Consider the following 88,632-nt stretch of genomic DNA (forward strand, 5'->3'; position numbering starts at 1 on the left):
TGGCGATGGGCAACCAGGGCCCCGGCACCAATGGCAGCGAATTCTTCATCGTCCATTCGTTCGCCAATATTCCGGCGAACTACTCGGTGCTCGGTCAGGTCGTAGCCGGTATGGATGTCCTGGATCGCATGGTCGCCGCGGGTATCACGCCGACCGAACGCGGGCCGCGCGACGGCCTGCCCGCCGAGCCGGTCGTGATCACCAGCGCCACGCTGTCCTGAACGCCGCGCCGGCCGGAACCGAAGAGCCGCCCCACCTTTGGGGCCGAGCGGCCGACCGGCCTCCGGACTAGACGCCTGCGGCGACCTTCTTGCCCGTCTTCTTCGCGGTCTTCTTGGCGGGTTCGACGAACGAGGGCACCGCGGGCTTCTTCGAATTCGCCGCGGGCGCCTTGGCGGCCTCGACCGGGGCGGCCTCCGGCGCTTCGTGCGCGGCCCGGTAGGCGGCGGTGACCTCGGCCGAGATCCGGCCGCGCGTCGAAACCCGGTGGCCGTTCTCGGCGGCCCAGGTCCGGATGGCGGCGAGCTGGCCGTCGCCCGAGGCGCTGCGGGCCCGCGGGGTGGCGCTCGCGCGCGCACCGGCGCGGCCCGTCTTGCGCGCCTTTTCCGCCCACGGATCGACGAGGGCACGCAGCTTGGCCGCGTTCGCATACGACAGGTCGATTTCGTACATGCGGCCATCGAAACCGAACGAGACCGTTTCATCAGCCTTCGAGCCGTCAAGGTCGTCGATCAACGCCTCGATGATTTGCCTTGCCATTCTTGATTCCCTTCGAGGAAATACGGAGCGGGTCAGCGGCGACGTTAGCACGACGGATACCGCGACATACAGTTGCATACGTTGCCCGGAGCGCATTTTCAGCTTTGAAATCCGGCGGCGAAGATAGCCGCACCGCATCACCGATCCGCGCAATTCGTACGCATTCCCGGTGGATCGTCGCGGCAAGTGGCGCGGATATTTCGATGAGCGAACCGGACCGGCGACACCGACGAGGTGACCATGTCAGGGTGGGCGGGCCGGGAGCGGAGCACGAACGAATCGAGAGCGGGAAAGCATGGTCGAGCACAAGGACGCGGTCACCCGGCCGGACGGAGCCGAACTGTTGTATCGACCGGCCGGGCGGGCGAGCGCGCAGAACGCCGCCTTTTCACCGGACGGCAATGCCTTGGTGTTCACGCAGTTCGACGCGGGCTACAACCTCGGTGGGGCGAGTTTGTGGCTGCTGCGCACGTCCGGTGGGCCGCCGGAAGTGCTGGTGCGCAAAGGCGATCAGGCGGCGGTGAATCTGCCGGGCGCCGCGTGGAACAAGCCGACCGGGCTGATCGCCTTCTCCTATGACGTCACCGACCTGGACGAGATCTGGACGATCGCCCCGGGCAGCGCACCGACGCGGGTGACCACACACGACAGCATCCGCGGTTACACCGAGCCCAGCTTCGCCCCGGACGGCGAATGGATCGTCTTCCAGGACAACGACACCCAGACCGGCCCCGGTGCACGCGGCAGCATCTGGAAGGTGCGCCGAGCCGACGGCCTGCCCATCGAACTAGTGGACGGCCCGGGCACCGACACCGACAACCGGCAGCCGAACTGGTCCCCGCGCGGTGATCGGATCGTATTCCAGTCGCGCCGTGCGGATTCCGCGGACTGGGACCTGGTCACCATCGCGCCGGACGGCACCGGACGCGCGACGCTCACCGCCGGCGCGGACGAGGACACCGACGCCAGCTTCTCGCCGGACGGGAACTGGGTGGTGTACTCCTCCGATCACGCGCACACCCCGCACGCGCAGATCTTCGCGCGCCGGGCCGACGGCACCGGCCTGCCCGTACGCGTCACCACCTCCGAACACTACGACGGCGCACCGAGCTGGTCACCGGACGGACGCTGGATCACCTTCGAGTCCAGCGCCGACGGCGAATCCGCCACGGCCCTCTGGCGCATCCCGACGCGGATCCTGGGCTGAGCCCTAGCGGAACGGCGGCTCGTTGAACGTGCGCAGCTTGCGAGAATGCAGCCGGTCCCCCTCGGCACGCAGGAATTCCACTGCGCGGATACCGATTTGGAGATGCTCGGAGATGGCGCCCTCGTAGAAGCGGTTCGCCTGACCCGGCAGCTTGATCTCGCCGTGCAGCGGCTTGTCCGAGACACACAGCAGCGTGCCGTAGGGCACCCGGAAGCGATAGCCCTGTGCCGCGATGGTGGCGCTTTCCATATCGACGGCGACCGCGCGGCTGAGGTTGAACCGCAGGGCCGACGCCGAATAGCGCAGCTCCCAGTTCCGGTCGTCGGTGGTGACCACCGTGCCGGTGCGCAACCGCTGCTTCACCGCTTCGCCCGGCATGCCGCTCACCGTCTTGGTCGCGTCGTACAGCGCCCGCTGCACCTCCGCGATGCTGGGAATCGGAATATCCGGCGGCAGTACGGAATCCAGCACATGGTCGTCACGCAGATAGGCGTGCGCGAGCACGTAGTCGCCGATCGCCTGGCTCTCGCGCAGCCCGCCGCAGTGGCCGATCATCAACCAGGCGTGCGGGCGCAGCACGGCGAGGTGATCGCAGATGGTCTTCGCGTTCGACGGGCCGACACCGATGTTCACCAGGGTGATGCCGCGCCGTCCGGGCGCGGTGAGATGCCAGGCCGGCATCTGATGTTTCTTCCACGCGAGATCGGAGATCAGCCCGACGCCCGCGGTCTCGGCGCTGATCACGGTGCCGCCCGCGCAGGAGAGACGGTCATAGGGGCCGTCCGGATCGGCGATCTGCTCGCCCGCCCAGCGCACGAACTCGTCGACATAGCGCGAGTAATTGGTGAACAGTACGAACGACTGGAAGTGCTCGGCGGGCGTGCCCGTGTAATGCTGCAACCGGGCCAGCGAGAAGTCGGTGCGCAATGCGTCGAAATGACTGAGCGGGAAGGTGTCGGCCGGATCGAGGATGCCGTCCGCGGTTTCGTCACCGATCGTGGCCAGGTCGGTGGTGGGGAAATACTTCGCGAGCGCCGCGGCCATCGAGCGATCCAGCGCGAGGTCGGCGCGATCGATCACGTACGGGAACGGAATGTCCTGGTGCGACGGCGACACTTCGACGCGCACGTCGTAGTCGTGTTCGATCATCGCCAACTGCTCCGACAGATAGTGGCGCAGCAGGTCGGGCCGGGTAACGGTGCTGGCGTAGCTGCCCGGACGGGTGAACCGCCCCCACGCGCGGGAGCGGTTCTTCGGCGCGGCGTCACCGTCCCAGCTGATCCGCAGTTCCGGGTAGGCGAACACGCCGGCGGCGCGCGCGGCCGCGTCCGGCACGGTGCCGTTCTCGACGAAGTCCCGTAACGCGGTCCGCAGCGCGCCGACCGACTGCTGATAGAGCGCGTCCAGGCGGTCCAGCGCCTCGGCCCCGGTCAACGAGGTGCCTTCGTGCCTGCCCGGCATGTGTCCTCCCAGCTCACGTTCGCCCAGCCGTCGTGAGGACACCGTATTTCAAGCCCGACGCGCCTTCAAAGTGCGCTGGTGACGGCCCCCGCCGCGGATCGAGCGGCCATCCGTTTCGCCAGCAGCAGCACCGCCTGCTCGCGCAGCAAGCCGATCCGGCCCGCGCAGTTGTCGGCCAGAGCCAGCGCCATGCCGTCGTGCACGCTGCCCGGATCGCTCAGCAGTTCGTCCAATTCCATACCCGCCCTGGCCTGCTCGAAGGTGAGCATGCGGTGGGGCAGCCAGCTGAGGCACCAGGCTTTGCGGTCGTGCGCCGCGGTACGGGAGGCGAACTCCGGGGTGGTATCGCTGGTCATCGACCAGGCGGTGATGTAGAGCGCCATATCGAACTCCTTCTGTGCCTGGATCCGAGCGCTACCAGGCCCCGCCCGGACCGCCGGCGGTGAGCCCGCCCAGGGCGTCGCCCACGGCGCCTAGCCCGCCGAGCGCATCGCCGAGCCCGCCGAACTCGTCGCCGAATTCACCGAAGACGTCGCCGAGGCCGCCGTATGCGTCACCGCCGCCGGTGAGATCGCCGAGCCCGTCGTCGAAGCCGTTGCTCCAGGGATCGAACGAATCGCCGGTGTCCGGCGTCGCACCGTCCTCGGCGAAGTCGTCGAAGCCGTTGCTCCACGGGTCGAACGACGAATCATCGCTGTCCTGCGTCGCATCGCCGGCATCCTCGCTCCAGGAATCACCGGACGGCTCGCTGTCGTCGGAACCTTCGCTCCAGGGGTCCTCGAACGCCCCGGTTTCGTCCTCGGTCGAACTGTCCTCGCCGGACCGATCGCCTTCGTCGCCGGACGACGGGTCCGAGCCTTCGTCGCTGGTGTCGCCGAAACCGTCGTCGCCGGCTTCGGTCGAAGAGTCCTCGCCACCGGGTGCTTCGTCGTCGCTACCGGGCTCGTCGTTGTCACCGCCGGACGGTTTGTCCTTGTCACCACCCGACGGTTTGTCTTTGTCACCACCCGACGGCTTGTCCTTGTCACCACCCGACGGTTTCCCCTTGTCCTTTTCTTTGTCCTTACCCTTGTCGTCCTTGTCCTTGTCCTTGTCGTCTTTGCCTTTGTCGTCCTTGTCCTTGCCGGAACCGTCCGAGATCCCGAAATCCTGTGTCCAATAGGGGGTTCCGTTACTGCTCTTGGCATAACCGACCCCGATGTCCTGCAGCTTGCAGTCCAGGATGTTCGCCCGGTGCCCCTCGCTGTTCATCCACGCGTCGACGACCTCGGACGCACTCGTCTGCCCCTCGGCGATGTTCTCGGCCCAACCCTGGGCCTGATACCCGGCCGCGCCGATCCGGTCGCCGGGATCGCCCTTCGACGAGTTGTGGTCAAGAAAACCGTTGTCCGCCATGTCTTTCGTATGCGCCTGTGCGGCGGCGGTGAGCAACTTGTCCGCCTTCAGATCCGAACAGCCCGCCTCGGCCCGCGCGGCATTGGTCAGACCGATCACCTGCTCGGCCGGCGAACCGGATTCGGGAGCCGCTGCGGCCCTGGAGGTTCCGGCGATCGTGACGGCGAAGGCCGACACCCCGAACGCGGTGGACAGTGTGAGCATGGTCGCGGGAGAAAAGCGGTTCTTCCGCGGTGCGCTGTGTTTCCCCATCGATTGCCTTCTCGTTGCTCGTTGGCAGTGACCTCGCCGGGCCGGCGCTCAGGCGCTGCCGGAGAGCAGGCCGAGCAGCGGGGCCAACCCGCCCAGGCCCGCGCTGCCGCTGCTAGCGCTGCCGGACACCGCCGTGCTGCCGGTGCCGAGCGCCTTGCCCAGCGGGGCGATGGCCGAGCTGCCGGTGTTCAGGCTCTTCGCCAGTCCGCTCAGCGCGGCGCTGCCACTGTTCAACAGCTCCAACGGATCCGGCGCCGCCTTGGGCTTGTCCGCCGCGGGCTTGGGCTTGTCCGCGGCGGGCTTCGGCTTGCGCTTCTTCGGCGGCACCGCGTTGCGGCTCTCCTGCCCGCCGTGGTGGCTGACGGTCTGGGCGACCGCACCGCCCACCCGCTTCGCCGGGGCGGGCGCCACGTCGTCGGTCCGGTGCGTCGCGGTGATGGTCGAATCCGCCGTGGCCGCACCCGCGCCACTCTGCGCCGAGATACCGAGGCCGATCAGTGTGGCCGTCGACAGAATTGCCAATTGCGCCGGGACATGATTTTTACGAGGTGCGCTGTGCTTACCCATGAATTCTTTCCTTCGATACGGTCGGCCGCGCGCCGAATCGCCTGTCCGCCAATGGATCAGGCTGGTCGCCGCCGAGGTGGATCCGCCTGTCGGAACCCGCCGAGCAGCATTGGTCGGTGGCCTGGCTCCCGGTTGCACCGGATGGTCGAGCACTGATCCGAGACTAGGACGCGGCGCACCGGACGACGAGTTGTGCGCCGCATTCTAAAAGGCAAGTTGAGGCGCGATTAAAAGCGCATCCGCTCAATCACGGCACAATCACACCCGGATCACACCGGATCACGACGTAGCCGGCCCGTACCGAGCCGAGCCGAGCCCAACCACCTTCAGTAGCAGCGGCTCTGGTCCAGGGCCGCCCCGTCGACGGTGCACCGACACGCCGACATCCACCCTCCGCACCGCGACGGTCGCTGCCGCGCAATGTTTCGCGCCCCGCGCGCGTGTCGCTCAACTGACACCCGCGCGGGGCAATGAAATGTGCGCGGCGAGCACGCCGCCTAACGATCAGCTCACCGAAATCGCGGCAAGGTCGATGCCGCGCAACGGGGTCGCGGCGACGTCGTGCACCCGCGGTGCCCAGACCGCGTGGCCGTGACCGGACCACAGGGGTGCGATCGGCAGGTCGCGCAGTAGTTGGTTCTCGGCGAGGCGATACAGCTGAGCGCTGTCCACCGTGACGTCCGCGGCATCGGCGGCGGCCAGCAGCTGGGTGAACCCGTCGTCGACGTACCCGGCGGCGCGGGCAAGAGCGCTGAGCAGCTCGTGTGGGCTGGCCGTGCGCAGCGAACGGGACACCACGAACGGGCCGTCCACGGGTGCGCCCGCCTCCCCGTCCCGCGGCCGCGCGGTCGCCGCCACGCCGAGCGCCGTGTGCCACTGCTCGGCGAGCGACCGTGCCCAATGCTCCTGCCCGGCATCGAAATACACGCTGACCGGGCCGGTGAAGGAAACCTGCCCGAGCAGCGACTTCGCCGCGGGCCCGTCGTGGCGGCACGGACGGCAGGTGGCCGACCGTTCGCCGGGCGCGACACCGGGCGGCAACAGCGTGCTCGCGGGATCTGCCTGCCGCGCCAGCGGTCCCGCGGCCAGAGCCGGGCGATCCACCGCCATGGCGAACGCGAATCGCGCCGCCGCGTCTTCGAAACGCTTGTCCGACAGCGGGAATGCCAGGTAGTCCGCTTCCGGCAGCGGCCACATGACGTGGCGCTCGGCGAAGTCGTGATGCATGGCGTCGTGCCGCTCCCCGGGCACCGCGGCGACCAGATCCAGCTCACCCGCCTTCACCTGGTCGTACTGCTCGGCGGGCGTACCGACCCGGAATTCGATCGCACGGACTTTGCCCGCGACGTCCGCGACCCGCTCGAGCCGTCCGCCCGACCCCGCTCGCCACGGGCCCGCCAACCGGAACGGCCCGTTGCCGATCGGCTGCGCGGCGAAGCCGGTCCAATCCCGGGAGGCCAGCACCGAAGCGGGCAGCGGCAGCAGGGCCTGCGCCGCGAGCACGGCGGGCACCTGGCCGAACGGCCGGTCGAGCACGATACGCAGGGTGTACTCGCTCGGTGCGCTGATCTCCGCGGCGCGCAACACCTCGGTGAGCGCGCCCGCACCGCTCCATCGCTGTTCGACCACGGCGCGCCAGGTGTCCACATAGGATTTCGCGGTCACCGGCGTTCCGTCGTGAAAGCGGCCATCGGTGCGCAGGTCGATCTGCCAGGTGATCCGGTCCGCGGTCGAGATCGCCGCCGCGGCCCGGGGAACGGTCCGCCCGGTGGCCGCGTCGTAGTCCACCAGTGGTGTCCACAATGCGCCGGCCAGTAGCCGACCGGCCTGGTCACGCAGATCGCCGGGGACGAGTCCGGCCGGTTCGCCGATGCCGACCGTCAAGACGCCGGGCCGGGCCGCCGCCTCCCGCGTCTCGGCGCAGCCGGCGCTGCCGAGCAGCAGCGCGGCGCACAGCACCGCGAGCGGCCCGCACCATCCCGGCCTCGCCGACGGCCGCTCGAAGAGCGCCCGTCGCACCTGTATCACCAGAATTGCCAGCATCATTCACCCTCCGCCGCGCGAATCACACACCCGCCTGAGGCATCATGGGACGCGCCGCGCGAAAGTTGTTCCCCAGTTGCGGTATCGCGATGTGGGTATCGCGAATTCGCCACGGCGACACTTACAGTGAGGCTTCCCCATGACCGAGCATCCCCGGTCATGGGGAATTCATGGCCCGCTGGGAGGTAGTCGTGCGCCGTTGGTTGCTCCGCTCGTCTCTGCTCTTGGTCACCGTGACTGCGGCGCTCGCCGCGACCACGCTGCCCGCCATGGCCTGTGGGGAGGAGGAAACGCACGGTCCACGTGCCACCGCCGCCCGGTCCACGGGTGCCCCCGGCGCGGAGAAGAACGTCAAGGCGGTCGGCAACGTGCCGGATGCGCAAGGCGCGATCGCATTGCAGTTCCTCCAGTACGGCCACCGGGACGTGATGGTGGTCTCCGGCGAGTTCGGCTTGAAAACCTATGAACTGACCGCGAATCCGGCGGCCCCGAAACTGATCGGCAAGCTGGACATGCCGGGCATGTGGGAAACCGAGGACACCGAGGTCGACCCGGTACGCAAGCGCGTGTTCCTGTCCCGCGATCCGCGCGCCTTCGGCGGCAACGTGCGCACGGGTGAATCCGGCGTGTACATCGTGGATCTGGCCAAGCCGGAGAAGCCGACCGTGTTGAGCTACGTCAAGGTGCCGGCGGGCCACACCACCAGCTGCATCAACGACTGCCAGTATCTGTGGACCGGCGGTCCGGCCAAGGCGGACAGCCAGCCCGCCGATTGGGGTGGCCGCCCGATCTGGGTCACCGATATCCGGGATCCGCGCAAGCCGAAGGTCTTTCCTCAGCCGATCGAGTTGGCGCGCAACGATGGCAAGACCGATTACGTGCACGACGTCCAGATAGACGCGGCGGGTGTCGCCTGGGCCTCCGGTCGCGGTGGCGTGCGCGGATATTGGACCGAGGGCATGCACAAGGACCCGGTGACCGGCAAAGTCCGGCCCGCGTCGCCGACCGATCCGGTGCCCTACGCCGGCGGTGGGATCAACGAGACGGCCGCGCCGTCCAAGTTCATGCACAACAGTTTCCGGCCGGTCGGCGGCCGCGCCCAGGACGGCGGCAGCGCCGGGCACTGGGGCAACGGGAACCTGATCTACGCCACCGAGGAGAGCTTCCTCGACGGCTGCGCGGGCGACGGCGTGCTGGTGATCGCGTCGCTGGAGGGGTCCTACGGTGGTGAAGGGTGGCGATCGACGCCGCAGCGGCCGTACCGGCTCAAAACGATCGGCACCTGGGGTGTGGCCGGGCAGGAAGGCAGCGATCCCGCCTCGGCGGATTGTTCGGCCCACTACTTCGATGTCCGCGACAAGGTCCTGGTGCAGTCGTTCTACGCCCAGGGCACCCGGTTCCTGGACGTCAGCGACCCGACCAAGCCCAAGCAGATCGCGTACTACCGTCCCGCCGATGCCGCCGCCTGGGCACCGTACTGGCACCGCGGTTTCGCCTACGTGGCCGACAACAACCGCGGCATCGACATCCTCCAGCTCACGGCCTGAACCGACTGCCGCACAACGCAAAAAAGCTGCCCCGCATACGAAAACGTATGCGGGGCAGCAGCAGTGCACTCAGCGCTGCTCGAGCACCTGGTCGAGCAGGGTGGGCGCGATACCGAGATAGTTCTGCGGGCGGAGCAACTCGCGGATCTCCTCGGCGCCGAGCCGCTCGCTGACCGTGGGATTGGCGCACAGCACATCGGCCAGCGATGCACCGGACTCCGCGGCTTCGAAAGCGGCCGCCTGCAAGACCTTCTTGGCTTGGACGCGACCGAGCAGCGGAGTCAGGCGGATCGACAGGCGCTCCGAGACCAGCTGGCCGTGACTCATGGCGAGGATCTCGCTCATCCGGGCCTCGTCTGCGCGCAGGCCTTCGGCCAGTTCGGCTGCGGTGTGCGCGCTGCCGCCGACCAGCAGCAGGCACTCCCGCAGCGGTTGCCACTCGGCATGCCAGGCGCCGGGTGAGCGTTCGTCCTCGGCGAGCATCGCGGCGAACAGAGTGGACGTCAGCGCCGGCACCTGCAGCGAGGCGGACCGGATCATGGTGGCGAGCACCGGATTGCGCTTCTGCGGCATGGCCGAGGACTCGCCGCGGCCGACCGCGGCGGGCTCGTACACCTCCATCACCTCGGTCCGGGCCTGGGAGAGCACGTCGACGGCGAATTTGCCGAGCGCGCCCGAGGTGGTGGCCAGCGCGGCACCGAGATCGGCGATCGGCGTCCGGACGCTGTGCCAGGGCGCCGCGCTGGGCGTCAGCGACAGCTCCGCGGCGAACTCGTCGGTCAACCGGGCGTAGATCTGCGCCGGACTCGCGTCGGCCAGCGCGCCGCCGCTGCGCCGGGCACATTCCACGTAGGACGCGAATGTCCCTGCGGCACCGCCGAGTTGGACGGGCAGACCGTGCTCGCGGACCCGCCGCAGCCGCTCGGCCGCGGCCAGCAGGCCCTGGATCCAGGTGCTGACCCGGGCCCCGAAGGTGGTCGGCACCGCGTGCATGCCCAGGGTTCTGGCGGCGATCACGGTATCGCGGTGCTGGTCGGCGAGCCGGGCCAGCGAGTCGACGCTCGCCTCCACGTCGGCGATGATCGCCGTCGACGCCCGCGCCGCGACCAGCATCGACGCCGTGTCGAAGATGTCCTGGCTGGTCGAACCCCAGTGCACGTGATCGGCGGCGGCCGAATCGGTTTCGGCGACCACGCGCTGCAACTGCTGTACGAACGACACCACGGGATTCGCGGCCCCGCGCGCGGCGGTGGCGATCGCGCGCGCATCGAATCGATGGGCGCCGACCGCCGCGGTGATCTGCCCGACGGCGTCCACCGGGATCAGGCCGAGCCGCGCCTGCGCGCGGGCCAGGGCGAGCTCGACCTCCAGCATCGCCTCCAGCCAGGCGTCGTCGGACACCACCGACTCCACCGGCACGCCCGCGCGCACCGGGGACAGCAATCCCTTATCTATGACCATCGGCGTAGTCCTTTCGCTGCGGCGGGCCGGCCGCCGTCCGGTAGGCGGTGAGGATGGAACGCGCGACGCTGTCGCTGTCGGACAGCGTCACCGAGTTCACGCCGGGCCGCGGCCCGGCCGCGGTCACCCAGTGCACGGCCTCGGTGGGCACGCCGAGCGCGAAACGACGCGGATGCGGCCGGCCGGCGGCGTCGAGGACCGCGTGCGAGTCACGGGCCACCTCCAGACCTCCGGTGCGGTAGTGGCTGCCGTCGGGGTTCGTCAGGGTGAAACCTCGAATATCCTCCGATCGCAGCAGATTCCGCAACAGCACGTCGCCGGTCGCCCGCAGATCTGGCTCGGGCAGCCGCGCGTCGATGAGCACGCTGCCGGTCACCGTCGAGCCTGCCACCATGGGCGAACTCGCCACGAAGCATCCCGCCTCGGCGTCGAGCCGCACCCGCATGCCCGGCCCGATGATCCGCACGACGCCCGCTCTGATCAGCGCCGCCAGTTCGGCGATCCGCGCGGTGGGCGGGCCGATCGAGAGGAAGGCGTTCAACGGCGTGTACCAACCGTCGAGATCGTCGCGGTACGACTGGCCGGTGATACCACCGTGGTCGACGATCAGGCGCACCTCGTTGCGCAGATCCCGCAGCACGTCCAGGGTTGCCTTGACCGGGCCGCGCACATTGCCGAGCCGGGCGTTGCGCACATCGGCGTCCAGGTAATCGACCAGCCAGCTGTGGAATTCGGCGACGCCGCCGAAGTGCCGGCCTGCGGTGGGATCGCCGAGCAGCTCCCAATTCCACCGCTGCTCCGGCGCGATCCGGTACTCGTCGAGGATGGCCGCGGCCGCCTGCTCGGTCGGCGCCGCGAGGTAGCGCGCGCGGAAACCGCGCAGCTCACGGGGACTGATCTGATCGTCGATCACCAACGAGTAGTAGACCGTCTCCACCTCCCGAGCGACCAGGGGCCATACGTCGCGCCGGAACGAGATGTCACCGAAACGATCTGCCCGGCTGCGTAATTCGGCGATCCGCAGCGGGTCGAGCAGGGTGGGAATGTGGCGTTCGTCGATGCCCTTCTGATTCTCGCCGCGGGCGTGATGCGGTACGCCGCGACGGCACCCCGCCACGATCAACGGCTCCCGCCCGGACGGGATGTACTTCAGCACCCCGTCGGTGTCGGTCTGCTCGAATCGGCCGTCCCGGCCGACCGTCAGCAGCGCCATGTAGTCGAAGAAGGTCAGGCCGAGACCGCGGATGATCGTGGTTTCCCGCTCGGGTACCTGATCGATGTCGACATCGGCGGCGTTGACCGGGGCGATGTGCAGCAGCCCCAACCGCTGCACCTGTCCGACGGGCCAGCCCGGATCCACCGGCTGCCGTGGCGAGACGTGGCCCTGCGCGAGCACCACCGCGTTCAGCGCGTCGATGCGCTCCCCCGTATCCAGCGTCAGCTCTTGGCGACCCGTCGGATCGTCGCGCAGATCGGTTGCGGTGGCGGTGATCTCGTAGGTGCGCACCCAGCCGGCGTATCGATCGCGGATGTGCTCGTAGGCCCAGCGCAGGTAGTAGCCGTAGATGGCGCGGGTGGGATAGGTATTGGGGGCGGTGCGGCACGCCTCCGCGTAGAACTCGTCGGGCAGGTCGGCGAAATTGCCGACCTTCGCCAGGAAACTCGTCCATTCGTACAGACTCGGCCCCGGCACCACGGGACCTTCCATCGCCACACTGTCGTCGGTGAATATCGTCACCTGCGAGGCCACCGTATTCATCAGCAGATGTGCGGATTGGTCGGTGCGCCAGACCGATCCGGTGCCGACCCGGGTCGAATCGATCAGATAGATCTCGGTGCGGAAGCGATCGCCGTTGCGCACGATATTGGCGCAGATCCGCTCGTAGCAGCTCAGCCCGCGCGGGCCGACACCGACCACGGCGATGCGCAGTGCGTCGGGTGCTCCTGAGCGGTCGGGCCGGGGGAACCTGCGCAGCGTCTCGGGATAGAGCACCACTGCCGATTGATCGCCGTCTTCGGGTTCCTCGACGCGGGGTGGAGTTATCAGTTCACGGGTTCCTAGTTTGTGGCTGGACACGGTGTCACCTTCATCAGATTCGCGCGTAGCGATGCGGGTTACAGACACAGACCTGGCCATGTCCGGAGACAGCTGTGCGCCCGGGTACCGGAATCGGTACCCGGGCATGGTGACAGCGTCAGACGACCACCTTTTCGGGTCGCGATTCCACCACGGCGTCCGCTTCTTCGCCGCGCGTGTTGACCGTGCGCAGCGCGGTCAGCGCGCCCACCGTCGCGAAGATCGCCGCGACCAGCAGCGCGCGCCGGAACCCGGCGGTCGTCGCGTCCAGCGGCAGCGCACCGTGCGCCAGCTCGGTGTTGGTGTGCGAGATGGAGATCGCGGTGAGCACCGCGACACCGATGGCGACACCGAGTTGCTGCGCGGTGCTGAGCAGCGCGGCGGCCAATCCGGCCTTGTCCGCGGGCACGCCCGCGTTGGCCGCGGTGGTATTGGCGACGAACACCGCGGCCGAGCCGGCGGCCGTGATCATCAAGCCGGGCAACAGGTCCGACAGGTACGCGCCGTCGGTCGGGATCTGCGCGAGCAGGAAGATGCCGATGCCGGTGATCACGGAGCCGACGATGATCACCGGACGGGTTCCGGTGCGCGGCACGATCTTCGTCGTCACGCCGGAGACCACCACGATGGTCGCGCTGAACGGCAGGTAGGCCAGACCCGCCTTGATCTCCCCCCAGCCGAGTACTTCCTGGGTGTAGAGGGTGATGAAGAAGAACAGCGACATCATGCCCGCGGCCACCAGCATCTGCGTCACGTCGGCGGCGCCGAGGCCACGGATGCGAAAGATCGACAGCGGTACCAGCGGATTCGAGATCTTGTGCTCGTTGATCACGAAGCCGACCAGCAGCGCGGCGGCCGCCGCCAGCACGAGAACCGTACGGGCACTGCCCCATCCGTGCTCCGGCGCCTCGACCAGTCCGTAGACCAGCGTCATCAGGCCACCGGTGCCGAGCGCGGTGCCGAGGATGTCGAAACTGCCCTTGATGTCGTTGCGCCGGTCGCTGGGCACCAGCAGCGGCAGCACGATCATGATCAGGATGCAGACCGGCACGTTGACGTAGAACACCCACCGCCAGCCGGGCCCCTGGGTGATCAGACCGCCGAGCAGCAGCCCGGACGCGGCGCCGAGACCGGCGATGCCCGCCCATACACCGAGCGCGGTACTGCGGTCGGTGCCGCTGCGGAAACTCGTGGTCAGGATCGACAGCGCGGCGGGCAGCATGAGCGCGGCGCCGATGCCCTGGGTGAACCGGGCGCCGATCAGCAGTTCGCTGTTCTGCGCCAGACCTGCTGCGGCCGAGGAGATTCCGATGATGGCGGTGCCCGCCATGAGGATCCGGCGCCGCCCGAGCAGGTCGGCCAGGCGCCCGCCGAGCAGCATCAGACCGCCGTAGGTCAGCAGGTAGCCGGTGGTGATCCACTGCAGGGTGGACACCGACAGATCCATCTCGCCCTGGATCGCCGGGAGTGCGAGATTGACGATCGAACTGTCGACGAAGTCGAGGAACGCGGCCGTGCACAGCAGCACCAGCGTGAGCTTGCCGCGGCGGGTCGCGAGAAAGGACGGTGACTCGGTAGGTGCACTCACTACGCTGTCTCTCTTTCCGGGATGAATGAAGTCGTATTTCGGCTGTGCGGCGCCTCACCACTCGACGAGGGTGAGCCCCACCGCCATTCCGCCCCCGAAGCCGACGAGCAGAACTTTGTCGCCCGGGCGTATCCCGCCCGTGCGTGCCGCGTTGTCGAGGGTGATCGGTATCGACGCGGCACCCGTGTTCCCGTAATAGCGAACCGTCGTGTGCATAGTGGCGTTGACCAGCCCGAGTTCCTCCGCCAGTGCGGCCAGCATGACGCCGTTGGCCTGGTGCGGAATCAGGTGGGTGATGTCGTCCGGCGCCACGCCGGAGTCGTGCAGGAACTGCTTGACCAGCACGGGCAGCGACCCGTTGACGAAGGCCCGGACGCCGCGGCCGTCCATCGTGAAGTACTGCGCCCCGAGTTCGTGCGCGGCCGGATCGTAGGGCTGGCGGCTGCCGCCGGCCGGGACCCGGATCAGCGAGGTCAGATCGCCGAAGGTGTGCAGGCCGAATCGGCGCAGGCCGCCGGACGCGGACGGCCCGAGCACCACCGCGCCCGCGCCGTCACCGAACAGCACCACCGTGCGCCGGTCCGCCGGATTGAGAATCCTGGAGTAGACGTCGGCGCCCACGACCAGCCCGTATCCCCCGCCGGCCCGCGCGATCGCGGCCTCTACCGCGGAGAGCGCGAAGACGAAGCCCGAGCACACCGCGTTCACGTCGAAGGCCGAGGCGCCGCGGGCGCCGAGGTTGTGCTGGACGAAGGCGGCGGTGGGCGGTTGCGGGTGATCGGGCGTGGAGGTCGCGACCACGATCGCGCTCACCTCGTCCGCACCGATGCCCGCGGCGTCCAGCGCGGCGCTCGCCGCGCGGGTCGCCAAGTCGGAGGTCGCCTGGTCCGGCAGGGCCCAGCGCCGCTCGCGAATCGCGGTCTTGCGGATGATCCATTCGCTGTCGACGTCGGCGCCGGAGCCGACCTCACTGTTGGACACGATGCGATCCGGCAGATAGGACCCGGTGCCGAGCACGGCGATGTTGTTCACGTGACGTTCCTCCTGGCATGAATGCCGTCGACGGCGGCCGAATATTCGGCCGCGGCGCAGCCGCAATAGCACGGCGTGCGGTGGTCGGCGACACGGGAATTCCCTGCCGGATATGCGGTTTTCTGCGGCCGTTCCGCAAGTTCTTGGCGCATGATGATCCACCGTTGTTTCTGCTCGAATAAAAAGGCACCGGCCGCCGGAGGTGCATGTCCGAGCGGCCGGTGCGTTATGGGTGGCAGGTCAACGGACGGTGGAATTCACTGTCTGCGGTTCGTTCGAACTCGCCACCACGGGCTTCGGTTCGCTCGACACCACCATGGTTTCCGGTTCCTCCGCGCTCTTCGGCGCGGTGCGCCGGCGACCGGAGAACCGGGTCATCAGTGGCAGATCGATCCAGTGGTACATGGCCGCGCCGGCCACGGTCGAGACGACCATGGACAACAGTGCCCACCCCAGCCAGCCGGCCCAGCCGAACTGATGCCCGCCGATGAACAGTCTGGTGATCAGCACCATCACCGGGAACTGGATCAGATAGAAGGCGAACGAGACGTTCCCGAGCCACACCATCGTCTTGGACGAATTCAAACCCGGGATGCCTTGCAGATCCCGCGCGGCGAGCGTGGCCACCACCGCGGTCATCGGCGCCAGCAGCAGCGCCGACATCTTGTAGTTCACCGGCAGCACCCAGGTGGCCGCGTAGGCGACCGCGAGCAGTGCCAGCGGCGGACCCATCTTGACGTTGCGCCACCGGCCCTCGAGCACCATCCGGGCCGCGAGCACGCCGAGGAAGAACTCGGGCAGCCGCGACAGCGGGAAGTTGTAGCTCAGCCAGTACGACAGCGCCACCGGGATGTCGTCGCGGGCGAACCACGCGGGCGAGGCGTGCAATTCATACATCGGCGAGGCATCACCGGGCACCAGCCTCGGCGCGAAAGCGTTCTCGATGCCCTTCGGGCCGTCGACGAACAGGAAATACGCGGTGTGCAGCGCGAGGATGAACAGGAACAGCACCACCATCGCCCGCACCAGATGTTCGGTGCGGATGCGCCGGACCAGCGGCAGCACCAGCGGGAAGCTGAGGTAGAACAGCATCTCCGAGGCCAGCGACCAGGACGGCACATTGAGCCCACCGACGGTGGTGGACTTCGGAATCCAGGTGTGCACCAGCAGCAGGTTCGGCACCCAGACCACCAGACGGTGCAGCGGCACACTGGCGACCACGATGAAGGCCAGCGCCGCCACCAGGTGCGACGGATAGATCTTCAGTACGCGCCGCCAATAGAACCGCAGCACCGAAGCGCCGGGCTTGAACGACCAGTAGATGATGAATCCGGAGAGCACGAAGAAGAACGTGACGCCGGCCGCCCCCAGCTGCATGGGCATGAAGAAGTGGATCTGACGGAACAGTTCCGATTTCTGGAACGGATAGACCGGCAGAAACACCAGGGCATGTAGGAGAAAGACGGCGAATGCCGCCCACCACCTGGCCCCCGTCAGCGACGGCAGGGCTGGGCGGCTTTGCGCGATCTCGGGCGACACCGCGGGGGTTCCCCGCGGTGTCGATCGGGTGTCGGTCACGGCGACCTCGTTCTATCGCGTGCTCAGTAGCCGGGCTTCGGATCGAAGCCGGGGTCCGACAGGGTCGGCGGGGCCGGCTTCGGCGCGGGCGCGGGCTCCGGGGCCGGCTTCGGCGCGGGCTTCGGCGCCGGGGCGGGAGCAGGAGCGGGCTTCGGCGCGGGTGCCGGGGCGGGCTCCGGTGCCGGGGCGGGGGCAGGAGCGGGGGCGGGTTCGGGAGCGGGCGCCGGGGCCGGGGCGGGCGCAGGTTCCGGAGCGGGCGCGGGCGCCTGCGAGGAGCTGGCGACCGGGGCCGGGACGACGGCCGAGGTGCTCGGCGTCGTGGTCGACGAATCGGAGTCGCTGCCGCAGGCCGCAGTAGCGGTCACGATGGCCGCGCTGCCGAGAACCGCCAGAGCTACACGAATTGGCAGAAGGGATTTCATCACGTCAACACCTCAATCGGATACATATGGCGATCAGATACATGGACGGGACCGAATGCCGGGTAAGGCTTTTCGATCCCCCGTTTTCGAATTACTTACGGGCGGCGGCGGGTTTGACCGCACCGGCTGCCTTGGTGGCGCCTGCCGCCTTGGTGGCACCGGCCGCGCCGTTCGACGTGGCGGCCTCGTTCGCCTTGCTCGCGGCCTTGGCCCGCCCCGCCGCGAACGCCTGGTCCGCCGCGGAGCCCACGTCCTCGCGCGGGACGCACACGACGACCGGAATATCGCGGTCGGTGCGGGTCTGGTAGACCGCGAAACCGTGGTACGCCTTGACGATCCGCGGCCACAGCTCGGCCTTCTCCGCGCGATCGGCGGTGTGCGCCAGCCACGGTGTGGTGACACCGTCGATGGTCAACTCCACCTCGGGAGTGGCGACCAGGTTCTTGTACCACTCGGGATCGCGGTCGTCGCCTTCCTTGGACGCCACCAGCACCACGCGGCCCGGTTCCATGACCGGCACCCACAGCACGGCGGTGCGCCGCGCCTTCGACTTGCGGCCCAGCACATGCAATTCGATGGCGGCCATGCCGAATTGCTTGTTGCCCCACTTGCCACCGCTGACCTTCAGCATCAGGTGGTGGATGTTGCGGATCAGCTTCAGCACCTGGTCGAAGATGTAGTTGCGCGGCTTGGCGAGCCAGCCCTGCCGGGTGCGTTGCTGCGCCTTGCGCGGCGAGGTGATCGCCACCTCGGCGGTCTTCAGCACGCTGCGGTAGCCGGCCGCGAGCACCGGGAAACCGAAAGTGCGCGTGGCGAAGTCGGCGCCGAACGGGATCGCGGCCTCGGCCGTGGTGGTCAGCACGACCCGGGTGCCGCCCGCCACCTCGCTGAAGTTCAGCTCGGCCCCCTGGTGCCGGATGGCCGGGAAACCGCTCTCGATCACCCAGCCGATCTTGCGCGGGGCGTCGTAGGTGGTGATGCGCTCGGTGTATCGGCCGAAGAACCAGGTGACCTTGCGGACCGCGCCGACACCGTAGGGCACGTCGGCGGCCGGCTCGATCAGCTTGTTCTGCAACACAGCCTGAGAGGCCGAGTAGTTCTCGGTATCGGCGAACCAGTTGAAGACCGTCTCGATCGGAGCCGCGATGACGCGCTCCACCGTGAGTTTCTGCATTGTCAATCCTGTCGGGTCTGGGTGGTCGAGGAGCTAGCCGAGCTTGCGCAGCCGGGGCGCGAGGTCCCTGGCGAACAGCTCGAGGAATCGGGACTGGTCGTGCCCGGGGGCGTGGAAGACCAAGTGCCGCATGCCTGCATCGATGTAGGGCTCGATGCGGGAGACCACTTCGTCGGGGTCGGTGCCGACGATCCAGCGCTTGGCGATCTGCTCGATCGGCAGTGCGTCGGCCGCGGCCTCCATCTCGATCGGATCGGAGATGCTGTGCTTCTGCTCCGGGGTGAGCGACAACGGCGCCCAGAACCGTGTGTTCTGCAGGGCCAGGTCGTAATCCGTCTCGTAGGAGAGTTTGATTTCGATCATGGTGTCGACGTCGGCCACGGTGCGGCCCGCCTTCTCGGCGCCCTCGGCGACCGCGGGCATCAGCTTCTCGGTGTAGAGATCCATGCCCTTGCCGGAGGTGCAGATGAAACCGTCGCCGACCCGGCCCGCGTACCGGGCCACCAGCGGCCCGCCCGCGGCGATGTACACCGGAACGCCTTCGGCGGGAACGTCATAGATGGACGCGCCGACGGTCTTGTAGTACTCGCCCTCGAAGTCGACCCGGTCGCCGGTCCACAGCGCCCGCATCAGCTCGACGGATTCCCGCAGCCGCGCGTACCGCTCCTTGAACTCGGGCCATTCGCCGATGAACCCGGTGGCGATCTCGTTCAGCGCCTCGCCGGATCCGACGCCCAGCATCACCCGTCCGGGGTAGAGGCAGGCCATGGTCGCGAAAGCCTGCGCGATCACGGCCGGGTTGTAGCGGAAGGTCGGCGTCAACACCGAGGTGCCGATCTGAATACGGCGGGTGCGCTCACCGACCGCGGCCAGCCACGCCAGCGAGAAGGGCGCATGCCCGCCGTTGAATCGCCACGGCTGAAAGTGATCGCTGATCATGGCGCTGTCGAAACCGTTTTCCTCGGCCGACACCGTGAGCTCGACAAGTTCACGCGGAGCGAATTGTTCCGCCGATGCCTTGTATCCGAGTCGAAGTTCCGTCACGATTATTCCCTCGATTGCGTTTTGCGGATTGACCAGAGCCTATCGCCGACTCCGGACTGGAAAAATAACAAGCCCCTGTCAGGAATGACCTGCCATTGCGTGGGGATCTTGTTCGCCTTTCACCACCAAGGCGACGTGCAGCCTGGATGGGCACTCCAGCTTGGACATCACCAGCCGGAGATGGTTGATCACCGTCCATTCGGCAATGCCGAGCTGGCTGGCGATCATTCGGTTCGTCATACCGTCGGCGACCAGCAACGCAATTTCTCGCTGCCTTTTCGTCAAGCTGGCCAGCGGCGAGCCGGAACCGGCGGGAATCGCCGGACCGGACAGCGCCCGATCGACGATATCGCGCAGATTTCCGGCGGTTTCCGGTCGAATGAGATGCGCGGCCCGCGCATTCTCGCTGCCGATATCGTCCGGCAGCGGGATCGCATAGGCGTTGCGCAGGTGATGCACCGCGCCGAACAGCATTGCGGCCGATTCGCCGAATTCGGCGTCGGCCATGCGGTAGGCGGTCGCGCAGCCCTCCACCGCGACGAGCGTCTCGAGCACATGCTCTCCGCTGCGCGAAATCCGCAGGGCGGTCCGGAACAACTCGAGCGCGCGGTGCGCGGTGTCGGCGCCGAGCTGGGTGTGGGCCAGCGCGTTCAGCATGCGCATCCGGTCGGCGTCGCTGCCGAGCCGCTGCACACGATGCTGAATCGTGGCCCAGTCCTCGTCCCGTTGCTCGATCGGCTCTGGGAGCGCGAGCACTTCCAGATAGATCTCGGCCGATTCACGTTCGCCGCCCTTGTTCGCTTTGCGCAGCGCACGCATCAGCTGCTCCCGGGCCCGCGCTGGTTGACCGGCCGCGAGGTGGGCGGCGCCGAGTCGCACCGTCGCCCGGTAGGCCCCCGCGCCGTCGTCGGCGCGGTGGCAGGCCGCCGCCGCGCGGGTGAACAGGTCCACCGCGCGTGCGGATCGCCCGGACCGCAGCGCCCAGTCACCGAGCAGTTCCATGGCGCGCGGCACCGCCGGGTCTGTCGCCGCCGGATCGTCGAGGAATCGGAGCAATGTCCGTTCCACCTCGGGCAGGCACCCGGAGTGCACCCAGACATCCTCGAGCAGCGCGGCGACCTCGACGGCGCGTTCAGCCCGGCCCAGCTCGATCGAGCGGGCGACCGTGGCGCGGAAATCGTGCACCCGCTGTTCGGCGAGCTGCAGCGCCGCGGCCCGCCGATCCGGCCTGCCCAACTCGTCGGCGAGCCGGAAAGCCAACTCGCACAGGCGATCGGCGTGGGTTCGCCGGATCCGGTCGCCGCGCGCCCGGTCGGTCCGCAACAGCCGATGGCAGTAGGCGCGCACCGTGGCGAGCAGTTCGTAGCTGGGGTGGCCGGCGTCGGTCACCGTGCGCTGCAACAGGCTGTGCCCGATCAGCGTGCTCAAGGTGCCGCCGATGAACGTCTCCTCCAGATCGACCATCAGCGAGACGGTGTCCGGATCCACGGCCGACTCGCAGAGCGAAAGATGCAGCAGGACATCGACGGTGCTCTCGTCGAGCCGGTCGATGCCCCAGGCGACCGCGTCGTGCAGCGACCGATGCCGCAGCGGGATGTCCACGAACGGCAGCGGGGTGAGTCCCTCCCCGGAGCGGATCAGCTTCAGCGTCTGCGCCGACCCGATCCGGTTGATGGTGATCGCGGCCAGCTCCAACGCCAGCGGCACCCCGTCCAACTCGTGCGCGATCTCATCCAGTACCAGCCGATTCGCCGCCGAGCTCCGGTAGCGGCTGTCGATACTGGCCAGCAGCAGTTGCGCGGCGGCCGAGGAAGCGGGCCGGTAGGGCCCGGACTCCGACCGGGTACGCAACGGGCGCACCGAGACGACGTACTCGCGCTGCAGGTTGAGCACCACTCGACTGGTCGCTACGACAAGCAGATTCGGGCAGCGCTGCAACAGCCTGGAGACATCGCGGGCGATCGAGCCCGAGACCAGATCGCAGTTGTCCAGCAGCAGGACGGTCCGGTCCGGACCGAGATCGGCTTCGAGTGCCGCCAACGTCGCATCGGCATCGGCACTCGCGTTGTCGACGGACCCGAATCCGAACGCGGCGTATACCTCTCGCCAGACCTCACGCCGATTGCTCGCCTCCGCGAGATCCACGGCGGTGGCTGTCGCCGTGCGGAACTCACTGAGCGCCAGCGCCTCCTGGGCCACCCGGCTCTTGCCCACCCCGGCCGGTCCGGTCAGGGTGAGCAGGCGGACCCGGGGATCGCTCATCAGGCAACGGATTTCGTTGACTTCCTTGTCGCGGCCGACGAGACCGGGCAACCGGAAGCTGTCGATATCCGCGTCGTCGTCGGTGATCAGGCCCAACCCTGTGGCCGGCCACTGCAGATTGGTACTACTCGGCACGTTGTCCTCCTCACTGGTGGCCAACCATGGCCCATGGCGCCGTGCGACCCGTGCTGCGCGACGGCAGCGCCATGGGCCCAAAGCTGTTGATCTGCGCGAATTCCGGCTACGCCGGCAGGCGGGTACCGACCGACCGCGCGCGCCTGCGGCGGGTGGCGACGGCGGCGGCGAGCCGATCGAGTTGCGCGGCGGTGGCGTGCCAGCCCAGGCAGGCGTCGGTGATCGACTGCCCGTAGGCGAGCGCGCCCGCCTCGCCGAGGGTGAGATCCTGGCGGCCGCCGACGAGGAAACTCTCCAGCATCACACCGACCACGCTGCGCTCACCCGCGGCGATCCGTCCGGCGATCTCGGTCACCACATCGACCTGCTTGGTGTGGTCCTTGTTGCTGTTGCCGTGACTGGCGTCGACCACGAGCCGCTGCGGCAGCCCCGCCTTCTCCAGCCGCAGGCAGGCCTCGGCCACCGAGGCCGCGTCGTAGTTCGGCCCGGCTGTGCCGCCGCGCAGAATCACATGGCCGTCGGTGTTGCCGGTGGTCTGGATCAGCGCGCAATGGCCGGCCAGGTCGATACCGGGAAAGACGTGGCTCGCCGCCGCGGCGCGCACCCCGTCCACCGCCACCTGCACATCACCGTCGGTCCCGTTCTTGATCCCGACCGGCATGGACAGCGAACTGGCGAGCTGGCGGTGCACCTGACTGGCTGCCGTGCGCGCGCCGATGGCGCCGTAGGAGACCAGATCCGCGATGTACTGCGGGGTGATCGGATCGAGGAACTCGCACGCCACCGGCAGGCCGAGTGCGGTGATGTCGACCAGCAAGCGCCTGCCGAGGCGCAGGCCGGTGTCGATATCGAAAGATCCGTCCAGGTGCGGATCGTTGATCAAACCCTTCCAGCCCAGGGCGGTGCGCGGCTTCTCGAAGTACACCCGCATCACCACGTGCAGCCGATCGTCGAGCTCGGCCGCTTTGACCGCCAGCCTGCGCGCGTAGTCCAGCGCGGCCTCGGGATCGTGCACCGAGCACGGCCCGACGATCACCATCAGCCGATCGTCGGCCCCGGTGAGCACATCCACGGTGGCCCAGCGACCCGCGTGCACCATGGCGGCCAGCGTCTCGTCGATCGGGTGCGCGTGGCGCACCTCGGCGGGCGAGAGCAGCGGGCTGACACTCAGAGTGCGCCGATCCTCCAGGTCGGCACGCGTGGTGGCGATCGCGATATCAGTATTCATTCCAGTAACCTTTCGGCCTGCAGGTGAAAAGTCAGGCCCCGGTCATGGAACAGCTGCCGCCGCCGGGTGCCCGTGAGGTGCATTTCTCGGCGGCGTCGAACTCGCAGAACAACCGCACCACATCGTCGTTGGGGCCTGAGTCGAGCCGGGCCCGCGAACAATGTGCTGCGCATGTCTTCTCCTTTGCGAAGGTGGAAATCCTCGGGGCGGAGCCCGCGTGTCGCGGCAGCTGCTGGCGATCGACCCTGGTCCCCAGCCGACATGCGGCGACGACGCCCATAGTTCCTATGGTCGCCGGATAACCTGAATTCTCGGTGTAGAGAATGCGCACCGAACGCGCGAACAACAGCGGGAAAAATCTCGCGCATCATTCTGCGCGGGGTGTGCTGAATTCGGATACGGACACAACTGTGCCGCTCCAATAGCGTGACACCCCAAAAAGAGACGGTCAAGTGTGATGCCCGTCACGGCGGCAGCCGATTTATCTGGATGCTTTCTTTTCACTATTGCCGGTCGATAGTGCGGGAATCGCGTGGAAACAATTCGTCGGTAGGCCCGCACACCGGAACGCACGAGACCGCAGCGCGAAGGCCATTCGCGCTGCGGTCCGGTGCGGGGAGAACTCGAAGTGGGTCGCGGGCACAACTGTGCCGCACGAATAGCGTGACACGTCGCGCCATCGCGCGCCTATCGTCGCGCCATCGTCAGCGCGCGCGCCGGGCGTAGCCGCCCGGATCGATGCCGCGCAGCCGGCTGAACTCGGCCAGGTTGCCGCTCAGCAGCAGATCCGTCTGCGCCAGATCCGGCACCGTCTGCGCGCCGAGCACCACCATCAGCTGCCGGATCTGGGTGATCCAGTCGCCGATGGTGGAGACCAGCGCGTCGACCCCGGCGCTCTGCAGGACCGACAGGAAGTAGCCCGACACCCCGACCGCACGCGCGCCGAGCGCGAGCGCCCGCACCACGTCGAGCGGGTGCCGCACGCCGCCCGAGGCCAGCAGGCTCAGCTGCCGCTGCCGCGCCACGTCGGCGGCGTCGATCAGGCAGGCGGGCGCGGATTGTCCCCAGTCCCCCAGGTAAGCGAAGTCCTCGTGCGGGCGCCGCGCGTTCTCGATGGTGGCGAAATTCGTGCCGCCCCGCCCGGATACGTCCACGATCGAGACGCCGAGGTCGGCCGCGCGCGCCACCGCGGCCGCACTCATTCCGAACCCGACCTCCTTGACGATCACCGGCACGTCCAGCGCGTCCACGATCCGCGCGATGTGCTCCGGCCACGCGGAGAAGTCCCGATCGCCCTCCGGCATCACGATCTCCTGGATCGTGTTGATGTGGATCTGCAGCGCGTTCGCCGCGATCAGATCGACTGCGCGCTGGGCCATTTCGGGCGTCGCGTTGGCGTTGACGTTGGCGATGACGAATCCGTCCGGGTTCTCCTCGCGCAGCACCCGGTAGGTCGGCGCCACCGCGGGCTCGGCGAGATAGGCGCTCATCGAACCGGAGGCGATCGGTACCCCGGTGTGCCTGGCCGCGATGGCGAGGCCACGGTTGATCTCCCCCGTGGCGGCGCTGCCGCCGGTCATCGCGTTGATGTACAGCGGTACGTGCCAAGCGATCCCGGCGACCTCGGTGCCGAGCGACACCGCCGACTCGGCACTGCCCGCCAGCGCGTGGTGCACGAAACGAACTTCGTCGAACTGGTTCAGCTCGAGCCCGGCGCTGCGCAGGTGATGCTGCTCCACCGCGAGGCGGACATGGTCGTCTTTACGGCTGCCGTAGATCTCCGACACTGTGGTCACTGGACTTGCCTTTCGCTGAAAACGGTTGATGCACACGCAGTTCGAGCGGCGTGATACCGGCCGCTCGCCACCGCTGCCGCAAGTGCGGCACGTCGGCCGAAGCGACCAGCGCGATACCGCAGTCGCCGCCGCCCGCGCCGGAACTCTTCGCGACCGCGCCGAGTTCGTCGGCCGTGGTGCGCAGCGCGGCCAGCGCCGGGGTCTCGATCGCCACGCCGGCCAGCGCGCTCACCGCGCGCAACAGCGCTCCCGCGGTCGCCACGGCGGTACCCACCGACGCGTCGTCACCGGACTCCAGCGCCGCGACAAGCGTTGCGACACAGGAATTGCTGGCGACCACGAACCGGCCGTACGCCGCGGAATCGCCCGCGATGCCGTTGCGCAGCAGCTCGACCAGCCCGCTGGAGACCGCGGGCTGCCCTGACCAGCCCACTTCGAGAGATAGCGCGCGCGGCGCGGGCAACCGGCGCGCGGACAGCTCCGGCCACGGCTGCCAGAGCAGGTCGGTGAGCTTGGTGTCGGGCTGGGCGAACTGCGCGGCCACCCGGGCCCGATCCGGGGCCCGATAGGCGACCCAGCCGCCGAGCAGCGACGCCGCGACGTCGCCACCCGAGCACCGCGGATCCACCGCGAAGGCGGTCAGCAGGGCCAGCCGCAGCAGCGCGTCGTCGTCCAGCTCGAACCGGTAGGTCTGCGCGAGGGCGCGCACCACGCCGACGGTCACCGCGCCCGAGGAACCGAGCCCGAACTTGCGCCCGGTCGCCGCGTCGTCCAGCGCCGAGCGGATCTCGAGATGGAAGCCGAGCAACTCGTCGCCGCGTTCGGCCGCGAGCCGCTCGACCAGTTCCACCGCGGTGAGCACGTGCCGCAAGGCCGCCGCATCGGCCGGATCGGCCACCGCGGCAACGGTTGTCGCGGTACGAGGGAGCAATTCGACTGGACCCGGCCCGGTGCGCGCGGTGGTGACCGTCCGGCGCGACGGCGCATCCGGCGCGGCCGGGCCGACCGCGACGGTCAGGTAGCGGTCCACCGCGACGAGCACGGCCGCGCCACCCGGCTCCAGCACCGCGTACTCGCCGGCGATGTACAGCTTGCCCGGCACCTCAACGGTGATCATGGGCACTCGATTCGGCTGGAGTGCCGATCGCCGCGCCCGGTCCCGGGGTGGCCACGATGATCCGCATCGCCGGGTCGGTCTCGGCGAGCGCCGCGGCCACCGCGGCACTGTCGCGCCGATCGCACAGCACCTTGACGTTGGGGCCCGCGTCCATCGTGGCGTAGGCCGCGACGCCTTCGGCGCGCAACGCGAGCACCCGATCCAGCACCCGCATCGACCCGGGGGCGAAGTAGCGCACGGCCGGGCGGGCGCCGAGCATCGTCGCGTGCATGCCGAGGGCGTTGCGTTCGGCGATCTCACCGACCGCCGCCAGATCCCCCGCCGCGATGGCGGTGTGCATATCGCGCAGATCTTGTTCGCTGGACCGCACCCACGGTTGATAGAACGGCGACGTGTCGACGGTACGCCGCATCGCCGCCCGGCTGGTGATGGACTTCTCACCGGCGTCGACCAGCGCGACGACCAGCGCGGGATCCAGCAGCGGCGCCGCCACCGGCTCCGCGTAACTGCTCGAATCCCCCTCTGCACCAACGCCTTCGCCGCGATGCCACTGGGCGAAGCCGCCGTAGATGGACCGCGAGGCGCTGCCGGACCCGCGCCGGGCCAGCCGCGACAGCCCGCGCTGGTCGAGGTCGAGGCCGTAGGCGCCGGCCGCCGCCACCGCGAGTGCCGCGAACCCGGAGGCCGAGGAGGCAAGGCCCGCCCCGGTCGGCCCCATGTTGACGGTGTGCACCCGGGCTCGGCGGTGATCGCCCGCCGAATCCCGTACCAGATCGAGGAATCCGACGACCTTGGCGGCGAAAGCCTGCGCCGCGGGGCCGTCGGCGACGGTGACGCTGTCGGCCGGGAGGTCGTCATCGATCGTCACGGTGGTGACGGTCGCGAAGACGCCGAGGGTCAGCGACAGACTGCTGGTGACCGGAAGGTGCAGGGCCTCATCGCGTTTGCCCCAGTATTTGATCAGCGCGATATTCGGATAGGCGGTCGCGGTGACGCCCGTGGTGGCCACGCGCGCGGCCACCGTCTCCGGCGTGCTCACGACCGCACCTCGCTCGCGTCCAATGCCACGGTGTGGCAACGATCCGCGCCCGCGGCGAGCAGGACGGTGTGCAACTGCGCCGCGGCGGCCGCGTCGGCGGCCAGTGCGATGACGCAGCCGCCCAGTCCGCCGCCGGAGAGCTTGGCACCCAACGCACCCGCCTCCAGCGCGGCGCCGACCAGCGTCTCGATCTCGGGGCAGCTCACGCCGAGCCGGTCGAGGATGAAGTGCGTCGCGGTCATCTTCGCGCCCACGTCGGCGAACCGGCCCGCGGCCAGATCCGTCGCGGCTGCGGTCGTCATCGCCCCCGCCCGCTCGAGCAGATCGGTACCGGTCGCACCGAGGGTGACGAGATTGCGGTGCACGGTCGAAACCGCCTGCCGGGTACTGCCGTTCACGCCGGTGTCGGCGACCACCAGGACCGGCTGGGCCGCGCCCGCGGCCACCGGGAGCGGTGCGACCGCACCCTCCTGGAACCACATCGGGCCGCCCCGGCTGATCACGGTGCGCGCGTCCACGCCGCTCGCCTTGCCGTGCGCGAACGATTCCGACTGCTGGATCAGGGCGAACATGGTGTCGCCGTCCAGTTCCCGGCCCCACAGCCGCGCCACCGCCTCGATGATCGCGGCCGAGCTCGCGGCGCTGGAGCCGAAACCGCGCCCCGCCGGGATACCGCTGTCGACCGTGACGAACAGCCCGTCGTCCGGGCGATCGAGGTACTCGCAGACCGCCGAGACGGCCAGCCGCGGCACCGCCGAGGCGTCCAGCTGGGAGGCCGCGGAAAGTTCGCGCCGGCCGGAGTCGAGCGTCGAGGATTCGATCACGACCGGGCCGGGCCTGCGGCGGGCTCGGGCGGTCACCGGCAGCGACGGCACCGGCAGCGAGATCGCGGGCTTGCCGTACAGCACGACGTGCTCACCGAACAAGATCAGCTTGGCGCTCGCGCGCCCGGTGCCGACCTCGCCGTCGGCGCGCTCGGGCACCGCGTGCCCGCGCGCCGCCAGCACACTACGTGGGGGCCACATTCCGTTCTCCATCAGCGCATTTCACTCTCGGTGTGGATCGGTCCGCACCCGCGTCACTGCGCGCGGGCCGCCCCGTAGATTCTCGAATGTCCCGCGATCGCCGTCAGCCGGAACGGACTGCTGCTCGTCTCGTCCAGCACCAGCTCCGTACCGTCCTCCGGCAGCGCGACATTGCGCAGGGCACGATACTTTTCGTACGAGATCGGCTCACGACGTGCGATCGCCGCTCGGTTCTCCGCGGTCCGCAGATGCTTGCGGTACCCAGGAACCATTGTGACCGAGAACAACTCGGCGACACAGCCCGACCCGTAGCTGAACAGCGCCACCGACTTGCCGTCGAGATCCTCGGAGTGGTCGAGCAGCGAGACCAGCCCGACGAACAGCGACGCGGTGTAGCTGTTGCCGATCGCGCGGTTGTAGATCGTGGTCGGCGCCAGGTCGGCGTACAGGCGCGCCGTACTTGCCTCGATGCCCTTGAGCTCGAGCAACCGGGTGTGCGCCTTGTAGGCCATCTTGGTGAACGGCTGGTGGTAGCAGAAGCCGGCGAACTCGGTGACGCCGCGCCCGCCTCTGGCCTCGTAGTCCTTCCACGCCTGCTCCACGGCCTCCAGGTACGCGCCGACCGACAGCTTGCCGTCGACGAGCGGAGTGGACCGATAGTTGGGACGCCAGAAGTCCTGGACGTTCGCGGTGTAGAGCCCGACGGTCTCGTCGAGGATCGCGAGGTCCGGGTGCGCCGCGACCAGCATCGCGACCGCGGCCGCGCCCTGGGTGCTCTCGCCGCCGGAGTCGACGTCGTACTTGGCGATATCGCTGGCGATCACGAGCACGCGCTGCTCCGGATCGCGAGCGACGATGCCCGCAGCGAGTTGCAGGGCGGAGGTACCGCCGTAGCAGGCCTGCTTGAGCTCGACGGCGCGGGTCGCGGCGGGCAGTCCGATCAGGTCCTGCACGTAGACCGCCGCGGCCTTCGACTGGTCGATCCCGGTCTCGGTGGCGAAAAGAATCGTCCGGATGCCCTCGACGCCGTGTTTGGCGACGATCTGCTTGGCCGCGGCCGCGGCCATGGTGACGATGTCCTCGTCGGTGGCGGGCACGGTCTGGGAGGTCTGCCCGAGGCCGATGTAGTACTTGTTGACATCTACGCCGTTGTGCCTGGCCAGCTCGGCCAGATCCATCGCGTAGTGGCCGGTCGCCAGGGCGATGTCGTGGATTCCGATAGGCACGGTCATTGGCCTGTTCCTTCTCCTGATGCCGAGCGCTCGAAGCGGATGTGCGTCCGCATCAACTCGCCCGGATTTGTCTGCGCCGCAAGCAGAGACAGTTCTCCGCAGAGCACGGCGGCAGCGGTGAGCACGGCGAGCCGCCGTGCGTTGCCGCCGACTTCCCGGCTCTCGCGGCACCCCATGCGGGCCAGGTTCGCCTCGACGAAGTCCAGCCCCTTGCCGTTGCCGACGGTGCCGACGATGAGATTCGGTAGCGCGCAGGAGAAATAGAGGTCCCCGTCGCGATCCTCGACGTGAGTGATCCCCTGCGAGCCCTCGACGATGTTCGCCGCGTCCTGCCCGGTGGCCAGGTACACGCCGAGCAGCATGTTCGCGTAATGCGCGTTCGCCGTGCGGATTCCGCCCGCGATCGTGGTGCCGATCAGGTTCTTGCGCACATTGAGATCGGCCACCTGCGCGGCGGTCGTGTGCAGCCGCTGCGCCACGATCTCGCGCGGGATCAGGATCTCGGCGACGACGTTCTTGCCGCGGCCGAGGATCCCGTTGACCGCGGAGGCCTTCTTGTCGGTGCAGAAGTTGCCCGACACCGACCCGTAGCGCACACCGGGCACCGTGTTCACGATGTGCCCGAGCAGCGTGTCGGCCGCCAGGGTCACCATGTTGTGCCCGGACGCGTCGCCGGTGGTGAATTCGAACCGCAGGAACAGCAGGTTACCGACGATCTGGTGGTGCAGGTCGATCAGATCGGCGTAGCGGCTGCATTCGCCGACAATCCGGCGCAGCTGTGGCAGTTCGGCGGTGAGCTGGCGGGCCGCGGCCAGTGCGGTGCCCGCGTCATCGGCCTCCAGCAACACCGACCTGGTCATCCGCTCGTCCACCAGCGTGGCCACGATGCCACGCTCGCACAGGGTGGAGATCTTGGCGCCGCGTCCCACCGAAGGCCACAGGGGCGATTCGTAGGTGGCCAGCGGCACCTCGACCAGACCCTCGGCGACGTTGCCGGAGATCTTGAGCGGCCCTACCCATTGCATCGGCACCGTAGCTGCCGAAAAAGTGTCCTCAGTCATCACAATCCGAACTGTTCCTTGATGCCGGTCGCCGTGACCGTGTCACCGTGCTTGGTCGGGTGGAACGGGATCCCGAGGAACTCACCGGTCGGGTTGAAGTACCCGTTGATCCACGAATCCGCGGCGCAGCTGCCGTGGCCCGCGGTGGCCGCCCTGGTGTCGAAGAAGCCGACGTTCAGCATGGCCGCGGCGGCGCGCTGCGCGTCGTCGACCTTGTCCAGGAACTCGGTCATCGCACCGGCGCGCGGCTGCGACATCCGGCCCACCGGGGACTCCCAGCACCACTGCGGGTTGCCGCGCTCGCCGATCGTCGGGTAGCCGACGAAGACGATCTGCGCGTTCGGCGCGTAGTAGCGCACGTAGTCCACGACCGGCTTGATCCAGGCCACGTACTGATCGGCGTTCACGCCGCGGGAGTCGGGCGCGCGGCCGTCCAGGCCCGCGTCGGGCCCGCAGCCCTGGATGAAGTTCGGCAGGCAGGTGACCTCGGCGTCGAGCGCGCGCTGCCGGTTCGAGCTGTTCCAGATGTCGTTCTGGCCCAGCTGAATCGTGACGAGACGGGTCTTCGCGCCGAACGCGCCGGCCGAAGCGGCCTGCTTGGCCATGTAGGTCGCGGTGTAGTGCGGCGGGGTAGCCAGGGACGCGCCGAGGCAGGAGACGTCTTCGAGGTCGTCGGCGCCGATGTTCATCTGCGCGGCCAGCTGCTTGGGCCACGAGGTGTCCGACCGCTGGCAGGACTTGTCGCCGCCGTAGCCGAAGCCGAGCGAGTAGATGATGTTGCCGTTGGTGGTGTAGGAATCGCCGATCGCCACGAAGGATTTTCCGTCGGCGCTCTCGTCGGCGGCGGCCGGCGCGGCGGTGCCCAGCAGGGCGGACGCGGCGCACAGCGAGGCGGCGGCAAGGAGTCGGATGGGGGTGGAAGTCTTCACGGTTCGAATCTCTCTTCGGGGACGTTCAGTCCGTTTCGGAGTCGGCGCCCCGAACCATTTCGGGGAGGCCGCTGGCAGACAGCGGGGCGCTCGCGCCCTCGAGTGCTAGAGCCCGTTCACGTTCGTGAGCGTGGCGAGCACACCGTCGATGGCTCCCCACATGGTGGTGATGCCGGCGTTGGTGAGATCGCGGGTCGCCGGGTTGGCCAGGCCGACGCCGTTGGCCAGGTTGGTGGCGTTCACGCTGGCGAGCGCGCTGCGCAGCAGCATGGTCGAGCCCACGCCCGCGCCGGTGATCCGATCGAGGCCCTCACCGAAGAAGTAGAACCGCCACAGCGGGCCGACATCGGCGTTGTACGCCTGCTTGGTCCGGCTGACCAGGGCGGGATTGTTGACGGCGATGGCGTCCATCAATTTGAAGTAATCGGCCGAGTTGTCCGGGCCGATACCGGTCGAGGCCAGCGCGTACGGAATATCGACGCTCATATGCGCGTTGTAGCCGACCATCGCCACATAGGCGCCGGACTCCGCGCAATTACCGGCCAAGCCGAAATAGGGCGCCCACTGCCAGGCGACCGGCGCGCCTGTGAATTCGGCGTGCACGGCCCGCAACCAGGTTTCGTAGCCCTCGAAGAAGAATTGCGCGTCGCGCTGCGGATCGGTCAGCCCGGCGCCGGAACGGATCATCGGCAGCACCGTCGCGCGGTCCGCGGTGTCGTTCATGAGTGCGAAGAGTCCACGCCGATCACCGTGTGCGACAAGAATTTCCGCGATCTGCGCGTTGCGCTCGCCGACCTCGACGAGCCGCTGCAGACCGTCGGCGCCACGGATCGTGTCCATGTCCGAGAGTTCGGTGATCGTGGCGATTTCAGCGGCATTCAGCGGCGTGCCGCAGGCTGCGGCCGAGACCGGGGATTCGGCGGCCGCGGGGCCGGCGAATCCGGGCCAGAGCGCTGCCGCGCAAGCCATTGTTGCGACCATGAGTCGCCCATTGCGTAGCATCACGATGATGCCCTTTCTGAATAATCCACGGGATTTACCGGTCGATATTTACCGGTGTATACACAAAGACTAATCGGGCCGGCGGTCGCAATTCCATGGCAGCTACTTGTCACCGGCACGCGGACCAGGCGATTCGCACCGGTCACCCCCAGCGCAGCAGCACCCGCCCCACCGTGCGCGGGCCGGACACCCGCATGGCCCACAGCACCGGCACGTAGCGCGGGATCACCTGCACCGGCCGGTGCCGGATCGCGGTCAGAATCCACTCCGCCGCTTCCTGCGGCGTCAACCCGGGCAGCTTCTGATACTCGGGGGTGGGTGCGCTCATCGCGGTGTGCACCAGTGGATAGTGCACGGAGGTCACCGCGACTCCGCGGCCGGACAACTCGGCGTCCACACAGCGGCCGAACGCGGTCAGCGCGGTTTTGGAACTCTGGTAGGCCGCGAAACGGGGCGAGGTGCCGGTGGGCACGGTCCAGGTGCCGACGTTGACGATCTGACCGCGGCCCGATTCCAGCATGCCGGGCAGCAGGCCGAGGGTGAGCTGGACCGGGCCGAAATAGTTGATGCCCATGGTGCGCCGGAAATCGTGCATGCGATCGAACGATTCCGTGATCGGTCGCCGGATGGATCGGCCCGCGTTGTTCACCAGCACGTCCACCCGGCCGACCGAGGTGCGCACCCAGTCGAGCAACGCGTCGACCTCGTCGTCGTCGGTGAGATCGCACGTTCGATAGACGGCTTTGCCGCCCGCGGACCGGATCTCGTCGGACAACAGCGCGAGTTCCGGCTCCCGGCGCGCCACCAGCACGACCTCGGCCCCGGCCGCGGCGGCTGCCACCGCCGCGGCCCGGCCGATGCCGGCGGACGCGCCGGTGATCAGGATCCGTTTGCCGGAGACCGGCTCCTCGACCTTCGCGCGGCGGACGGGCACCGGCCGGTTGACGAAGTCCGCGACCCGGCCGAGCGCCCGGCGCACGAGCCGCCTAGCCACGGGCACTCACCCGGTCCCCGGCGAGCACGGCGGGCCGGGCGATCAACCTGCTCGCGATGGCGGCGAGCACGGCCGGACCGTCCTGGGACAGCACCGATTCCGCGTGGAACTGCACCGAGGCGAACCGCTCGCCCTGCAGGGCGTACACCTCACCGGTCGCCGGATCGCGACTCACCTCGACCCGGCCGAGCGCGGAGTCGAAGGCGTCGACGGCGCTACGGGCGACGAAGGTGTTGTAGAAACCGGCCCGCACCGGCGTGCCGAACAGCGAAATCACCCGGCTCACACCTTGATTCGGCTTGTCCAGCCTGGTGATCTCCAGCCCCAGTGCGGAGCACAGGATCTGGTGGCTCAGGCAGACCGCGGCGAACGGCTGATCGGCCGCGGTGAGCTGCTTGATCCGGCGCCGCATCGCCAGCACCCGAGGATCGTGCAGCGCACCTGGATCGCCAGGACCGGGACCGAGCACGACCAGGTCGTAGTCGGCGAGTTCCACCTCGGCGTCCCAGCTCACGATCGTCAATGCGAAGCCGAGCGAGCGCAGCATGCTGGCGAGCATCGTGGTGAAGTTGTCGGCCGCGTCGATCAGCAACACCGAGCCACGAGCCTGCGGCGCCGCGCCGATGCGCCGGCTGTCCGCTTCCGCGAACCAGAACTGCGAGGCGATCGAGTTGCGACTCTGCAACGCGGCCGCGATCGCGGGCAACGCGGCCAGCTGCGGCCAGCGCGCCGTGACCGAGCCGTTGATCAAAGCCGCTGCCTTGGCATAGGTTTCGTGCATCTCGCCGACCGGATCGGAGTCGCGCACCAGCGTCGAGCCCACGGTGATCCTGGCCCGTCCCACGGCGTCCACGACGGCGGTGCGGATCAGGATGGCCGAATCGAGCCGGACCGCCCCGCTCGCCCCGCGGTCGATATAGGCGATGGCGCCGCTGTAATAGCCCCGGCCGACCGATTCGTACCGCGCGATGACGTGCGTGGCGCTTTCCAGCGGAGAGCCGACCACGGTCGGCGCGAACATCGTCTCGCGCAGCACCTCGGCGACGCCGAGCTCGGTGCGGCCGCGCAGCAGGTATTCGGTGTGGGCCAGATGCGCCATCTCCTTGAGATACGGTCCGGTCACCGTCCCGCCCGCCGGGCAGAGCGCCGACATCATCTTGAGTTCCTCGTCGACGACCATGAACAGCTCGTCGTTCTCTTTCTGATCGGCGAGGAAATGCAGCAGGCCCGACTCGGTCGGCCCCTCCGGCGGATACCGGTAGGTGCCGCTGATCGGGTTCATCGACACGGTCCGGTTGTCGAAGTGCGCGTGCGCTTCCGGGCTGGCCCCGACGAAGGTCTGCGTGCCGGTGTGCACCAGATAGGTCCAGTACGCACCGCGTTCGCCGCTCAGCAGCCTGCGGAACAGCCCGAGCGAGACGCGCAGATGATCCGGCCCGAACGACCCGATCAGCGATCGGCTGATCACGAAGTTCGAGCCCTCACCGGTGCCGATCTCGTCGGTGATGACGGACTGCACGATGCGGCGGTACTCCTCGTCGGAGACGTCGAACCGGAAGCCCGCCGCATCGATCGAGTCCGGGCCCAGCAGGTCCGGGCCGATCGCCGCGAGCACCGTTTCGCGGTCGGTGAGCTCGTGCTCGCGCACCGACATCGCGAGCAACGGCGTGCGATCGTCGTTGCAGGGGAAACCACGCTCGGCGATCTGGCGGTAGGGCACCAGAACGAGCAGGCCCGACTCCTCGTCGGCCAGCCGCACCTCATCGAGACCGGCCAGTTCGGCGAAGTCGCCGAGCATGATGTCCACGGTGCCCGGCGCCTCGGCGCCCGAGCGCTGCACCATCGCGAACGGCTGCTGCGGATCGGCGAGCAGCCGATCGAGCAGTGCGCGCCCGGCGGGCACGCGGCCCATCACACACCCACCCGGGAGCCGACGTCCGTGCCGGACTGTACGGCGGCGACCAGATCCGCGGTGGTCTGCACCATGGCGCAGCGGGCCGCCGCGTAATCGAGCGTCATCCGATGGTCCTCGCGCGTGAAGTCGGCGACGGCATCGGCGGCGAGGAAGGTCTCGATATCGTTCGAGTAGGACTCGCACGCGGTGACCAACACCCCCACGTGCGCATATACCCCGCTGATGATCAGCTGGTCACGGCCCATCGCCCGGAACCGGTCGAGCAGCCCCGACCCGTGGAACGCGCTGTAGCGCCACTTCGTGGACACCAGATCGGCTGGGCCCGGGGTCAATTCGGCCACGACCGCGCGATCGGTCTCGTCCGTGGTCATGCCCGGACCCCAGACATCACGCAACAACCCGCGCTCGGCCGGAGTCATCCCGCCGGGCTGCGCGGTGTAGACGACGGCCACACCGGCCCGCACGCAGGCCTCGCGCAGCAGCGTGAGGTTGGCGACCAACTCGGTGTAGGGCGAGCCGCCGGCGCGCAGCGGGCGCAGAAAGTAGTTCTGCATATCGTGGATCAACAGCACCGATCGACGGGGTTCGATTTTCCAGTCGACAATATTCTCCGGCATCTCGTCCGGCACCGGCATTTCATACGAAATGACGTCGGGTATTCCACCGAACATCATGACTCCTCTGATCGATCGAAGTTCTGCGCACTCAGCTGCCGAGTGTCGCGCCGCCGTCCACGGTGAGTTCCTGCATCGTGATGTGCCGGGCTCGGTCGGACAGCAAGAATTCCACGGCGTCGACGATGTCGTCGGGATCGGCTATACGGCCGAGCGGAATACCGAGACGGAATTTCTCCGGCACACCGGCGATGGTGGCCTCGGTGCGATCCTCGCCCTCCCACGTCGCCTGCAGCATTTCGGTCCTGGTGGACCCGGGCGAAACGACGTTGCACCGTATTCCGTATTTTGCGACCTCCAACGCGGCGCATTTGGCGAGCATGGTCGCGGCCGCCTTCGAAGCCGAATAGGCGGACATGGACGCGCGCGGCGTCCGCGCGGCATTGGAGGACACCGTGACCACCGCGCCGCGGCGCCGGGAGATCATGCGGGTGAGCACCGCCTTGGTCACTCGGAAGACACCGGTGGTGTTGACCGAGAAGGTTTCTTCCCAGTCGTCCTCGGACAGTTCGACGATCTCGCCGAACCGCATGATGCCCGCCGCGTTCACCAGATAGTCCAGCGGGCCGATATCCCGCTCGACGTCGCCGACGATGCGTTCGACATCGACCGGGTCGGTCACGTCACCCTGGACGATCGTCACCTGACCGGGCATGGAACGCAGCTCCTTCGATGCGTCCGCGGCCCGGTCCACCGCGACGACGACCATGCCCTGAGCGGCGAGCCGGTACACGATGCGATGACCGATGCCACCCGCGGCGCCGGTCACCAATGCGATCCGCTGTGCCCCGGAATCCGAGGCCTGCTGCGGTCCGATCATTATATTCACCACACTTACGTCATGAATCCTGAACAAAGACCCTGCGGACTCGCCGCATATCTTCGAAGGTCAATTCAAAGTCTGCTGCGCATGACTGCAGGCAGGCCGATTGATAAACCCGGCGCGCAGCCGAGTCGATGGTAAATTTATCCCTCGCGGGCCGGGCCCCGATATAGCAGGGTGTTGCCAACAGGGCGCACTGGCAGGGTGTTGTCAATATGCGCCGCGAACTTGTCAGCGCCGGATCGTTGCCGGTGCCGGAAAGCGAACCATATACTCTCCCCTGTAGTGCAGTCGGGAGTACCCAGCGCAGTGTATTGATCCCGCTGATTCATGCGATGCAAACCCCTCTGGAAACAAACGGGCCCACGGTTTCACACCGTCCCGATCCCGTCCGGGTGCAAACCTCAGCCCTGCTCGATCCGGAGCTGCCGGTTTATTCCGGGAACGCCGGCCGACACGAAACATTGAGTGACGCTATGACTCGAAACCACAATCTCATCTACGATCAGTTGATCGAGATCGCGCCGGATGCGCGGCCCTGGATCAGCGACCATTCCTCGGTTGCCGTGCCGGTGGTCGACAATCAGGTGGCATTGACCGATGTCGCCGACGCGGCCAGCCGTGCGGCGACACTGTTCGAGAGCACCGGCATCAAGCCCGGCGACTACTGCGCGGTGTGGCTGGACGCGCCACTGGACATCATGATCGTCATCGCGGCGTTGACCGCGGTGGGCGGTGTACCGGTCCTGCTCAGCCCGGCGCTCGACGTCGAGACCCTCGGCCGCATGCTGGCGCCCGTGACGATCGAACGCATCGTCACCACCGGCGACCGCCGGGCCAAGGTCGAACAGCTCGAGGCGCTCCGGCAGATCGATGACTGGGCCGAGCTCGCCGCCCGGCTGCCCGACACCGCGCCGCGCCGCACCACCGCCGTGTCGATGCCGGGCACCGCCCCCTACATCGTCACGCACACCTCGGGCACCACCGGCGTGCCGAAGCTGGTGCAGTACACCCGGCGCGGCACCGACCACCAGGGCTACGCCCAGGAGGTGCCCGCGATCATCGGCAGGCTGCGCGGCTACGCCGCCGTCGCGGTGTCTCCCGTGCACTACCGCACCGTGACCGGTCTGCTCTGCGCACTGCGCCGCAACGTGCCGCTGGTCATCCTGTCCGATCACGCGGGCGAGGCGGTGGCCCCGTTCATCCGGCGCTACCAGCCGATCTACCTGGAGGCGCATCCGAACACCCTCATGCAGTGGGAGTACCTGGCCGACAACGGAACCCTGGCCTCGGTGCGGCACTACGTGAGCACCTTCGATGTCATCCATCCCGGCACCGTGCGGCGGCTGCTCGCGGGCTCCAAGTACCGGCTCGCGACCTTCTTCGAGGCGTACGGCCAGTCCGAACTCGGCGGCATCGCGGCCAAGGTGCACCTCAAGGGCTTCACCGGCCGCAAGCACCGCGCCAAGGTGAGCCGGCTGCCGGAAGGACATTCGGCCGGCTGGACCGCGCCGGGTTACTCGAAGGCCCGGATCGTCGGCCCCGACGGCAAGCGGGTGCCCAACGGCACCGCGGGCCGGATCCAGGTCACCTCCGCGGGCCAGTTCCAGACCTACATCAACCGGCGCGAGGCGGCCGAGGCCAACACCAGTGCCGACGGCTGGTGGGACACCGGCGATTTCGGCAAACGGACCCGCTTCGGCAAGCTGATCCTGATCGATCGGCAGGTCGAACGGATGAAGCGGCTCCCCAGTGCCATCGCGATGGAGGACGTGCTGCTCGCCCGCATGCCGTGGCTACTGGAAGCCATTGTGCTGGAACAGGATAACGGCGTCGTGCCGGTAATCGCGCTGCGCGACCGGCCCTTCGACGCGGCCGCGTGGCGCGCGGCGGTCGCGGATCTGCCGCTGATGGCCGACCCGGTCGTCGTCGACTTCCACGACTTCCCGCGTACCGCCACCGGCAAGATCCAGCGCACCGCGCTGTCGCAGCTGATCGCGCAGCACAGCTGACAATCGGCCCTCACTGCACAGGACTCGACATGACCACTGAGACTATTCAGTCCACCGGAATCTCGTTCGGCGAGAAGGCCGGTGCCTATTTTCGCCTGGGGAAGCTCCGGGTCTACCACCACTTCTACGCCTGGCTGCTCGCCGTGCTGCTGCTCGCCCACGAGTCGATCAGCAAGCCCGGCATGGCCGCCGCCCTCGGCCTGATCCTGGTCGGCATGATCGCGATGAAGGTCGCCACCTGCGCCGCCGACGACGTCGTCGGCTTCCGGGACGGCAGCGACGCGAAGAACTACGCCACCGGCGGGCACCTGCCCAAGTCCAACAAGCCGCTGCTGTCGGGCATGCTGTCCGAACGCGAAGCGATCACCTTCGGCATCGTCACCGGGCTGATCGCGTTCGGCACCGGTCTGGCGCTGCTCATTCCGCTCGACGGGGATGTGCCGATCCCGTTCCTGATCGGGTACTTCGTGGTGATCGCGGTCGCCGTGCAGTACTCGTGGCTGTTCAAGTTCAGCTACCGCCCCACCGGCTTGGAGTTCGTGATCTTCCTGGTCAACACCGCGGAGGTGCTCGGCCCGTACTGGATCATCGCCCGGCACTGGTCCACCGACGCCGTGCTGATCGGCCTGCTCATCGGCGTGTGCATGCTGCTGGTGGTCTCGTACGCGAATTTCGGTGACCGCGAAGGGGATGCGGCCTCGGGGCGGCGCACCCTCGCGGCCGTCATCTCGCCGACGATCTACCGCGGCCTGATCGCCGTGCTGTCCGTGCTCAGCCTCGCCCTGCTGGTGGCGCCGTTCGTCATCGGCTCGCTGAACCCGTGGCTGGTCGTGTGCGTGCTGCCCGCGATCGTGTTGCGCGCCATGCAGATCCGGGCCGGCCTGATCCAGGATCAGGTACAGCGCGCCGTCATCCTCGGCTTCCGCAGCACCGACGCGGTCGGTCTGGGCCTCGCCGCGGCCCTGGTGCTGTCATGATGCTGCAGCGCACCGCGCAGGTGCTCCGATCGCTGGCCGTGCTCGGCAAGCGTGGTTTCATCCACCCCCGCCATCTGTCGGCGGACGTGCGCTCGGCCAAGATCGCCGCGCACTGCGGACCGTTCCCCGCCATGATCAGCTACATGGCGCGCTACGAGCCCGATCGCACCGCCGTGGTCGACGCCCGCGGCAGCATCAGCTTCGGTGAGCTGGAACGGCAGTCGAACGCGCTGGCTCGCGGCCTGGCCGCCGCTGGCATCGGCCCCGGCGACGTGGCCGGCGTACTGGCCCGCGACCATCGCGGCATGGTCGCGACCATGATCGCGACCGGCAAACTGGGCGTCCGGCTGGTCATCATGAACACCGGTTTCGCGGGACCGCAATTGCGCGACGTGGCCGAGCGCGAAGGCGTTACCGTGCTGTTCCACGACGCCGAGTTCAGCGCCCCCACTACCGCGCTGTCCAGCTCGGTGCGGCTGTTCGAGACCTGGAACGACGGGCCGCGCGGCGCGGACGGTGCGGCGCTGATCGATGATCTGATCAGTGCCAACTCGACCACCCCGCCTCCGCTGCCCGCCGAGCCCGGCGGTCTGGTGCTGCTCACCAGCGGCACCACCGGTACCCCGAAAGGCGCGGTACGCAAGCGCATTTCGCCGCTGCAATCGGCACAGCTGCTCGACCGGGTGCCGCTCAGCCGGGGCGGCACCATGGTGATCGCCGCGCCGCTGTTCCACGCCACCGGCCTCGGGCAGTTCACCCTCGCCATGGCGCTGGGCAAGACCGTGGTGTTCGGCCGCGGCAAGTTCGACGCCGAGGCCACCCTCGCGAGCGTGGCGAAGCACCGCGCCGACACCCTGATCGTGGTACCGACCATGCTCGGCCGCATCCTCGATCTCGGGCCCGATGTACTTGCCCGGTACGACGTTTCGTCGCTGCGCATCATCGCCAGCGGCGGGTCGGCGATCTCGCCGGGGCTCAGCGCCCGCACCGCCGCCGCCTTCGGCGACGTGCTCTACAACAACTACGGAGCCACCGAGGTCGCCGCGGTGTCGGTGGCCACGCCGGCCGAGCTGCGCCGGGCGCCGGGCACCGTCGGCAGGCCGCCGGTGGGCGTGCGCGTCGCGCTGTTCGACCGCAACGACCGGGAGATCACCGAACCCGAGACCCCGGGCATCATTTTCGTCGCCAACGGCCTCAGCTTCGGCGGGTACACCGACGGCCGGGACAAGGACCGGCACGGCGGGATGATCTCGACCGGCGACATCGGGCACTTCGACCGCTCGGGCCTGCTGTTCCTCGACGGCCGCAGCGACGACATGATCGTGTCCGGCGGCGAGAACGTCTATCCCGGCGAGGTGGAGAACCTGCTCGCCGACCGCGACGATATCGCCGACGCCGCCGCCATCGGCGTGGACGATCCGGATTTCGGCCAGCGGCTGCGGGCGTTCGTCGTGCCGCGCGCCGGCGCCGAGCTCGATCCGGAGGAAATCCGCAATTACGTCAAATCCCAGCTGGCTCGGTACAAGGTTCCGCGCGATGTCGTCATCGTCGCCGAGATTCCGCGCAACGGCTCCGGAAAGATCGTCCGCGCGCAATTGGCCGGAATTCCGTAACTACCTCGGGCTATGTCATTCCTCTATCTCCGAAAGGTGGTACTGCGACCATGTGCGCGGCAACCGGAATCTACTCCGTACAAGACACCAGAAACGACATGATGAAGCGTGCCGAACAGCTGGCACTCGAGTTCCTGGAAAAAGAGCACAAGCGCTGGTTTGCCTTGGACAGCGAGGCCGGTGCGACGATCGAGTCGATTGCCGAGCTGATGCGGGCCGGCGGTAAACGGATCAGGCCGGAGTTCTGCATCAGTGGGTATCTCGCGGCGGGTGGTGATCCGGACGGTAGTTCGATCATCTCCGCGGCGGTAGCCACGGAGTTCCTGCACGCGAGTGCGCTCATCCACGACGACGTGTTCGACGAATCAGCGATCCGCCGCGGCGCCCCTTCGGTGCACGAGAAGTACGCGGCCCGACACCGGGCGCACGGCTGGCAGGGCGAATCGGGCCGGTTCGGCGAGAGCGTGGCGATCCTGGCCGGCGACCTGGCCCTCGTGTACGCCGATATCTTCATGGCCGAGGCGATGCCCGCGGTCACGGCGGCCTGGGGCGAACTGCGGGCCGAGCTGATGATCGGTCAGCATCTCGACGTGGTCGCGGCGGCTCGGTTCGCGGGCAATCCGCAGCTCTCGCGCACCATCGCCCAGCTGAAATCGGGTAACTACACGATCCACCGGCCGCTGCTGCTCGGCGCGATCCTGGCCGGCCGACCCGATCTGGCGCAGTCGTTCGAGGCCTACGGTCTCGCGGTCGGCGAGGCCTTCCAACTGCGCGACGACCTGCTCGACATGTTCGGTGACACCGACACGCTCGGCAAGCCCGCCCAGCTGGATCTCGAACGACACAAGATGACCCTGCTGCTCTCGCTCGCCATCGAGCGCGACGATCAGGTCAGGGCGTTGATCGACGCACCGGGAACGACCTCGGCGCAACTGCGCGAGCGGCTGCTCGAATCGAACATCTCCGCCGCGGTGGAGCAGCACATCGGCGCGCTCGTCGAGCGGGGCAGTGCCGCGCTCGCCGACGTGGGTCTGGAACCGGGCTGGCAGGAGGAGCTGATCTCCATGGCTCATGGCGTCGCCTATCGGAACAAGTGAGCTGCGGCGCCGGACGCCGACTTCGCGGCAGGGCCTAGTGCACACCGACGATGAGCAGGGTGGCCAGCACCGCGATGTGCACGGCGTACTGGGTGACCATGAAGGCGCGATACGGGAGGCGGCGGTCGGTGCGGGAAGTGGCGCGGCGGGTCGTCGCGGCGAGCACGCCGACCGCCACCGCACCGACGACCAGGGCGAGCGCCGACGGCACCAGCGTCGGCGCGAAAAGCAGGGCGGCTGCGCCGTATCCGGTGGCGATGAGCGCGGCGTTCACGGTCACCAGCAGACGGACCCGGCCGTCGCCCCACTTGATGACGGGGGTCTGGCGCCCGCCCGCCGCGTCACCCTCGGCATCGGACAGATCCTTGACCAGCGCGCCGACGCCGGCCATCCACAGCGACATCGCGGTGCCGAGCAGCAGCACCGGCAGACCGCCCTGCTGACCGGCGGCCTGCCAGCCCGCCGCGTAGGTCAGCACGCCCATGCCGAGCACGAGCAGGGCAGCGGTGCTGCCGCGGCGTTTGCCGTAGAAAGGCGCACCGGAATAGGCGTAGCCGCACGCCAGATGGGCCAGGATCAACAGCGGCAGCCAGCCGCCCGCGTCGACCACGCCCCCGATGGCCAGCGCGAGGGCGCCCGCCGCGATCACCCCGCCCGCGGCCACCGGCACCGGCAGCGATCCCCGGCTGATCGGCCGGGTCGAGCCGTTCGCCCGGTCCTCGGTGACGTCCATGACGCCGTTGAACACGTAAGCGGCCAGCGTCGCGAGCACCCAGGCCACCGCGGCCAGGACCACCTGGCCACCCAGCACCGACGTCCCGAGCACGGCCGCGGTCCCGAAACGCATCAGGAAGATGATCTGGACCGAGATCCGAGATTCCTGTAGAAATTCTTTCGAAAGCCGGACTAATACTGCCCCCGCCGTAGTATCGGCCGGGAATTGAATTGACGCAGCACCCATATTCATATCGCATTACGCTATGCCGGTGCCGACATATCGGATATTCCCCGAATGCGGTACTCCTCTCAGCGCTAAAAGGTGGATTCAGTGTATTGAAAGGAGCAATGCCGCGTCTGGGGAATACTACTTTCGCAGCATCGGGGCCATGGCACGCCCGGCAGATGTCGGCGATCGCGTAGGGTGGGCGCTCACGTGGGGACAGTCGGGTACATCGAACGGGACCCGACACGGTGCAAATTCCTGAAAGGAGCGTTGCCATGGTGGATAGCCGGCACCGCGTGGCCATCGTGACCGGGGCCGGCAGCGGCCTCGGTGCGGCAGTCGTGCGAAAGCTGGCGGCGCGCAAGTTCACCATCGCCCTGGTGGATCTGCGGGCATCGTGGTGCGACACCTCCCTGGACGCGCTCGGGCCGGACCGGGCCGGGCTCTGGGCGTTCGGCGCGGATCTGCGCTACCTGCACGAGGCGGAGGCCACCGTGCTGCGGGTCGCCGAGACCCTGGGTCCGCCCATGGTGGTCGTGAACGCGCCGTTCCCGGGTCGCGCCGACAGCGCGCCGGAGCTGCCGGACTGGGAATCGGTGGTGCACGCCCGGCTGCGGGCGCCGCTGCTGGTCAGTCGCGCGGCCGAGCGCTATCTGGCGGAGTCCGGCGCGGGCCGGATCGTGAACGTGGCCCAGATCGACTCCTCGGCACGCAAGCGACCCGACGATCTGGTGATCCGGGAGACGTTGCACGCGTTGACCGAAACGCTGTCCCGGGAACTGGGCCCGCGCGGGGTGCAGGTGAATACCGTTGTCGCGGATATCAGTTGCGCGACCCGCACGGCCGACCCCGGATCGCGGGCCCGGCCGGACTGCTGTCTGGCCGCGGAAGACGAAACCGCGGCTCTGGTGGACTATCTGGTCTCCGATGCCGCGGGCACTGTTTCCGGGCGCATGATCGAGTCCCGCCATCCGGTCACCGAGTCACCGCCAGCTGCGGACACCCTGCGGTGACTCCACGTGCTGGCGCGAGATCAGCGCGCGCTCGACCGCCCGGTTGACCGCATCGATGCGCGAGACCGCTTCCAGCTTGGTGAAGATGTTGCGCAGGTGCCGTTTCACCGTCGCCTCGGCCACGCCGAGGCGGGTGGCGATCTGGCGGTTGCTGAGCGCCTCGGCCACCAGCACGAGCACCTCACGCTCCCGGGTCGACAGCGTGCTGGGGTCCTCGGGCTCTTCGGCCTTGGCCCGCAGGCTCTCCGGCGACACCGACAGGGTGACCGTCTGCGGACCTTCGCCCACGGACTGCTGGATCGCCGAGACCAGGGTGTGGCGCCGGGCGCCCTTGTGCAGATAGCCCCGCACGCCGAGCGAGAGCAGCTGCTGCACGAGCTGCTGCGCGTCGTGCATGCTCAACACGATGATCCGCAGCGCCGGATCCTGTTCCAGCAGGCGGCGAACCGTGTCCGGCGGATTGCTCTCGGGCATTTCCAGATCCAGCAGCAGCACGTCGGGGCGATGTTCGGCGGCCAGTTGAATCGCCGAGGTTCCGGTGCCTGCCTGCGCCACGATCTCGAAATCGGGTTCGGCCCGGAGCAGATCGCACAGTGCCTCTCGCAACAGGGTGTGGTCGTCGGCTACGAGAATGCGGATCTGGTTCTGGCTCATAATTTTTGACGCTCCTGGGCGATCGGGATCCATAGGGTTACCCGGGTGCCGCGGCCCGGGGCGGAATCGATGTGCACCGTGCCGCCGACCAGGTCGGAGCGCTCCTGCAGGATCAGCAGGCCGTTGCCACGGCCGGTAGCGCGCAGCGCCTGAACGTCGAATCCTTTGCCGTTGTCGATGATCTCGGCATGGACCTCGTGCGGCGCGATATCGATGTGCACGACGACGTTGGCCGCACCCGCGTGAGTGTATGCGTTGCGCAGGCACTCGCGAACCATGATGAACAGTTCCTCGGTGACCGCGCCGGGTATCCACTTGTCGCTGCCGCGGACCCACATCTGCAGGGGCGCGCCCGACTGCCCCAGCGAGCCGGCGAAGCCGCGCAGCGCGGTCTCCAGTGAGCCGTTCACCCCGGGCTGGCGCAGTTCGCTGACCAGCTCGCGGCTGCGGGTAATCGTCTCCAGGATGGCGTCTTTGGCCAGCTGGACGTGGCGTGATCCCGAATCGTCGCCGGCGCGTTCGCATTCCAGCTCGTAGAGCTCGATCTGGCGCAGCGCCAAGCTGACCGAGTTGCCGATGTGGTCGTGGATCTCCCTGGCCAGCCTGCGCTGTCCTTGCTCGTGCGCCTCCCGCACCCGCTGCAGCAGAAACGCGTCGTAGCCGATCGAACCGGACTCGAGCCGCAGCCCGATCCCCTGCTGCAGCGCGCGCACGGCGGCGACCAGGTCGGTCTGCGGTGCGCCGAGCTGCGCGGCGCATTCGGCCAGCACGGTCATCGCCAGATCGGCGATGATGCCGCCCGCGCGCACCGAATGGGTGATGTGGGCGCCCTGGCGCACCCGCTCGGTGCCGAGATCGAAGACGTCGGTCACATGACTGACCATGGGGTTGCCCGCGGCGAGACTACGGGCGCAGTCCTCGAAAATTCGGGTGGCTTGCAGCTCGCATTGTTCCCAGGCTGCCGAATTGGAAACGAGCGGACTGCCGATCTCTTCGAGGCGGGCACGATATTGCGCAATCAGCGAGGGAATTCGGGCGGTGAACAGTGCCGCGAAATCAGTTGACAAACTATCTGACGGATCGGTCTCGATGCTTTGATTTGGCACTGATCTTCCTGTAGTATCTCTGCCGATCACACCCGCCCACCCTTCTCGCACTGCCCCGCCGCGCGCAACCCGGCCGGCATCCGGGCTCAGCGTAGAACTAGATCGAATCCTACCCCGGCGTCGAGGGCCCATCCAGCGTTCTGCATTGAAACGGCGTGCCGCTCAATACGTTCGATCCCGCGGGTGGGCTCCACGTCGGGGACATTCTCTACTGCAGCGTAGACCAACGGGTTCGATCCCGGATCGAACTTACCGGTCTGGTTATCCCTTCGGAGTAGTCGGTATCTCTTAGGGCGCAGGTCCGTTGCCCGCGCCGGGGTGCCGTGTTGCTATCGAGAAGGCGACACCCGATCGCCGAGACTCGCGCAGATTCGAAGGTTGTTCAGCTGATGGAAGTATCGGAAACACGCCCGCGGAACGAGTTGCGGTTCACCGTGCTCGGCCCGCTCCAGGTGGGTACCGCCGATCGCGCCTACGCGGTGCAGGGCGCGAAGGTCAAGACCATCCTGGCCGCCCTGCTGGCCCGGGCCGATCGCCCGGTGAGCGTGGCCGCCCTCAGCACCGAACTCTGGGGCGGGCGCCCGCCCGGACACCCGGAAACCACTGTCCGCGTACACATCTACCATCTGCGCCGCGCCCTCGGCCGCTATTTGGGCGTGCCCGGCGAGCAGATCGTGCGCACCGAGCCGACCGGCTACCGGCTCGTGACGGACCCCGCTCAGATCGACGCCGGGCGGTTCGACGCCTGGGGCGAGCGCAGCGTGACGCTGCTGCGCCGCGGCCTGCCCGAAGCCGCAGCGGTCCTGGCACAGGACGCACTGCGGCTGTGGCAGGGTTCGAGCGCGCTGCCCTACGTGACGCCGGGGCCGATCGTGAGCAGCTACGTCAACTACCTCGACGAGCGACGGCTGCGCGTGCTCGGTTGCCACGCCGACGCGCTGATGGCACTGGGACAGTTCGCCGATCTCGTTGCGGCACTGCGCGAACTCGTCGCCGATCATCCGCTCGACGAATCCTTCCACCTGCGCCTGATCGCGGCGCTGCACCGATCCGGCCGGCGCGCGGACGCGCTGCGCGCCTGTCAGGAGCTGCGCCGGGTCCTCGATCGCGAGCTCGGCCTCGGCCCCTCGGCCCAACTGCTGGAACTGGAGCAGGAGATCCTGCGGGTGCCCGAGACGGCGAGCGTGTAGCACGCCCAGAGCAGGCGATCCCGTCCCTTTTGTCCGGATAGTAATGGCCGGCCATTCTTGTCGCGCCCCGCCCGGGAATAACAGCGAACGGCAATAACTGCACCGAATTCACCCAACGGTGCGGCGATGACCAAAAAGTGGTACGCAGCCATTGTGACCTGCACGGCCCCGGCGCCGATCCCGCCTGCTTTTACACGAGATTTACCACACTTTTATCCGGTCGACCGAGCATCGCTAATATCGGACACGTAGAAAGGGGGCAGGCATGCGAACCGGGGTGCCGACGGAAACTGCTGCACCGCAGGCCCATTCGACGAAGGAACCGACATGATCTGCGCCGCAGGAACATTCGACAAGGGAAACGACATGACGTCGAAGGACGCCCGGGCCGAGGTCGCCCCGGACGAGGATGACCGCACCGTCCTGGTCGAGGAGGACGGCGTGACGTGCTGGATGGAACGCATACCGCCGGACCGGTGCGGCACCCTGCACCACGACCCGCGCTCCTCGATCACGGTCGTGCTCTCCGGTGGTCCGGTCGAGGTGGTCGACGAGCACGATCATGTGCTCAGCCGAACCACCCTGACCACCGGTCAGATCATCCGCGGCGGTGGCCTGCCCGCACCGTACCGGCTCTACAACCTCGCCGACCAAGCGCTGGTCCTGGTGGTCATCGAACTGCCCGACCCGCCCGCGTCGACGTCCTGACGATTTCCCCTATAGCACAAAGAGATTCGACGGCCCGGTGGTCAGCAGAGGCATCCGCCTCGGACCCCGGGTCGTTATCGTGACCGCGCTGCGAGGATTCGGCCGCCGACCGACCCGAGATCAAATAGACAAAGGCAAAACCGGATGCACGCCCCGATTATCGAGGGCATCGATGCGACGTTTGTGCGATCCGGCTACTCCTTTCGACGCAGCGTGGTCCCACAGGATGGATTGGCGGGCCGGTTGCAGTCGGTTTTGATATTGGAAGTAGGGATGCAACAACGGATTCGCTCGACGAGTCCGGTTGAGATGGATGGACACACAATGGTTGAGATCAGAATTCTCGGTCCGCTGGAGATCGAAGGTGATACGGGAATGCCTCGGCTCGACTCGTACCGGCAGCGAGCCGTACTCGGCTTGCTCGCACTGGAGGCAAACCGCGTCACCTCTATCGAAAGCCTGACCGATGCGGTGTGGGACGGCGAACCCCCGGCGACGGCACGATCGCAGATCCAGATCTGCATCTCGGTGCTGCGCCGGGTGCTCGCCGACAGCGGTTGCCCGGCCGCCATCGAGACGCGCGCGCCCGGGTATCGGCTGGTCTTCGACAGATCCAACCTGGACAGCGCCCAGTTCGACGACCTGCTGGCCCAGGCCAGGGTGCAGGAGCAGGACGGCAATCTCACCGGCGCGCTGGTCGCGCTGCGGATGGCGTTGCGCCTGTGGCGCGGACCGGTGCTCGCGGATGTGCCCAGCGATCGCATCCAGCGCATCGCCTACCCGCTCACCGAGCGGCGGGTGGCCGCGGAACTGTCCCGGTTCCGGATCGAGCTGGCACTCGGCCGGGCCTGGGAAATCGTGCCCGACCTGCAAGCACATGTCGACGCGCATCCGCTGTGGGAAGAAACCTATGGTTACCTGATGCTCGCCCTGTACCGCTGCGGGCGCACGGCCGAGGCCCTGGAGGTCTTTCAGCGGGCGCGGGCCACGCTGATCCAGCAGGTCGGGCTGGAACCCTCCGATGAACTGCGCAAGCTGGAACGGGCCATTCTGGCCGGAGGTGAAAGTCTGCCTCGGCCGGCGCTGTTCGAACCGGCGCGGCGTGCCGGGTGAGCTCGGCGCACTGACGGCCCGCCGCAGCGCGCGATCCGGTCGGCAGAATCGCATCCTGCGGCACCGGGCCGCTGCGGCGGACACCGCACAACCGACGCGGGCACAGCGACAGCGGTATGAAAGCTGTTGCCGTGCCCGCGTTCTCGCTATCGGGCCGGTTCCGGGTCGCCGAGCAGTACGAAAATCTCGGACAGGTCGTACTCGGCGCGACCGGGTCTGCCGTACCGGGTCAGTTTGCCGCGACTCGCCCATTTCCGGATGGTCTCCTGCTTGACTCCCGCGGCGAGCGCGGCGAGTTCGGTCGGCACCAGGCGCCGGTCGGCCAACTGGATGGTCATGCGACCGCCTCCCCGCGCCGCACGGCGTGCCGCTGCGGCCGGCTCACCCGTCGCTGCAACGCCAGCCACTGATGCGGCTGCCAGCTGTGCCCCGCCGAGCAACGCACCAGGCTGTCGCCGGGCCCGGCCGTGGCCAGCTGGGCGTACACCTTCTGGTGGCACCCCGGGCGATCGCAGTCGCCCACCTCGATCTGGTTCGGCACCGGGTCGATCACCTGCTGGGCGAGGGCGTGCACCTCGGCGAACTCGTCCATCGCGTCGATGATCGCCGGATGCGCGGCCAGCCAATCCCCATACTGCAGCAGGAAATCCACCAGCGTGGTGATGTCGCGGCGCGGCCGCCGGGGGCGGCCGGGGCCTCGTCCACCACCATGGCCGCCCACGACGCCGCGAGCGCCAGCAGCTCCGTTCGGGCTTCGACCAGCGCGTCCTTGAGGACGATGCCCTGGCGCAGTCCGCCTCGGGCCGGTGCCATCCTGCGGTTGCGCTCGCCCTGCAGTAACTCGCCGCACCGTGCGTACAGCACCGGCAATTGCCGCAACGTCTCGAAAAAGCGAGACAGGCAATCGGGGCACACGCGCACATCGTCGGCCGGTGGCGTGGATCGCAATGTTTCGATCGCCACGGCGCTGCGGCAGGTCGGATTTTCGCATAATGCCTCGGACATCTGTCTGCTCCTTCGGGCGCTGTCGTCTTGGCACTGCCCACGGTTGCAGAGCCGCGTATTCCCCTGATATCTCCCGCCTGTTGCGCGGCGATAGCGGAACAGGGTGGGTGAATGGAGGCACGCGCACTACTCCGTTCGGATAATTTCCCCGCCCATTCCGCACCGATAGGCTGACGGGGTGGCTCGCGACTGGACCATTACGGAAAGAGAGCCTGTGACCCGCTCTGACCAGCAGCACAGTGAATTCGAGAAAGCGAAAGGAGCATCGTCATGAAGGCCATCATCGTGTGCACCTCCGTGTCGCATGGCAACACGAAGAGGATCGCCGACGTCATGGGCCAGATCCTGGAGGCCCGGGTGGTCGAACCCGGCCAGATCAACGCTGCCGAGCTCGCCACCTACGACCTGGTGGGGTTCGGCTCGGGCATTTTCAACATGGCCTTCCACCCGGAGCTGCGTGACTTCGTCAAGTCCCTCCCGGAGGGGCAGCGCGGCAAGGCGTTCGTGTTCGCCAGCAGCGGCTTCCCCGAGCCGAAGTTCCGGCAGTACACCCGCACGCTGTCGAAGCTGATCGAGCAGAAGGGCTTCTCGGTCGTCGACGTCTTCACCTGCCGCGGTTTCGACACCTGGCTGCCGCTCAAGATCGTCGGCGGGATCCGCAAGGGGCACCCCGACGCCGACGATCTGGACGCGGCGCGCACCTTCGCCGTCGGCCTGCGCTCCCGGATCGGCGCCCCGTCCTGACCTTTAGCGGGCACGCACTCGAAACCCCCGGACACCCCGGGGGTTTTTCGTGTTCCGGCAGCGTTCCCGCGGCCGGCTGCGATCGCAGCGGTACGCACAACCTTCGCAACTTCGCCGATCCGGTTCCGCAAAAATAGGCATTTGCGAGGCGGTTCCGGTCCGCGCGCGGCTCGGTAGCGTGCGAAACATGAAGCATCATCTCGTTCGCACCCACCGCTCCGCCGAGCCGTTCCCGCGCGAAGAGCACCTCGCCTGGCACATCGCCGAGGTCGCCGCCGATCCGGTCGAGGTGGTGCCGGAGACCGCGGAGATGATCGTCAACCGGATCATCGACAACGCCGCGGTCGCGGCCGCGTCCATTACCCGCCGTCCGGTCGCCAACGCGCGGGCCCAGGCCCTGGCCCACCCGTACCGGCCCGGCGCCGCGGTGTTCGGCGTCGGTGGCGCCTACTCCCCCGAATGGGCCGCCTGGGCCAACGGCGTCGCCGTGCGCGAACTCGACTTCCACGACACCTTCCTGGCCGCGGAGTACTCGCACCCCGGTGACAACATTCCGCCGATCCTGGCCGTGGCCCAGCACACCGGGCGCAGCGGCGCGGACCTGATCCGTGGCCTGGCAACGGGTTACGAGATCCAGGTGGATCTGGTGCGGGCGATCTGCCTGCACGAGCACAAGATCGACCACGTCGCCCACCTCGGCCCCGCCGCCGCGGCCGGCATCGGCACGCTGCTCGGGCTCGACACCGAGACTATCTACCAGGCAGTCGGGCAGGCGCTGCACACGACCACCGCGACCAGGCAGTCACGCAAGGGCGAGATCTCCAGCTGGAAGGCCTACGCACCGGCGTTCGCGGGCAAGATGGCGGTCGAGGCCGTCGATCGCGCGCTGCGCGGTGAGGGTGCGCCGGCGCCGATCTGGGAGGGCGAGGACGGGGTGATCGCCTGGCTGCTCGGCGGGCCGCGGGCCGAGTACTCCGTGCCGCTGCCCGGACCGGGCGAGCCCAAGCGCGGCATCCTCGACACCTACACCAAGCAACACTCCGCGGAGTACCAGAGCCAGGCGCCGATCGATCTGGCGTTCCGCCTGCGCGAGCGGGTCGGCGATCTGGACCAGATCGCCTCGATCGTGCTGCACACCAGCCATCACACGCACTACGTGATCGGCACCGGATCCGGCGATCCGCAGAAGTTCGACCCCGCGGCCTCGCGCGAAACCCTGGACCACTCGATCATGTACATCTTCGCGGTCGCCCTGCAGGACGGCACCTGGCATCACGAACGCTCCTACGCGCCCGAGCGCGCACAGCGGCCCGACACCGTCGCACTGTGGCGCAAGATCTGCACCGCCGAGGACCCGGAGTGGACGCGCCGCTACCACTCGACCGACCCGAACGAGAAGGCGTTCGGCGCCCGCGCCGAAATCACCTTGAAGAGCGGCGAAGTCGTCACCGACGAACTCGCCGTCGCCGACGCACACCCGCTCGGCGCACGGCCGTTCGCGCGCGAACAGTACATCGCGAAGTTCCGCACGCTCGCCGACGGCGTGATCGACCCCGCCGAGCAGGATCGGTTCCTCGATGTCGCGCAGCGCACGGCCGAACTCGCACCCGCCGAGCTGAGCGGGCTCACCTTCGCTGTTTCCGACGAGGTGCTGGCACGGTCACCGCAGTCGCCCAAGGGACTGTTCTGATGACCGGCCTGCTGGCGGCGGCGACCTCGGCCGCCGACAAACGCGCGGCGTTCCGGGCGGGCTTGGCCTCAGGCAGTATCCAGCGATTACCCGGCGCCTTCAATCCGTTGATTGCCAAGCTGATCCAGGAGATCGGGTTCGAAGGCGTCTACGTCTCGGGCGCGGTGGTGTCCGCCGAACTCGCGCTGCCCGATATCGGGCTCACCACGCTCAGTGAGGTCACCGAGCGCGGCCGCCAGATCGCGCGGGTCACGGATCTGCCCGTGCTCATCGACGCCGATACCGGTTTCGGTGAGCCGATGAACGCGGCCCGCACCGTGACGCTGCTGGAGGACGCCGGTATCGCGGGATGTCATCTCGAAGACCAGGTGAACCCCAAGCGCTGCGGCCATCTGGACGGCAAGGCCGTGGTGCCGACGCAGGAGATGGTGCGCCGCCTGCGCGCCGCCGTATCCGCAAGACGCGACCCGAATTTCGTGATCTGCGCGCGCACCGACGCCGCCGGTATCGAAGGCATCGATGCCGCCGTGGATCGGGCGAAGGCCTATGCCGACGCGGGAGCCGACCTGATCTTCACCGAGGCGCTCTACAGCGCAGCCGATTTCGCGAAGTTCCGCGCGGGGGTCTCGATTCCCTTGCTGGCCAACATGACCGAGTTCGGCAAGTCCAAGCTGCTGAGCGCGGGAACGCTCGAGTCGATCGGTTACAACGCGGTCATCTATCCCGTATCCACACTGCGGCTGGCGATGTGGGCCGCCGAACAGGGCCTGCGCGAGATCTTCGCCGAGGGCACCCAGGCGGGGCTGCTCGACAAGATGCAGCACCGCAGCAGGCTCTACGAACTGCTCGACTACGAGCGCTACAACGAATTCGACTCCGAGATATTCAATTTCAGGCTGGGGAAGGACCAGTAATGAACAGCGATTCGGTGCGCGACGGCGGCCGGGCGAGCGAGGCCTCCGCCATACCGACGATCTACAAGGGACTCGCGGGCGTCGTCGTCGATACCACCGCGGTGTCCAAGGTGGTGCCCGAGACCAATTCGCTGACCTACCGCGGCTACGCCGTGCAGGATCTGGCCGCACACTGCAGTTTCGAGCAGGTCGCCTACCTGCTGTGGCACGGTGAACTGCCCGACGACGCTCAGCTGGAACGGTTCTGCCAGCAGGAGCGGGCCGCCCGCCGCGTCGATCGGTCGCTGCTGTCGCTCGTGACCAAGATGCCCGACAACTGCCATCCGATGGACGTGGTGCGCACCGCGATCAGCTACCTCGGCGCCGAGGACCCCGCGGAGGCCGACAACAGCCCGGCGGCCAACCGCGCCAAGGCTTTACGAATGCTCGCGGTGCTGCCGACCATCGTCGCCGCCGATCACCGCCGTCGCCACGGCCAGGACCCGATCGCGCCGCATTCGCAGCTGGGCTTCGCCGAGAACTTCCTGAACATGTGCTTCGGCAAGGTCCCGTCCCGGGAACTGGTGCACGCGTTCGAGGTATCGCTGATCCTGTACGCCGAGCACAGCTTCAACGCCTCGACCTTCGCCGCGCGGGTGGTCACCTCGACGCTGTCCGATATCTACAGCGCGGTGACCGCGGCCATCGGCGCGCTCAAGGGTCCACTGCACGGCGGCGCGAACGAGGCGGTCATGCACGACATGCTCGCGATCGGCGATCCTGCCCTGGCCGAACAGTGGTTGCGTGCCAAGCTGGCGCAAAAGGAAAAGGTGATGGGCTTCGGCCATCGGGTCTACAAGAACGGTGATTCCCGGGTGCCGACCATGAAACAGGCGTTCCTCGACATCGCCGCCGCGACCGACGGCGCACGGTGGGTGCGGATGTACGAGATCCTCGAACGCACGATGGCCGAGGCCACCGGCCTCGCGCCCAATCTCGACTTCCCGACCGGGCCCGCGTACTACCTGCTCGGCTTCGATATCGAGGTCTTCACGCCGATCTTCGTGCTGAGCCGCATCACCGGCTGGGCCGCGCACATCATCGAACAGGGCGAATCCAACGCCTTGATCCGCCCGCTGAGCGAATACGTCGGCGTGCCACAGCGTTCGGTCGTCGCCTGATCTCGATCACCCGAAACCGCCAGGTCCTGCCCTGCTGGGGGAACTCATCGTGGAAGATGGATGAATGCCCCCAGCAGCACGTCGTGCGAAGAGCGCAGGCCGGCCACCCCGGTTGTCCCTGGAGGCGGTCGTCGCCGCGGCCACCCGCATCCTGGAGTCCGAAGGGTCGGAGAAGCTGTCCATGCGGCGCCTGGCACACGAACTCGGCACCGCGCCCATGGCCCCCTACTACTACGTGCGCGACAAGGACGAACTGCTCCTGCTGGTGCTGGAGACGCACGCCAAAGGCCTTCCGCGCCCGGAACTTCCGGCCGATCCCCGAGCACGGCTCATCGCCACCGCGACCCTGCTGTTCGAACTGCTCGCCGAGCGCCCATGGATCATCGAGGTACTGACCGGCGACGACCTGATGGCCGACTCCGCGCTCTGGTTCGTCGAGATGATGCTGGGCGCCGCGGTCGACTACGGTTGCACGCCGGAGGAAGCCGTCACCGTGTACCGCACGATCTGGTACTACATCGTCGGCAACCTGATCGTGCGGGTGCACCGGGAACGACGCCGGGCCAGAGGCTCCGACATCTACGAGGAACAGGCCATCGGCGCCGTCCCGGCCGACACCCACCCGCATCTCGCGGCGGTCGCGCGGCGCTGGCCCGAGCTCACCGCCCGCGATTCGCATCGCGAGGGTCTGACCGCGATCGTCGACGGCCTGCTCGCGACCTGCCGGGGAGACAACTAGCTCCCGGCGGGGGTAAGCGACAGATGCCAGAAATCGGCGTACCGGCCCGCGCGGCGCAGCAATTCGTCGTGCGTGCCCTGCTCCACGATCCGGCCGCCGTCCAGGAAGACGATCCGGTCGGCCCGCTGCACGGTCCGCAACCGGTGCGCGACCAGCACCACGGTCCGTCCCGCCAGCAACCGCTCGATGCCCACGTGCACCGCCGCCTCGTTCACCGGGTCCAGCGCCGAGGTCACCTCGTCCAGCAGCACGATCGGGGCATTCTTCAGCAGCGCACGAGCGATCGAAACCCGTTGGCGCTCACCGCCGGACAGCAGCGCACCGCCTTCCCCGACCTGCGTCGCCCAGCCCTCGGGCAGGCGCTCGATCACCTCGTCCAGGCGCGCCGCGGTCGCCGCCGCCCGCACCGCGTCCGCGTCGGCGCCGGGACGCCCGAGCCGCACGTTGTCCTCGATCGTGCCGTCGAAGAGATAGACGTCCTGGAAGACGATGGCGATCTGATCCATGAGCACCTCGGTGCTGATCTCGCGCACGTCCACGCCGCCGACGCGCACCGCGCCCGCGTCGACGTCGTAGAACCGCGCGAGCAGCTGCAGCAGTGTGCTCTTGCCCGCCCCGGACGGTCCGACCACCGCGAGCCGCCGGCCCGTCGGCACCGACAACGACAGCTCGTCGATCAGTGTGCGGCCGTGCTGCCGGAACGTCACCGCGTCGAACTCCAGATCATGATCGCGGGGCTGGACGGGAGCAGCGGGCTCCGGCAGCGGCGCGGCGCGCAACACGGCGTCGAGCTGAGCCAGTTCCGCCCGCGCGCCGCGCATCTTGCCGCCGATCTCCGCCAGGGCCAGCAGCGGATCCGCGCATCGCGCGGCCAGCACGAGGATCACCAAAACCTCTGCCGCGCCTACCGTTCCATGCAGGGCCAGATACGCGCCCAGTGCCAGGAGTGCGGTGAAGAACGCCTGCACCGTGAGCGTCAGGCCGAGAATGCCGGGCAACGCCGACAGCGTCGAACGGCGCGCCGCGCGCTGCACGCCCGACAGTGCGTCATCGAGTGACCGGAAGCGTTCGCCGGTCCGGCCGCCCGCCCGCAGCACCGGCTGTGCCTGCAGGTATTCGATGACACGTGCGGTCGATTCGGCGCTGCGTTCGCAGCGTTCGGCGTCGGTCGCGGCCATCGAGCGCCCGGTCCACACCTGCACCGCCGCCACGACCGGCACGGCGAGCAGCGCCGCCAAGCCGAGCTGCCAGTTGAACGCGAACATCACGACCACGATCGTCAACGGCGTCACCAGCGCGGAAATGAAGGGCGACAACAGATGTGCCGCCCCACTCATCGCTTGCAGCACGCCCTCGCCGGCCAGCGCCGACACCTCCCCTACGCGGCGAGAAGTGAACCAGCCCAGGGGCAATCGGGCCAGATGATCGCCGAAGCGGTGGTACACCCCGCTCAGCATCGCCGTCCCGACCCGGAACCCGGACAGGTCGCTGCGATAGCGCAACAGCGCGTAGGCCGCGACCGCGGCCCCGAACGCGATCAGCCACGGCCACGCGTGCGCCGGAGCGCTCCCGAACAACGCCCGCAGCACCGGTACCAACAGCGCGTAGGACAATCCCTCGGCCACCGCGGTCACGGTCATCAGGGCGACGGTACGACGCATCGGCCGGGCGTATTCATCCCCGAGCAGGTGCAACAGCATGCGAATCATCGGAGTTCTCCTTGCAGTGCGCCACCGTAGGTTTCGATCTCGTCGGTGCGCGCGGCTCGGTGGGATCGCCAGAATTCGGCGAACTTGCCGTTGCGGTCGAGCAATTCGGCCGGGCGACCGCGCTCGACGATGACGCCGTCGTCGAGTACCGCGACGAGGTCCGCGTCGGCGACGGTCTCCAGCCGGTGCGCGATGACCAGCATCGTCCGGTCGCCGCTCGAGGTCGCGAGCGCGGTGCGCACCGCGTGCTCGGTCTGCGGATCGGCGAACGCCGTCGCCTCGTCCAACACCAGCACCGGGGCGGCGGAGAGCAGTGCGCGCGCGATCGAAATCCGTTGCGCCTCACCGCCGGACAGTTTCACGTCGACGCCGACGACCGAGTCGTACCCGTGCGGCAGTTCGAGAATCCGGTCATGGATGTTCGCCAGCCGAGCGATGCGCTCCACGTCCGCGCGGTCCGCGTGAGGCACCGCGAGGGCGATGTTGTCCGCGATCGACGCGCGCAGCAGGCGGACGTCCTGGAAGACGAAGGCGACCCGCCGATACAGCTCCGCGCTGCTCAGGTCGCGCAGATCGATACCGCCCAGGGTGACCGAGCCGTGGGTCGGATCGAAGAACCGTGGCAACAGCTGCACCAGCGTGGACTTGCCGCTGCCCGAGGGGCCGACGAGCGCGGTGACCGTCCCCGGTTCGAGCACCAGGTCGATGCCGCGCAGCACCACGCGGTCGGCGGCATAGCCGAACCGGACCTCGCGCAGTTCGACCCGATGCCCCTGCGGCACAAGCGGTTGCGCGGGTTCCGGCAGCGGTGGCACCGCGAGCACCTCTTTGATCCGGCCGACCGCGCGCCCGGCGGCCTGCAGGTCGTCGAAGCCGTGCCCCAGTGCCGCCACCGGCGCGGTCAGCCCCAGTCCCAACAGCAGGAACGGGAGTAGATCCGCCGGTGCCAGCGAACCGTTCGTGATCAACGCCGTGCCACCGAGCAACAGCACCAGCAGCACGAACGGCGGCGACAGCGCCAGCTGCATACCCGCCGCGATGCCGGAGATGCCGAATACCCAACGCCGGAACGTCTCGGTGAAAGTGTCTGCCGCCGTGCGGAACTCGCGATGCGCGCGAGCACCGCCGCCGAAGGCTTTGATCACCGCTATCCCCTGCACGAATTCGATGGCGGCACTGGAGATCCGGCCCATCGCCGCGTCGATCTGCGTTTGCTCGCGCTGTCGCTTCGCCGTCATGAACAGCGGCACGTGCGCGACCGCGAGCAGCACCGGGATCATCGCGATCAAGGTGAGGCGCCAATCGATGGCGAACAGGTAGACCAGCGAAACCAGTGGCACCACGAAGGCCGCGACCAGTTCACCCGGGGCGTGCGCGATGAGCGGGTGCACCGCGCTCACGTCCGGCCCCACCACCTTCGCCAGCTCACCGGTCCGCCGGCGGGAGAACCAGCCGATCGGCACCCGCCCCAGTCGCGCCGCCAGCAGGCGGCGAAAAGACAATTGCACCCGCGCGTCGAGCAGGTGCCCGACCCCCGACGACGCCCCGGTGAACAACAGTCGCACCAGCAGCCCGCCCGCCCCGATCAGCACCACGGTCCACACCCGCGCGTCGTCGACCGGACCGGGCGACAACAGGGTTCGCCCCAACTCCACCACCGCGAGCAATGGCGCCAACCCGGCCACCGCCCCGACGATCTGCAACACCGCGACCAGCGCGAAGGCAGGCGCATACGGCCGCACCAACTCCGCCACCCTCGGTTCCGTTCCGCCGCTGTCCGCCACCGTCGCAGATCGCTCGGTCGCCGCAGCGAGGTCGATGGCGTCCATCCCGCCTCCTCATTTTCGTACGCGTACAAACAGACTACAACGCCTTCCCTCCGTCGGCGACTCCCGAGTCCAGATCGGCAACAACCGCGGCCACATCAACGGCTGGACCACCCATGCCCGAATCTTCGGCCTCTGCACCGCAATAGAAGGCATTCCCCGCCGCAACACCGCGCACAAGACGGTCAGGTCATGAGGCCGCTCTGGTAGGCGAGAACGACGGCTTGGGTGCGGTCGCGGGAGGCGGTTTTGGCGATCACGTGGGCAACGTGGGTGCGGGTGGTCGCGGGGCTGATGAACAGTTCGGCGCTGATCTCGGCGTTGGAACGGCCCAAGGCCATGAGTACGAGCACTTCTCGTTCTCTGGCGGTCAGCGCGGTGAGGGCGGCGGGGGCGGTGACCGCGCGTGGGCCCGCGCGGCGCAGCGCGCCGAGGACGCTGCCGACGATCGCGGGATCGAGCCAGCCGTCGCCGGCCGCGCAGCAGCGCACGGCCTGGGCGAGATCGGCGGGGGCGGCGTGTTTGAGCAGGAAGCCGCTGGCTCCCGCGGCGAGCGCCTCCTGTACGGCGATGTCTTCGTGAAAGGTGGTGAGCACCAGGACCGCCGGCGCGTCGGGGGTGCTGGTGATCGCCTTGGTCGCTTCGATACCGTCCAGCACCGGCATCCGCAGGTCCATCAGAACCACTTGGGGACTCAGGGTTTTCACGGCTTCGATGGCGACAGCACCGTCGGCGGCCTCGCCGATCACCTCGATGTCGGGAGTGGCGCTCAGCAGCAGGACGCAGCCCGCGCGCACCAGCGCCTCGTCCTCGGCGACGACCACGGTGATCGTCATGGCGCCTCGATCGACGCGTGCGCGGGCAGGGTCGCATGCACGCACCAACCGTCGGCTTCCGGTCCGGAGGTCAGCGCGCCGCCCAGCTCATCGAGGCGTTCGCGCAGGCCGCGCAGCCCGGCGCCGGTCGACAGCGCGGCGGCAGCGGGTGCCGCGGTGCCGCCGGAGCTGCGGACGGTGAGGTCCAGGGTGCGCTCGGTCCATGCGACACCGAGCGTGACGGTCGCGCCGCGACCCGCGTGTTTGCGGACATTGGTGAGGGATTCCTGGACGATCCGGTAGGCCGCGAGATCCGCGTCGGGTGTGAGCGGCCGGGCGGTTCCGGTGACGTCGAGGCGCACCTCCAGCTCGGCGCGCCGCGCGGCTTCGAGCAACCGTTCGACGTCGGCGAACCGGGCCGCTGCCGTGCCGTCCGGCGCGGGTGAGCGCAACAGCCCGAGCATGGAGTGCAATTCGGTCATCGCCTGGGTGCCCGCCTGCTCGATCACCTCCAGTGCCTGCTGCACGCGGCGGTCGCCGTCGGCGGCGAAGACGCGAGCCGCGCCGGCATGCAGAATCATGCCTGCCACGGCACCGGTGACGCTGTCGTGCAGTTCGTGTGCGAGCCGCAAACGCTGTGCGGCCAGCGCCTTTTCGGCCGCTGCGGCGAGTCGCTCCTGCTCGGCTCGGGCATGTTGGTCGCGCGCGTGCGCCAATCTGCCCAGACCCCAAGCGATACCGAGGAAGACCGTCCACGCCAGCGCGGCGGCCAGGAAGCCGCGCAGCTGGGACTCGACGGGTTCGGCCTGCGCGAACCGATAACTGAACAGTCCGAGCGGCAAGGCGGAGGCGACGAGCACCAGCCGTGCGGTGACCCCGGGTACCCGCCCCGCCACCGCATAGCTCGCCACCAGCAGGAAAGCGAACGGATAGTATTCCGGGACAACAAGATTCACCCCGGTGTACAGCCACGCGACCAGCCACACCCGCAGCGGGAACCGGCGGCGCGCCAGCAGGCTCAGGCAGAGGCCGGCGACGGCGAGCGGTATCACCCAGAGCGGCAGCGTCGCACCACCGATCAGGTGCTGCTCCCCGCCCCAGAACGCCAGATCCACCGCGCCGGTGACGGATACCAGCGCGACGTCGACGGCGCGACCCCACCGCGACGCGCCCCTGGTTTGCCGCGACTCCGTCACGACCGCCCGGCTTTCCCGGCCGGAGGTCCACCGGCCGCGACCGCTCGGCACCGGCCGCCGCATACCGCTCGGCTCGCCGATATCTGCCGCGTCATGAGCAGCAGTTTCCCACGGATCAGGTCGGCAGGTCTGCGGTTCTACCCGCTCTAACCTGCCGAGATAGTGTTGCGGACGGTCGAATTCGTGGGATCAGCCGCCGAATAGCCGGAAGATGAACCGCAGCGGGTCCTCCACCGGGATCTCGGGCAGCGTCGGCGGTGGTGCCTCGGCGAGCACCACGCGCACGGCCGCGACGATCTCGGCAGTGCTCGGCTGCTCGAACCCCGGGAAGCCCAGCGGATCTTCCTGGAGTACCACCGGCACACCACGCACCGGCGCGGCGGAGAACGCGGCAAGCTCCAGCAGCACCAGTTCGGCGGCGTCGGGGACCACCCGGACCCGCGCGACATCGATCACCTCGGCGATACCGTCCTCGGCCGCGAACACACCGACCCGCAACGACCGCGGCTGTTGCGCGAGCGCCTGGTTCAGCGGCGGGTCGACCAGGACGAATTCCGGTTCGATCAAAGTGCCCGCGCCGAGGACTTCCCCCGTGGCACCGGCCGCGTCGACCGCGTACACCACGACCAAGGTCCGCCTCGTCATGGGCAGCAGTGTCGCACGAATCGCACTGCTACGACGGCGCGATGAGGTTTCTCGTCGTGGTGCGGTACGCGCACGACACCGCAGTAGGCCGATTCGCCGCAGGGTGCCGTCGGGCCATTCTTGACTCGTTCGATTCCCCCGCCGACCAGGCCGAATCCGAGAGGACGTGACTCCAATGGTGCAAGATACGGCGTTCACGTTCGCCCACCCCGACTACTACGAACCCTTCGACCGTACCGACCCGGGCAGGCGCTACAACCCGACCCGGCCCCCGCACGGCTGGACCCGGCGCGAGTCCGAGGTGTGGACGCACTGGACTCCCCCGCATACCGAACTGCTGGCGCAGGGCTGGAAGGTGCACGTCTCCACGGCACTCGGCTCCGCCCAGCAGGTACTGGACGTGGTGAGCACCGCGTGTGCCGACCTGGGCGTCGCCTTCAAGCATCTCACCGGCAGGCAGTACTTCCTCTGGCTGCACGGCAAGCACGGCAGCCGAGTGCAGAGCGGCAAGTTCTGCGCGGTGTACCCGCCGACACCGCAGCTCGCGTACGCCCTGCTCGAACGGCTGGAACGCGAATTGTCCGGAGTCGCAGGGCCGTACGTGCTCACCGACCGCCGCTTCGGCACCTCACAGTGCGTGTCCTACCGCTACGGCGCGTTCCGTCCGCGCCATCGCCTGCAAGCCGACGGCACGCGGGTACCGACCATGCTCGCACTCGACGGCACCGAGGTGCCCGACGAGCGCCGCCCGGGCTTCCTGCTGCCCGCGGGCGTCGCCGACCCGTTCGGCCCGGTGGCCGACGCGGACGGCGACGAGGACGTGAACTTCCACGGTTACACCTTCGAAACCGTGCTGCAGCCGAGCAACGCCGGCGGCGCGTATCGCGCCCGCCGCGCGGACGGCACCCCGGTTTTCGTGAAAGAGGCTCGCGCCCACAACGGTTACGCGGGCACCGAGGACGCACGCACCCGGCTGGAGCGCGAGTATCTGACGCTGCGTGCCCTGCACGCCGCCGCCCCCGGCCTCGCCCCCGCGCCGGTCGAGCTGTTCACCGAATGGGAGCACACCTACCTCGTCACCGAATTCGTGCCGGGTCGCACACTCAGCAAGTGGACGGTCGCGACGAATCCGCTGATCCACGCCGGAGCCGACCCGACCGTGTTCGCCGCCTACTACCGGCGGTGCGCACACCTGCTCGCGCAGCTCACGACCCAGTTGAGCACCCTGCACGACCTCGGCTACGCCTTCGTCGACGTCTCCCCTGGCAACGTCCTGGTCGACGAGCACGACACGGTGCGGCTCATCGACTTCGAGGCCACTCAGCCCGTGGACCACCCGCTCGGCCTGCTCGGCACGCCCGGTTACGAACCGCCGGAATCCCGTGCGCCCGGGGCGCGGGCGAAGATCGATCCACTGCACGTCGACGCCTACGGCCTGCGCGCGATCGCGCAACTGCTGGTCTTCCCGATGCACGAAGCCGCGCGGCGCAGCCCCGAGACGCTGGATCACCTGTACGCCGATCTTGCCGAATTGTGCCCTCCCCCAGCGGATTTATGGGCAACCGTGGTGCAGTCGCGGACCGCGCCCGCGGTGCGGCACCTGCCTTCACCCGAGGAAGTGCGTGGTGCGCCCGCCGAAGCGGTGCGGTGGCTGCGCGATCGGACGGCCGACGCCCTGACCCGCATGGCCGAGCTCACCAACCCGCGGTGGGTGTACCCCACTGCGCCGGAGGGACATCGGACCAACACCGCGTGCGTGGCCTACGGCACCGCCGGCGTGCTGCACGCCTTGCGCGCCGCCGAGCGCGACATCGATCCCGCGATCGTCACACGATTGCGCGGCACGGCCCTGCGTGATCGGCATCGGACCGGGCCGGGCCTGCTGTACGGCAACGCCGGAATCGCCTGGGTGCTCGACGATCTCGGCGACCGTGATGCGGCGCTGACCCTCCTCGCCGCGGCGAGCGGCCACCGGCTGGCGACCGAGTCGCCGAGCTGGGGCGGCGGTGCGGCGGGCGTCGCGATGACGCACCTGTCGTTCTTTCACCGCACCGGCGACGCTGCCCACCTCGAGCAGGCGCAACGACTGCTCGACGCGATACCCGACGGCGCGGCACTGCGCGCCGCGCTCGGCCCGGACCATCCGTCCGGCCTCGCGCACGGCAGGACCGGTATCGCGCTCGCCCTCTACTACCTGTCGATGTGCACCGGGGCCGACGAGCCGTTCGAACGCGGGCTACGGCTGCTGCGTGCCGAACTCGGGCACACCGAGCCGATCCCCGTCGGCGCGTTGGGTTTCCGGGTCTCGGACACCGACCGGCGCAACATGCCGTACCTGGCATGCGGCAGCGCGGGCTACGCCTACGTCCTAGCCCGGTATCTCGGCCACCGGCCCGACCCGGAACTCGCCGCGGTGCTGCGCAGTTGTGTTCGCGCCGTTGGCATTCGGTTCACCGCGGCGCCCGGGCTGTGCCGAGGCCAGGCGGGCTTGACACTCGTACACGCCGACGTGGCGGCTCGATTCCGGGAAGAGAACTTCCTGCCCGACCCGGACCGCCGCGCGACCGCGCTGTTCAAGTACGCGATCGCGGACGGCACCGGCGTGCGCTGGCTCGGCGGCCTCGGACAGCGCCTCAGCGCCGATCTGGCCACCGGTTCCGCGGGCATCCTGCTGGCCCTGCAGCACGCCACCGCCGGCGTCGCCGATCCGCTGTTCACCCTCGACCACTGCCTCGCCGAGCACACCGCTCAGCCCCCGGACCGACTGTCCGCAAAGCGCTTTCGGGAGGAGGTGAACCCATGACCAAGGTGCTGAAGCTCCAGCTGCACGCCGACCCCGAGCTCGGCGACGACGCGCCGCTCAGCTCGTACAGCGAGCACCACTGCAACCAGGAGGAGGTGGTGGTCTGAGCCCGGCCGAACTCGGCGCCGACACGCCGTTCAGCGCCACCAGCGTCCATCACTGCGGCTCGGACGACGACCAATAGCGACCCGAACCACGAATCGAGAGGAGGTGAACAACATGACCAAGGTACTGAAGCTCCAGCTGCAGTCCGACCCGGAGCTCGGCGACGACGCGCCGATGAGTTCCTACAGCGAGCACCACTGCGGCGGCGGCCAGGGCGGCGGCTCGGAAGAGGTGCTGTAGTCCGACGATCGCCGGGCGCGGGTGCTACCCGCGCCCGGCGAAATCTCTTGTATCCCAGAAGGAAAGAAACATGGAAAACCAGAACATGGTCGCGCTGGCGACCATGAGCACCGATGACGATCTGATCGACGACGCGCCGATCAGTGTGTTCTCCGTCGTCTATTGCGACGACGCGTATTTCGGGTGAAACGATGAGTACCTCAGCTACCGTGGCCTCCCCCGCGGCCGATCTTCGGCGCTACCGGGTCGCGCAGGCGGCCTCGACGTTCGGCAGCACCCTCACCGGCACCGCGGTCTCCGTGGTCGCGGTCGTCGGTTTGGGCGCGGGGCCGCACGCGGTTTCGCTCATCGTGACCAGCGCGATGATCCCGCCGCTGGTGCTCGGGCCGGCGGCCGGGGTGCTCCTCGACCGGGTGCGCAGACCACGCCGGCTGCTCATCGCGGCCGACCTGGTCGCCGCGGCGGCGGTGCTGTGCTGCGCCGCCACGATGGGCGCGGGCGTGCTGACCGTGGTCGGGCTGGCCGCGCTGTCGTTCGTCCTCGGGCTGGCCAGGGTGGTGATCGAAGGCTTGTACTTCGCCCACCTGGCCACGCTCGGGATCACCGATCTCGGCCGGGCGCGCGCCGGATTGCAGTCGACGACGATGCTGACCCGATCGATCGGCGCTTCGGTCGCCGGGCCGATGGTCACGACGATCGGCGCGGCGGCGATGTTCGCCGGTGACGCGCTCACCTATCTGTTCAGTGCCTACTGCCTGGCCGGACTCGACGCGCCCGACCGGCGCCAGACCGCACCGCGCAGCGGCTTCGGGCGCGAATTCCTCGACGGCGTAACGGCTTTGCGCGGTCACCCGCTACTGGCAGCATTGGCGATGTACCTGCTGGTGGGTGGGGCCGCGGCGGGCGGCACCGCCGCTTTGCGAGCGGTGTTCCTGCTCGACGAAGTCGCGATACCCGTTGCGGTGTACGGAATTCCGGCGGTCGTGGCGACGCTGTTCGCCGCGGCCGGTGCGCTGCTGGCCCCGCGCCTGCACGCCAAGGCGGTGCCCGCCCGGCGAGTACTCGCCGTCACGGTACTCGGTGGCGCCGTCGGCACGGCGCTGTTGCCGATGGCCACCGGACCGACAGCGATGGTGTTGCTCGCCGCCTGCCTCGGGGCCGCCGTGCCGATGTTCTTCGGCGCGGTACTCAACATCGCGCTGGTGACGGTGCTGGGCGATGGTGTCGGCGACGGGTACTTCGCCCGGGTCGGTGCGCTGCTGGCCACCGGGACCACGGCGGCGAACCTGCTCGGCGCGCTGCTGGGCGGCGTGCTCGGCGAGCGATTCGGTGCCCGCACCGGGATCTGGTCGTTCGTCGCCGCCGATCTCGTTGCTTCCCTGGTATTTCTGCTGTTCGTCGGCCGCACACCCGCCGCCCGCGACAGCGTTGCCGATCCGATGGTGAAGGTGGCGTGATGACTGCTGAATACCCCTATATCGCCGCGTCGGACACGTGGGATGTGCTGCATGGCAATCGAATTCCCGACCCGTTCCGGCGGCTGGAGGATCTGGCCGACCCGGGCAACCGCGCCTGGGTGCGGTCCCAGCGCCAACTGGCCGACAGCTACCTCGACGCGCTGCCCGGTCAGGATCGGTTGCGAGAGGTGTTGCGCGACATCATTGTCGCGGGGCCGACCGCGTCTCCGGTGAAATCCGGCGGCGCCCGCCGGTTCCGGGTGGGTCGGACGCATTCCGCGGGACCGTGGCAGTTGGAGGTCGCCGACGGTCCGCAGGGCGAGTGGCGGACGCTGCTCGATGCGGCGGTGCTCGGCAAAGGTGCGATCCTGCGGCGCTGGACGCCCTCGCCCGACGGCCGGTTCGTCGCCGTGCAGGCCAGTGTCGGCGGCGCCGAGGACACGACCCCGCTCGCTCTGCTCGACGCCGCCACCGGCACAGTGCTGCACACGTGCCCGCTGACCCGGTACGCACCGGTGGAGTGGCTGGCCGACGGCAGTGGCTACTTCTATGTGCGGGGACACGAGAACGGTTGCGGCAGTGGGGTGTACCGGCATCGGGTGGGCACCCGGCTCGCCGACGACGAACTCCTCGTCGGCGACGAGAACCCCGTCGGCCGCTACCATCTCACCTTCTGGCACAACCGCTGGCTCATCGTCACCGGGCGGGCGGGCACCAGCCGGACCACCCGCGTCTCGATCGCCGATCTGCGCGAAGGGGGTTCGTTGCGTCCGCTCGAACTCGGTGGGCTCTCCTCCGCCGGGGTCGTGCTCGATGCGGCGGGCCGCATCTTCGCGATCTCCACCGCCACTTGCGAATTCGGGCAGCTGCTCGTCGCCGAACCCCTGCCGACGGGCGGGTGGGGCTCGTGGCGGGTACTGGTCCGGGCCGCGGAGCCCGCGGTGCTGGCCGCGTTCGCGCTGGCCCCGGCCGACGGCGGGGACCGGCTTCTGATCCTGCGCACCAGAGACGGCTACGCCGAGCTGTCGGTGCACGACGCAGTGCGCGGCGACTGGTTGTTCGACGCCGAATTGCCCGGCGCCGGAACGGTTGCGGGCATCAGATCCACCGACGAACCCGGCGTGCTGGTGCTGAGCTACACCGACTGGATCCGGCCGCTCGGCGCCTGGCGACTGGACCTGCGGTCGGGGCAGGTGTGCCCGACCGAGACCGTCTCACGCGAACTGCCCGGCATCACCGTCACCCGCGCGACCTACCGCTCCGCCGACGACACCGAGGTGCCCGTCACGGTGCTCGCACCCGCCGGTCCACCGGTGCCGAGACCCACGATCCTCAGTTGCTACGGCGGCTTCGGCATCACCTTCCGGCCCGGCTATCAACCGGACGGACTCACCTGGGTGCTGGCCGGCGGCGTGATGGCCATCGCCGGGGTGCGCGGCGGCGGCGAACGCGGGCGGCGCTGGCACCGGGACGGGGCCGGCCTGCACAAGCTCAACGCGTTCGCCGACCTGCACGCGGCGGGTGACTGGCTGGTAAATACCGGTTGGACGCGGCGCGGCGCACTCGCACTGCTCGGCGGCAGCAACGGCGGGCTGATGGCGGTCGGCGCCATGGTGCAGCGGCCCGCGGACTATGCCGCGGTGGTCAGCGCGGGCGCTCCGCTGGACATGGTGCGCTACGAACGATGGGGGCTCGGTCGCGCGTGGCGGGAGGAGTACGGCTCCGCCGACGATCCCGCGGCACTGCCGGTGCTGCTGCGCTACTCGCCCTATTACAACGTCACCGCGCACACCGGGGAGGAACCGCGCCGCTGGCCGCCCGCCCTGTTCACCACCGGTGACAGCGACACCCGCGTGCCGCCCGTGCACTCGTGCAAGATGGTCGCCGCGCTGCAACGCGAGACCGGCGGCCCGGTGCTGCTCGACGTGATCGTCGGCAAGGGCCACGCGGGCGGCGGCCCGTCCTCCGACCGCGCGCTCATCTGCCTGCTCGCCTTCGTCGCCCAGCACACCGGATTGGCGCTCGAAGAGTGAGCCGAGGATCGGCCGTCGTCACGATCCGGGCGACGGCCGGTCCGGCGGGCGGTCGAGGATGATCGCCGAGGCGCGGGCCAGCACTTCGTCCCGGGTGCGGCCGTTGTGGTCGGCGACGAGGAACTGGTTGCCGATGGCCGCGCAGAAGGCGAGCAGGCTGCGCGCCTCGATCTCGTCCGGATCGTCGCAGAAAGTGCCGATCGTGCTGCGCAGCAAGGCCATCCGCCGGTTGTCCACCCGACGCAGACGTTCGGCCACCGCCTCGTCGCGGCGAGCCCAATCGCGGATCGCCAGGTCGATGGCCAGCAGCCGCTCCCTCGACAGCGTCAATTGCCCGGCCAGCACGATCTTGACGCGCGGATCGTCCTCGTCTTCGACCCGGGCGAGCACGTCATCGATGCTCTCCCGTTCCCAGGTGTCCAGCATCTCTTCCAGCAGTGCGTTGCGATCGGCGAAGTATCCGTAGAAGCCGCCCTTGGTCACGCCGAGCGCCTTGGCCAGCACCTCGATGCGCACCGCGGCTACACCGCGCGCGGCCAGCGTCTGCAACCCCTGCTCGATCCACGCCTGGCGTGGCGTGCGGGCCACGGCCACCTCGCAACTCCTCACTCGACTTCTCCGCTGTATACGTGACCGTATATCAACGCCGGACTGTGGCAAGGTCGCAAGGATGACGAATCGCTGGGTCGGTGTGACCATCGACTGCTTGGACGTGGAGACGGTGGCCGAGTTCTGGAGCACGCTGCTGGGTCGCCCGCGCGGACTGTCCCGTCCGGGATGGGTGTATCTCGGCGACCGTGACGACCCGCTACCGCGCCTCGTATTCCAGCCCGTGCGCACGCCGAAGCGGGAGAAGGTCCGGCTGCACCTCGACGTCGCGGTCGACGATATCGAGCAGGGCATCGCCCAGGTCGTCGCGCTCGGCGGCCGCGAGACCGGCGAGCGGCACGAATACGACCAAGGGGTGGTGGTCGTCCTCGCCGATCCCGAGGACCACGAGTTCTGCTTGGTCCAGTACTACTGAGCCGACGGTCGGCAACCGGTCATCCCGCGATCACCGCAGGTTCAGGGCATGGCCGGAACCCGCTGTTACCGTCGGACATGACCTCCGAAGTGATCGCCAAGGCGAATTACCCCGGCGGAGCTGCGGTAGCCAGACGCTCGCCCGCGGATCGCGTGCGCGGTGCGACCGAGCTGCTGCTTTCTGCGTTACCGTCCGCCGCGGTGCTGACCGTGCTGCTCTACGGACTCGGCCGTGCGGTCGGCGTCGGCTTTCCCGGCGCGCTCGCCGCCGCGTGGTTCATGGTCTGCGCGGTCTGGAGCGCGGCGCGATTCCTGGTCCCCGACCAGCGCTGGTTGTTGCGGATCTTCGGGCTGCGGCCACCCACCGAGGAGGAACAACTCCGGCTGACGCCCGCCTGGGAGAACGCCGCGCACAAGGTAGGAGTGCCCGCCGCGGCCGCCACGTTGTGGGTCAAGGACGCGGACCGGCAGTTCCTGGTGCCCGACCGGATGATCACCGTGCCGCCCGAATCCCTGCAGCGGCTCCGGCCCGCGGAACTCGAGGCCGTGCTCGTGCACCAACTCGCGCAACGGGTCCAGGGGCGATTGACGTTCTGGCAACTGATCTTCCGGCACTACAACCTGCCCGTCGTCTGGTTCGAACGGGCGTTGACGTCAGGCGTCGGTCTCAGCGCGATCGGCGAGGCGATCGCCCAGCCGATGCCCGCGCGCGGCGCCCGCGTCTTCTCCGTCGGCTGGACCGTGTTCAGCCGTGTCCTCGTCGCCTGTCCTGCCGTCGCGGCGGCCACCGTGATCATCGGCCTCGCACCGGCGTTGCTGCTGCGCCTGCTGCCCGAAGTGGCGGCGCTCGCATCGCGGCCGATCGCCGACCGCATCGAATACCGGACCGACCAGATCACCGTCGATCTGGGCTACGGCCCGGAACTCGGCGGCATCCTGCAGTACCAGCACGTCCCCGAGCCTGCCCAGAACCTCCCCGATCTCCTTTCGGTTTCCCAGTTCTCGCTGCGCACGCCGCCCGCCAAACGAATCGGCCGCATCCGCGATCGACTCGACGAACTGGCGCGACGCTGGAACCCCATCGTGCCCCGTCCCTGAACCCGGCCCCTTTTGCGGGCTCTGTCGGCTGAGTGAACGACTGTCGGGGCCGGGGCTGCGGCACGAGAATCGGGGGGACAGCATGGCGCGGACAGGGGTCGAGGGGAAGGTGGGGCTGTGCAGCTCACTCGAGGGCAGAATATGCCGCTGCCGACGACCGCTTTCACGGTTCGACTGCGGGTGGATCACGGGGAGGGTCCGATCGATGTGCGCGCGGTCGTGTTCCCGGAGGACGCCGCCGCTGCGGTCGACGTGCTGTCCGACGGTGCCAAGATTTCGGGAATCCATTTGTCGGGCAGCGATATCGAGTTCGACCTCGCCGAGTTGAACGGCGTGCTGCGCGTAGTGGTGCTCCTCAGCGACCGCGACACCGTGCCGCCGGTGGAACTCGTCGCGGTCGACGGCTCGGGTCAACCGCTGGTCGAGTTCTCGATGCCCGCGACCGCCGGAGACCGGGCGACGATCGCCTGCGAGATCTATCTACGCCAGCAGCAATGGCGGATCCGTGCCGTCGGCCAAGGTTATCGTGGTGGGATAGCCGCAGCCGCAGCCGATTTGGGCTTCACCGCGGACACCCCCGAACGGCGGGGCCCGACGCCTGCCCCGTCGGCCGACGCCCTGCCCGACCTGCGACACACGGTGGCGGAACTGCAACGAACCGCGGCCGCCCACCCAGAACTGCTGCCCGACTTGGCCGCTGGGCTGATCGAACTCACCAGGCGACTCGACGCCGACGGCGAAACCGTCGAAGCCGCCCTGACTTCCGAGCGAGCCGTGGCGGTGCTGGCGAAACTGTCCGCCGACCAACCGGGCGAGTTCGAGGGTTCGTGGGCGATCGAACTGTGCAATCTGGGCGTCTATCTGTTCGAGCTCGACCGCTTCGACACCGCGCTCGAACACACCCGGCACTCGGCCGAGATCCTGGAGCGCCTCGCCGCCACGGACCCGGACCGCTATCTCGGACCACTCGCGACCGCACTGTCGAACCTCTCGTATCGGCTGGTCGACGTCGGCCGTGCGACCGAGGCGCTGGGGCCGGTCCAGCGCAGCGCGCAACTACGTGAGCACCTGGCTGCGCGGGACCCCGACACCCATCTGCAGGATCTCGTGGTGACGATGGTGTCGTTGCGTGGCCTGCTGGCGCGGATCGGGCACATCGAGCAAGCGATCGAGATCGCCTACCGGACAGCACAACTCACCGAACAGCTCGGTGACGGGCAGGTCGGCTCCCTGGTTGCCCGCCTCAACGCGCTCGACCAGTTGGTCACGGTATTGATCAGGTTGGGCCGCCCCGAGGACGCGATCGAACCGGCGCGCAACTGGGTCGCCGTCGCCGAACAGCTCGCCGCCGCAAACCCGGTGTTCCGCTCCGCCCACGCGAAGGCACTCGATCAACTGGCCGCGGCGCTCGACGAGTCCGGTTTGCTCGCGGAATCGGTGCTGGAAAATCATCGCTGTGTCGCCCTCTACGCCCAGCTGGCAGCCGAGGAGCCGCAACGCTATCGCGCCGAGTACGCCTTGGCATCGATGCGATTGGGATTGCGGCTGGAAGAGAACGGCGATCCCGACACCGCACTGGCACCGGCACGGCGTGCGGTCGAAGTATTCGAAAGCCTTGCCGCCGAGGACCCTTCGACCTATCGGCACCAATTCGCCTTGGCGCTGCACAATCTCATCGCACCGCTCGACAGCAGTGGGCGGGCCGACGAAGCATTGCGCGCCGCCCGCCAGGTCGTGCAGATCCGAGACGAGCTCGCCAGAGCGAACCCGACCGGGCTTGTCGACCTGAGTTATTCACTGAACAACCTCGCCATTCTGCTCGGCGCGGTGGACAACACCGAGGCGATCGCCTGCGCACAGCGCGCCGTCGCACTGCTCGAACGATCGCCCGGCACCGACGACAACCAGCTCGACATCATGGCCAGAGCGTTGGAGACGCTCGCGAATCGACTCGACCACGGCGGTTTTCACGCCGAAGCCGTCGGTCCCGCCCAGCGCTCGGTGGCTTGCTTCGAAAAGCTCGCCGTGGCACGGCCGGGCCCGTCCGGCGACCTGGCCCGCGCCCTGACGAACTTCAGCAACAAGCTCTCCGCCAACGACATGCACAACGAGGCACTGGCGGCAGCACAGCGCGCCACCGCGCTGCTGGAGCAACTGGCCGCCGTCCAACCGGCCGCCTACACCCAATCACTCGCCTTCGCGCTGCACACCCTGGGCGCCCGGCTGGCCGTGCTCGGCCGCCTCACCGAAGCTTTGGTCCCGGCTCAGCGCGCCGTCGATATCTTCGAACGACTAGCCGCCGCACACCCTTCCGTGCACGCCGGCCACCTCGCGACCACCCTCGACAACCTCGCCCGCATGCACCGAAACCTGGGACACCACCGCGAAGCGACCGAGGCCGCGCACCGCGCCGAGGCGGCCCGTCGCCCACGATGACGCCACTCGGCAATCCTGCGTCCCGGCCAGCCGATGTCCATACTCGGCTTACTCACGAACTCTGCCCGGGAGTCTGTTTGCGCGGTCGCCCGCCATGGCCTGGGCGGCAGGCATTCCATTCATCGATGGTCTCGGGCAGCCAGCCGCGGGTGGTGCCACGGGGCACGGTGCCGTCGGCGTTTAGCGGTCCGAATCATGTTGCAAGCCTCGATGTCTCGGAGATCGCCGCGACGCGCTCCTGCGCCGGTAGCCGGGCGTCGACCCACGACACCGAGTCGTCATCGGATCTGTGGTACACCAAATCTATTGACGGTCAAGAGTTCTCATTCACGGCTACGACCGAACCGTACTGTTCGCAGTGGCCCGGTAGGTTTGGCGCATGGCTGAGGTCACCGCACAGCAGAAACCGACCCGGTCAGGGCTGTTCGGGATCGATTCTGCGCGGCTTCCCTACGCGCCGGATCCCGGCGGCCGGGGCGTCGGCGGCTCGTTTTCGTCGCAGGGCGGCGAGATCGACGACACTCGCGTCCTGCTCGCCCGCGTCGTCTCCGGCGGGGTCTGCGTCGACCGGCCATTCCCCGGTTTCGCGCTGCAGTTCCGATCGCATGACGGGTCTGGTCGGGGCGGGGTCGAAGACCGTCCCCGGGGCCTGCCACGGTTTGCGCGCAGGTTCACCCGCGTCGTGTTTCATGCGCCGCGGGCGGTGCGGCAGCCGGATCAGCTTCGACTCGCCATCGCCGGCTTCGGGCTGATCGGTCCCGGCCGCCCGTAGGCCTTCCAGTTTCCTGCGTACCCGTTCCACTGCGTCGAGCCTGTCTTCGCCGGGTCCCGGCGGGGATCCCCGCTCCGGCTCGTCCCGGTCCGACATCGTCCTAGCAACCCGTGGGTGCGACGACACCCGTCGGCACCGCGGATCGAGCCCTGAAGATTTTCCTGATTGCGTCACTCACGCCCGTATTCTCTCTCAGGACGTCCGGGCGTGTCGCCCACCCTCGGATTCCGGGCGCGATCGCAGGTCTTGCGGCGAAGACCTCCCGTGCTTTCCGAGTACCCCGGGAGGCGCCACCGCGGTTGCGTTCACCCTGGCCCCGGCCGCCGCGAACGCTTCGCCGGGCAGCGGCGCGGGTTGGGACCGCCCGATCCCGCCCGCGAGCCCGCCTGCTCGGCCATCCGGCCGACCCTCGACGGTTTCGCGGCCTCCGTCTACGACAACGCGGTCCTGCACAACATCGTCATCCCGCCGATCAACCTGGTGCAGCGCGCCGTATGCCAGGATCGCTGACCCGGTCCATTCGAACACCCCGGCCGCGCAGGCCGGTTCGCTTCCGTCCGACGGCCCGCCTGAAAATGATTGGCAGCGTGCGCTTTCCAGCAATTACGCCACCGGCTCAACCGGGATGGTGGACTATTCGAGCATGACGGGGGACGCTCCGGAACCGGCACCACGCGCACAAGCGACGACCGCGCAGATGACTGCGATGCGGGGTCAGGTCGACCAGTTGGTCGAAGAGGCACCCCGGCAAGGCAGGCAAGCCCGCGACTGGGCGAGATTTTGGAACACCACCCACATCGTGCTCGGCTTCCCCGCCGCGGTGCTCGCGGCCGTCTCCGGGGCCACCGGGCTGGCCTCCGCCGATCTTCGCGTACCCGCCGCCCTGCTCGCGCTGATTTCCGCGGGCCTGTCCGCAGGCGCAGGTTTCCTGCGCAGTGACGTCCGCGCCGCCGCGAACTCCAGCCGCAAACGTGGCTGGCGCGCACTGGAAGCAGAAGCCCGCCTGGTCCAAGTCCAGGAAGCGTACGCAGACCCACCCGCCCTGTACGCAGCCCTGCGCCGACTCCTGGAGCAGCGCAACGCGGTGACGGCGCACAATTCCGACTCCGGCCCGGACCCGAGACCCACCGGCTGAGGTTCGCCGCGCCTGGTGATCGAAACGTGCCGGAGGGGGTATTGCGAGTCGACCTACTAGAGGAGGTTGCTCATGCATCGCGCGAACGAGGTCGACGACAACGAAACGGACGAACCGAAGGGCGGACGGCCGGGCCCTACCGATGAGGGGCGCGACGGGGGGATGGCGACACGGGAGATCGCACCCGAGTTGACCGAGACCGAAGGGGCACAGGAACCCCCGGACTGAGCCAGGCACAGCGTCCTGCGACCGGGTCCGTCTCGCGGCACCCCGTCGATCCGGGTTGACCTCGATCGATATCGGGGGTTTCCCGGATCCCGCGACCGGTCGTGGCTACCTACGCTGAAAACTCCATCTCGACTTTCGGAAGGGCGGGCCGAAAATCATGTCCGAGCAGATCATCGACGGTTCCCGAGCGCTGCGCGGCACCGCGGCCGGCGTGCTCGCCGTGCTGGGCAGTCTCTGCGCGATCGCCGCCGGAATGATCCAGTGGCGGCAGGACATTCCGCGCGGCGATGCCCTCGACGTCTTGGCCTACGTCGAGGGCCGACCGTGGTTTCTCGCCGCATACCTCGGCATCATCGGCATGATCTGCTGGGCGGTCGCGTTGTCGACGGCCGGCCGGGCGCTGGCCGATCCCAACGCCCGTGCGCTCGCACGGATGGTCGATCCCATCATGTTCATCGGTGTCGCGGTGTTCTCGGTCGATTACGCCCACGACGGGGTCACGACCGGCGTGCTGGCCCGGCAGTGGGCCGACGGCGACCGCACGGCGGCGCAAGCGCAGGCCGCTTACCAGGTCGTCGAAGTCCTCGTCGGCGGGACGACCATGCTCGCCCATGTCCTGATCGGGTCGGCGCTCACCGGCTACGCCGTCGCGCTACTGCGCAGCCGCCAGTTCTCCCCCACGATGTGCTGGTCCGGAATCGTGCTCTCGTTCGGCTGGTTCGCCGGCGGGTCGGCGCTGTTCCTGCGACTGCCGGGAGCCGGATTCGAATTCTTGCTCCCGTTCACCAGCGCGATGACGATCTGGCTCGCAGTGCTGGGAATCATGTTGCTGCGCAAGGTACCCAGCGGTGCGGACCGGCCGGTCGAAACGTAAGAGCTCGTCACCGGCGGGCCGGTCCGTCCGCACGGCCGGAAGAGGCCGACTTCGCCGTACTCAAAACTGCGGCGAAATCGGCCGGTTGCCGGTCGATCAACCGCGCCGATGTCGGGTCGACCATGGCGAACTCACGCAGCCGTGCCAGAACTCCATCTTCAGCGCATTGCCTCCAGTTCATCGAGGAAGCGGTCGGCGGCGGCGGTTTTGGCTCGGGGGGCGGTGAAGTGGGTGCGTACTTGTTGTTCGGTGCGGGTCAGGACGGCGGTGTGCAAGGTGGTGCGGAGTTCACGGGTCAGTTCGGTGCGTAGGCGGGCCAGGCGTGCGTGGCCGGAACTGTGCTGCCGTAGCGCTTCCGCTTCGGCGGCTGCTTGTGATTCTGCGAGGATGTGGACGGCGTCGGTGTGCGCGTCGTGTTCGAGATGCCTTGCGGCGATGGCGATTTGCGCCATCGCCGCCTCATCCGCCTCGGCCGCCGCGACGACCCGGTTCGCTGCCCGCTCACTGTCCACCAGTTGTGCTCGAACCACGTTCTGCGCCTTCGCCATCGCGGTGGACAACGGCGGCACAACCCATTTGACGAGCACCCATACGATGACCGCGAAACCGAACAGCTGACTCAGGAAAACCGGCCAGTCCCAGACGATGTCGTGCAACTGCGGCTACCTCCTTCCGACCTGGGCCGGGTCCGCGATGACGCGATCGGCGAGCGTCCGGGCGAGCGGTTCGACGCTGTCGTGCAGTTGCGCGCCGATCCGCTCGGCCTCGGCGCGCAACTCGACGGCCGCCCGGGCCACCATGGCATCCGCCTCTTCCTGTGCCCCGGCTTTCCGCTGCGCGATCAGCGAACGCCCTTGCGCCCGGGCTTGTTTCCGGATCGCGGCGGCCGCGCCTTCGGCCTCGGCGAGCGCCGACCGATAGCGCTGGTCGACCTCGGCGCGCAGTGTCGCGGCCGTCCGCTCATCCGCTTCGGTCTTGGCGACCCGCGCCTCGCGTTCTTCCATTGCCCGATTGATCGGCGGTATCACGAAGCGCCAGATGACGCCGAGCACGGTCACGAAGATGAGCAATTCGGCGAAGAAGGTGCCGTTGGGGAGCAGGAAGTTCTCTCCGGCAGTGTTTTTCGTCGACATGTCGCGCCTACTTGCCCGGTGTCGCGAAGACGAGCAACGCCATGAAGGTGAGATTGATGAAGTACACGGCGTCGATCAAGCTGACCGTCATCAGGTAGTTGCCGCGCAACCGGCCTTCGGCCTCCGGCTGCCGGGCCACGCCGCCGATCAGCGACGAACCCACCATGCCGTTGCCGACACCGGCGCCGATGGCGCCGCCGAGCATGATCAGTCCGCCGCCGATGAGCGCCGCCGACTGGATGATCGCCGCGTTGGTGATGTCTGCCATTTTCTTTTCCCTTCTTCGTGGTCAGTGGTTTTCGTGCTCGCGCGACATCGACTCGGCGAAATAGAGGATGGTCAGCAGCGAGAAGATAAAGGCCTGAATGAGCCCGACGAACAGGTCGAACAACTTCCAGGCCGCGTTCGGGGCCCAGCTGATCCAGGCGGGCAGCAGCGTGATGACGGACAGCATCACGCCACCGGCGAAGATGTTCCCGAACAGTCGCAGCGACAGCGACAGCGGTTTCGCGATTTCCTCGATGATGTTGATGAGCACCATCCCCCACCCCGCGTGCCCCTTCAGCGTCTGCTTCAGGTGCCCGAGCGGACCGCGCCGGGCGATGCCCGCGGCCTGGTAACCGAAGAAGACGAATACCGCGAGCGCGTAGACGAAGTTGACGTCCGCGGCCGGCGGATGGATCAGTTCCCCCGAGCCGTACCGCACCGGCAGCACCGCCAACCAGTTCGACAGCAGAATGAAGATGAACAGGGTGACGGTGAGCGGTAGCACGAACGGCGCCACCCGCATCCCGATCGCACTTTCCACCTGATTGCGCAGTTGCACGGTGACGGTCTCGAAGAACAGTTGCACCCCGTTGGGCACGCCGGAGGTCACCGTGGCCCGCAGATAGAACGCGAGCCCGAGCACCACCACCGCCGCCACACCGGTCGACACGATGGTGTCGACGTTGAACTCCAGTCCGAGCAGCCGTACCGTCTGGTGCTCGCCGACCTTGATCGTCGTCATGTCTGCCCCTGCAATGCCGGTCGCCGGACCCGGAACAGCCGGGCGGCGTGGAATACCGCGAGGCCGAAGAACACGCCCACGCCGGGCGCACCGGCCAGGAATGCGATCGCGATCGAAACCACGGTCAGCACAAGCAATCTCGTCATCGACAGCAAGACCAGCCGCCCGCTCGTCACGTCGTCGTCCACGATGCGGGTGATCGCCCGCCGCGTCCACAGGGCATTTCCCCACCCGAGCGCGAGTCCCGCGCAGAAGTACATCGCCGTTGGCATCATCACCGGAGCCTCCCCTTTGAGGTCGTTCTACGACGTAGCATAGTTGCTACATCTCGTCGTGACAACGCTATTGACATGGGGCAGCACGATGCGATGAGATAGAGAGATGCGCGCGACTCGACCGCGCGCCGACGGCGGCTACTCGCCCGAGGTCAGGGGTGTTCCCGGCGCGGCGCCTCGATGCGCACCAGCCCGGACTGGAACGCTGTGACGACGAGTTGGGCTCGGTTCTGTACGTTCAGTTTCGACATCGCTCGCTGCACATGGGTGCGGATGGTGAGCGGGCTGACGTACATCTTTTCGGCGATGGCCTCGTTGGACAGTCCCGAGGCGACCAGCACGACCACTTCACGTTCGCGGGCCGTGAGGATCGCGACGGGATCGCCTGCGCTGATGCGGTTTTCCGGCAGGGCGAGGTAGCGCGCGATCAGGGTTCGGGTCGCGGCGGGTGAGAGCAGGGCATCGCCGGCGGCGACGGATCGGATGCCGCCCAGCAGCTCTTCGGGGCCGACGTCTTTGCCGAGGAATCCGCTGGCGCCCGCGCGAAGGGCCTGTGCCACATACTCGTCGAGCTCGAAGGTGGTCAGGATCAGCACCCTGGTCCGGCGCAGCGCGGGATCGTCGCAGATCTCCTTGGTCGCGGCCAGGCCGTCGACACCGGGCATCCGGATGTCCATGACCACCACATCCGGCTCGGTGGAGCGAGCCAGATCGATTGCCTCGCTGCCGTTTCCGGCGATCCCGACGACCTCCATATCGGGGGCCGAATCGATCAGGAGCCGGAAGGTGCCCGTGAGCAGCGCTTGGTCGTCGGACAGGAGAACACGGATGGTCATGCTGTCTTGTCCTCGAGGTCAAGGTTTTCCGAGTGCGCGAGCGGCAGTTCTGTGGTGACTTCGAATCCGCCGTCGGGACGGTGCCCGACGTGCAGATTGCCGCCGACCGAGATGGCTCGTTCGTTCATGCCGATCAGGCCGAAACTCTGACCGTCCGGCGCGGGCGGGCGCGCATCCCGGCCCCCGTCGTCGCTCACGCTGATGGTCAGCAGCAGCCGCGAATAGACGAGGTGGACCGTGGCCGACGCGCCGGCACCCGCGTGCTTGGTGACGTTGGTGAGTGCTTCCTGGATGATCCGGTAGGCCGTCAGGTCGGTGCCGGGTGACAGCGGACGCGGCACCCCGCTGATCGACAGCGACGGAGTCAGTCCGGTCCGCTCGAACGAGGCCAGCAGTTCGCCCAGCTGCGCGAGGCCGGGCGCAGGCGCCAGCGGGACGTCCATCTCGCTTTCCCGCAGTAGTCCCACACTGGCTTTCAGCTCGCGTAACGCCGCGGACGTGGTGCCGGACAGCTGGTCGAGCATCTCCTGCACCTGATCCGGCTGAATCCGCAAAAGGTATGCGGCAGTGGAGGCTTGGGCATGCGCGAGCGCCATATGATGGGCCACCACATCGTGCAGCTCGCGCGCGATCCGCAGCCGCTCCGCGCTGACCCGCAGCCGCGCTTCTTCTTCGCGGGTTCGTTCGGCCAGCTCCGCGCGCGCGTGCAGCGCGGCGAGGTAGTCACGCCGGTTGCGGCCCGCTGCACCGAACGCGGACGCCACCAGCAGGCCGGCGATCAAAGTGATGCGGTCCCCGGTCAACAGCGGCGTGAACGAGGTGATCAACGAGGTGATCAGTAACGCGAGCCCGGCCGCAACCTGCGCGGCCTTGGCGTGACACGTTCGGGACCAATACATTTCGATCGAATACATCGCGACGAAGGCGGCGCCCGCGCTGACGATCGACATCTCGAAACCCAGCACGCCGATCGTCATCGCGCAGCCGGTGGTGAGCAGCAGTACGCCGCGCGGGAACCGCCGCCGCCACAGCAGTGCCAGCGAGGCGAGTGCCGACAGCGCGAACACCGCAGGCGATGCGGGCCGGACCACCATCGGCCCGTACCCGTCGAGGCCCCCGGCGACCCGGCTGGCGTAGGTGGCCATCGCGCACAGCAGGACAGCGATGATCACGTCGATGGCGTGCCGGTGTCGGCGCGGCCATTGCGACCAAGCGGCGGTCATGCCTGCACCTCCTTGTTCCTGCACACTAACCGGCTGGTCAGCAGCGTGCCGTCCGGCCGCCGCGACGGACGGCCGGACGACGCGTTCCCCCTCAGACGCGAGCGGATTCCAGTTCGCGATCCGGTTCGACGGGCTGGATGTGTTTCAGCCCCTCCCCCTCGACGTCCACATTCGGCAGGATCTTCGCGAGCCACCGCGGCAACCACCAGGCCTTGTCGCCGAGCAGCGCGAGGACCGCCGGGACGAGGGTCATCCGGACGACGAACGCGTCGAAGAACACCGCTGACGCGAGCCCCAGCCCCATCATCTTGATCATCGGTTCGCCGCCGCCGATGAACCCGGCGAACACCGCGATCATGATGGCCGCCGCGGCAGCGACCACCCGCGCGCTGTGCCGGAATCCGGTGACGATCGCGTCGTGTGCGCTCTCGCCGTGCGCGAACGCCTCCCGCATCCGGGTGACCAGGAAGACCTCGTAGTCCATCGCGAGCCCGAACACCACGCCGATCAGGAAGATCGGCATCATGCTCATCACCGGCCCGGTCTGCTCGACGCCGAGCAGGTTCGCCAGCCAGCCCCACTGGAACACCGCGACGATCACGCCGAAGGCCGCACCCACCGAGAGCAGGAAGCCCAGCGCCGCTTTGATCGGCACCGCGATCGAGCGGAACACGACCATCAGCAGCAGCACGGCCAACCCGACCACGATGGCCAGGTACGGCAGCAGCGCGTCCGCCAACTTCTGCGACACGTCGATATTCATCGCGGTCGCACCGGTGACCAGCATGGTCGCCCCCGTCGCCGTCCGCAGTTCGCCTGCCGCGTCGCGCACCGCGTGGACCAGATCCTTGGTCTCGGTGGTGGACGGACCGGTGGCGGGCACCACCGTGAGCACCGCGGCGTCCCCGGCCTGGTTGAACGAGGCGGGCGAGACCGACACCACGTCCTTCGTCGCGGTCAGCGTCTTGGTCGCCTGTTCCACCGCGGTCTTCGGGTCGGCGACACCCGCGACATCGATCGCGACGGTGAGCGGCCCGTTGAAACCGGGACCGAAGCCGGCCGCGAGCGCGTCGTAGGCGCGCCGCTGGGTCGTCGAGGTGGGTTGCGATTCGTCGCCCGGCAACCCGAGTTCGAGGCTGCGCACCGGTAAAGCCAAGGCCCCCATGCCGATCAGGCCGACCAGCAACACCAGCACCGGCCTGCGGACGATGATCTGCGCCCACCGCGTCCCCATGCCGGGTTTCGCAGCGGACCGGGCCGCGGCACCCGCGCGCCGGTCGGCAACGGCGTTCTTTCGGAAAGCCCTCGGCATGACCGCCTGTTGGCAGAACCCGAGCAGCGCGGGCAACAGCGTCAATGCGATCACCACGGCGACGGCCACCGTGCCCGCGGCCGCCAAGCCCATCGTGGTGAGCGCGGGAATCCCGACCACGGCGAGCCCGGCCAGCGCGATGACCACGGTGAGCCCGGCGAAAACCACTGCGGAACCCGCGGTTCCGACGGCACGGCCCGCCGCTTCCACGGCGCTGTAACCCTGCGCGCGCTCGCTGCGGTACCGCGAGACGATGAACAGGGCGTAGTCGATGCCGACCGCGAGCCCGAGCATCATCGCCAGGGTGGTGGTCGTGGTGGACAGCCCGATCGCGACGATGGCGGCGATGCCCACACCGATCCCGATCAGGGCGGTGAGCAGGGGCAGTCCGGCGGCCGCGAACGCGCCGAAGGTGATCAGCAAAACCACGGCCGCGATGGCGATTCCGATGATCTCGGTGGCGCCACCCATTTCCGGTTCGGCCATCAGGGCGGTTCCGCCGACCTCAACGGTGACGCCAGCGGACTTGCCCGCGTCGATCGCGTCGGTGAGCGCCGTCTTCGTCGCGTCGGTGAGGTTCTGGGTGGTTTCGCCGTAGCTGACCGTCGCATAGGCAGTCGTGCCGTCCTTGCTCACCGCCCCGGTCTGGAACGGGTCGAGTACGCCCTTCACCTGGGCGCCGCTCGCCACATCGGACAGGATCTGCTCGACCGCGGCCTTGACCGGTTCGGCGCCGACCTGCTCGCCCGCGGGGGCCACGAAGACGATCCGGGCCTGCGCCCCATCGGATTTGGTCCCCGGGAAACGTGCGCCGAGCAGGTCGAACGCCTGCTGCGACTCGGTGCCCGGGATCGAGAAGGTGTCCGGCGGCGGCTTCGGTGCGTTGAGCGCCCCCGCCACCACGGCGGCCATCACGCCCAGCCAGAGCAGCACGACCAGCCGCCGTTTCTCGAACGCGAACCGGCCCAGCCGGTAGAGGAATTTCGCCATGCCGCCATGCTCGTAGGACGGTTCCGTAGTCCGCGTCGTGCGCAAGCAGGCTGTTGCGACTACTGCATTCGCAGTACGTTCTCACTGATGAACAGGGCACCGGGCGGTTGCGAGCGGCGAGGCACTAGATACGGTGATGTCCGGTCAGTATTCGTGCGATGAGGGAAGATCACATGGTGTCGGTGGATCCCAATGCGGCTGTTCCCGTTCATGTTCCAGAACCTGGCTGGAAGCTGCTGTGGAAGACGCTCTTCGGGATGGTCGCGACCTTCGCGTTCGCGCTACCTGTGTTGATGGTGGCCGTACGCCTGATCGACGGCGGCGGCCCGTGGTGGCTGACCGGTCATCACCTGGCCACGGCGCAGTGGTACGAGGCGGTCCGCAACACCGTGGCGGTCGTGGCGCTGACCGTGGCCGGCGGAGCCGCCTATCTGGCCATTCGACGGCAGCGCACCGCGGACTCGACGCAGCACACCGCCGCGCACGCCGTCACTCTCCTCGCGGAAGCGAACAGACTCGCCACGGCGGCGCAGGAGATCGCCGCGAAGGCGCAGCAGACCTCGGCCGATGCGCTGGTCGTCAGCAACAAGCAGTACGAATTGGCCGCCGCGCAACATGACGCGGCCGCGATCCGCGATCTCCGCACCCGATTCACCACCACCTCGGGACAACTCGCCCACGCCTCGCCGGCCGTCCGGATGGCGGGCGTGTACGCGATGGCGGCGCTGGCCGACGACTGGCACGCCCGTGGCAACCACGCCGAAGTCCAGGTGTGCGTCGACGTGCTCTGCGGGTATCTGCGCCTGCCCTACACGCCCGATCCCGACTGCGAGCGCAGTCAGAACGGCCTCGAGGTGCGCAAGACCATCGTGCGGGTCATCGCCGCGCATCTGGTGCCCGCCGCCGAGCATTCGTGGTCGGACCGCGACTTCGACCTGACCGGGGCCTACCTGGCCGACGCCGATTTCAGCTCGTCGCAGTTCCGCGGCCGTAACACCTTCAACGACACGGTGTTCGCCGGAAAGTACGCGTCGTTCAACGGCGCGAGGTTCTATGACAAGACCTGGTTCGAGGGCGTGACCTTCGCCGGGCCCGCCGACTTCGGCGGCGCGCGGTTCGACGAGGAGGTTTCCTACCGCAACGCCACCTTCGCCGGGCTGACCCGCTTCTCCGAAACCGAGTTCGCCGGGTCCAACACCTGGTTCGACGGCGCGACACTGGACGGCGCAACCAGTTTCGCGGACGCGATCTTCGGCGGTGAAGGGGTCTCCTTCCACAAGACGAAGTTCCAGAAGCACACCTCGTTCATCGGCGCCGCGTTCAACGGATGGCACACCAGTTTCGACGCCGCTGTCTTCACCGGCCCCACCATCTCCTTCGAACGCCCCGCCGCGTGGCGGATGTTGACCTTCGACTGGGATCACGTCCCGGGAGCCCAGCCCCCCAACGTGCTGCCGAACAAATGGCCCCCGGCGGTGCAACCGACCGCCTGACCGTCCGCACACCACGGCGGACGAGGTTCGGCCGCCCTCGACACCGAGGTGGCGAACGCTCACCCCTGCGTGGTGGCCGACCACTCCTGGGGTTCGTGGCTCAGCCCGCTTCTGCTGCGTTGAATTGCCTCAACAGGCACACACCCAGCAATCTTCAGGAGCACCCGTTGGCTACACCGTCCACCACCAAGAAGCTCGCGGCGACGAGTCTGCTCGTCACCGGACTGGCCGCCCTCACCACCCTCGTCGCACCGGCCGCGAACGCGTCCAACGGCGTCGAGGGAAGTATCAGCAGTCCCGCCGCGGGCACGGTGACGCTCGGGTGGCGGGTCTACATTCCCGCGGGCAGCACCGCGACCTGCGACATGGTCGTCGAGAACAGCGTCGACACCGTTGGGACGTATCGCGAATTCGACTACTCCGCCATCGGCGGCTCGGCCAATCATCAGGGACGCTGGGTCACCGACTCGTTCCAGACCTCGGCGCCCGCGGGCAGCACCGCGTACGGCGATGTCTACTGCACCTTCCTGAGCCCCAGCGGTCAAGCCACGACTGGTCAGTGGCAAGGCAGCACAGCGGTCAAGATCGTGATCAAGGGCGGTACCCCGACCATCCCGCCGGGCGGCGGAGTGGGCTGAACAATTCCGGCCCAGGGGTCGGATTCCGAGGACAACGCCGTATGAAATAGCTACTCTCCGAAGAAATTACGAGAGGCCAGGTGTGACCGGCCGCTCGAGGTCGGAGGGCGAAGTGAAATCCACCAGATGGGCAGCGTTATTGGTGACGGCCGCGTTGGCGATAGGCCTGACGGCCTGTTCGTCCGGCGGGGACGATGCGGCGGCGGGCGTGGTGACCGCAAACGGCGGTGAGCCGCAACATCCGCTCGTGCCGACGAACACCAACGAGAACCAGGGCGGGCGCGTGGTCGACCGGCTGTTCGCCGGACTGAAGTATTACGACGCCGACGGTAAGGCCCACAACGAGGTCGCCGAAACGATCGAGTCGGCCGATCGGCGGCACTATCGGATCACCCTCGAACCGGGTTGGACGTTCACCGACGGCACCCCGGTGACCGCGAAATCGTTTGTGGACGCGTGGAATTACGGCGCGCTGAGCACCAATGCGCAGTTGCAGAGCTGGATTTTCGCCTCGATCGTCGGCTACGACGAGGTATCGGTGGACCCGCCCAAGGCGCAGACGATGTCGGGGCTCAAGGTGGTCGACGAGCGCACGTTCACGGTAGATCTCACCCGCCCCTCGATCGATTTCGAACTCTCCCTGGGGTTCACGCCGTTCTTCCCGCTGCCCGAGGTCGCGTATCGGGACATGAAAGCGTTCGGTGAGCGTCCGGTCGGCAACGGCCCGTACAAGTTCGCGAACGACAACGCCTGGCAGCACAACGTGCAGATCGATCTCGCACCCAATCCGGATTATCGAGGCAACCGCCCGGCCAAGAACAAGGGTCTGCGGTTCGTGATGTACGCGACCTACGAGACCGCGTACGCGGACCTGCTGGCCGGCAACCTCGACCTGCTCGACACCATCCCCGACAACGCGCTGACCAGCTTCAACTCCGACCTCGGCGACCGCGCCATCCACAAGGCGACGGCACGATACGAGCACATCGGATTCCAGCCCACCGTCCCGCATTTCGGCGGCGCGGAGGGCGTGCTGCGCCGCAAAGCGATCTCGCTGTCCATCAATCGCCAGCAGATCGCCGACACCATCTGGCACGGAACCAAGGTTCCGGCAAAGGATTTCACCTCGGCGAGCCTGCCCGGTTACAACGGCAGTCTGCCCGGTGTGGAACTGCTCGCGTACAACCCGGACGAGGCGCGGCGACTCTGGGAGCAGGCCAACGCCATCGCACCGTGGACGGGCCGCTTCGAGATCGCCTACAACGCCGACGGCGGCCATCAGGCCTGGATCGAGGCCGTCGCGAACAGCGTCAAGAACACCCTCGGCATCGATGCCCTGGGCGCGCCCTACCCGACGTTCAAGCCGCTGCGGGACGCGATCACCGGCAAATCCATTCGCACCGCGTTCCGCAACGCCTGGCAGGGCGACTACCCGACGATGCTGAATTTCCTGATGCCGCAGTATCTCTCCGATTCGGCGAGCAACGACATCGGCTACGTCAACCCGGAATTCGACAAGATCATCGCGACCGCGCTGGCCGCGCCCACCCCGGAGGAGTCCTACGCGCACATCGCGAAGGCGCAGGCCATCCTGTTCCAGGACATGCCCGACATTCCCGTGTTCGACGACAACAACAACGCGGGGCATTCGGACAAGGTGCGGCAGGCGAAGCTGACCTGGAACGGTCTGTTCGCTTACGAAGGTGTCGAAAAGTAGTCCTCGGCAGGTGAACCGGCGTAGCCGGACAGGAGACGGCCGGTCGATCCACTGGATCGACCGGCCGTCTCAGTTGGCGCAAGCCTGCTCGGTGCGTCAGAAGGAGCAGTCCGTGGGACGACCCGCCCAGCCGCCCTTCAGGAATCGGATCACGGCGCAGAAGATATCCGCCGACGACCCCTGGACATAGGTCGCGGTAGAGGTCGTGTTCGCCGGTGCGGCAACGGGTTGCGCCGCGGCCAGTCCGGCCGGCGCGAGCAGGCCCGCCGTCAGGGCGGCGACAACGATGAGCTTTTTCACAAGAGTGTCCTCTTCGTCGGGAGACAGGAACACGATCCATGATTGCGCGCCCGGTGCCGCGCCCCGGATTCTGGGGGGTCGGCGTCAACGGCCATCAAGGCTCGTCGCTCGCGACCGTGCCGTGCGAGGAGGTGGCGGCGTAGCGGCGGGCCAAATGGGCGAAAGCTTGCGACAGCTCGGCGGGCCCGACGACCTCGATATCGGCATCGAACATACCGATCGCGGTGGCCAGCGCGGGCCATGACCAGGAGCCCAGCACAACTCGGCAGCGGTCCGGACCGAGGTCCTCGACTATCCCGTCGTGCAGGAACGGTGACACCTCGGCGGCGGGCCGGGCCAGGATGACTTCGCCACGGCAGGGCCAGCCGCCCATGCCGTCGGATCCGGCGAACCTGCTCGCGACGAAGGCCGCCACGTTCGCGCCGGGCAAGTCGCGAGGGACGAAACGGGGGCCGGTCGGCGTACGCGGCGAGATCCGGTCGGCGCGGAAGATCCGCCAGTCGTCGCGAGCCAGGTCCCACGCCACGAGGTACCAGCGACCACCCCGGGTGACGAGATGGTGCGGCTCCACTCGCCGCGGTGGAGTAACGCCCGCACCGGCGTAGTCGAAGCGCAGCACCTCGTGGGCGTGCACGGCTGCGCTGATCGCCAGCAACACCGCACTGTCGAGCGGTGGCGCGGCGGGATGCGCGACGGCGGTGACCTGAAGCGTGTCGATACGGTGACGCAGCCGTGCGGGCATCACCTGGCGGAGGGTGTTCAACGCCCGCACCGCGCCTTCCGCTATGCCCGACCCGGCGGTGGTGGCCAGCTGGAGCGCCACGGTGAGTGCGACGGCTTGTTCGTCGTCGAACAGCAGCGGCGGCAGTTGCGTGCCCGCTCCGAGCCGGTATCCGCCGTCCGGACCCTTGATCGTCATGATGGGGTAGCCGAGTTCGCGCAGGCGGTCGATGTCGCGGCGCACGGTGCGTGGGCTGACCGCCAGCCGCTCGGCCAGCAAGGTTCCCGGCCAGTCCCGGCGCGCCTGCAACAACGACAGCAACGTCAGCAGCCGTGCGGAGGTCTTCGCCATATTTTGATTCTGCCGCAAGTAGCGGACACAACCTGACCGCTTCTCTTGCGACCGTGGTCTCGGCAGCAAGTCGAACAGAGGAGCAAGCATGTCCGTCACGACCACCACCCACCTGAACTTCCGCGGCGACGCACGCGCGGCGCTGGAGTTCTACCAGTCCGTGTTCGGTGGCCACCTCGCCGTCGTCACCTACAAGGACGCCGGGAACGTCGAAGACGAGTCCGCGGCCGACCAGGTGATGTGGGGACAGGTACTGGCCGAGAACGGTTTTCACGTCATGGCCTACGACGTGCCCGCGCGGATGGACTACGACCAGGGCGCGAATTCGTTCTTCGTTTCCCTGCGCGGCGAGAGCGTCGAGGAGATCACCGGCTACTGGGAAACACTGCGCGCCGACGCGACCGTCGTGGTCCCGCTGGGACCGGCGGGTTGGGCGCCCGCCTATGGGATGCTGCGCGACCGCTTCGGTGTCGTCTGGGTTCTCGATGTCGTCAGCGGATACAACGGATAGCACCACGTCACGAGGGGCGGGAGACGCGCTCCCGCCCCGGGATGACCGAGCGGCGAGAGGACACACGATGAGAACACCCACCAGCGGACGGGTCGCTCGCGGCGACATGATCGAATGACGATACTGACGACCCGGGCGCTCAATCGAGCCACGCTCGCCCGGCAGATGCTGCTCGACCGTGCCGAGATATCCGCTCTCGATGCCGTCGCCC

General features: G+C 68.4%; 81 protein-coding genes. 32 read left to right on the forward strand and 49 right to left on the reverse strand.

Translation table 11 applies throughout. The features are described 5' to 3' along the window. Positions 1 to 221: peptidylprolyl isomerase (locus NBRGI_RS10645; protein WP_029895030.1), on the forward strand; the 221-nt coding region annotated here is incomplete at its 5' end. A 67-nt stretch (positions 222 to 288) separates the two neighbouring features. Here NBRGI_RS10645 and NBRGI_RS10650 read toward each other — a convergent pair. After that, positions 289 to 759: a histone-like nucleoid-structuring protein Lsr2 gene (locus NBRGI_RS10650; RefSeq protein ID WP_063726251.1), complete on the reverse strand. Its 471-nt coding sequence runs from the start codon at positions 757 to 759 to the stop codon at positions 289 to 291. Between the two features lie 295 nt (positions 760 to 1,054). Here NBRGI_RS10650 and NBRGI_RS10655 point away from each other — a divergent pair, with 295 nt between their 5' ends. Continuing rightward, positions 1,055 to 1,966 (forward strand): PD40 domain-containing protein, encoded by a 912-nt coding sequence (locus NBRGI_RS10655; RefSeq protein ID WP_029895033.1) that lies wholly within the window; start codon positions 1,055 to 1,057, stop codon positions 1,964 to 1,966. A 3-nt stretch (positions 1,967 to 1,969) separates the two neighbouring features. On the opposite strand, the gene NBRGI_RS10660 is transcribed toward NBRGI_RS10655, so the two are convergent. The 5 genes from NBRGI_RS10660 to NBRGI_RS10680 form a co-directional block, all read right to left on the reverse strand. Beyond that, positions 1,970 to 3,427 (reverse strand): AMP nucleosidase, encoded by a 1,458-nt coding sequence (locus NBRGI_RS10660; protein WP_029895035.1) that lies wholly within the window; start codon positions 3,425 to 3,427, stop codon positions 1,970 to 1,972. Positions 3,428 to 3,492: 65 nt separating this feature from the next. Further along, the gene (locus NBRGI_RS10665; protein WP_029895037.1) at positions 3,493 to 3,810 is read right to left on the reverse strand and encodes a hypothetical protein; all 318 of its coding nucleotides are present in this window, start codon (positions 3,808 to 3,810) and stop codon (positions 3,493 to 3,495) included. Between the two features lie 31 nt (positions 3,811 to 3,841). After that, the gene (locus NBRGI_RS45090; protein ID WP_081877993.1) at positions 3,842 to 5,074 is read right to left on the reverse strand and encodes a CAP domain-containing protein; all 1,233 of its coding nucleotides are present in this window, start codon (positions 5,072 to 5,074) and stop codon (positions 3,842 to 3,844) included. A 48-nt stretch (positions 5,075 to 5,122) separates the two neighbouring features. Continuing rightward, a complete protein-coding gene (locus NBRGI_RS10675; protein ID WP_029895040.1) occupies positions 5,123 to 5,641 on the reverse strand; it encodes a hypothetical protein in 519 nt (172 codons plus the stop codon). 504 nt (positions 5,642 to 6,145) lie between these two features. Beyond that, positions 6,146 to 7,687: a peptide ABC transporter substrate-binding protein gene (locus tag NBRGI_RS10680; protein ID WP_148310769.1), complete on the reverse strand. Its 1,542-nt coding sequence runs from the start codon at positions 7,685 to 7,687 to the stop codon at positions 6,146 to 6,148. 230 nt (positions 7,688 to 7,917) lie between these two features. On the opposite strand from NBRGI_RS10680, the gene NBRGI_RS10685 reads away from it, so the two are divergent. After that, positions 7,918 to 9,231 (forward strand): LVIVD repeat-containing protein, encoded by a 1,314-nt coding sequence (locus NBRGI_RS10685; protein WP_235210914.1) that lies wholly within the window; start codon positions 7,918 to 7,920, stop codon positions 9,229 to 9,231. 69 nt (positions 9,232 to 9,300) lie between these two features. Here the strand turns inward: NBRGI_RS10685 and NBRGI_RS10690 are convergent, their stop codons facing one another. The 22 genes from NBRGI_RS10690 to NBRGI_RS10795 all read right to left on the reverse strand — a co-directional run bounded on the left by NBRGI_RS10690 (position 9,301) and on the right by NBRGI_RS10795 (position 36,836). Further along, positions 9,301 to 10,692: a class-II fumarase/aspartase family protein gene (locus tag NBRGI_RS10690; protein ID WP_029895046.1), complete on the reverse strand. Its 1,392-nt coding sequence runs from the start codon at positions 10,690 to 10,692 to the stop codon at positions 9,301 to 9,303. After that, entirely contained in the window at positions 10,679 to 12,769 is a 2,091-nt protein-coding gene (locus tag NBRGI_RS10695) for an FAD/NAD(P)-binding protein (protein ID WP_081877995.1), read from the reverse strand. Before NBRGI_RS10695 ends, NBRGI_RS10690 begins: the two co-directional genes overlap by 14 nt. Before the next feature lie 118 nt (positions 12,770 to 12,887). Beyond that, on the reverse strand, positions 12,888 to 14,357 hold the full coding sequence (locus NBRGI_RS10700) for an MFS transporter (RefSeq protein ID WP_029895049.1): 1,470 nt from the start codon (positions 14,355 to 14,357) through the stop codon (positions 12,888 to 12,890). A 54-nt stretch (positions 14,358 to 14,411) separates the two neighbouring features. After that, the gene (locus tag NBRGI_RS10705; RefSeq protein ID WP_029895052.1) at positions 14,412 to 15,389 is read right to left on the reverse strand and encodes a 3-oxoacyl-ACP synthase III family protein; all 978 of its coding nucleotides are present in this window, start codon (positions 15,387 to 15,389) and stop codon (positions 14,412 to 14,414) included. Positions 15,390 to 15,629: 240 nt separating this feature from the next. Further along, positions 15,630 to 16,967 (reverse strand): acyltransferase family protein, encoded by a 1,338-nt coding sequence (locus NBRGI_RS10710; protein WP_029895053.1) that lies wholly within the window; start codon positions 16,965 to 16,967, stop codon positions 15,630 to 15,632. A 23-nt stretch (positions 16,968 to 16,990) separates the two neighbouring features. After that, positions 16,991 to 17,389 (reverse strand): hypothetical protein, encoded by a 399-nt coding sequence (locus NBRGI_RS47370; RefSeq protein WP_036558419.1) that lies wholly within the window; start codon positions 17,387 to 17,389, stop codon positions 16,991 to 16,993. 91 nt (positions 17,390 to 17,480) lie between these two features. Beyond that, a complete protein-coding gene (locus tag NBRGI_RS49865; RefSeq protein ID WP_063726252.1) occupies positions 17,481 to 18,563 on the reverse strand; it encodes a nitroreductase/quinone reductase family protein in 1,083 nt (360 codons plus the stop codon). 33 nt (positions 18,564 to 18,596) lie between these two features. Then, positions 18,597 to 19,610 (reverse strand): glucose-6-phosphate dehydrogenase (coenzyme-F420), encoded by a 1,014-nt coding sequence (fgd, locus tag NBRGI_RS10720; RefSeq protein WP_148310770.1) that lies wholly within the window; start codon positions 19,608 to 19,610, stop codon positions 18,597 to 18,599. 75 nt (positions 19,611 to 19,685) lie between these two features. Further along, the gene (locus NBRGI_RS10725; RefSeq protein ID WP_148310771.1) at positions 19,686 to 22,004 is read right to left on the reverse strand and encodes an ATP-binding protein; all 2,319 of its coding nucleotides are present in this window, start codon (positions 22,002 to 22,004) and stop codon (positions 19,686 to 19,688) included. Between the two features lie 106 nt (positions 22,005 to 22,110). Further along, entirely contained in the window at positions 22,111 to 23,232 is a 1,122-nt protein-coding gene (locus NBRGI_RS10730) for a 3-deoxy-7-phosphoheptulonate synthase (RefSeq protein ID WP_029895062.1), read from the reverse strand. A 704-nt stretch (positions 23,233 to 23,936) separates the two neighbouring features. Continuing rightward, positions 23,937 to 25,019 (reverse strand): type 2 isopentenyl-diphosphate Delta-isomerase, encoded by a 1,083-nt coding sequence (gene fni, locus NBRGI_RS10740; protein ID WP_051727649.1) that lies wholly within the window; start codon positions 25,017 to 25,019, stop codon positions 23,937 to 23,939. Continuing rightward, positions 24,994 to 26,145, reverse strand: coding sequence for a phosphomevalonate kinase (locus NBRGI_RS10745; RefSeq protein ID WP_029895066.1), 1,152 nt, complete (start codon positions 26,143 to 26,145; stop codon positions 24,994 to 24,996). The genes fni and NBRGI_RS10745 overlap by 26 nt, the downstream gene beginning before the upstream one ends. After that, positions 26,132 to 27,184, reverse strand: coding sequence for a diphosphomevalonate decarboxylase (gene mvaD, locus NBRGI_RS10750; protein ID WP_029895068.1), 1,053 nt, complete (start codon positions 27,182 to 27,184; stop codon positions 26,132 to 26,134). Before mvaD ends, NBRGI_RS10745 begins: the two co-directional genes overlap by 14 nt. After that, entirely contained in the window at positions 27,181 to 28,209 is a 1,029-nt protein-coding gene (gene mvk / locus NBRGI_RS10755; RefSeq protein WP_158439850.1) for a mevalonate kinase, read from the reverse strand. The genes mvaD and mvk overlap by 4 nt, the downstream gene beginning before the upstream one ends. A gap of 53 nt (positions 28,210 to 28,262) precedes the next feature. Then, positions 28,263 to 29,441: a hydroxymethylglutaryl-CoA synthase gene (locus NBRGI_RS10760; RefSeq protein WP_029895073.1), complete on the reverse strand. Its 1,179-nt coding sequence runs from the start codon at positions 29,439 to 29,441 to the stop codon at positions 28,263 to 28,265. Then, positions 29,438 to 30,502: a hydroxymethylglutaryl-CoA reductase gene (locus NBRGI_RS10765; RefSeq protein WP_029895075.1), complete on the reverse strand. Its 1,065-nt coding sequence runs from the start codon at positions 30,500 to 30,502 to the stop codon at positions 29,438 to 29,440. The genes NBRGI_RS10760 and NBRGI_RS10765 overlap by 4 nt, the downstream gene beginning before the upstream one ends. Beyond that, positions 30,502 to 31,431 carry an SGNH/GDSL hydrolase family protein gene (locus NBRGI_RS10770; protein ID WP_029895076.1) on the reverse strand — a complete coding sequence of 310 codons (930 nt, stop codon included), beginning with the start codon at positions 31,429 to 31,431 and terminating at the stop codon, positions 30,502 to 30,504. The genes NBRGI_RS10765 and NBRGI_RS10770 overlap by 1 nt, the downstream gene beginning before the upstream one ends. 105 nt (positions 31,432 to 31,536) lie before the next feature. Beyond that, a complete protein-coding gene (locus tag NBRGI_RS10775; protein ID WP_036558425.1) occupies positions 31,537 to 32,400 on the reverse strand; it encodes a DUF5995 family protein in 864 nt (287 codons plus the stop codon). Positions 32,401 to 32,575: 175 nt separating this feature from the next. After that, complete coding sequence (locus NBRGI_RS10780) at positions 32,576 to 33,427, reverse strand: SDR family NAD(P)-dependent oxidoreductase (protein WP_235210910.1); 852 nt, start codon at positions 33,425 to 33,427, stop codon at positions 32,576 to 32,578. Further along, positions 33,420 to 35,330 carry an anthranilate synthase family protein gene (locus NBRGI_RS10785; protein WP_275451614.1) on the reverse strand — a complete coding sequence of 637 codons (1,911 nt, stop codon included), beginning with the start codon at positions 35,328 to 35,330 and terminating at the stop codon, positions 33,420 to 33,422. The genes NBRGI_RS10780 and NBRGI_RS10785 overlap by 8 nt, the downstream gene beginning before the upstream one ends. Positions 35,331 to 35,338: 8 nt before the next feature. Beyond that, positions 35,339 to 36,016, reverse strand: a complete 678-nt coding sequence (locus NBRGI_RS10790) for an isochorismatase family protein (RefSeq protein WP_029895084.1) — start codon at positions 36,014 to 36,016, stop codon at positions 35,339 to 35,341. 31 nt (positions 36,017 to 36,047) lie between these two features. Continuing rightward, positions 36,048 to 36,836 (reverse strand): 2,3-dihydro-2,3-dihydroxybenzoate dehydrogenase, encoded by a 789-nt coding sequence (locus NBRGI_RS10795; RefSeq protein WP_051727651.1) that lies wholly within the window; start codon positions 36,834 to 36,836, stop codon positions 36,048 to 36,050. A gap of 479 nt (positions 36,837 to 37,315) precedes the next feature. Between NBRGI_RS10795 and NBRGI_RS10800 the strand changes: the two genes are divergently transcribed. From NBRGI_RS10800 to NBRGI_RS10815, 4 genes are all read left to right on the forward strand, one after another. Beyond that, positions 37,316 to 38,851, forward strand: a complete 1,536-nt coding sequence (locus NBRGI_RS10800; RefSeq protein WP_029895088.1) for an AMP-binding protein — start codon at positions 37,316 to 37,318, stop codon at positions 38,849 to 38,851. Between the two features lie 29 nt (positions 38,852 to 38,880). Next, positions 38,881 to 39,828, forward strand: a complete 948-nt coding sequence (locus NBRGI_RS10805) for a UbiA family prenyltransferase (RefSeq protein WP_029895090.1) — start codon at positions 38,881 to 38,883, stop codon at positions 39,826 to 39,828. After that, complete coding sequence (locus tag NBRGI_RS10810; protein WP_081878002.1) at positions 39,828 to 41,441, forward strand: AMP-binding protein; 1,614 nt, start codon at positions 39,828 to 39,830, stop codon at positions 41,439 to 41,441. The genes NBRGI_RS10805 and NBRGI_RS10810 overlap by 1 nt, the downstream gene beginning before the upstream one ends. A 98-nt stretch (positions 41,442 to 41,539) precedes the next feature. Then, positions 41,540 to 42,538: a polyprenyl synthetase family protein gene (locus tag NBRGI_RS10815; protein WP_036558459.1), complete on the forward strand. Its 999-nt coding sequence runs from the start codon at positions 41,540 to 41,542 to the stop codon at positions 42,536 to 42,538. 34 nt (positions 42,539 to 42,572) lie between these two features. Here the strand turns inward: NBRGI_RS10815 and NBRGI_RS10820 are convergent, their stop codons facing one another. Next, the gene (locus NBRGI_RS10820; RefSeq protein WP_036558431.1) at positions 42,573 to 43,385 is read right to left on the reverse strand and encodes a UbiA family prenyltransferase; all 813 of its coding nucleotides are present in this window, start codon (positions 43,383 to 43,385) and stop codon (positions 42,573 to 42,575) included. Positions 43,386 to 43,756: 371 nt separating this feature from the next. Here NBRGI_RS10820 and NBRGI_RS10825 point away from each other — a divergent pair, with 371 nt between their 5' ends. After that, positions 43,757 to 44,494 (forward strand): SDR family NAD(P)-dependent oxidoreductase, encoded by a 738-nt coding sequence (locus NBRGI_RS10825; protein WP_029895098.1) that lies wholly within the window; start codon positions 43,757 to 43,759, stop codon positions 44,492 to 44,494. On the opposite strand, the gene NBRGI_RS10830 is transcribed toward NBRGI_RS10825, so the two are convergent. Both NBRGI_RS10830 and NBRGI_RS10835 read right to left on the reverse strand, forming a co-directional pair. After that, the gene (locus NBRGI_RS10830; RefSeq protein ID WP_029895100.1) at positions 44,465 to 45,148 is read right to left on the reverse strand and encodes a response regulator; all 684 of its coding nucleotides are present in this window, start codon (positions 45,146 to 45,148) and stop codon (positions 44,465 to 44,467) included. The two genes, NBRGI_RS10825 and NBRGI_RS10830, sit on opposite strands and share 30 nt — an antisense overlap. Further along, positions 45,145 to 46,305 (reverse strand): sensor histidine kinase, encoded by a 1,161-nt coding sequence (locus NBRGI_RS10835; protein WP_235210911.1) that lies wholly within the window; start codon positions 46,303 to 46,305, stop codon positions 45,145 to 45,147. Before NBRGI_RS10835 ends, NBRGI_RS10830 begins: the two co-directional genes overlap by 4 nt. Positions 46,306 to 46,643: 338 nt before the next feature. Between NBRGI_RS10835 and NBRGI_RS10840 the strand changes: the two genes are divergently transcribed. The 3 genes from NBRGI_RS10840 to NBRGI_RS10850 all read left to right on the forward strand — a co-directional run bounded on the left by NBRGI_RS10840 (position 46,644) and on the right by NBRGI_RS10850 (position 49,265). Next, a complete protein-coding gene (locus tag NBRGI_RS10840) occupies positions 46,644 to 47,444 on the forward strand; it encodes an AfsR/SARP family transcriptional regulator (protein WP_029895103.1) in 801 nt (266 codons plus the stop codon). A gap of 366 nt (positions 47,445 to 47,810) precedes the next feature. Then, positions 47,811 to 48,152, forward strand: coding sequence for a hypothetical protein (locus tag NBRGI_RS10845; RefSeq protein ID WP_148310772.1), 342 nt, complete (start codon positions 47,811 to 47,813; stop codon positions 48,150 to 48,152). Between the two features lie 324 nt (positions 48,153 to 48,476). Then, on the forward strand, positions 48,477 to 49,265 hold the full coding sequence (locus NBRGI_RS10850) for an AfsR/SARP family transcriptional regulator (protein WP_158439852.1): 789 nt from the start codon (positions 48,477 to 48,479) through the stop codon (positions 49,263 to 49,265). A gap of 146 nt (positions 49,266 to 49,411) precedes the next feature. On the opposite strand, the gene NBRGI_RS10855 is transcribed toward NBRGI_RS10850, so the two are convergent. Both NBRGI_RS10855 and NBRGI_RS10860 read right to left on the reverse strand, forming a co-directional pair. Next, entirely contained in the window at positions 49,412 to 49,603 is a 192-nt protein-coding gene (locus tag NBRGI_RS10855) for a hypothetical protein (protein WP_029895111.1), read from the reverse strand. Beyond that, positions 49,600 to 49,917, reverse strand: a complete 318-nt coding sequence (locus NBRGI_RS10860; protein ID WP_148310773.1) for a hypothetical protein — start codon at positions 49,915 to 49,917, stop codon at positions 49,600 to 49,602. Before NBRGI_RS10860 ends, NBRGI_RS10855 begins: the two co-directional genes overlap by 4 nt. 623 nt (positions 49,918 to 50,540) lie before the next feature. Here NBRGI_RS10860 and NBRGI_RS10865 point away from each other — a divergent pair. From NBRGI_RS10865 to NBRGI_RS10885, 5 genes are all read left to right on the forward strand, one after another. After that, positions 50,541 to 51,014 carry a flavodoxin family protein gene (locus NBRGI_RS10865; protein ID WP_029895115.1) on the forward strand — a complete coding sequence of 158 codons (474 nt, stop codon included), beginning with the start codon at positions 50,541 to 50,543 and terminating at the stop codon, positions 51,012 to 51,014. Between the two features lie 187 nt (positions 51,015 to 51,201). After that, complete coding sequence (gene prpD, locus NBRGI_RS10870; RefSeq protein WP_029895116.1) at positions 51,202 to 52,704, forward strand: 2-methylcitrate dehydratase PrpD; 1,503 nt, start codon at positions 51,202 to 51,204, stop codon at positions 52,702 to 52,704. Beyond that, positions 52,704 to 53,618, forward strand: coding sequence for a methylisocitrate lyase (gene prpB, locus NBRGI_RS10875; RefSeq protein WP_029895118.1), 915 nt, complete (start codon positions 52,704 to 52,706; stop codon positions 53,616 to 53,618). Before prpD ends, prpB begins: the two co-directional genes overlap by 1 nt. Next, positions 53,618 to 54,778, forward strand: a complete 1,161-nt coding sequence (locus NBRGI_RS10880; protein ID WP_051727653.1) for a bifunctional 2-methylcitrate synthase/citrate synthase — start codon at positions 53,618 to 53,620, stop codon at positions 54,776 to 54,778. Before prpB ends, NBRGI_RS10880 begins: the two co-directional genes overlap by 1 nt. Before the next feature lie 64 nt (positions 54,779 to 54,842). Then, positions 54,843 to 55,517, forward strand: a complete 675-nt coding sequence (locus NBRGI_RS10885; protein ID WP_029895122.1) for a TetR/AcrR family transcriptional regulator C-terminal domain-containing protein — start codon at positions 54,843 to 54,845, stop codon at positions 55,515 to 55,517. On the opposite strand, the gene NBRGI_RS10890 is transcribed toward NBRGI_RS10885, so the two are convergent. The 5 genes from NBRGI_RS10890 to NBRGI_RS10910 form a co-directional block, all read right to left on the reverse strand. Then, a complete protein-coding gene (locus NBRGI_RS10890; RefSeq protein WP_029895125.1) occupies positions 55,514 to 57,226 on the reverse strand; it encodes an ABC transporter ATP-binding protein in 1,713 nt (570 codons plus the stop codon). The two genes, NBRGI_RS10885 and NBRGI_RS10890, sit on opposite strands and share 4 nt — an antisense overlap. Beyond that, positions 57,223 to 59,055: an ABC transporter ATP-binding protein gene (locus tag NBRGI_RS10895; protein WP_029895126.1), complete on the reverse strand. Its 1,833-nt coding sequence runs from the start codon at positions 59,053 to 59,055 to the stop codon at positions 57,223 to 57,225. Before NBRGI_RS10895 ends, NBRGI_RS10890 begins: the two co-directional genes overlap by 4 nt. Positions 59,056 to 59,237: 182 nt before the next feature. Then, a complete protein-coding gene (locus NBRGI_RS10900) occupies positions 59,238 to 59,888 on the reverse strand; it encodes a response regulator transcription factor (protein ID WP_029895128.1) in 651 nt (216 codons plus the stop codon). Further along, on the reverse strand, positions 59,885 to 61,063 hold the full coding sequence (locus NBRGI_RS10905) for a sensor histidine kinase (RefSeq protein ID WP_029895130.1): 1,179 nt from the start codon (positions 61,061 to 61,063) through the stop codon (positions 59,885 to 59,887). Before NBRGI_RS10905 ends, NBRGI_RS10900 begins: the two co-directional genes overlap by 4 nt. Before the next feature lie 189 nt (positions 61,064 to 61,252). Beyond that, positions 61,253 to 61,708, reverse strand: coding sequence for a hypothetical protein (locus NBRGI_RS10910; protein WP_029895132.1), 456 nt, complete (start codon positions 61,706 to 61,708; stop codon positions 61,253 to 61,255). A 175-nt stretch (positions 61,709 to 61,883) separates the two neighbouring features. Here NBRGI_RS10910 and lanKC point away from each other — a divergent pair, with 175 nt between their 5' ends. The 4 genes from lanKC (at position 61,884) to NBRGI_RS10945 (ending at position 68,346) form a co-directional block, all read left to right on the forward strand. Further along, positions 61,884 to 64,511, forward strand: a complete 2,628-nt coding sequence (lanKC, locus tag NBRGI_RS10920; RefSeq protein WP_051727654.1) for a class III lanthionine synthetase LanKC — start codon at positions 61,884 to 61,886, stop codon at positions 64,509 to 64,511. A gap of 219 nt (positions 64,512 to 64,730) precedes the next feature. Next, a complete protein-coding gene (locus NBRGI_RS49600) occupies positions 64,731 to 64,856 on the forward strand; it encodes a hypothetical protein (RefSeq protein ID WP_256656750.1) in 126 nt (41 codons plus the stop codon). A 191-nt stretch (positions 64,857 to 65,047) separates the two neighbouring features. Then, positions 65,048 to 66,313: an MFS transporter gene (locus tag NBRGI_RS10940; protein WP_029895138.1), complete on the forward strand. Its 1,266-nt coding sequence runs from the start codon at positions 65,048 to 65,050 to the stop codon at positions 66,311 to 66,313. Further along, the gene (locus tag NBRGI_RS10945; RefSeq protein WP_029895141.1) at positions 66,313 to 68,346 is read left to right on the forward strand and encodes a prolyl oligopeptidase family serine peptidase; all 2,034 of its coding nucleotides are present in this window, start codon (positions 66,313 to 66,315) and stop codon (positions 68,344 to 68,346) included. Before NBRGI_RS10940 ends, NBRGI_RS10945 begins: the two co-directional genes overlap by 1 nt. 18 nt (positions 68,347 to 68,364) lie before the next feature. Here the strand turns inward: NBRGI_RS10945 and NBRGI_RS10950 are convergent, their stop codons facing one another. Beyond that, the gene (locus NBRGI_RS10950) at positions 68,365 to 68,940 is read right to left on the reverse strand and encodes a TetR/AcrR family transcriptional regulator (RefSeq protein WP_029895143.1); all 576 of its coding nucleotides are present in this window, start codon (positions 68,938 to 68,940) and stop codon (positions 68,365 to 68,367) included. 76 nt (positions 68,941 to 69,016) lie between these two features. Between NBRGI_RS10950 and NBRGI_RS10955 the strand changes: the two genes are divergently transcribed. The 8 genes from NBRGI_RS10955 to NBRGI_RS10990 all read left to right on the forward strand — a co-directional run bounded on the left by NBRGI_RS10955 (position 69,017) and on the right by NBRGI_RS10990 (position 75,912). Next, entirely contained in the window at positions 69,017 to 69,370 is a 354-nt protein-coding gene (locus NBRGI_RS10955) for a VOC family protein (RefSeq protein ID WP_029895145.1), read from the forward strand. Positions 69,371 to 69,447: 77 nt separating this feature from the next. After that, positions 69,448 to 70,467 carry a hypothetical protein gene (locus NBRGI_RS10960; protein ID WP_029895147.1) on the forward strand — a complete coding sequence of 340 codons (1,020 nt, stop codon included), beginning with the start codon at positions 69,448 to 69,450 and terminating at the stop codon, positions 70,465 to 70,467. Positions 70,468 to 70,584: 117 nt separating this feature from the next. Then, a complete protein-coding gene (locus NBRGI_RS10965; RefSeq protein ID WP_148310774.1) occupies positions 70,585 to 72,903 on the forward strand; it encodes a TerD family protein in 2,319 nt (772 codons plus the stop codon). 379 nt (positions 72,904 to 73,282) lie between these two features. Further along, complete coding sequence (locus NBRGI_RS47380) at positions 73,283 to 73,675, forward strand: hypothetical protein (protein WP_148310775.1); 393 nt, start codon at positions 73,283 to 73,285, stop codon at positions 73,673 to 73,675. 354 nt (positions 73,676 to 74,029) lie between these two features. Next, the gene (locus NBRGI_RS48110) at positions 74,030 to 74,185 is read left to right on the forward strand and encodes a hypothetical protein (RefSeq protein ID WP_158439854.1); all 156 of its coding nucleotides are present in this window, start codon (positions 74,030 to 74,032) and stop codon (positions 74,183 to 74,185) included. 133 nt (positions 74,186 to 74,318) lie between these two features. Continuing rightward, a complete protein-coding gene (locus NBRGI_RS10980) occupies positions 74,319 to 74,810 on the forward strand; it encodes a hypothetical protein (protein ID WP_235210912.1) in 492 nt (163 codons plus the stop codon). Between the two features lie 72 nt (positions 74,811 to 74,882). Then, positions 74,883 to 75,038 carry a hypothetical protein gene (locus NBRGI_RS48510; RefSeq protein WP_162836667.1) on the forward strand — a complete coding sequence of 52 codons (156 nt, stop codon included), beginning with the start codon at positions 74,883 to 74,885 and terminating at the stop codon, positions 75,036 to 75,038. 157 nt (positions 75,039 to 75,195) lie between these two features. Beyond that, positions 75,196 to 75,912 (forward strand): hypothetical protein, encoded by a 717-nt coding sequence (locus NBRGI_RS10990; RefSeq protein WP_029895154.1) that lies wholly within the window; start codon positions 75,196 to 75,198, stop codon positions 75,910 to 75,912. Positions 75,913 to 76,070: 158 nt separating this feature from the next. Here the strand turns inward: NBRGI_RS10990 and NBRGI_RS10995 are convergent, their stop codons facing one another. The 8 genes from NBRGI_RS10995 to NBRGI_RS11030 all read right to left on the reverse strand — a co-directional run bounded on the left by NBRGI_RS10995 (position 76,071) and on the right by NBRGI_RS11030 (position 82,690). After that, positions 76,071 to 76,568: a F0F1 ATP synthase subunit B family protein gene (locus NBRGI_RS10995; RefSeq protein WP_051727655.1), complete on the reverse strand. Its 498-nt coding sequence runs from the start codon at positions 76,566 to 76,568 to the stop codon at positions 76,071 to 76,073. A 6-nt stretch (positions 76,569 to 76,574) separates the two neighbouring features. After that, on the reverse strand, positions 76,575 to 77,045 hold the full coding sequence (locus tag NBRGI_RS11000; protein ID WP_029895158.1) for a F0F1 ATP synthase subunit B family protein: 471 nt from the start codon (positions 77,043 to 77,045) through the stop codon (positions 76,575 to 76,577). 7 nt (positions 77,046 to 77,052) lie between these two features. Further along, complete coding sequence (gene atpE / locus NBRGI_RS11005; RefSeq protein ID WP_014987510.1) at positions 77,053 to 77,313, reverse strand: ATP synthase F0 subunit C; 261 nt, start codon at positions 77,311 to 77,313, stop codon at positions 77,053 to 77,055. Positions 77,314 to 77,334: 21 nt separating this feature from the next. After that, positions 77,335 to 78,054 carry a F0F1 ATP synthase subunit A gene (gene atpB, locus NBRGI_RS11010; protein ID WP_029895161.1) on the reverse strand — a complete coding sequence of 240 codons (720 nt, stop codon included), beginning with the start codon at positions 78,052 to 78,054 and terminating at the stop codon, positions 77,335 to 77,337. Continuing rightward, positions 78,051 to 78,332, reverse strand: coding sequence for a hypothetical protein (locus NBRGI_RS43655; protein ID WP_148310776.1), 282 nt, complete (start codon positions 78,330 to 78,332; stop codon positions 78,051 to 78,053). The genes atpB and NBRGI_RS43655 overlap by 4 nt, the downstream gene beginning before the upstream one ends. A 149-nt stretch (positions 78,333 to 78,481) precedes the next feature. Further along, positions 78,482 to 79,165 carry a response regulator gene (locus tag NBRGI_RS11020; RefSeq protein WP_029895165.1) on the reverse strand — a complete coding sequence of 228 codons (684 nt, stop codon included), beginning with the start codon at positions 79,163 to 79,165 and terminating at the stop codon, positions 78,482 to 78,484. After that, positions 79,162 to 80,388 carry a sensor histidine kinase gene (locus NBRGI_RS11025; RefSeq protein ID WP_036558442.1) on the reverse strand — a complete coding sequence of 409 codons (1,227 nt, stop codon included), beginning with the start codon at positions 80,386 to 80,388 and terminating at the stop codon, positions 79,162 to 79,164. Before NBRGI_RS11025 ends, NBRGI_RS11020 begins: the two co-directional genes overlap by 4 nt. Before the next feature lie 91 nt (positions 80,389 to 80,479). Further along, entirely contained in the window at positions 80,480 to 82,690 is a 2,211-nt protein-coding gene (locus NBRGI_RS11030) for an MMPL family transporter (RefSeq protein ID WP_029895169.1), read from the reverse strand. 158 nt (positions 82,691 to 82,848) lie between these two features. Here NBRGI_RS11030 and NBRGI_RS45095 point away from each other — a divergent pair, with 158 nt between their 5' ends. From NBRGI_RS45095 to NBRGI_RS11045, 3 genes are all read left to right on the forward strand, one after another. Beyond that, on the forward strand, positions 82,849 to 84,183 hold the full coding sequence (locus tag NBRGI_RS45095) for a pentapeptide repeat-containing protein (RefSeq protein WP_081878001.1): 1,335 nt from the start codon (positions 82,849 to 82,851) through the stop codon (positions 84,181 to 84,183). A gap of 167 nt (positions 84,184 to 84,350) precedes the next feature. Next, positions 84,351 to 84,821, forward strand: a complete 471-nt coding sequence (locus NBRGI_RS11040) for a hypothetical protein (protein ID WP_029895173.1) — start codon at positions 84,351 to 84,353, stop codon at positions 84,819 to 84,821. A 112-nt stretch (positions 84,822 to 84,933) separates the two neighbouring features. Further along, positions 84,934 to 86,538: a peptide ABC transporter substrate-binding protein gene (locus tag NBRGI_RS11045; protein ID WP_235210913.1), complete on the forward strand. Its 1,605-nt coding sequence runs from the start codon at positions 84,934 to 84,936 to the stop codon at positions 86,536 to 86,538. 96 nt (positions 86,539 to 86,634) lie between these two features. Here the strand turns inward: NBRGI_RS11045 and NBRGI_RS11050 are convergent, their stop codons facing one another. Both NBRGI_RS11050 and NBRGI_RS11055 read right to left on the reverse strand, forming a co-directional pair. Next, positions 86,635 to 86,838: a hypothetical protein gene (locus NBRGI_RS11050; RefSeq protein WP_148310777.1), complete on the reverse strand. Its 204-nt coding sequence runs from the start codon at positions 86,836 to 86,838 to the stop codon at positions 86,635 to 86,637. Between the two features lie 94 nt (positions 86,839 to 86,932). Then, positions 86,933 to 87,910: a helix-turn-helix transcriptional regulator gene (locus NBRGI_RS11055; protein ID WP_029895179.1), complete on the reverse strand. Its 978-nt coding sequence runs from the start codon at positions 87,908 to 87,910 to the stop codon at positions 86,933 to 86,935. Positions 87,911 to 87,998: 88 nt separating this feature from the next. Between NBRGI_RS11055 and NBRGI_RS11060 the strand changes: the two genes are divergently transcribed. Then, positions 87,999 to 88,421 (forward strand): VOC family protein, encoded by a 423-nt coding sequence (locus tag NBRGI_RS11060; protein WP_029895180.1) that lies wholly within the window; start codon positions 87,999 to 88,001, stop codon positions 88,419 to 88,421. Positions 88,422 to 88,632: the final 211 nt, after the last annotated feature.

Source organism: Nocardia brasiliensis IFM 10847 (assembly GCF_000710915.1).
Lineage (GTDB): Bacteria > Actinomycetota > Actinomycetes > Mycobacteriales > Mycobacteriaceae > Nocardia > Nocardia brasiliensis_A.

Excerpts from the sequence above, each read along its gene's own strand:
- NBRGI_RS10805 (WP_029895090.1), top strand. The coding sequence starts at position 38,881 with ATGACCACTGAGACTATTCAGTCCACCGGAATCTCGTTCGGCGAGAAG.
- NBRGI_RS10820 (WP_036558431.1), bottom strand. The coding sequence starts at position 43,385 with ATGCGTTTCGGGACCGCGGCCGTGCTCGGGACGTCGGTGCTGGGTGGC.
- NBRGI_RS47380 (WP_148310775.1), top strand. The coding sequence starts at position 73,283 with ATGGCTGAGGTCACCGCACAGCAGAAACCGACCCGGTCAGGGCTGTTC.
- NBRGI_RS10690 (WP_029895046.1), bottom strand. The coding sequence starts at position 10,692 with ATGGTCATAGATAAGGGATTGCTGTCCCCGGTGCGCGCGGGCGTGCCG.
- prpB (WP_029895118.1), top strand. The coding sequence starts at position 52,704 with ATGACCGGCCTGCTGGCGGCGGCGACCTCGGCCGCCGACAAACGCGCG.
- NBRGI_RS45090 (WP_081877993.1), bottom strand. The coding sequence starts at position 5,074 with ATGGGGAAACACAGCGCACCGCGGAAGAACCGCTTTTCTCCCGCGACC.
- NBRGI_RS10790 (WP_029895084.1), bottom strand. The coding sequence starts at position 36,016 with ATGATGTTCGGTGGAATACCCGACGTCATTTCGTATGAAATGCCGGTG.
- NBRGI_RS10845 (WP_148310772.1), top strand. The coding sequence starts at position 47,811 with ATGACGTCGAAGGACGCCCGGGCCGAGGTCGCCCCGGACGAGGATGAC.
- NBRGI_RS10650 (WP_063726251.1), bottom strand. The coding sequence starts at position 759 with ATGGCAAGGCAAATCATCGAGGCGTTGATCGACGACCTTGACGGCTCG.
- NBRGI_RS10730 (WP_029895062.1), bottom strand. The coding sequence starts at position 23,232 with ATGAATACTGATATCGCGATCGCCACCACGCGTGCCGACCTGGAGGAT.
- NBRGI_RS10795 (WP_051727651.1), bottom strand. The coding sequence starts at position 36,836 with ATGATCGGACCGCAGCAGGCCTCGGATTCCGGGGCACAGCGGATCGCA.
- NBRGI_RS49600 (WP_256656750.1), top strand. The coding sequence starts at position 64,731 with ATGACCAAGGTACTGAAGCTCCAGCTGCAGTCCGACCCGGAGCTCGGC.
- NBRGI_RS10660 (WP_029895035.1), bottom strand. The coding sequence starts at position 3,427 with ATGCCGGGCAGGCACGAAGGCACCTCGTTGACCGGGGCCGAGGCGCTG.
- NBRGI_RS10940 (WP_029895138.1), top strand. The coding sequence starts at position 65,048 with ATGAGTACCTCAGCTACCGTGGCCTCCCCCGCGGCCGATCTTCGGCGC.
- NBRGI_RS10675 (WP_029895040.1), bottom strand. The coding sequence starts at position 5,641 with ATGGGTAAGCACAGCGCACCTCGTAAAAATCATGTCCCGGCGCAATTG.
- lanKC (WP_051727654.1), top strand. The coding sequence starts at position 61,884 with ATGGTGCAAGATACGGCGTTCACGTTCGCCCACCCCGACTACTACGAA.
- NBRGI_RS10760 (WP_029895073.1), bottom strand. The coding sequence starts at position 29,441 with ATGACCGTGCCTATCGGAATCCACGACATCGCCCTGGCGACCGGCCAC.
- NBRGI_RS10775 (WP_036558425.1), bottom strand. The coding sequence starts at position 32,400 with ATGGCTTGCGCGGCAGCGCTCTGGCCCGGATTCGCCGGCCCCGCGGCC.
- NBRGI_RS11025 (WP_036558442.1), bottom strand. The coding sequence starts at position 80,388 with ATGACCGCCGCTTGGTCGCAATGGCCGCGCCGACACCGGCACGCCATC.
- NBRGI_RS10955 (WP_029895145.1), top strand. The coding sequence starts at position 69,017 with ATGACGAATCGCTGGGTCGGTGTGACCATCGACTGCTTGGACGTGGAG.
- NBRGI_RS10815 (WP_036558459.1), top strand. The coding sequence starts at position 41,540 with ATGATGAAGCGTGCCGAACAGCTGGCACTCGAGTTCCTGGAAAAAGAG.
- atpB (WP_029895161.1), bottom strand. The coding sequence starts at position 78,054 with ATGACGACGATCAAGGTCGGCGAGCACCAGACGGTACGGCTGCTCGGA.
- NBRGI_RS10830 (WP_029895100.1), bottom strand. The coding sequence starts at position 45,148 with ATGAGCCAGAACCAGATCCGCATTCTCGTAGCCGACGACCACACCCTG.
- NBRGI_RS45095 (WP_081878001.1), top strand. The coding sequence starts at position 82,849 with ATGAGGGAAGATCACATGGTGTCGGTGGATCCCAATGCGGCTGTTCCC.
- NBRGI_RS11000 (WP_029895158.1), bottom strand. The coding sequence starts at position 77,045 with ATGTCGACGAAAAACACTGCCGGAGAGAACTTCCTGCTCCCCAACGGC.
- NBRGI_RS10655 (WP_029895033.1), top strand. The coding sequence starts at position 1,055 with ATGGTCGAGCACAAGGACGCGGTCACCCGGCCGGACGGAGCCGAACTG.
- NBRGI_RS10945 (WP_029895141.1), top strand. The coding sequence starts at position 66,313 with ATGACTGCTGAATACCCCTATATCGCCGCGTCGGACACGTGGGATGTG.
- NBRGI_RS10990 (WP_029895154.1), top strand. The coding sequence starts at position 75,196 with ATGTCCGAGCAGATCATCGACGGTTCCCGAGCGCTGCGCGGCACCGCG.
- NBRGI_RS10855 (WP_029895111.1), bottom strand. The coding sequence starts at position 49,603 with ATGACCATCCAGTTGGCCGACCGGCGCCTGGTGCCGACCGAACTCGCC.
- NBRGI_RS10840 (WP_029895103.1), top strand. The coding sequence starts at position 46,644 with ATGGAAGTATCGGAAACACGCCCGCGGAACGAGTTGCGGTTCACCGTG.
- NBRGI_RS10980 (WP_235210912.1), top strand. The coding sequence starts at position 74,319 with ATGACGGGGGACGCTCCGGAACCGGCACCACGCGCACAAGCGACGACC.
- mvk (WP_158439850.1), bottom strand. The coding sequence starts at position 28,209 with ATGTGGCCCCCACGTAGTGTGCTGGCGGCGCGCGGGCACGCGGTGCCC.
- NBRGI_RS10680 (WP_148310769.1), bottom strand. The coding sequence starts at position 7,687 with ATGATGCTGGCAATTCTGGTGATACAGGTGCGACGGGCGCTCTTCGAG.
- NBRGI_RS11055 (WP_029895179.1), bottom strand. The coding sequence starts at position 87,910 with ATGGCGAAGACCTCCGCACGGCTGCTGACGTTGCTGTCGTTGTTGCAG.
- NBRGI_RS10895 (WP_029895126.1), bottom strand. The coding sequence starts at position 59,055 with ATGGACGCCATCGACCTCGCTGCGGCGACCGAGCGATCTGCGACGGTG.
- NBRGI_RS11020 (WP_029895165.1), bottom strand. The coding sequence starts at position 79,165 with ATGACCATCCGTGTTCTCCTGTCCGACGACCAAGCGCTGCTCACGGGC.
- NBRGI_RS11030 (WP_029895169.1), bottom strand. The coding sequence starts at position 82,690 with ATGGCGAAATTCCTCTACCGGCTGGGCCGGTTCGCGTTCGAGAAACGG.
- NBRGI_RS47370 (WP_036558419.1), bottom strand. The coding sequence starts at position 17,389 with ATGAAATCCCTTCTGCCAATTCGTGTAGCTCTGGCGGTTCTCGGCAGC.
- NBRGI_RS10665 (WP_029895037.1), bottom strand. The coding sequence starts at position 3,810 with ATGGCGCTCTACATCACCGCCTGGTCGATGACCAGCGATACCACCCCG.
- prpD (WP_029895116.1), top strand. The coding sequence starts at position 51,202 with ATGAAGCATCATCTCGTTCGCACCCACCGCTCCGCCGAGCCGTTCCCG.
- NBRGI_RS10960 (WP_029895147.1), top strand. The coding sequence starts at position 69,448 with ATGACCTCCGAAGTGATCGCCAAGGCGAATTACCCCGGCGGAGCTGCG.
- NBRGI_RS10890 (WP_029895125.1), bottom strand. The coding sequence starts at position 57,226 with ATGATTCGCATGCTGTTGCACCTGCTCGGGGATGAATACGCCCGGCCG.
- NBRGI_RS10850 (WP_158439852.1), top strand. The coding sequence starts at position 48,477 with ATGGTTGAGATCAGAATTCTCGGTCCGCTGGAGATCGAAGGTGATACG.
- NBRGI_RS11060 (WP_029895180.1), top strand. The coding sequence starts at position 87,999 with ATGTCCGTCACGACCACCACCCACCTGAACTTCCGCGGCGACGCACGC.
- atpE (WP_014987510.1), bottom strand. The coding sequence starts at position 77,313 with ATGGCAGACATCACCAACGCGGCGATCATCCAGTCGGCGGCGCTCATC.
- NBRGI_RS10880 (WP_051727653.1), top strand. The coding sequence starts at position 53,618 with ATGAACAGCGATTCGGTGCGCGACGGCGGCCGGGCGAGCGAGGCCTCC.
- NBRGI_RS10865 (WP_029895115.1), top strand. The coding sequence starts at position 50,541 with ATGAAGGCCATCATCGTGTGCACCTCCGTGTCGCATGGCAACACGAAG.
- NBRGI_RS10800 (WP_029895088.1), top strand. The coding sequence starts at position 37,316 with ATGACTCGAAACCACAATCTCATCTACGATCAGTTGATCGAGATCGCG.
- NBRGI_RS10765 (WP_029895075.1), bottom strand. The coding sequence starts at position 30,502 with ATGACTGAGGACACTTTTTCGGCAGCTACGGTGCCGATGCAATGGGTA.
- NBRGI_RS10810 (WP_081878002.1), top strand. The coding sequence starts at position 39,828 with ATGCTGCAGCGCACCGCGCAGGTGCTCCGATCGCTGGCCGTGCTCGGC.
- NBRGI_RS10825 (WP_029895098.1), top strand. The coding sequence starts at position 43,757 with ATGGTGGATAGCCGGCACCGCGTGGCCATCGTGACCGGGGCCGGCAGC.
- NBRGI_RS10885 (WP_029895122.1), top strand. The coding sequence starts at position 54,843 with ATGCCCCCAGCAGCACGTCGTGCGAAGAGCGCAGGCCGGCCACCCCGG.
- NBRGI_RS49865 (WP_063726252.1), bottom strand. The coding sequence starts at position 18,563 with ATGCAGAAACTCACGGTGGAGCGCGTCATCGCGGCTCCGATCGAGACG.
- NBRGI_RS10745 (WP_029895066.1), bottom strand. The coding sequence starts at position 26,145 with ATGATCACCGTTGAGGTGCCGGGCAAGCTGTACATCGCCGGCGAGTAC.
- NBRGI_RS48510 (WP_162836667.1), top strand. The coding sequence starts at position 74,883 with ATGCATCGCGCGAACGAGGTCGACGACAACGAAACGGACGAACCGAAG.
- NBRGI_RS10910 (WP_029895132.1), bottom strand. The coding sequence starts at position 61,708 with ATGACGAGGCGGACCTTGGTCGTGGTGTACGCGGTCGACGCGGCCGGT.
- NBRGI_RS10900 (WP_029895128.1), bottom strand. The coding sequence starts at position 59,888 with ATGACGATCACCGTGGTCGTCGCCGAGGACGAGGCGCTGGTGCGCGCG.